The sequence below is a fragment of the Kitasatospora sp. NPDC094016 genome (assembly GCF_040304045.1).
Classification (GTDB): Bacteria; Actinomycetota; Actinomycetes; order Streptomycetales; family Streptomycetaceae; genus Kitasatospora.
In genome coordinates this window covers 115344-215567 of the sequence record NZ_JBEOUK010000010.1, presented here as the reverse complement: position 1 = coordinate 215567, position 100224 = coordinate 115344, and the positions used below count along the sequence as shown (strand labels likewise).

The following is a 100224-nucleotide window of genomic DNA, read 5'->3' as shown; positions in this document are numbered from 1 at the left end:
TGCAACTGTTTGACCACGCTCTGCTACGAGACTCTTGCCCTACCGTCCGATACTCCTTCGTGGGGCCCGCTCCGGAGCGGGCACCGCACCGCCCGACGGCGGGCGCCGTGGGCCGTGGCCGTGGGCCGTGGGTCAGCGCACGGTCACGGTGAACACGGGGGAGGCGACGTCTCCGCTGACGATGCGCAGCTCGTTCAGGCCCTTGATGCCGAGCTTCACGCCGAGCGAGTAGGAACCGTTGTGGTTGGTGGGGACGGAGGCCGGCAGGGTGACCCACTTGCCGTGCTGCTTCTGCTGCAGGGTCACCTTGGTGCCCGCCTTGAGACCGGTGGTGGTGCCGTTGACCCGGAACAGCTGCCAGGCCTGCACAGACGTGACGGACGGCTTGGCGGTGATGCTGGCCTGCGCGGCGGCCTGCTGCGTGGTGGACGTGGGGTAGGCGGCCGGGGCGGCCGCCATGGCGGCGGTGCCCGCCAGCCCGAGGGAGAGCACGGCGACGGTGGTCACGGCGGCCAGACGCAGGGAGTTCCGCTTGGAGACGATCACGGGTGCCCCTTTCAAGGGGAGGTGATTGCTCGGCCCGAAGAGCACGGTCGGCGCGATTCGGGCTCTGTCATCTGTAGGGACGCCGCGCTCCACGCTTCGGTTGTGAGCGGATCGTCACCGCCTTGTAACAGTCGGCGATGCCTCGGAGTTCCCAACCCCCGCCGGTGTTGTCCGGCCGCAATTCGGTAGCGGACCGAGCGGTGCTTCGGGCAGGCTCGCGTGCATGGTCTCGGTGTTGCAGAACGTGGCGATCGACTGTGCGGATGCCTACGGGCTGGCTCGGTTCTGGAGTGAGGTGCTCGGTCATCCGGTGCACCCGGAGGACGGCCCGGGTGATCCGGAGACCGCGGTGATGCTGCCGGCGGGCCAGCTGTTGTACTTCCACCAGGTGCCGGAACCGAAGACCACCAAGAACAGGGTCCACCTGTGCCTGCGTCCGGAGACCACCCGCGAGGAGGAGGTCGAGCGGCTGCTGAACCTCGGGGCCACCCTCGTCGACGACCGCCGGGAACCCGATGGTGCCGGCTGGGCCGTCCTCGCGGACCCTGAGGGCAATGAATTCTGTGTTCTCCGCAGTGCGTCCGACCGCGCGGCGATGTCTTCCTGCGACTCCCCCGCGCAACGGCCGGCTGCCCCGCAGTAGCTGGTCACAGCCGCTCGTCGACGGCCGGGGCGCTGCGGTGCTCTCCGGGCAGTGACGCGGTTCTCACGTCCGGTTCAGCGCGGCGTGGCGGCGAGCGGTCGGACGGCTTCCAGCACGTGGCGGCGGAGCCACCGGGACGCGGGATCGTCGTCGAGTCGGCGGTGCCAGCGCAGTTCGATGTCGGCCGCCGGCATCTCCAGCGGCACCTTGTGCCACCGGAGGGGCACCTGTCGCTCGACGAGGTGCTCCGCCACCACCCGGGGGCCGAGGCAGATGACGTCTCCCTCCAGCGCCATCAGGGCCGCCACGGCGAAGGAGGGAACCACGGCGACGACGCGGCGGGAGCGGCCCAGGCGGTGAAGGGCCTCGTCCAGCGGCCCGTGCGCGAGGCCTCGGCGGGAGGCGGAGATGTGCGGGTGGGCGCACAGGTCGTCCACCGTCAGCCGTGCGGCCTGGCCCAGCGCGGAGTGCGCCGCCACCACGGCGACGAAGTGGTCGGAGAACAGCGTTCGTGCGCGCACGTCCGGAGGGGGCGGGTCGGCGACGCCGATGTCGAGGTCGAGCGAGCCGTCGCGTAGCCGGTCGGGTTCCTTGGAGTCCTGGGCGACGAACCGCAGGCGGACCTCGGGTGCCTCGGCGGCGATCCGGTGGGTGAGGCGGGGCGCGAGGACGGGGCTGAGCCCGTCGTTGACGCGGATCGCGAAGGTGCGCCGCCACGACCGCGGGTCGCTTCCCGCAGCATCCACCCGGAGTTCGGCCGCAGCCTCCAGCAGCGCCTTGACCCTGACGGCCGACCGCTGGGCAAACGGGGTGGGCACGAGGCCCCGGCCGGCGCGCACCAGGATCTGGTCGTTCATCGCCCGTCGCAGCCGGCCCAGGGCCCTGCTGGTGGCCGGAATGGACAGATGAAGGCGCGTCGCGGCCGCGGACACGCTGCCGGTGTCCATCAACGCGTCGAACACGCGTAAGAGGTTGAGGTCCAACTGGTCGGCCACGGACGCCCCCTTCGTTTGCGTCTGACGCAAACTCCCTGTGCAAAGCATGCATTAGACATCGCGTCAGGAGCGTTCGAAACTGACGTCGTGGCCACCACACCCTCCGTCCCATCCACGAGGAGCTGCGGACATGCCGAACGCCAGGCACCCTGAGAACCGGACGCCGTCCCCTGCCGAAGCCACCGAAACCGTCGAAATCGCCGTAGTCGGCTGCGGGCCGGTCGGCATGACGCTCGCGGCCCTGCTGGGCAAGGCCGGGCACTCGGTCGTGGTGCTGGAACGCTACCCCGGCCTGTACGGCCTCCCGCGGGCCGCCAGCTTCGACGGCGAGATCATGCGCGCGCTGCAGGGGCTCGGACTCGTCGACGAACTGGCGCCCACCCTGCGCACACAGGACGCGTACGAGTGGCGCAACGGGGCGGGTGACCTCCTCATCCGGCAGGTGTTCCGCCACGTCGGCGCCAGCGGTTGGGCCGACCTCTACCAGTTCCACCAGCCCGACCTGGAGACGGCGCTGCACTCGTTGTGCACCTCGATGCCGAACGTCGATCTCCGTTTCGGCACCACCGTCACCGGCCTGTCCCAGTGCCGTGACCAGGTCACCCTGAACACGTCGGACGGTGCGACCTTCGCGGCGCGCTACGTGATCGGCTGCGACGGCGGGAACAGCTTCGTGCGGAACGCCCTCGGCGTCGAGCAGGACGACCTCGGTTTCTCCGAACCCTGGCTGGTCTGCGACTTCACCCTCCGGCGCCCCGCGGCCGAGTTGGGACTGCCGTCGATGCTGCAGATCGGCGATCCCGAGGGACCGACCACCGTCATCACCACCGGTGCCGAACGCCAGCGCTTCTGCTTCCTGCTCGACGATGGCGACGACCTCGGGCGGGAACGTGCGGCGGACGGCGTGTGGTCCCGCGTGGCCCGCTACCTGTCCCGCAACGACGCCGACCTCGCCCGAACCGCCACCTACACCTTTCAGTCGCTGGTCGCGAGGCGCTGGCGGGACGGCCGGGTCCTGCTCGCGGGCGACGCCGCACACCAGATGCCGCCCTTCCTGGGGCAAGGGCTCTGCTCGGGGATACGGGACGCACTCAACATCGCCTTCAAGCTGGATCTCGTGCTGCGCGGTATCCGGGGCGCCGAGGTGCTCGACACCTACCAGAGCGAGCGGGAGCCGCACGTGCGCGGCGTGACGGCCACGAGCATGGAACTCGGCCGCCAGCACACCCTGCGGGACCCGGTGCTCGCCCGCGAGCGCGACCGCACGCTGATGGCCCACCGACGCGCGCTCCGGGAGCCGGACCGGATCCAGCTGCCCGACCTCGGCCCCGGCCTGTTCGCCTCCGGCGGAGGCCGACTGTCCGTCCAGGGCCGGGTGAGCGACGGCCGACGGACGGGCCTGCTCGACGACATCGTCGGCGGAGGCTTCCGGCTGCTGGTCGCCGAGCAGGCCCTCCCCCGGCTGAACCGGGCCCAGCTCAGCGACCTGGGCGTCACGGTCGTCGGCTTCGGCCCCACCGCCACAGGCACCGCCGCCGGAGCCGCCGGAACCGTTCACGCCGGAGCCGTTCACGCCGGAGCCACCGCCCCCGGATCCGTCGTCGCCGACCCGGACGGCACCCACCGTCGCTGGCTGTCCGACCTCGGCGCCACCGCTGCCGCCGTGCGCCCCGACAACTACGTCTACGCAGCCGGGCCGGACGCCGACGCGGTGGCGAACCAGCTACTGGCCCTCCTCACCCCCGGCACCTGAGCCCGGAACCCGCTCAGCCGGCCCCGCCGCCGTGTCCCGCGCCCGGAACCGCGCCCACACCCACGAACCCACGCCCACCAGCAGGGCCGCCCCCAGCGCGTACACCGGCAGCCACCGCGTCGTCGTCGCCGACAGACAGACGTCGACGGCCTGGCGGCCCTGCTCCCGCTGCACGTACGCCAACGCGTCACCGGCGCGCCCGGCCAGGTCCCCCAGCGTGGCCTGCGTCCGCAGCACCTCGTAGCGGCCGGCCTCGACGCACCCGCTCCGCGTCCCCGGCATGGGTAACAGCCAGTTCCAGCGCTGAAGTGCCGGAGCCAGCGCCAACGCCACGCACAGCCCCACGACCAGCGAATACGCCACCAGGCTCCGCCCGTAGGCCGCCCGCCGACCCGGTACCGGCAGTGGCGCACGACCGAACGACAGGACCACCGCGAGCAGCGTCACCCCGAGATAGGTGGAGAACCACTGCCATGACCCCTGCGCGAGCGAGAACGCCAGCACCGCGCCGAGCGCCGTCCCCAGCACACCGGCATCACCGGCCGTCCGTCCCCCGCCGGTGCCCGTGGACCCGGACACGGGGCCGTGGGCACTTCCAGGGCTGCTGCGCCCACTCACAGGCTCTCCTCGTCCGTCAACGGGGCACCAGCCTCCCGCCACCGCCTCCCGCCACGGCTTGTCACCACACCGGTGGGCCCTCGGACACCACCCACCCAGCCCAGCCCGGGCCTACGGACGGGTCAGTGCCCTCACTGCTCCCAGTAGTCGAGGTCGGGCAGCCGTATCCAGCTGTCGGCGTGGCCGGTGACGGCGCGGGCGTCGGCGGCGATGCAGGCGAGGCCGGTGCCCTCCAGGAGGAAACCGCCCAGGGCCTGGACGAGTTGCCGCCCTTACGGGACGGTGGCTTGCTCGGTCGCTGTCCGGTGCCTTCGGTCGCTGCTGGGGCCGTGCCCTCGGTGCCCGCCACTCGCCACCGGGCAGCGCCGCAGGGCTCTCCCCCGGCTGACCGGCCGTCGACCGAGGTCAGCGGTACCAGGTGCGGACGGCGGCCGCCGTCTCGCGGACGTCCGCGTCCCCAGCGCGGATGCGGGCGGCCAGGTCGGCGGCCTGCTTCGGCTCCGCGGTGACGATGACCCCGGAGGCACTGAGGTACGAGGCGGCCACGACAGCGGCGAAGTGCTCGTTGGCGAACTCCAGGGCCGGCACGCGGATCAGCTGGTGCATGAGGGCGGCGGCCCGCTGGTGCACCTCGCCGTACACCGGCACGTCCACGACCTCGTCGAGGTGTCGGGCGACCGCGGCGGCGAGGGTGCCGTAGTCGGTGACGTCCGGATCGGCGGGCAGGAACTGGTGGACGATGTCAAGCAGCCACGCCCGGTCTATCCGGAGGATCACGCGGCGTCCGCCACGGCGTCACGGGTGCTCTGCGGGTAGGGCCCGAACTCGGCCTCGAACGCCGGTGCCCACGTCGGCGCGAAGTGCGCCGCGGCTGTCAGGAACCGTTCGCGCCGCTCGTCCGCCTCCTCTGCGAGCACCTTGCGGGCATAGTCCGTCAGGCTGAGCCCCGCGGCCTCCGCCCGCTGCTCCAGCGCTTCGTGGACGGCGTCGTCCAGTCGCACGTTCAGCTGCTTCATAACGGCGAATCGTAGTTCGGGGTACACCCCGCTACAAGTCTGAAGGCGGCGTGTCGGACACCCCAGACCACCCGGCGGGGGGCGGCACGTCCTCAGCGACCAAACTCGGCTGACGGTCGACGGTGCCTCGGCACCCTGGCTTTCTCGCCCAAGTCGGAGTCTCGGTCGCTTGGGTCGCTTCAGTAGCTGCCCTGCCGAGTCACGTCCTGGGGCTACGGGCTCTCCGCCGGCTCAGGCCTCCAGCGACTGACCCGGATCCAGTGCCACAAAAGGCCGTACGTGCCGGGACAGCAGGGCAACGACACTGTCCTCGGAGGGCAGGGGCGACCGAAGCGACTCAGCGACTCAGTGCTGGAAGTGTTCGGTCACTGATCGCTCCTGCGGACATAGTCCCAGGTCACAGCCACAAAGCGACTCTCCCGGGCCTGAGGCGGAGCTACTGAAGCGACCCAAGCGACCCAAGTCGGGGACTTCCACGAGAACCTGGTCCGGCGACACGCCGGGGAACAGTGCCCGAGAGACTCAGTCGCTTTCAGTCGCTGAGGTTCAGTCGCTGGGAAAAATCCCAGGTCAGGGTAGGTTCACCCACCCCGTCAGCGACCGAAGCGACTCAAGGTCAGGTATATGAAGACATTCCCCTGTGCGTGTGCGCGTTATAGACCCGGGCTACAGTCGCTTCAGTCGCTTTTTGCTGTTAAAACCGGTTTTGACCTGCGAAAATGCCGGAAGACCGAAACCAGCGACTGAACGGGGTCAGTCGCTGGCCCGGGTTTCGGTAGCTGAGTTTTGCCGCAGACTCCGGCGGTTCGCGTCCCCACGTCCTCGCTCGGATAGTCTGTGTGAGCTATCTTCTGGACTTCGGTCGCTTCAGTCGCTGATCCGGCGCCCACCAGTGCCCTGACCTGGCTATTTGCCCTCAGCGACTGAACGAGCGACTCAAGTCCGAGCAGCTACCAACCATGGGGAGAGGGACCAGCGTGACGGCGCCTAAGGCCGTGGGGAGCGACCGAGCGTTTCGCCAGCCGGATGCGCTGGCCGTCGCGCGCTGGTGCGCAGTCCAGGGTTGGCCCGTGCACCCGCTCGCACCAGGTCGCAAGACCCCGCCCGCCAACTGCCAGCCCTGCCAGGAGCCGGCTCACAGTCCCGCCGACTGCCCGTGCCCTGAGGCTGGTCGCTGGTGCCACGGTTTCCACGCGGCCACTCTCGACCAGGACGTGCTCACCGCCTGGTGGCGCGTCAACCCGGACTTCGGTACCGGGGTCGCCTGTGGCCCGGCGGGCCTCGTCGTCATCGACGTCGACAGTCACCCCAGCGCCGTCCCCGCCCGGGACCGGATCCTGCCTGGAATCCCGATCCACGAGAACGTCAACCTCGACGGTCTCGAGAACGGGTACCACACCCTCGCTCTGCTCGCGGCCCTGCGCCAGGCTCCTGATCCTGCGACGGACACCGAAACCCTGCGGGTGCGCACCCCCTCCGGTGGCCTGCACATCTGGTACCAGGAGGACGCCCCCCGCAGGTTCGCCTGCTCCACCGGCTCCTCCAACGGCCGGGCCCTGGCCTGGCAGGTCGACGTGCGTGCCCATGGCGGCTACATCGTCGCCCCCGGCACCGTGACCACCGCCGGTACCTACACCGCGCTCCCCGGGGCAAGGACCCCCGCGCCCCTGCCCCAGTGGCTCAGCGACGAACTCGTCCGCACCGGCCACCTCAAGGACCAGCCCGGCAACCAGCGCCCCTCCCAGCCGTCCGTCCCCGACCGTGGCCGCGCGGCCGTCGTGGCGGCAGGCGGCGGCAAGCGCGGTGCCGAGCGAGTCCTCGACACCGTCCTCCAGGACGTCACCGACTGTGCCACCATCCCCGAGGGGGCCGGTTTCACCGGGAAACTCAATCGCGCCGCCTACACGATGGGAGGCCTGGTCTCCGCCGGTCACCTGACCCACACCGCCGCCGAGCGGCTCCTGCTGGACGCGGCCCGCACCGCCCGCCCCAGCCAGGACAGGCAAAGCTCCGCCGTCATCCGTTCCGGCCTCGCGGCCGGCGCCCGACAGCCCCTGCACGTTGGGAAGGCACGCGGATGAACGACAGCACCCGCAAGAGGACGGTCTTCGATCCCGTGGCCACGGCCCAGCAGATCCTGGAGTACCCGCCGGTCCCCGGCCCAGCCTCCCCACCACCCTGGCACGGAACCCCCGTCCAGGAGAGCCTTCTCGACACCCCGTCCGCCGAACCCGCGCCGGCTCCCGAGCCTGTTCAGGAGGCCAAGCAGGCCCCGGCGGGTCCGGAGGCGAGCGCGCACGGCCTCCTGCCGGACTCGCTGTCCGACCGGGGCAACGCCAAGCTCTTCGTCCACCTCTACGGAGGCGACTACCGCCACGTCCCCGGCCTCGGCTGGTACCGCTGGGCGGCGCACCGCTGGCAGCTCGACGAGGACGACACCGTCCTGTGGGCCGCCGGCGAGATGGCCGAGAGCATCGCCACCCACGACTCCCGCGGCGTCTACACCAACACCGATCTGCGTCGGCACCGCCGCCGGGCCCTCTCCACCTCGGGCATGAACGCCATGCTCGCCCAGGCCAAGTCCGCCCCGGGCATGGTCCTCAACGCCGCCCTCCTGGACGCGGACGCCTACGCCCTGTGCACCCCCGGCGGCGTGGTCGACCTGCGCACCGGCGCCATCGTCCCGCCCGACCCGAAGGTCCACCACCACTCCCGCTCCACCACCCTGGCCCCCGCCCGGATGCGGACCCCGCGCTGGGACCGCTTCCTCACCGACACCTTCGGCGACGACAAGGAAGGCCGGCAGACCCGCGACTTCCTCCACCTGCTGCTCGGCTACTCGATCAGCGGCGACGTCGGCGCCCAGGTCATGCCGTTCCTCTACGGCCAGGGCAAGAACGGCAAGAGCGTCCTGCTGGACGTCATGATCCAGCTCCTCGGCGACTACGCGGACGCGGCCCCGCCCGGCTTCCTGATGGCCAAGACCTTCGACGGGCACCCCACGGACCTCGCCGAACTCCACGGCCGGCGCATCATCGTCTGCTCCGAACTCAAGCCTGGCGACCGCTTCGACGAGGCCCGGGTGAAGCTCCTCACCGGCGGCGACAAGATCAAGGCCCGCCGGATGCGCCAGGACTTCTTCTCCTTCGAACCGACCCACAAGCTCTGGCTGCTCGGCAACCACCGCCCCGAGGTCGGCACCGGCGGCTTCGCCTTCTGGCGCCGCATGCGCCTGATCCCGTTCGAACGGGTCGTCCCCGAGGAACGTAAGATCGACAACCTGGCCCACGTCCTCGTCGCCGAGGAGGGCCCCGGCATCCTCGCCTGGCTCATCGACGGCGCCCGCCGCTACTTCGCCGGCGAGAAGGACCTCGCCGGCCCCCAGCGCGTCCAGGTCGCCACCACCGCCTACGCCGAGACCGAGGACCACGTCGGCCGCTTCCTCAAGGAGGCCTGCATCACAGGCGAGGGCATGCGCGCCGAACAGTCCCAGCTCTTCGGCGCGTACACCCGCTGGTGCGGATTCGAAGGCGCCAATCCCGTATCCGGTCGTGCGTTCGCTGCACGAGTTCGCGAGACACTGGGTATGACCTCCCCCAAGGAGATGGTCCTGTCCAACAGTCGCAAGTACTACCCGGGCATCGGCCTGATCACCGACGACACAGAGGAGCAGAACGCGTGAGCGCGCTGATCGACCCGGCCGAGCTCGCCCACGAAACCGATCTCGTCTGGCTTGAGGACACCACCGACCTCGACTACGTGCGCCAGTCCCTGGACCGTCTCACCACCCGTCGCGGCCGTCCCGCCTACCACCGCGACGGCCGCATGGTCGGCTACGCCATCCTCGGCCCCGACGCCAGGTCCTCCCGGGCCTCCGGCACCTTCCGCCGCCGCGTCTTCTGGCTCCTGCCACACGACCGCGACCAGGACCCCGAGGGCCTCTACTCCACCGGCGCCCCCTCCGAAGCCGTCGACCCGCGCACTGTCGCCCCCGGCGTCAAGGGGTACAAGACCGAGCGCTCCGAGGGCGGCCCGGCCTCGCCGGCGATGCTCGAACTGGGGATAACGCTTCCGAAGGCGTGACCGTTCCGAAGGCGTGACCGTATCGGCGTGGGTGCACTCACACCCACGCCGTTCTGCTCAGGCGGCTGCTTTTCGTCCGGCTCCGGCGGTTACGGCTCGGCGTCCGGGCGGCGCTTCTCCTCGAAGAGAGCCGACTGCCCCGCCAGGAGGCTGTCCAGGAACCGGCCGTGCTGCGAGGGCGTACGGCCCTGAGGCTCCAGGGCTGGGGTGAGGGCCTGCGGAACCTCTGCTTGCGGAACGCCGGCCTGTGGGGCTTCGGCCCGGGGCTTTTCGGGTTGCAGCGTTTGGATCCGTAGGGTTTCGCTCTGGAGGACTCGGGCCCGGAGGACTTGGGTCTGCGGGACCTCGACCTGGCGGACCCGCCCGGCGCCCAGCACACCGAGCGCCTCGGCGAGGCAGGTCATCGCCTGACCGGTCTCGGCCTCCCTCTCCCCCGGCCTCTCCGCCGTCCTCTCCCCCGTGGTGGTCTCGTCCTCCACCTGGGTGCGGCCGCGCGGCGACGTATGTGCCTTCGCGGCTCTCCCTGCCTTCGCACCGCCACGGCCGGCCACCGCCGCCCCCGTGCGTGACGCGGCGGACTCCTTCCGAAGCCGGTCGACCTCCGTCTCCAGTGCCGCCAGGCGCATCCGCAGGTCGTCGAGCTCGCTCATGCTCCCCCTCGTTCAGGACCGTCCCCGGCCTCCCACGGCCGTTGACGTGCCGCTTCAGCCTAACCGGGCGCTCCCGGGTCGTCGCCTCCGGCTACGGACTTGGCCACGGGCACGCCAGTTCGTTCGAGAACCACACGTTCGCCAAAGGCGACGGCGCGTAGTTCGGACGCTGCCGCAGAGCCGTCACTTCGCCTCCTGGGCATGGGGAGCGGCCGCTGAGACCCCGCGGCCGTCGGGGCCTCACGAGGTTGCGGCTCCGGGCAGTCCGCAGAGGTCGAGCAACTCGTGGAGGCGGTCAGCTGACAGGTTCGGGTTGGCTGCGGCTCCTTCCGCGAGCTCCGGGTCGTTCAGCAGAGCTGAGAGCAGGTCGAGAGGAAGGCACGGATTGGCTGCCGCGGCTTGACGGACACGGGGTTCTCGGTGGTGTGTCCGAAGACCTGGTCGATGGCGGCGCGCTGCGGCCAGGTCCGCGGCAGTGGGTGCAGCAGGGCCCGGGTTCGTACGGCGTTGTCCCGGTCCTGGGCCAGTTCCGCCAGGAGCGGCGGGTCCAGATCGGCTCTGGTGGCCACCCGCTTGCGCACGTCCGGATCGGGGTCGTGGACCAGCCGGCCGTGCTGTTCGGGAGCGGCGTGCCGGTTGCGGGCGAAGGCGCGGCGGACCTTCTGCTCAGGGTATGCGAGCACCGCGTCGACGGGTTCGTCGGAAGCTGCCGACTTGATCGACCATTCACTGCCTCCTGAATTTTCCGCAGAAAATTCAGGAGGCAGTGAGCGAGTGCGGCCGACGCGTCATCTGGATCGGGCTGCCGCTCCCCCGCTGGCTCTGCTCTCCACCGCCGGATTTTCTGCGGAAAATTCTGCGCGTTCGGACTGGGCACTGCGGAATCGGCGGCCCGCCAGCGGACCTTCGGCCGTAGTTCGGCCGCAGTGGATCAGGTTGACTGACACGGCCTGGGGCAGTCGTTCTCGACGTCGCGGCCAAGGCGGGAGGCTCGCCCGAGCTGTGCCCTCGCTTGCCATGGGCGAAGGCGGGCCGTCTCAGTGTCCTTCTGAGGCCCCGAATTTTCTGCGGAAAATTTCGCGGCATGGTCCAGCAGCCCGGCTGTCTGCTCCATAGCGCTCTGAAGGGAACGGCACTCGGCCGGCTGGCGAACGATCTTGTGGGCAGGCCAGGGCAGAGTGCGTTGGTCCATTCCGGCGGAGGGTCCCAGTATCGGCTTCCGGTTGGGATGGGGTTCAACTGTGTGTGGGGGAGCGGTCGAAGTGGCCGGTTCAGCGGGGGACGGAACGGGATTCTGTCCCGCCCTGGACGGGCGCGGTTGAGGATAGATGGTCTCCATCCTGGCAGCGCCCACCGTCGTCGCCTACCAGAACCAGTGTGGTGGGCGCTCCTGCGCTCGGCACGGGCACAATGCTGTCCCGCCTAAGGGACCACGGCTGGGCGATTTTCTGCAGAAAATTCTCCCTGCCAGGACAGCGTGGGGCAGAACCTTCTGTCGCTTCTTGCCTCGCCGGTGGATGGCCGGCAAGCAGCTGCGTGCGCTGGCCAGCATCGGGTTCATGGATTCGCGCGCGTTCGCTGCCGTTGACGCAGCATGGCGGACGCACGCTGTTGGAGTCGGGTCCGGGCGGCATGTGACGTCGTCTCGGGGAACCTGTCAGTCTCTTGGGCCGTCCAGGTGTTCTCCTTGGGGCCTCGGAATTTTCTGCAGAAAATTCCGCGACGTGGTGCAGTAGCCGGGCTTCCTGGTCCCGCGATCCGAAGAGAGCGGCAGTCGGCTGGCCGGCGAACGACCTGGTGGCGGTCCCGGTCACACTGCGCTGGTGCCTTTCCTGGCGGAGAGCCTCGGGATCGGCCTGCGGTTGCGGTGGGGCTCAGCTGTGTGTGCGAGCTGCCGAAGCTGCCGATTGGGCGCGGGAGGAAACGGGATGTCAGTCTCGACCTGGACGGGCGTGGTTGAGGATGGATGGTGGCCATCGTGGCAGTGCCCGCCGTCGTCGCCTACCAGAACCAGTGCGGTGGGCACTTCAACGCCCGGCTGGGCCAGCGGGCAACTCGACTCGAAGCGAGCTTGGAGCAGGCGATTTTCTGCGGAAAATTTTCCGCATCCAGGGCAGTCGTGGGCAGAACTTCCACGGCTCCTTGCCCCGGTGGCGGATGGTCGGCAGAGCAGGTGTGTGCGCTGGCTGGCATCGGGTTCATGGATTCGCGCGCTGCCGTTGGCAGAGTATGGCGAGCACACGTCGTTGGAGAGGGTCCGGGCGGCATGTGACGTCGTCTCGGGGAACCTGTCAGTCTCTTGGGCCGTCCAGGTGTTCTCCTTGGGGCCTCGGAATTTTCTGCAGAAAATTCCGCGACGTGGTGCAGTAGCCGGGCTTCCTGGTTCCGCGATCCGAAGAGAGCGCCACTCGGCCAGCTAGGCCCTGTCCGGCAAGATCGGCCGGGCAGGGCCTAGCGAACGGCCATGGGGGCGAGCCCGGGCAGAGTGTGTCGGTCCTTTCCGGCGGTGTCATGCCATCGGCCCGCGGCTGTGACGGGGACTCAGCCTTGTGTGTGGGAGTCGCGGAGGCGACTGATCCAGCTTGAAGTAGATGCCGCGTCTGCTGGCTGGCCGGCAGGCAATAGTCGCGCAGCGAGCTCCGGACGGCGCGTCGAGTCATCAGGGACAACCCAGCAGTCCCCCGGGCTGCCCCAGCGCCCTTCCTTGGGTCCACCGACTTTTCTGCGGAAAATTTCGCAGCGCGGTTCACCGCAATCCGAGGGGCCCCAGCCGGTTGGCGAACGACCCTGCGGGCTTGCCTGGCTGGACCATGTGGGGTGGGCCGGCGGGTCGCATCATTGGCCTGCGGTTGTGCCGGAGTCTCAGTCGTGTGTGGGGGAGTCGTTGAGGTGACCGATCCGGCATGGAGGAAGCGGCGCATCTGCCTCGGGCTGGATGGGTGTGGCCCACGATGAATGTTCGTCATCGTGGTTGTGCCCATTGGCGGCGCCTACCGGAACCAGCGTGCTGGGTGCTCCTGCGCCCGGCGTAGGCAGCTGGGTCGTCGTCGCAGCAGGCTCCGGACAGCACGACTGTGTCCGGGCCAGGGGTCGCGGCCCGCCGATTTTCCGCAGAAAACTCGTCGGCGGTCGGGCAGGGGCAAGGCCGCTGTTGCTCTTCGCCTCGGTGGCGGATGACCGCGCGCGTCTTGCCACGGTCCGCGTTGAGAGGCTCTATGACTCTCGGACGAACCGTGCCTACCTGTGCAGGCGCGGCATCCATCAACACCATCCTGGGGCAGACCTACCAGATCCGTAGCCGAAAGAAGCTCGACGCCGGCGACGGGGTATGACGAGTTGGCTGTCCGCTACGAGGCAACCGCGTCGATCGCCGCCATATACGAGTAGCTGCGAAACGCCCCTCGCTGCGATCACGCGGCGGTAACGATGGACTGCCCGACGGCTGGACGATCGAGCGAGTGCGCTCCGCAGCAGGGGATTCTGAAGCTGCCTTGCTCACCCTCGAACGACTGGTCGTGGTCGAGGAGCACGGTCGCGCGGACTACGTCTCACTCCGACCCGATGTCATCCTGTCCTTTCACGGCCTGTGCCTCGTGCGAGCGGACGACGACTGGTACATGGGCGAGCTCGACCTCGACGGCTCAATCATCTGCTGGGTCGCCTACGGTCCCGACTTGGGTGAAGCCATCCAGGGGTTGTGACGTATCAGGCGATCGGCTTGATCACTTTCACAGCGTGCCTCAGTGGGGGAGAGGACCACCCCTACCTGCCGTGATAGGTGCTCCCTCGTAGGAGACCGAAGGGGAGCCGAAGCCGGCGGCAATTCCTGTGTCGCGAGGGCGGGGGCCGCTTGCTGGGAACCGGGGCACAGCGCTCGCGCCGGTCGGAGCCCGGTCTGTCGACCAGTCAGCCGACGGATTTTCCGCAGAAAATTCGAGGGTTTCGATGGGGGAGCAGCATCAGCATCCGGATCAGCTGGCTGGCCAGCGCACGCTCACGTGTGACACAACCAGGGCTCGGACCCGGGTTCGGGTTCCGGCTCATTCAAGGGGATCCCGTACCGCTGACCCACGCCGTCCGGGTTGACTCCTTCCGAAGCGGCGTCGAGTTCGCCATCTCCACGTCCGCCGCTTGACCTGGTCTACGGCGCCTCTGCCTTCATGATCGAACCGTCAGCTCGTATCCGGTCGGACCGATGGCCTCGGAAGTGCTCACCGCAGTCTCGACGTCGTCCCAATCCGGGCTTTGCAGCCACAGGCTCTGTGCCGCCTTCCGCATCAGTGCTGGCTCGCCCGACCGTGGCAGAGACACGAGCCGGTACGCCAGGCTCCGTGTCTGCACCAGCAGGCAGCCCCGCCAGCAGGCCGCGGGCACAGCGCCCTCAGCATGGCGAGGATCGCATCCGCATCGAGGAGGGCCAGCTCCTCGACGTGGTAGTGCCCGTCATCGTCGTAGTCGCTGAGGCGAGTTCTCGTGACGGGCTTTACGACGGCGGCCGCAGCCGCGGCCAGCCTGATGGTGGCACGGATGGCCGGTACCTCGGTGCTGCCACGAACCCGGGTCGGCCAGGAGGTGGGGGAGCCGGGGACGACCTTCCATCGGAAGGAGGAGTGGGCGCGATGTTCGGCACCCGTCCGGCGTAGGTGTGAGCGCGAGTGGCCTCTTCGAGGCCTCGGGAGCCGACCCCTCAGCGGTCAGAGGCAGGTTGCAGGCCGCAGGCCACTTCACGTTCAAGGGCCTGAACACAAAAGACATCAGAAGACCAGTAATAAACAAATCTCGATACGGCGCTGTTTTCGGACGACCTGGTGCCGGGCATGCCGACCCGTAGCCTTCCTGCGGCGGCCGGGCCCTTCGGCATTTGGTTCGCATAAAGAAGAGATGGGGCGGTGCGGATGCGGTGACCGAGCCCTGGGGCCTCATTGATGCCTGGCTGGCGAAGAACGCACCGGCCAGCCTGGCCGAGCTTCGCCCGCGCGCATCGCCCGAAGCCGTCGGGTGCACCGAGGGGCGGCTCGCGTTCGAGATCCCCGCCGATCTGCGCGAGTCGCTGCTGTGCCACGACGGAGACGACACCTGCATCGCTGTCCTTCCGTCCGTGTGGCCCCCGTACTCCACGGAAAGGATCGCCGAGATCCGCACCCTGCGGATGAGGATCTGGGACGCCGACGATCCGGACCAGCTGGATGACCCGTGGTGGGGAGCGCGGTGGGCCCCGTTCGCCGGCCGCGACGGCGACGAGCACTTCGTCAACGCCAGGACCGGCCTGTGGTGCAACCGCCTCGGGAGGGTGGCCTACTACGGCGCCGCCTACCTCACTGGTTGGCGCCGTTGCCCAGGTGGTGCCGCATCACGACGGCCGCGATCAAGTTGAGCCAGTTACGGTCATCAATTCGCTTCTATGTCAAGGTAGTTGGCCAATAGATCTTGCCGAACGAACGGAACTCGGTTGAACAACAAGACCTTTGTGAAAGTCCGCTCGGGCGTCGGGAACGCAGCACCTGAACTGGGCGAGCTGGTCTTCGGGTTGCCGGCCGCCTGGTTGAAGAGCCCGTGATGTGGTGTGTCATCGCACCCCGCACGAGGCCTGCCGTGAAAGCCAGTTGCAGGTATCTGGTCATCGGGCGCGACATGACCGTCGCGAGTACGGTGCCGGATTGGCCGAACTCCACTGTCTGCGCGAGAAGTTCCGCGCCTGTCGGCTGGAAGTCGCCCGCGAACGGCTCCCGATGGCGGAGGCCTTCGCGAAGCCGTCCAAAGTGCGCTGGCCGTCGAGCGCGCCTGCGCCTGGCTGTACCAGTTCAAGCGACTCCGCATCGGCTACGAGCGATGCGCCGGCCTCCACCAGGATCTCCTCGAACTCGCCTGCAGCATCATCTGTTTCCGGCGACACCGGACAGCATTCCGAAACGATCAGCAACCCGCGCCGGATAGTGTTCGGATGCAAAGGGTCAAGTGATTCCGCCGGGCCGCGCCACGGCCCGCGGACATGGGGAGGTCAACGTGATCGTGGGTACCGGCCGAAGGCTTGTGCTGATCCGTCATGCGCAGGCCGAACGGGAGACGGCGGTCGACAAGGAACGGCGTCTCGACGAGCAGGGGCGGGAGGAGGCGTCCCGGGCCGGACGATGGCTCGCGGGTTCCGGCATCACGCCCGATCTCGCGCGGGTGTCCGGCGCCCGCCGGACCAGGGAGACCTGGGAACACGTGGGCGCCGCGTTGCCGCGACTCCCCGAGACGGTCCACGAGCAGGGGCTCTACGACCTCAGTGTGAAGATCCATCGGGGGGAAGCGGGGATCGGCGAGCTGGTCGCGATGGTGCGGGGGAGTTCGGACGACGTGGGCGACCTGGTCGTCGTCGGACACAATCCGAGCCTGCCCGAGCTGGTCCGGCTACTCGTCGGAACGGCCGACGGAGACCTCTCGCAGCGGGTGGAGGAGTCCGGGTTCCCGACCGCCTCCGTGGCCGTCCTGGAGTTCGACGGTTCCTGGCAGGGGATCGGGCCCGGAGCCGCGAGGATCACCGCGTTCTGGACGCCGTCGCAAGGTTGAGAAGGCGCACCCCGGGGCGTCGATGCGCCCGGCGTCCCACGCCGGTTGGAGCGACTACGACCGCAACCAGTTCACCCGGCAGTGCCAGGCCACCGGGACGCCCTGCCAGTTGAGGATGTCCTGCAAGGTCATCGGCTGCGGCACGGGCACGGGCACGGGCACGGGTACCCGTGCGGTTGGGGGAGGGGCCGAGGACGGGCCGGTCAGGCCAGCCAGCGCAGCACGGTCCAGGGGCCGTCGGGCAACGGGGAGAAGACGAGCGTGGGCACCAGGAGCAGTCCGGCACTCACCCACCAGTAACGGCGGCCCCGTAGGCCGGTCAGCCCGCGGAGCCCGAGGTTGACCAGCCACCACAGCAGGCCGAATACCGTCCAGACGACGACGCCGGCCACCACCCACACCATCGGGCCGTCGTTCTCGGTGGGTTCGCGCTGTCCGAGCCCGAGCCAGACCAACGGGTAGTTGAGGAAGAACACCAACGTGAACATCAGCGGGACCAGGGCGGCGAACCCCAGCGCGACGTTGACCAGCACCGGGGCCGCCCACGCCGCCCACGCGGCCCATGCCGTCCGCCTCGTCCGGGCTTCAGGCGCTGCGCAGGGGTGCATGGTGCTTCTCCAATGCCCGTTAGAGCTCGGTCGGTTCGACGCCGTGCCTGCCGTGCGGCCTGGTCCGTGACCGGGCCGTCGTAGCGCCGGGAAGTCGATGGCGGGATGGCTGTTGCCTTCGTCCTGCGCGCTGGTCAGCCGCGGGTGAGGTCCTCGGGCGCTGCCCGGGCGAGGGTGTCGGCCACTGTCGTGCAGGCGAGCCGGGCCACGGAGCGCAGTTCGGCGTCGGGGGTGCCGGCGCGGCTGAGTACGGCCAGCGACTGGTTGACGGCGACGACGAATACGGCGAGCTCGTCGAGCGTCCGGGTGTCGGCCGAGGAGTCCGTCAGGGCCGTGCGCACCCGTTGGCGCTGTACGTCGAGCAGGCCGCGCACCTGTGCGCTGTTCTCGTCCTTCAGCGTCGACGACTGCGCGGCGGACTGGGCGATGAGGCACCCCGAGGGGACCGACGGGTCGGCGATGCGGTCCAGGACGACGCCGAAGAACGCCTCGACCGCGCGCACCGGATCACCGGGGTGTGCCGCGAGCGCCTGCTCGTACTGCTCGCCGTAGATCGACGCGTAGCGGTCGAGGCACTGGCCGAACAGGGCGTCCTTGTTGCCGAAGGCGCCGTAGAGGGAGCCGCGGCCGAGGCCGGTGGCCGAACCGAGGGCATCGAGCGAGGCGTCGGCGTATCCGCGCTGCCAGAACACCTGCATGGCCTGGTCCAGTGCCGCGCTGATGTCGAACTGTTTCCGGCCGGACACGGTGTGTACCTCTCCTGCTTCTCTGCTGTCCCACGTCTTCGCGACGAGCCTACCCGCATCTTGGACCGATCGGTCAGTTCATCTTTGACTGATCAGTCCAAGATGGCTAGCGTGTCAGCCGTCAGCCGTCAGCCGTCAGCCGTCAGCCGGACCGGAGCGGTTCCCGCCGTCTCGGCGGACCCGTCAACCCTGTGCCTCCGAAGGATGATCATGAGTCTGTTGCCGACCCGCCCGCCCACGCCCGAAGGCCGCGGTTCCGTCTCCCAGGTGCCGAACCTCCCGGCCGGCTTCGCCGGCACCTTCACCAGTCGCTACGTCGACACCGGCGAACTGCGCCTGCACGCCGTCACCGGCGGCGAAGGGCCTGCGCTGCTGCTGGTGGCCGGCTGGCCCCAGACGTGGTACGCCTGGCGTCTCCTGATGCAGGCGCTGGCACAGGACTTCCAGGTCGTCGCGGTCGACCCGCGAGGCGTCGGACTGTCCGACAAACCCCCGGGCGGGTACGACACCGGCACGCTCGCCCGCGACCTGGTGGCGCTGATGGACGCGCTCGGGCACCGGCGGTTCGCCCTGGTCGGCCACGACGTCGGGATGTGGACCGGTTACGCCCTGGCTGCGGACCACCCTGACCGGCTCGACCGCCTCGCCGTCGCCGAGGCCGCGATCCCGGGGCTGTCCGCCTCACCGCCTCTCCTCGCCAGCCGGGAGGCCAACGACCGCCTCTGGCACTTCGCCTTCAACCGCCTCACCGGCGTCAACGAACAGCTGGTCAGCGGACGCGAACGCCTCTACTTCGGCCACCAGTTCGCCACGAAGTCCGCGAAGGCACTGCCCGACTACGCCGTCCAGCACTACGTCGACACCCTCGCCGCCGACCCGGAAGCCCTGCGGGCCAGCTTCGAGTTCTACCGTGCACTCGACACGACCATCGCTCAGAACCAGGAGCGCAGGACCCGACGGCTGACCCTGCCCGTCCTGGCGATCGGAGGAGCGGAGAACCTGGGCGCCTCCGTCAGCGAGACGATGAAACTCGCCGCCGACGACGTGCGGGGCCTCGTCCTGCCCGACTGCGGCCACTACCCGGCCGAGGAGGCCCCGCAGGCGATGCTGGCCGCCCTGACCGCCTTTCTGGCCCCGTACCGGGACGGGGAGGGCTCCTAGGAGGCCCCCAGGGCCCGTGTCGGCCCCACCCGTCCCGACCCGCGAGGTCGACTCCGCGTACACGGCCTCGACGATCGTTGCCCGTCCCGTCTCGAACGCCCGTCGGTAGGCGTCGGATACTGACCGCTGTGACCACTGAGCCCGCACCACTCCTCGTCGACGACCCGGCGGACTTCGCCTCCCGGCTGGCTGCCGCCGAGGACTGGACCAGCGCCGCCCTGGAAGCTCAACAGGAGGGCTCGTGGGTACTGACCGCGACGGAGCGCCAGATCCTGGCCGACGTGATGACGGCCACCAACCCCCTGCACGGCGGCCATCTACCCCCGTACGACGACGAGTCGCCGTACGTGCGCCTCGGACGCATCGCGAACTGGGCCGGCGTACTGCGGCTCGCCGCACGAGCCGGCGGCTGGGAACTTCGTCCCGTCGTGGACAGGGACCCTTCGTCCCTCACCCGGCCCATGGGCATGGCCGACCTGCTTTCGGGCATCTACGCCCTCGCCGAACAGGGCGAGCGATGGCAGCAGTTGATGCTGGAGACGATCGCGGACCGCAACGCCGCCAGCCGTGACCAGCCTTCGGAGCAACGACAGGATCTCAACCAGGCGCTCGCCGAGCGCGAGCCACGGTTCGCGAACAACTTGGCTGCCGCAGAGTGCTTCTTCACCGGCCCGGGCTCGCTGGAAGACCTGTCCCTCTTCTTCTACTGAGGTGCTGCCCCTGCTCGTGGACATCGAACAGGCGTTGATCGTCGAGCCTTCCGAAGTGGTGAACGTCCGCTGTTCGTTCTCGGGCTCTGGCATGGGTCCCTCCGGAACGGTCACGGAGTGCGCAGGCTCTACGGCTGCGGAATCGCTCCAACCCCCTCGGCGTTCCTCCCGCTGAGGCGCTGCCCGTGCGTCACGGTCTCGTGTGATGGCGGGATTCGGGGCCGGGTCGGCGGGGATATCCGGGGGCGTCCTCGGAAATCAGGGATCCGGAGAAACGGACATTGTGCTTCATGACACGCGGGTCGTGTCGGCATCGGGCCTGATCATCTGGAATGCTGTTCCAGTCCGCCGTCACCGGCTTTGATCGGCGGACATCCGCAGTACCGGGCAAGCGGCCCGGGAAGCCCACGGAGAGAACGGAACATCATGAAGCCATCTGTACTTGTCGTGTCCACTGACCCTCAGGGATCGGCCGTCGTCTGGGCGGAGCGGGTGGGAGACAACCTGCCCTTCGATTTCATGGCGGCGCACGACCAGGCCGATCAACTGCTCCACCTCAAGAAGACCGGTGCCAAGGTCCACGTCATCGCCAACCAGAAGGGCGGCGTCGGCAAGACCACGACCACGGTGAACCTCGCGGCGTGCACCTTCGACGTCCTCGGCGAGAAGGACGAGTACGAGCACATCTTCATCGACACGCCGGGCACCCTGGCCGACGAGGAGATCCTGCGCAGTGCTCTGGAGATAGCGGATGACGTCCTGGTCCCGATGATCACCGAGCCGTTGTGCTTCGACCCGACGGCGCGGACGATCCAGAAGGTCATCGAGCCGATGGACATCCCCTTCCGGGTCGTCATCAACAACTGGGACCCCCGGGACGGCCGCGCCGACCTGGAGGACACCGAGGCGTACATCGCCGCGAAGGGGTGGCCGCGGGCCAAGACGGTCCTGCGGCGTTACAAGATCCACTCCCGGGCGGTGGCCGAGGGAACGGTCGTCACCCAGTACAAGGAGAGCGGCACCGCCTACCGGGCGCGCGAGGACTTCTTCCGACTGTCCCTCGAACTCGGGTACGGGGGTCGCTGATGGCCGGCCGTCGTGTTTCCTTCGCCTCGATGGCGGCCGACCCGGTCGTCGACGCCCCCGGGGTGGTCAGCAACCAGGAGACTCCGGCCCGGTGGGTCCCCACGGGACCGGACTCTCCGGCCCGGTGGGTTCCCACCGCCAACTGCCTCCCCAACCCGCGCAACCCGCGCGACGACCTGGGCGATCTGTCGGACCTGGCGAGCATCAAGGACCGCCAGCTGCAGAGCTGCCTGGCCGTCACCCCGGACGCGTACCTCCGGCTCTGGCCGGAGGACGAGGGGCTGCTCGGTGCGGGCCCGCAGGACGTGGTGATCGTCAACGGCAACCGGCGCCGGGCCGCTGCCGCGCTGTACGGGCGTGAGCAGCTGCTCGTCGTCGTCGACGACTCGGTGGCGGACTCCAAGGCGACCCTGCTGCGCGCGGCGCTCGACGAGAACATGGCGCGCAAGGACTTCGACCCGATCGAGGAGGCCAACGCGGTCCTGCTCATCGTGGCGCAGTACGGCACCGCCAAGGAGGCCGCCGAGGCGGAGGGCTGGTCCCAGAGCTGGATCTCGCACCGCAAGAACCTGCTCAAGCTCCACCCCGAGCTGCAGCGGCAGGTGCGGGCCAAGGCGCGGGGCGAGGAGGGCATCTCCATCAACGTCGCCCGCCGTCTGGGATCGGTCAAGGGCATCGAGGCGATGTCCCTGGCCGAGCAGACGGAGCAGTTGGAACAGCTGCTCCAGGCCGACGCCGACGCCGTTGCCGCCAAGCGGGCGGCAAAGCTGGGGGCCCGGGCGGCGGCGGTTCAGGCCTCCGCCGACGGGGCGGCTCCCGAGCCCGCGCCACAGCGACCCGCTGCACCCGCGAGTGGGTCTGCGGAGGGCGCGGTTGCGGCTGCGGCCACCGTCACGTCTGCGGCCACCGTCACGTCGTCGCCGGCGGATCCGTCGCCGGTGGAACCGGCGGCCTCGGCTACCCGGTCGAAGTCCGCAGGTTCCGGCGCGGGGGAGAGTTCCGAGTCGGCTCCGAGCACCGAGCCCGCTTCGAGTACGGAGTCCGCTCCGGGCGCCGAGCGATTTTCCGCGGAAAATTCCGAGCCTCTTCCGATGCCGGAACAGCGAGCCGAGGCCTCCCCGGCCGAGCAGCCGTCGGCCACTCCGTCCGCAGAGCTCGGTGATGTCGACTGGCATGACGTCGAGGAACTCGCCGACGCCATCTGCCGCACCCTCTCGGCCGACGAGGCCTACCGCCTCGCCGACGCCCTGGCCAACCGTCTGCTGACGACCAACAGCTGACGCGTCCTCCGGTGCCCGCCCCGTCGTTCGCACGGGGCGGGCACCGGATCGGCCATTCGAACGGGGTCGCTCAAAGGCCGGCTTCGTACGTCCCGGGCGGCACGGGTGTCCCGTCGTACGGGAGATAGCACCTCATGCGGTACGACAGCAGGTGTTGTACGAGGTCGCTCGCCAGGAACGGCTTCGCCCACTCCCACTGGGCGCCATCGCGGCAGGCGGTGCAGGCGGCGTCCCGATGGCTGCGGCACACCGCGCCGTAGGCAACGTGCTGGGTGCGCATCTTGAGTCGACCGGACAGCCAGATCTCCGTATGGGCTCTCGCCTTCTGCGGCTTGCAGCGCAGCAGAACGCACACCTCCTCGACGCTGAGCACCCGCAGGGCGACGCCCAGGCGGGCGTGCTGGCTGACCTGTGAGGTCGCCAGGCCGGGCAGGAGCTGCTCGGTCAGGCTCGGCTCAAGCCGCTTGATGAGTTGGTAGCTCGCTCTCTTGCTGTCATCTCCCTGGGGGAGATCGTGGATCAGCCAGATGAGCGGGCTGTAGACCACGCTGGTCGCTTTCCGGTTCGCCCGCAGGAGTCGGGCGGCGTCCTTGAAGTCCTGGCAGGACTTCTCGTCCTCAAGGTGCTCCAGCAGGTTGCGACGTGCCTCGGTGTACTTTCCGAACGGCCGGTATCCGTAGTCGACGACCTTGATCTTCGTCTCGGGAGCCGTCACCAGCTTTGCTGCTATCCAGGCCCACTCCGTCAGCATGGGACCGACCATAGCCCAATGCCGTGCTCCCGGAGGAGGCCTCGTCGCGGACTGGAGTGGTGGCGGAGAACGGTTTCGGCCGACCGAAAGTTCGCGTGCGGGTGCCTGCGCCACTCCTCTTCCCCGAACCGTTCAGCCTGTCCGAGCGACTCATCGGCCGGCTGGACGGCCGGGAGGACTTCCCGCAGCCGCTCAGTCGGACTGACTGCCCGGAGTGGGTGGTTCGGTATGGCTGTATGGCTATGACCTGAGGTGAATGATTGCTCGGGAGCAATGGCTCACCCCGAAATCAGCGGATTGGGTGGCGGCTCGTCACGCTCGGTTTCTTGGGGGATTTTTGACCGGGAAATCGAAGCGGGAGCCCGTCGATTTGGACAATCCGGAAGAATCATTAAATTTTCACATTTTGCACAATCGATGCTTGTGCATTGCGGGGGTGAGGATGACGATGGATCGAGGGGAACTTCGAAAGAAGGTTGGTCATGTCATTCCTCGGACAGTTCCGGTCCTTCGGTCGGTTCCGTGACGACTGGGGCGGCGGTGGTCGCGGTGGCGACTACGGCGACTTCGGTGGTGACCGCGGCGGCTACGGCGGCGGCTACGGAGGTTACGACGACTTCCGCGACGACTTCGGTGGCGACCGTGGCGGCTACGGCGGCTACGGAGGCGACCGCGGCGGCTACGGAGGCTACGGAGGCCGGTGGTAAGGATCGCTTCCCTGTGAGAGCGGGCCGGGCATGTGTGCCCGGCTTTGCCGTGTCGGCCGGGAGTGGACCCGGGTGGCCCACCAGGCAGTGCGTGCGGAGATCTTCCGTTCCGGAACAGGGCCTCTTTGATCGGGAGTTCCTCTCAATCCGGAAGTGATCTGGGCTCGGGGACGAGCGAGAAGACCGTGAGATGACGAGGAAACACAGCCTGCGGTCGGCTCTGCGACGGTTGGTCACGGTCGCCGAGACCTCCGATCTGGTCGCCGCAGCACCGCCGGTCCCGCTGCTGGGGATCTTCCGGCGGTTCTGGCCCTACACCAAGGGCGGCCGCCGATGGCTGGTGGTGCTGTTGGCCCTGGTCGCGGTGGGCCCGGCGATCGAGGCGATGGAGATCTGGCTGTTCAAGATCGTCATCGACGACATGCTCATTCCGCACCGGCTGAACCTGTTCCTGCCGATCGCCCTCGCCTATGCGGGGCTGACCCTGCTCTCCGGAGTCCTGGGCTTCGCCCGCCGGGTGATCTCCACCTGGGTCAGCGAACGCTTCCTGCTCATCCTGCGGTCGGACGTGTTCCGGCACATCCAGGGCCTGTCGCTGGGCTTCTTCGAGCGCCGGCGGCTCGGCGACGTGCTGTCCCGGGTGACCGGCGACGTGGACGCGGTCGAGACCTTCCTGCTCTCCGGCATCGTCAACGCGCTCGGCCAGGTGGCGCGGCTCTGCATCTACGTCGGCCTGCTGCTGGTGCTGCGCTGGGACCTGACCCTGGTCGCGCTGGTGGCCGCGCCGCTGTTCTTCCTCACCGCCCGCCGCTTCGCCAAGCTGATCCGGGCGGCCTCGCGCGAACGCCGCCGGCGCAGCGGCTCGATCAGCGCGGTCACCGAGGAGACGCTCGGCAACATCGCGCTCGTCCAGGCGTACAACCGCCAGGACTGGGAGCACGCCCGATTCCAGCGCGAGAGCATCGGCCGGTACCACGCGGCGATGGCCTCGACCAGGATCGGAGCGCTCTACGGGCCGACGGTCGACTTCGTCGAACTGCTCGGCGGCCTGGTGGTCATGGGCCTCGGGGCCTGGGAACTCGTGCACGGCCGGCTCACCTTCGGTGGCCTCATCGTCTTCCTCACCCTGCTGAGCAGGCTCTACGGCCCGATCCAGAGCATGTCCGGGCTCGGCAACACCTTCTACGCGGCCTCCGCCGCCGCCGAGCGGATCATCGAACTGCTCGACCAGCGTCCACAGGTGACCGATCCCGCCACCCCCCGGCCGATCGGCCGCGCCCGGGGCGGGATCGAGTTCGACGACGTCACCTTCCGATACCCGGACGTGGAGGCACCCGCACTGTCGGAGGTGTCCTTCGAGGTGGCGCCGGGGGAGACGCTGGCCCTGGTCGGCGCCAGCGGGGCAGGCAAGTCCACCATCGCCAAGCTGATGTTGCGCTTCTACGATCCGGACGACGGCGCGGTACGGCTCGACGGCCTCGACCTGCGCGACCTCGCCCTCACCGACCTGCGCGAGAACGTCGCGGTGGTGCTCCAGGAGACCCTGGTCTTCCACGGCACCGTCCGGGAGAACATCGCCTACGGGCGCCCCGAGGCGAGTGAGGCCGAGATCCTGACGGCGGCCAGGGCGGCTGACGCCCACGAGTTCATCACCCGCCTCCCGGACGGCTACGACACCCTGGTCGGCCAGCGCGGCCGGCTGCTCTCCGGCGGCCAGCGCCAGCGCCTCGCGATCGCCCGGGCGATGGTCCGGGACGCCCCCGTCCTCATCCTCGACGAGCCCACCACGGCCCTGGACGCGGAGTCGAGCCAACGGATCATGGGCCCGCTACGCCTGCTCATGGCCGATCGCACGACGATCATCATTTCGCACAACCTGCTGACCGTCCGCGACGCCGACCAGATCGTCCTGCTCGACCAGGGCCGGATCGTCGCCCACGGCACCCATACCGAGCTCCTCCTCCGCAGCTCCGCCTACGCCGGCCTGAACCGGTTGCACCACCCGCCGGGCGAGTCCGTGGAGGCCGTCCCCTGAGGCGTGCGTGCCCGGGCGTACCGATCTCGGCCACGGCCCTGCGGGGCTGTCGACCGTCCCGCTGATGGCCCCGGCCCAGCGCGGGAGCCTGGCCGAGTTGCTCGCCCGCGTACACCCGGGGCATCCCTGGCTCGCGGACCTGTAGCCCCCGCGCAGTGGCGCGGGGGCTGTCCGGGTCTGCGGGGAACGTCAGTGGACGACGTCGAAGACCTGCTTCTGCAGACCGTTGGGGTAGACCTCGTGCTCGACGAGCGTCAGCTTCTGGGTGTCCTTGTCCGTGGTGCTGAACAGGCGCTTGCCCGCGCCGAGCAGGAGCGGGAAGACGAGCAGGTGGTAGCGGTCGACCAGACCGGCGTCGGAGAGGGCCTGGTTCAGGGTCGCACTGCCGTGCACGATGATCGGGCCGCCCTCGGTCTGCTTCAGCGCGGCGACCTCGTCGAGTGAGCGCAGGATCGTGGTCTCGCCCCAGTTCGACACCAGGTCGTCCTCGGTGAGGGTGGTGGAGACGACGTACTTCGGCATCACCTTGTAGTCGGCGAAGTCCGCCATGCCGGGCCACACCTGGCTGAACGCCTCGTAGCTGGCCCGGCCCAGCAGCATCGCGGTGGCCTCCTGCTGCTCCCGCCCCTTGATCTCGAAGGCCTCGGGAAGGAACTCGACGTCCTTGAAGGTCCAGCCGGAGTTCCGGTAGCCGGGCTCCCCGCCCGGGCCTTCGACAACGCCGTCGAGCGAGATGAAGGCGGTGCTGATCAGGGTGCGCATCTCTGGTTCCTCGGTGTCTCGGATCTGGATTCTTCCGGGCCCGCCGACCTGGTCGGCATCGGACGCCCTGCTGCCGGCCGGCGATGTGATCAAGGTAACCGTGCCGACCGAACGAGGCCACCGGCCGGGGCCGAGGTGCGTTGCCGTCAGCCCCTGGGGAATTCGCCGCCGTCCACGACGAGATTGCCGCCCGTCAGCCAGCTCGCCCGGTCGGACAGGAGGTTCGTTCGCTCGACGGAATGGGAATCGGCCTGGCGCGCAGGTGTGAATTCCTCTGGGAGCGCGAATACTTCGGGGAAATCGCGGTGGGTTCCTGCCTCGTCGAGCTGTTTCACGGTACGGCCGGAAAAGAGGGGGAGGCAAAGGCGAAATGTCAGCAGGCGCTATAGGGGCGGCCTTTGGCGTGCCGGTTCGGTCGTACGCCGTCGCCGGCCGCTTGCGTGCGGCCTCGACGTCCTCGGTGACTGCTCGCGTGTTGATGACTGATGACACGTCAGATTTGTTGATTGGATGGATAGTTGGGGAAGCGCGGGGCCGAGGGCGCAGCGGCGGCACGTTCGTCAACTTTTACTTTCCCCCGCCCGCCCCCGCATAGTGACGGCCCGAACCCGAGAGGAGGCCCGTCGTGCCGTACAGCGATGACCGTGCCGAGTGCCAGGTGCAGGCGGAAGACGCGCAGGTGGGGGCCGTGTGCGCCGAGTACGACCGGCGCCTGGAGCAGACGCGCGCCGAACTGGCCCGTACCCTCGCCACGCCCGCCGACGGCGCCCGGGCCGTGTACGAGCGGGACGTGGCGGCCGCGCGGTGGGCCGGGGAGGTGCGCCGCCTGGAAGGGGCCGGCCACGGGCTGGTGTTCGGCCGCCTCGACGCCGCCGACGGCACCGTGCTGCGGATCGGGCGCCTGGGCCTGCACACCGAGACGGACGAACTGCCGCTGCTGGTGGACTGGCGGGCCGAGGCCGCCAGGCCCTTCTACGAGGCCACGCCCGTCCACCCGATGGGCCTGCGGCGCCGGCGCCACCTGCGTCTGGACGGCCGCACCGTCGCCGCCGTCAGCGACGAACTGCTGGACGGCTCCGACCCCACCCGTGAGGACGTGATCGGCGACGGCCCGTTGCTGGAGGCCCTGTCGGCCCGGCGCACCGGACGCATGGGCGCCGCGGTCGCCACCCTCCAGGCCGAGCAGGACGCGATCGTCCGCTCCCGCCACCGGGGGGTGACGGTGGTGCAGGGCGGCCCCGGCACCGGGAAGACGGTGGTGGCCCTGCACCGCGCCGCCTACGTGCTGTACGCCTTTCCGCGCGCCGCCGAACGCGGCGTCCTCGTCCTGGGCCCCAACGCCCGCTTCCTGGACTACATCTGTCAGGTGCTGCCCTCGCTCGGCGAGAACGACGTCGCCCTGGCGACCTGCGCCGACCTCGCCCCCGCCACCCCCGGCCCGGCGGCGTCCGAGGATCCGCAGACCGCCCGCCTCAAGGGCGACCCCACCCTCGCCGACGCCCTGGCCGCCGTGGTCCGCGCCCACCAGGCCCCGGCGGCGGACGGCCTGGCCCTACGGGTCGGCCAGGAGGAGGTGCGCCTGCCGCCGTCCGACCTCGCCGCCGCCGCCCGCGCCGCCACCGCCGACGGCCTCGCCCACAACCGTGCCCGCGACCTGTTCAAGGACCTGCTGGCCGACGCCCTCACCCGCACCCTCGAACGCGACACCGCCGACACCCTCGACCGGCTCGACGCCGAGGTCGCCCAGCTCACCGGCCTCAACCTGGACCGCGTCGCCGCCGCCGACCTGCGCCGACTCGGTCTCGACGGCTCACGTGCCCACGACGCCGTGGGTAGCGACGATGCCGCGGGTGCCGGCGGCACCGCGGGAACCGACGGCACCTTCGACGCCGAGGCCGTCCGCGCGGCCCTGCTGGACGACCCGCACCTCGACCGCGTCCTCGACACCCACTGGCCCGCCCTCACCCCGCACGACGCCGTCCGCGCCCTGCTCACCGACCCCGCCGCCCTCGCCGCCCACCTGCCCCACCTCTCCGACGACCAGCGCGCCCGCCTGCTGCGCGCCCCCGACGCCCCGTGGACCGACGCCGACCTGCCGCTGCTGGACGAGGCCGCCGCCCTGCTCGACGGCCCCCCGCAGCGCAGTTGGGGCCACGTCGTCGTCGACGAGGCCCAGGAACTCACCGCGATGCAGTGGCGCGCCGTGCTGCGCCGCTGCCCCACCCGCTCGATGACCGTCGTCGGCGACTTCGCCCAGGCCGGCCCCGCCGCCCAGGCCCGCGACTGGCACGAGGCCCTCCACCCGCACACCGGGAGCCGCTTCGACCTGCACACCCTGACCGTCAGCTACCGCACCACGCAGGAGATCCTCGCCGCCACCACCGACCTGCTCGCCCGCATCGCCCCCGACCAGACCCGCGCCCGCGCCATCCGCCACGGCGAACCCCCGCGCACCCTCACCGCCCCGGCCCACGGCCTCGCCGCCGCCGTCCTGGCCGAACTGCGCACCCAGACGGCCGCCCACCCCGGCGACCTCCTCGCCGTGGTCTGCGCGGACGTTCGACTGCCGGAACTGGAGGCCGCCGGCCTGCCCGGACACGTCCGCCTCGTCCCCGCCTCCGAGGCGCGCGGCCTGGAGTTCGACGCCGTCCTCGTCGTCGACCCCGACCAGATCACCGCCGCCCGCCCGGCCGGCGAACGCGACCTGTACGTCGCGCTCACCCGTGCCACCCGCCGCCTGTGCGTGCTCAGGACCGCGGGGTAGGCCGGGCGGGTTCGGGTTCGGGGGCGGGGCGGCCCGGTAGACGGTGAGGTGCCGGCCGGGGACGCCGGGTACCCGGGCGGCACCGCCTACCCCGCTCCGGCGCATGCCTCCGCCTCCGCCAGGTACCGCGCCACCGGGCCCAGCGTCAGCATTCCACTGGCGGCGCCGGCATGTTCCGCACGGGCACCGTTCAGGGAAGCCCCGGCGCGTGCGGCGATTCCGGGCTCGCCGAGGCGTACGGCGGCGCGGGCGGTCAGGCACCACATGGCCTCCTGCATGTGGTCACGTGCCGGTTCGGGCACCGCGGCGAGCGCGGTACGGGCCTCCGCCACCCGCTCCTGGGCGAGCAGCACGAGGGGGCGCGCCCAAGGCCGGTATGGGCCCCAGTCGAGGTGGGGGTCGGTGGGCGCGGGCCGGTCGTGCAGCAGGCGCAGCCCGAGGAGCGCGAGCGCGAACAGGCCGCGGTGCAGCCCCGGCATTCCGGCCCGCTGGAGGGCGTTCTCGGCGGCCCGGTAGTGCGCTGCGGCCGTGGCGGCGGTCGGCCCGCCCGGTTCGGTGCTGCGGGAGGCCGTGGCCCGGGCCCGGAACCACTCGGTGAGGACGGGGACGAGGGGCGCCTCGGTGGTGGCGGCGAGCCGCTCGGCGGCCTCGGCGTGCGAGGCCGCGGCGTCGAGGTCCCCGAGGGCCGAGGCGGACTGGAGGCGGACGAGTCGGCCGAGTACGGCGAAGTTCGGCAGCTCGTGCCGGGCGGACAGATCGAGGATCTCGGCGCCGATCCCGTCCCGTACCGCCGCGAGTCCGGGGCGGGTGAAGGACTGCAGGAACACCCCGTTGAGGGCGAAGACCAGCAGGGCGGGATCGGCCAGCCGCCGGGCCAGCGCCTCCGCCCGTTGTGCCGCCTGCCGCGCGCGGCCCAGCTCGGCCGCGGAGAGGTCGGCGCTGCGGCTCTCGACGGCGACCGTGGCCAGGAGGCGGGCTGTCAGGTCGGCGGGGCCGTCGGTGCTGCCGGTGCCGCCGGTGCCGAGAGCGGTGAGCGTGCGCTCGGTGGCCGCGACGACCGCGCGGGACTGCTCGGGGTCGTCGGCCCGGCTCCAGATGGCGGGCACGTCGTAGGCGCCGATGATCCGGGCGGTCAGGGAGAGGTCTCCCGTGCGTTCCGCCGCCTGAATGGCGGCGAGGCGGTCGCGCCGCGAGTGGACGAGGGCGTCACCACCCACCAGCGCGAGGGTGCGGGCCAGATCCACGGTGGTGCGCGGGCCGAGCCGGACGCCCGGGCCGCGCCACCGGGTACGGGCGCCTTCGAGGGGCACGGCCCCGTTGAGGATGTCCGTCTCCAGACGCCGGAGCTCGGCGCCAGGGTCGAGTCCGAGTTGATCGACGAGCATCGCGCGGGCGCGGCGGAGGGTGGCCAGCGCGTCGGCCTGCCGGCCCGCGCGGTACAGCGCGCGGGCCAGCAGCCCCCAGGCCGGCTCGCGCCACGGGTGTTCGGCGACGTGGGCGCCCAGTTCGGCGACGAGACCGGCGCCTTCGCCGGAGTCGCCGGAGTCGCCGGATTCACCGGAGTCATAGGAGTCACCGGAGTCATAGGAGTCACCGGAGTCGAGGAGGAGGCGGGCGCGCAGTTCCACCGCCTCCAGCCGCAGTTCCTCCAGCCGGGTCCGCTCGCGTTGCGCCCATGCGGCGCCGGTCACGTCGGCGTACGCGGGGCCGCGCCAGTCCTTGAGTGCCGCGCTGAGGTCGGTCACCGTGTCGGGGTCGGCCATGGTGTCGGGGCCGGTCACCCTGTCGGGGCGGCGGCGGGCGCGGGTCAGGGTGTCCTGGAAGCGGTGGACGTCCACGTCCTCGCGCGGCAGGCGCAACGCGTAGCCGGGCCCTTCGGTGACGATGACGCGCGGCGGATCGCGGGGCGGCCGGTCGGGTTCGAGGGCACGGCGCAGCGCGGCGACGAACGTGCGCAGAGCGCCCACGGCGCGGGCCGGTGGATCGGTCCACAGGTCGTCGACGAGGGTGTCGGTGGTGACCATCCGCCCCTCGGCGGCGACGAGCCGGGCGAGTACCTCACGATGGCGGGGGCCGCCCAGGTCGATCGGGCTGCCGTCGTCGCGGAGGGCTCGCACGGCACCGAGCGCGTCGATTCGCATGCCCCCATCCTCCGTGCCGGGGGGCGGCTGCGCTCGACCGCACTGATCGGCTGCTGATCGCCGTCGCCCAGGCTGGTCCGGTCAGCCCACGACCGACAAGGACGGCCCTTCATGACGCTCACCATTCCCGGCTTCGACCACGTCCGCCTGCCCGGTGCGGACGGGGTGGAACTGGCTGCCGCCGTCGGCGGCAGCGGGAGCCCGGTCGTGCTGTTGCACGGTTTCCCCCAGACCCACCTGATGTGGCGGCACGTTGCCGAGCGGCTCGCCGACGAACACACGGTGATCTGCCCCGACCTGCGGGGCTACGGCGCCAGCGACAAGCCGGCGGCCACCGACCCCGAGGTGTACGCCAAGCGCACCATGGCCGCCGACGTCGTGACCCTGGCGGCCGCCCTCGGCCACGAGCGCTTCGCCCTCGTCGGCCACGACCGGGGCGCCCTGGTCGCCTTCCGGGCGGGGCTGGACCACCCTGAGACCGTCACGCACCTGGGCATCCTCGACGTCGTGCCGACCCTCGACATGTGGAACGTCCTGCACGGCGCCTCGGCGGCGGTCGGCTACCACCTCTTCCTGATGGCGCAGCCTCCGGGCCTGCCGGAGACGATGATCGCCAACAGCGCGGACGCGTTCTTCGGCTCGTTCCTCGACTCCTGGGCCAACGACGCGACCGCCGTTCCCGAGGACGTCCGTGCCGAATACCTGCGGGCGAGCGCGGCGGCGGTGCCGTCGATCGTCGCGGACTACCGGGCCTCGGCGGGCATCGACGTCACGCACGACCGGGCGGACCTGGACGCGGGGTCGCAGCTGGCCATGCCCGTGACGGTCGTCCAACAGGACTGGGGCGCGCAGCTGGGCTACGACGCGGCCGCGGTGTGGAAGGCGTGGGCGCCGGACCTCGACCACCGGCTGACCCGAGCGGGGCACTTCATGGCCGAGGAGGCACCTGACGAGATCGCGGAGGCGATCCGGGAGCTGCTGGCCCGCTGAACCGCCCGCTCCCGGCTCGCCGACCGACTGACCGACCGACTGACCGACCGGGCCACGGGCGGTCGGTCGGCGAGTCTCGGGCTTCCTCGGTGGTCGGGAACCTCTTCCCGCGCCGGGTACCCGCCCGGGTCGGTGTCAGCTGTGGGCGCCGTCCGCCGGGTGGTCGTCGGCGAGCTCGGCGAGCTCGGCGGCGTAGCGGGCGGCGGCCTCCGCCAGCTTGCGGCCCTTCCGGTCCGGTTTGTCGCCGAGGTGGGCGGCGACGGCGCGGCGGGCGTCTTCGAGGTTGCCCTCAAGGTCGCCGCCGAGCAGTTCGCGGGTGATCACCAGGGAGTTGTCCGGGGCCATGTGCTGCCGGGACATCCGCAACTGGACCTCGTCCATGCCCTCGCGCGCCAGCACCTCCCGCAGTTCCTCGATCAGCGGGGCCAGCCACTGGGCGCGCAGTGCGTACTCGCCGTGGTCGGCGAAGGTCGCGCTGAGCCCGGCGAGCAGCTGCGCCGGGAACTCCTCCACGGGCCCGGTGAACTGCGGGTAGTCCTTGGCGAATTCGTCCCAGTCGGCGTAGAGCCCGGCGATCTGCTCCGGGAGGAGCGGGCAGCGCGACCAGGTCTCGTCGGACTGGGTGAAGACCTGCCGCAGCAGCTCGTAGGGCACCTCGTCGGTGCGCGAGAGCAGGACCGCGTCGTAGAGGTCCTTGCCCTGGGGGTGGTCGTCCGAGGCCAGCCAGAGGATCTTCCACGCGAGGGAGAGCTGTGGCGTGGCAGCGAACAACCGGCCCGTGACGCCGGGCAGCTGGTAGGACTCCGGTGGGACGGGCAGGTGTTCGGTGAAGACGAAGTCCAGCTGGACGGTCCCGCCCGGGACGCCGGGTGCCGACCACGGCAAGACGAGCCTGCGACCGGGAATCCGGCTGTACGTCCAGATCTCGTCGCTGACCGCCTGGTCCGCGTGCAGCCGCACCGCGCCCGAGAGCCGTTCGGCGTCGGCGGCGAGCTCCTCGAACATGCGGTCCGTGCGCTCGTCCGCCAGCTGCCAGTCCGTCGGGCGGACCACGAAGTCCAGGTCCCCCGGCTCCCGTGCCTGCTCGCCGTACCAGGCCCGCAGCAGGACGCTCCCGCGCAGGACCAGGTGCTCGGCCCACTGCGAGCCGGCGACGGCGGACAGCACGGTGTTCAGCGCCTCGCGCCGTGCGGCGAGCCACGGTTGGGCGAGCTGCGGGTCGGTGAAGGCGGGCTCACTGGGCCGCAGGGCCCGGGTGTACCCGGCGAGGGCGGGGTCGAAGACCGGCTGCTGACTCACCGCCTCGTCGTCGATCGGGCGGACGCTCCTGGGCAGGCCCTGGTCCTCGCGGACGTCCTCCGGCGGCGGCTGCCGGGGAAGCAGGACGCCCTGCCACGGCCCGTATTGCAGTTCCTCCCACGCCACTGGCGACTGGGGCTGGTCCTCGGTCATCGCGGGTCTCCCTCTTGCTCTTGCTCGTGCTTCTGTTCGCGTTCGTGGCTCTGCTCGTGCTCGTGCTCGCTGATCCATCCCTCGTCGAGGGCCTCGTCGCTGTCCACGGCGACGAACTCGCGCTCCACCGACACCACCTCGCGACCGTCGGCGGCAAGGCCCTGGAGCAGCGCCTCCAGGCGGCGGCCCGCGGTGCTCAGGCCGACCAGGCGGCACCGCTGGGTCACGAACCACTCGCGCCGGCCGTCGTCGCGTATTCGGCGCGGGTTGTGCGACAGGTGTGCGCCGTGGTGGACGGCCAACTCGGCGAGGTCCGCGAGGCGGGCGAGGTCCGCGAGGCGGGCGGGGTCGGCTAGGTCGGCGAGGTCGGCCGTGGGAAGCGGGTCCGGAAGCAGCAGTTTGACGTGGTGCTCGAAGTACCGGTGCGCCCCGTGCGGCAGGGCGTCCTCGTCCGAGACCGGAACGCCCGCCGCCCACGGCGTGGCCTCGATCTTCGTCCGCAGGACCGTGAACCCGGCCCGAGCCAGCCGGCCCGTGGTGCGGGACGTCGCCGCAGCGACCTCGTCCAACGAGCCGTTGGCGCGCAGGGTGAGCATCGGCTGCGAGGGCGCCGCGCCGCGCGCCAGCAGGATGTGGGTGAACTTCAGGCCATGACCCTCGGCCCACCCGGCCAGCGCCTCGGCGGCGCCGGGCTCCACGGTCAGGTGCACCTCGAAGTCCCCCCGGAGGCCGGGAGGATCTGACTGATCGTCATGGTGTTGGTCAGGACGGATGGCGAGCATGGGAGCATCCTGCCAAGCCCCTGTGGCAACGCCTCGCCCGCCCGGGTGCGCAGCGGGCCTTCGCTGGACCGGTCGCGGTCCTGTCGCCATACCGGCCGGTGGCGCGCCGCGAGTCCTCGGGCGAGGTCAGCCCCCGAGGCCGTCCACCAGATCGAGGAGATCGGACAGTTGCAGGACCCGTCCACCGGAACCCGGTAGCGGGATGTGCAGCGGCTCAGTCCACCGGGACGGGATCGCGTCCAGCCCGTAACGGGCACCCGCAAGCCCGCCGGTGACCGCGGCGACGGTGTCCGTGTCGCCGCCCAGGTCGACGGCTGCGCGTAGCGCGCCCTCGAAGCTCGTCGTGGTGCGCAGGGCCCAGACCGCTGACCCCAGACAGGGCCAGACGGCGCCGTTGAACTCGGTTGCCTGGTCCGGGTGCCAGTCGGGATCGAGGACCGTCGCGTACCGCGAGCGGTGATCGGGATGGACGAGCGCCAGAACGCCAGGGAGCGCGCGGAGGGCGTCGTCGCCTTCCAGCGTGACGCGTATGAGTTCGTGGAAGATCGCGGTGCCTTCCCAGGCGGCGCGGTCGCCGTGGGTGAGGGCGGCGATGCGCCGAGCGGCATCCATGGTGGCGGCCTGTCCCGCACGTGCGAAGTGGACCGCGGATGTCGATGCCCGCATCAACGAGCCGTTGCCTGCTGCCCGCAGGTTGACCTGGAAGTGGATCGCGGCGGCCAGATCCCAGGGCATGCCGTTGGTGAGGACATCCTCGGTCTGCAAGCCGATGTCCTTGGGTTCGGACGCCGCCCACCGCTGGAAGCGGTCGAAGATGTCCGGCAAGTCCAGCCCGCCCCGCTGCACCAGTGACTCCGCCACCAGCACGGCCATCTGCGTGTCGTCCGTGGCCTCGCCCGGATCCCAGCCGCCGCCTCCGCACATCTCGGCACCGGCACCGGGAACGGGGAACCGGGCAGAGAACGCCCCTTGGGGACCGAACTCAAAAGGGGCTCCAAGCGCGTCACCCACAGCCGAGCCGACAACCGCGCCGGCAGCCCGCTGAATCCGCTTCATTGGTGCAGGCTATCGGTGCGGCCGGTGCCAGGCGTCGGGCAGGCGGTTGGTGATGTTCTGTCGTTCGTGTAGCTGTTGATCCCGATGAGCCCGTGACCTGCTGTCTTGTTGCCGAGCGTCGTCGGGCAGCGGAATCGAGCTTGGGTGCTGTCTGCTGAGGCCGGGCCGCTGTCGTCTCGGTGGGTCAGTTGGTGGCGGGCGAGTTGCTGCTGGCACCACCGCTGGGCGGATGAACGGCTTCCGCCGGCTGGCTCGCGGCCTCGGGGGAGTCGACGGTGGGCCGGAGCGCCTCGGCGGGGCCGCCGTCCAGGGAGGTACGGCCGCTGTTCTGCCGAGCGCCGAGTTCGTTGCGCAGGTTGCAACTGGCGGTGGAGGCTGCGGTTGTCCTGGTGGGCGCGGCTGGTTTCCTGTTGTCCTCTGGCGATCGCCTCGAAGAACTCGTCGCGGTGTTCGCTCAGGCCGGTCGCCACCGTCGCGGTGAGTTCGGCCCGGAGGCTGTCGGTGTGGTTGCGGATCTCTTCCAGGCCGGCCTGAAGGGCCGTCCCGACTTCTGCGCGTAGCGGTTCGACCTGGTGGGCGGTGCCCCTCGCCATGTCTCCTCCTGATCTCGCGCACCCGTAGGGGTGGCGGCGGGTGCGGCGTGGCGGCAAGGGCCCGTGCGCGATGGGTGGATCGGTGGGACTGTCGAGAACGTGTCGATCACCGTCTGGAATCGGATCATCACACAGATGTGTCACATTGTCGTTGACAGACCGAATGGAGCGTCATGCTGGTGTTCGTCACGGTGCCCACTCCTTGTCGGAGTTCCGGAGAAGGTCGGTGGTCCAGGCCGGCCTGATCGCGTGCCAGCTGTACCGGTAGCCGTTGGTGCCGTGGTGGGGCGTGGTGAGGATGTGGTGGAACTCGCACCATGCGGCGAACTCGCGCCAGGAACATCCGGGAAGACCGCGCTGCTCGGGGTGGCGGTTGTAGGCGGCCACGGCCCGCCGGATGGTGTCCTGGGGCAGGGGGCCGGCGGTCATGGAGATGGTGACGATGATCTTGGCGAGGTCGTAGCCGAAGGGGGCGAGGGTGAGGGAGTCGAAGTCGACGACGGCGACCGTGGTGTCGGTGATGAGGAAGTTGCGTGGGTTGGCGTCCTTGTAGAAGGCGGCGGGCATGGTGGCGGCCCGTTCCAGCCAGTCGTCGATCGCGCCGGGGGTCAGGAGCGGGGACGGTACGGTGCCGGTGGCCAGAAGCCGGTGGAGGCGCTCGCGGCGGCTGTCGGCGAAGTCGTCGATCGTGACGTCGCCGTTGGTGTGGTCGGTGCTGCTGTGGGGTGCGTTCATGCGGGCGGCGTGCAGGTCGTGGGTGTGGGCGGTGGTGTGCTGGTGGCCGAGGAGATCGGCCAGGGTCAACAGGTCGTCAGGGGTGCCGTGGTGGCCGTCGAGGTGCTCGTAGTCGATCGCGGTGGGGTGGACGTGGACGACGTGAGGGATGCGTACGCCGGGGTTGGCGCGGGCGATCCAGCGGTGGTGGGCCAGGGAGCGCTGCTGGGTGTGGGGGTCCGCGAACGTCTTGGTGAAGGTCCTCGTCATCGGGTGTGTTCCTCCTCGAACGCGGCTGCTCTCCCGAGATCGCGGCCACACCGGCCCCGCAGGTCCGCGCTGTTACAAGGACGGTACCGGCGCACGGTGGACGTTCACAGGTGGCGTCGGCACGATACGGACAGCTGCGAGTCGCTCCTTGAAGTGTTCTGGGGCTGGCGCTGGACTTCGGCCGCGCGCCTGAACTCGGCGCTGGGGAAGGGCTATCCGACGGAGGCCAGTCCCCCCAGGTTCATGCCGGCGGTCCTTGCGGCCCGCAGGGCCGTCCTGGCGCGGGCCGCACCCCGGCGGGTGGCCGCCTCGCCCCCACCGATGGCGGGTGTTCGTGTGCCGAGGCCTGCACATGTGCGGCAGATGCCGGGTTGGGGGACGGGGTCGTGGCATTTGGTGCACTCGGTGTGGCGGGTTGCGGTGGGTCGTTCGGCGGGTTGGTCGGGTGGCATCTTGCGTTCCAGGCGGTAGCGGAGCACGGCGACCGCCGAGTGCATCGGGGTGGGCAGGCCCGGCAGCAGGGCTTGGGTGAGGTCGGTGGGTGTGCTGCCGCGTGCCAGCCATTGGGCGACCAGGGGCGCGAGTTCACGTGCTTCGGCTTCGCCCAGGCGCAGGCGTGGTTCGGGGCGGATGACCCGGAACAGGGTGGCGACCGCCTCGCGGAGCTGTTCGTCCGGCGCGTCGTCTTCGGTGGTTTCCTCCTGCCCTTCCGCCCTCGTCCGCGGCTCGGCGACGGCGGTGACCGGTTTTCCGGACTGCCGGGAGGGGAGGGTGGGTTCTTTCGCCGGGTTCTTTACCAGGGTGTCAGCGGCGCCGGTGGTCCCTTCGCCGGGGGCCGGACGGTCGGCACCCGGCGGCATCAGCTGCGGGATGTCGTAGACGTGGGTCTCGGTGATGATCGTGCCGTCGGGCATCCGGATCTTCTCGACCCGGTAGAAACCCGCCTCGGTCAGCTCTTTGAGCGCTTTGCGGATGGCGCTGCGCCCCTGGGGGCTGGTGTCGGCCATGTGCCGGCCGTCCTCGCGCCAGCCGTCCGGGCGGGAGAGGAGATCGGCGAGCAGACCGCGAGCGGTGTAGGACAGCCGCCGGTACTGCAGCATGGCGTTGGGCAGCACGGTGAAATCGCGCACGTGGGCGCTACGATGGACGCGCATCGGGAGGTTGGCTCCTGTTGCCGGACCCCGGAGCGTTGGCGCGCTGCCGGGGTCGCTTATGTGTGGTTAGGGCACGGAACGTAGCACGCACACCGATCGAAGGTCGACACGGTCGGCGAGCGATCACGTTCACACGTCAGTCGGTCGAGAGCGGCCTCGCTCTGATCGTTGACTATCAGTCAAATTCCTTGGGGCTGCGGATCCGACCGCCGGGTGGTGCCACTCCTCGCCGACCTTCTTCTGCAACTCTTCGAGATCCGCGTGGACCTTCTTGATGTTCTCCAGCCTGCTGTCGAGGCTGTCGTGCCGGGGGCTACGTCAACGACGCCTGGTCCTACCTGCCGGACGACCGCGGCTGGATCAGCAACATCTACGCCCAGGGCCCGGCCTGGCTCGACAACGTCCCCACCTGCACCACCTGACCCCGTCACACGTACGCAGGACAGCGCAGGCGCGCGACGAGGCCGTGCCTGTGTTGACGAACTTCGATCCAGGGCGCAGGTGCATCGACCGGACGGCGGGACCGTTCAGCCGGTCGGGCGGCCGGTGCGGCCGGGGAATCCGTGGCGGCGGGCGGCGGCGGTGACGGTCAGGGCGGCGGCGAGCAGGGCCAGGGCGGACCAGGGCAACGTGCTCGGGCCGCCATGGTCGAGGAGGAGGCCGCCCGCGAGCGCGGCGCCGGCGATCCCGAGGTTCCAGCAGGTGACGAGCAGGGACTGGGCGATGTCCCCGGCCGGGCCGGCCGCGTCGGCCACCGCCGTCTGCAGGAGGGTGGCGGCGCCACCGAAGGCGAGACCCCAGACTGCGGCACTGCCGTAGACGGGCCAGGAGGTGCCGGTGAGCAGGGCGGCGGCCACGGACAGGGCCGCGGCGGAGAGAAGGGCGCAGGCGGCGATCGTCAGGATGCGCAGGTGGCGGTCGATCAGCGCCCCGGTACCGAGGATGCTCACCAGGGAGGACAGCCCGAGGACGAGCAGGACGGTGTCGGTCCGGCCGCCGAGTCCCAGGGGCGCGAGCAGCGCCGCGACGTACGTGTAGAGCAGGTTGTGGGCGAGGACGAAGGCCGCCGTGACGGTGAGGACGGCCGCCACCCCCGGGATCCGCAGCACCTGCCGGACGGGGGTGCGGGCGTGGCCGGGCCGCCCCGGGACGGTCGGGAGCGCGGCGAGCATCCAGGCGGTGAGTGCCACGGCGACGGCGCTCATCAGCCCGAAGGTGGTGCGCCAGCCCACCAGTGCGGCGACCAGGGTGCCGGCGGGCACGCCCACCGACAGGGCGACCGTCGAGCCGCCCATGGCGACGGCCATCGCCCTGCCGCGCTGCTCCGGCGCGACGATGCTGCGGGCGTACCCGGCCAGCAGGGCCCAGAGCAGGCCTGCGACCAGGCCCGCGGTGAAGCGCGCCGCCATGGTGAGGGGGTAGTTCGTCGAGACCGCGGTGACGGCGTTGGCCGCGGCGAAGCCGCCGACGGACAGCAGCAGGAGGCGCTTGCGCGGCCAGCCGGCGGTAGCGGCGGTCAGCGGTATGGCGGCCGCGATGGAACCGGCCGCGTAGAGCGTGACGGACTGCCCGGCGCCGGACTGGCTGACGTGGAGGTCCGCACTCATCGCGGGCAGCACGCCGGCGGGCAGGGCCTCGGTCATGATGGTGACGAATCCGGCGGTGCTCAGGGCCAGCAGGCTGGGCCAGGGAAGCCGGGCGGCGGGCGGGTCCGACGGCCGGGGAAGCCGAATGGGCCGGTTCGAGGGTCGGGAAAGCCGGGCGGTGGGTGGGTCCGAGGGGCTGTTCGAGGGGCTGGGGGAGTGAAGTTCGGGCATGGGCCCGATCGTCTATCCTTGACATCGATGTCAAGGTCCAGCCCGGAACGGCACCGGTCGGGCGTGAGGGTGGTCACATGCGTATCGGCGAACTCGCCCGGCTGACGGACACTCCTCCGCGCCTGCTGCGCTACTACGAGCAGCAGGGCCTGATCACCGCGCACCGCGAGGCGAACGGCTACCGCACCTACGACGACTACCTCGTCGACCGGGTCCTGCAAATCCGCGGACTCCTGGACGCCGGACTGCCCACGCGGATCATCAAGCAGATCCTGCCCTGCCTTGACAGCCCGCGGACGATCCACTTCGCCGACGCCACACCGGAGATGATCGGCACCCTGGAGTCCGAGACGGAGCGGATGACCCGTCGGATCCAGTGCCTGACCCGCAACCGTGATGCCATCCGGGAGTACTTGACCGAGGTCAAGAGCCGGGCCTGAGGCGTGGGCCCGAGGTTCGTGCCCGAGGCGTGAGTCGACGTCGGGATGCGCTGCGGGCGGCCTGTCGGGCGGTCGGCTTGACCTTGCCATTGGTGTGATGGTTGGAACCTTCCGTCATGACCGACTCCGCCATCCGGCACCTCGAACTCGGCGACGGCACACCGCTCGTCATGATCCACGGCTACACCGTCGACCACCGGGTCCTGCTCCCCATCGAACCTGCCTTCGCCGACCGCCCCGGGTGGCGGCGGCTCTACCTCGACCTCCCCGGCCACGGCGCCAGCCCCCGGCTGCCGGGGACGACCTCGGCGGCCACCCTGGCCGACGCCGTCCTCGACTGGATCCACGCCGAACTGGGTGAGCAGCCCTTCGCCGTGCTCGGGCAGTCGTTCGGCGGACAGCTGGCCCGCGCGGTGACGGCGAGGTTCGGGGCGCAGGTCCTGGGCTCGGCGCTGCTCGTACCGGTCGTGCACTGGGGCCCCGACCGGACCCTGCCCGGCATGACCGTGGCCGAGCGCGACGACAAGCTCCTCGACCGGCTCCCGCCCGCCGACCGCGAACTCTTCGGTCTCGTCATGGCCCGTCACACCGCGCGCAACTGGAAGCTCTTCGAGCAGTACGTCCGGCCGGGATGGCGCGCGCACGACCCGGCGGCCGCCGCCGAACTCGAAGCCGACTTCCTGCTGCCGTACTGGCCCGAACACCGCGCGCCGGAGCACCAGGGCCGGCACCTGCTGGTCACCACCCGGCAGGACGCCCTGGTGGGCTGGCGAGACCAACTCGCCCTGCTCGACCACTACCCCCGGATGGCGGCGACGGTGCTCGACGGCGTCGGCCACAACCCGCAGGTCGAGTGCGCCGAGACCGTCCAGGGCCTCATCGGCGCCTGGCTCGATGAACTGCCCCACTCCCGCCCCGCCCCCGTCCACGCCCCGCCAGCGTGAATCGGTGACCCGCGACGCGAACCTGTGTCGTCTCGGCGCCACCTTGCACACCTTCGCGAGAAACATGTGGCTGTGCCGAACGACTCGGTGGGTTTGATGCCGCTTCGGCCGCCCGGAACCGGGCGTTTGCCTACGGAACACCTGGATCGGACACCTGGGCGGCGCGTCGCTCGCGAGGGCGCAGCCGTGCGGGCCATCGGGGCGACCGATCGGAGCGTCGCCACGGGCGGGCCGCGGGTTGCTTTGCTGAAATGGCAACAAGCCTCGCCCTCCTCGGTGCGCGCGCAGCATGATCGACACTGCGTCAGCACCGCATCGGCGGCACACTGCCGAACAGCAGGTCGTCGAATGGCGGTTCGCCGAAGCGAACTTGGCGTACGCCGGATCGAGATCCCAGGAGGACACATGTCACCGTCGCGGACCACGGGCCCCACCCACCGGCTGGTCCCCTCGCCAGCCGGCCGGATCCACCTGGTGGAGCAGGGCACCGGGCCGCTGGTCCTGCTGCTGCACGGGTTCCCGGAGTCCTGGTACTCCTGGCGCCACCAGCTGCCGGTGCTGGCCGCTGCCGGATACCGCGCGGTCGCCATCGATGTCCGCGGGTACGGGCGCTCCTCCAGGCCCGAGGAGGTGGCCGCGTACCGGATGTTCGACCTGGTCGAGGACAACGTCGCGGTGGTGCACGCCCTGGGTGAGCGGTCCGCGGTGATCGTCGGCCACGACTGGGGTTCGACCATCGCCGCCAACTCCGCCCTGATCCGACCGGACGTCTTCCGCGCCGTGGGGCTGCTGAGCGTCCCCTACCTCCCGCGGGGCGGACCGAGGCCCAGCGAGGTCTTCGGGCAACTGGGCGGCGACGAGGAGTTCTACGTCTCCTACTTCCAGGAGCCGGGCCGGGCCGAGGCCGAGATCGAACCTGACGTGCGCGGCTGGCTCGCGGGCTTCTACGCCGCGCTGTCCGCCGACACCATGCCGGCGGACGGCGCACCCGACCCGCACTTCGTCAGCCGTGGCGGGACACTTCGCGACCGGTTCCCCGCCGGACGGCGGCCCGGCTGGCTCGGCGCGGAGGAACTCGACGTCTACGCCGGAGAGTTCGAGCGAACCGGCATGAGCGGAGCGCTGGGCCGCTACCGGAACATGGACCGGGACTGGGAGGACCTCGCCGACTTCGACGGCGCCCCCGTCACCCAGCCGTCCCTGTTCATCGGCGGAGGCCGGGACGCCTCCACCACCTGGCTGGCCGACGCGATCGCGGCCTACCCCGCGACCCTGCCCGGCCTGCTCTCCAGCCACGTCCTCGACGGCTGCGGGCACTGGGTCCAGCAGGAACGCCCCACCGAGGTCAACCGGATCCTGACCGACTGGCTCGCGTCCCTTCCCTCCTGAGCGGGGGGAGCAGGGCGCTGCGCGGGCTCGACGGTCGGGTCGAACTCGCGGCCCATCGGCGCCGTGGTGTTCCGGAGCGCCGCGCTCACCAGGCCACGGTTCGGCCGAGGTAGTCGACGTAGTGCAGGCCCGGGTTGCTGCGGAGGGCGTCGAGCGTCCTGACCACGTTCGGGATGCTCTCGTCGATGCCGAGCAGGGCGTCCGAGCCGCCCATGTCGGTGCGCACCCAGCCGGGGGCCATGAGGACCAGGGGCCGGGGTTCGCCGCTGTGGCGGGCCGCGTAGCTGCGCATGAACGTGTTGAGCGCGGCCTTGCTGCCGCGGTACACCTCGTGGCCGCCGTGCTCGTTGTCGGCCACGCTGCCCTGGCCCGAGGACATCACCGCGATCGTGCCCGCCGGCTCGACGAGGTCCTGGAGGGCCTCGATGACGCGCAGCGGGCTCAGCGCGTTGGTGACCATGACCCGGACGAACTCCTCGGTGGAGGTCTGCGCCACCGTGCCCTCGGGCTGGTTCGTGACGCCGGCGTTCACGAAGAGCAGATCGAACGTCCGGCCGGCCAGGCGGCCGTGCAGCGCCGCGACCTGCTCGGGCTCGGTGATGTCGACGGTCTCGATCTCGACCTGCCCGGCGTGGGCGTCGGCGAGCTCGTGCAGCCCGGTCCGGCCCGCACCGCGCACGGTGGCCAGGACCTGCCAGCCGGCCCGCGCCCATTCCTGGGCGAGGGCGAGGCCGAGGCCCCGGGACGCGCCGATCAGGAGCACGCGCCTGTCGGCGGCCGGGGGCGGCGTGGAGTGATTTCCCGAGTTGGTTGTGGACATAACAGTGATTGTGCGAGGCATTGCCTCGTCCGGCAAGCCGCCTCCCCGGCAGGGAAGTTGGCCATATGGGGCCGGGGAGCCTCCCGCTTCTCGCCGTCTCGCCGGCCGGCCTGAGGCTCAGAGGCCGAAGCGGGCGCGGTGGGAGGCGGGGACCAGGTCGGTGTACTCGGGGTGCTTGGTGATCCAGCCGCGGATGAAGGGGCAGTAGGGCAGGACGGCGAGTGCCTGTTCGCGGGCCGTGTCCAGGGCCGCGCGTGCCAGTCGGCCGGCCAGGCCGCGGCCCTCGAAGCGGGGGTCGATCTCGGTGTGGATGAAGGCGATCTCGTCGTCGGAGCGGTGGTACTCGGCGAAGCCGGCGAGTTCTCCGCCGTCCTGGATCTCGAAGCGCGACTTCTCGGTGTTGTCGGTGACGAGCTGGTCCATGGTTCCTCCGCAAGGTGGGGGCGGCCCGGGAGGGCCGGTGGCGGGTGGCGCGGCATGACGACTATAGTTGAAGAATAAACATTTGTCCGAACGGTCGGGCGGCAGGTTTGCCCGGCGCGGCCCGGAGGAGCTGCGACGGGTGCGTGCCCTGCTGAGCGGCTACTGAGCGGGCGGGGGGAAGGGGGCGCGTGGGGTGTCCGGCTCGGTCCGGGGCGCCGGGGTGACGGACACCCGGGGGAGCGCCTCGGGGTGGTGTTCGCAGATGTGCGTCACCAGGTGTTCGCGGAGCTGGCAGCGGAGGGAGAACGCGTCGTCGGCGTTGGCGGCGGTCGCCAGGAGCCGGACCACGATGGTGGTGGGCGTGGTGTCGACGACCTGGAGGGCGCTGCCCTGGCCGTCCCAGAGGGGGTTGTCGGCGAGGAACGCGTCGAACTCCTCGCGCAGCAGGGGGACCGGGGCCCGGTGGTCGAGGTGGAGGAAGGCGGTGCCGGTGATCCGGCTGGAGCGGCGCGACCAGTTCTCGAACGGGCGGCCGGCGAAGTAGGACATCGGCATCACCAGACGGCGCTGGTCCCAGGTGGCGATCACCACCGCGGTGAGGGTGATCTCCTCCACGGTGCCCCACTCGCCGGACACCACGACCACGTCGCCGATCCGGACCAGGTCGCCGAAGGCCAGCTGCACCCCGGCGAAGAGGTTGGCCAGCACGCTCTGCGCGGCGATGCCCGCGACCACGCCGACCAGGCCCGCGGACGCGAGCAGACTGGTCCCGATGCCGCGCACGGAGGGGAAGGTCATCAGCATCGCGCCCAGGGCGGCGATCGCGATGATCGCCTGGCAGATCCGGCCGAGCAGACCCGCCTGGGTGCGGGCGCGGCCGGCCGAGGAGGGGTCGCGGCGGTGGACGGCGAGGCGGACGGCGCCTTCGACGACGAGCCCGACCACCCGGGCGCCGAGCCATCCGCCGGAGGCGATCGCCAGCAGGACCAGGACGTGGTGCAGCTGCTCCCGGGTCCTGGGCGAACCGCCGACCCACGGCTGGACGGTGAGGGACAGGGAGGCGGCGAGCACGGTGATCAGGGGGCGCCGGCAGTTGCGCAGCATCCCCGGCATGACGCTGCCGGGCCGGTGCGGGGCGAATCTGCGGACCAGCCGTTCGGCGGTCCGGTCCAGGACGTAGGTGGTCAGGGCCACCCCCGAACCTGCCAGGAGCAGACGGAACAGGCTCCACCACACGCTCGCTCTCCTCCCGCGACGGCCGCGACGCGGCGCTGTGGGCCGGCCTTCCCCGGGCCGGCGCTGTGGGCGGGCCTTCCCCGGGCCCGCTTCCCGGACCCCGCTTTCCCGTTCGGCGGGATTCACACCTGCCGGAGGTGAGGTGAGGGTCCGACAACGGCGATGGGCCGTTCGGGTGAGGGGGATGGGTTGGGGGGAGACGGGTGAGGAGGACGGGCCGAGGGCCTGCGTCGAGGGTTCGGCCGGGGTGCATATCGGCCCGGGAACGGGGCAGCCGGGGTTTGAAGGCCCGCCGGCCCGGGCGGGCACCGACATGTCAGGAGGAGCGATGCACCGGATCGAGGAGTCCGTCGAGGTGGCGGCGCCGCTCGGCACGGTCTACGAGAGCTGGGTCAGGTGTGAGGAGTTCCCGCAGTTCATGCGGGGTGTGGTCAGCGTCGACCGGTCGGGTCCGGACACCAGCTGGGTGGTCCGGACCGCCGCCGGCCCGCGCGAGTTCACGGCCGTGACCACGGAGCTGGTGGAGAACGACCGCGTGGCGTGGGACAGCGGCCCCGGCCCGGTGCGGCACCAGGGCGTGGTCACCTTCCACGCCGTGGGCGACGCCGCCACCCGGGTGATGTTCCAGCTGGAGGTCGAACCGCACGGGCTCTGGGAGCACCTCGCCGAGGCGCTCGGGTTCGTCGACCGCCGGGTGATCGACGACCTGACCGACTTCAAGCGCCACGTCGAGGAGGACGGCGGACCGGTCGAGGCCACGGTCGACAACACGGTGGCATGAACCTCCGGATCGGGGGCAGCCGAAGCGTACCGGCAGACCGATCCGGCAGACCGGTCAGGCAGTCAGACCTGACAGCCGAACCCGACAGTCAGACCCGACGACGGAAGGAGACGGTCGTGAGTGATCGCGTCAACATCTGGGAGTTCCGGGACACCGCCGGCCACACGGCGGGCACCGACCTCATCGGCTTCCACGTCGAGGCCACCGACGGAGCGATCGGCAAGATCGACAAGCTGTCCGAGGAGGTCGGCGCCCAGCACCTGGTCGTCGACACCGGCCCGTGGATCCTCGGCAGGCGGGTGCTCCTGCCCGCCGGCACCGTGATCCGGATCGAGATCGGCGAGCAGAAGGTGTACGTCGACCGGTCCAAGGACGACATCAGGAACGGTCCCGGCCTCGACGACGGCGCGGCCGACGTGTCGGCCGACGTCCGCGACCGCTACGGGCTCTACTACGACCCGTTCTACGGCGGTCGGATCTTCTGACGAAAGGGAGCAGCAGCCATGCCGTACGGTTCCACGCAGCTCCAGCCTCAGCCTCGGTCCCGGCTCCAGGCCCAGTCCCAGGCCCAGTCCGTCGGACCCGTCAGTCCGCCGGTGGTGCCGGATCCTCCGCTGCCGCCCGGCGTGCCCGAGCCGCCGCCGGATCCGGTGCTCCCGGGCCCCGCCACGCCGTCACCCGCGCCGCCCGGGCCTGAGCCGGAGCCCGAGCCGGGCCTGCCCCGCCCGCCCGAGCCGCCGGACTGAGGAGCCCTGAGCAGCCCGACCGAGGAGGCCCAAGAGCCACCGGCGGTGTTACCCCCAGTACCCCGTGTGCACCGCGGAGGCCTCCTCGAAGAGGTGCGGGCCGGACGCCTCCACGGTGCTGCCGCCGGCGGCGAAGACCTGGCGGCACGGCAGGTCGAGCACCGGCTCCTCCGGGTCCACCCCGGCGATGGCGTTCAGCTCGGCCCCGGCGAGCGCGTAGACGACCTTGCGGATGCCGCTCCAGTAGATCGCCCCGGCGCACATCGCACACGGTTCGGTGCTCGTGTACAGGACGGCGTCGACGAGCTGCGTCGGGGCCAGGGTGCGCGAGGCCTCCCGCACCAGATTGGTCTCCGCGTGGGCGGTGACATCGCGGTCGGTCAGCACCGAGTTCTCGGCCGTGAGCAGGACGTTCCCGGCGGAGTCGGTCAGCAGCGCGCCGAAGGGGTGGTTGCCGTGCGCCCGGGCGTCGGCCGCGATCTCGATGGCCGCGAGCAGGAGCTCGCGGGTGCGGTCGGTCATGACGTGCTCCTCAGGGGATCGGCGGTGGGGGCGGACCCCATGGTGTCGCGGTCGGGCGGGGTGGTGGTACCAGGTTGCCGCACCCGCCCTCCGCCCGCGACCACCCCCGGCGGCGGCCCGGGCCCGCGAGCCGGTGTGGAGCGTGCCGCGGGGACCGGCTCCCGCCCGGGCGGTACCGCTGTCGTCAGTGGGCGAACTTCTCGACGGCCGCCGGCGTGACGGGGGTGAAGAAGTTGACGAGGTTGCCGTCGGGGTCGCGGAGCAGGAGCGACCGGTTGCCCCAGGGCATCGTGGTGGGCTCGGTCACGAAGTCGGTGACGAACTCGGTCAGGTTCCGGTGCACGTCGTCCACGTCGGCGACGAGGAATTCGAGGATCACGCTGTTGTTGTCGGCCGGACGGGCGGAGCCGGGCGCGAACAGCGCCACGGTCCGGGTGCTGCCGATCGCGAGGGTCCCGCGGGCGGTCCGCAGTTCGGCGAAGTCCTCGGTGGACCAGTGCGCCTGTACCCCCGTGGCCCGCTCGTAGAAGCCGACGAGGCGGGCGATGTCGCCCGTGATGATCCGGATCGAAACGAAGTCCATGGTGCGCTCTCCTCAGGTCGGTGAAGCCGTTGCACCCCGGACGGTAGAGGAGATAGTGGACAGAATCGGTCCGGTATCAGCGCTAGGCTCGTGGACATGGGCCGACCCACCAGCCGTGTGCTCACCCTCCTGGAACTCCTGCAGTCGGGCGGCATCAGGACGGTGGCCGAACTCGCCGACCGGCTCGGCGTCGACGGGCGCACCGTGCGGCGGTACGTGGACCACCTGGTCGACCTCGACATCCCCGTCGAGGCGGTCCGCGGCCGCTACGGCGGGTACCGGCTCGCCCCCGGGTACCGCCTGCCCCCGCTCATGCTCAACGACGACGAGGCGCTCGCCGTGCTGCTCGGCCTCGTCGCCGGCCGCAGGGCGGGGTTGCTGACGGCGACCGGGACCGGGACCGGGACCGCGGGCGAGACGGCGGCGGCCAAGATCCGCCGGGTACTGCCCGAGCGCCTCGCCCGTCGGCTCGACGCCGTCCTGGAATCCCTCGCCTTCACGGCAGAGCCCGGCGAGGCGGCCACCCCGGAGACGGGCGTCCTGCTCGCCGTCGCCGACGCGGTGCGCCATCGCCGCCCGCTCTCGATCCGGTACACCGCCCGGGACGGCCGGCGGAGCGAACGCACGCTGCACCCGTACGGGATCGTCACCCACGCGGGCCGGTGGTACGTCACGGGCACCGATCCCGAGGCTGATCCCGAGACCGGCCAGGACCGGACCTTCCGGCTCGACCGCATCGCGGACGCGCGGCCCCTGCCGGGCTCGTTCGAACCGCCCGCCGGGCTCGACCCGGCCCAGCGTGTCCTGTCCGGGTTCGCCAAGGCCGCGTACCGGTACGAAGTGACGCTGCGGATCCACGGGACGGTCGAGCAGATCCGCGCCCGGCTTCCCGCCGGCGTCGCGAGCATCGAGGAGCCCGTACCCGAGGAAGGGACGGATCCGCACGCCGAGCGGTGGCTGCACGTCGAACTGCGGGCGGAGCGGCTCGACTGGCTGCCCCCCGTCCTCGCCTCGCTCGACCGGCCGTTCGTCATCGAGCGACCGGACGAACTCCGCGGCCTCGTCATCGCGCTCGCCGACCGGCTCGCCGCCTCCGCGCGCCAGGCCTGCGACCCGGACCGGACGGGACGCTGAGGGGTCCCGCTCCGGCCTCACGGAAGCCGATGTGCCCGAGGACCTGCGGAACCTTCCCGGCGCGGGAGCGTTGGCAGTGCACCGGATGTCCCGGTCAGGTGGGTAGCAGGTAGGTAGGAGGCAGTCGCCGTGCTCGTAGAACCTGTCCTTGTCACCGGCGCCGGCGGAGGGGTCGGCGGAGTCGGACGCAGGATCCTGGAGCGGCTGCGGGCGCGGAACGTGCCCGTCAGGGCTCTCGTCCACCACGACGACGAACGGGCCTCGGACCTGAGGACGATGGGCGGCGTGGAGGTGATGGTCGGTGACCTCACCCGTGGGGCGGACGTGGTCGAGGCGCTGGCCGGCTGCCGCCGGGCCTACTTCGGGATGAGCGTGTCGTCCGCCTACCTGGAGGCCGCGGCGACGGTGGCGGCCGCCGCCCGGGAAAGCGCCGGCCTGGAACTGCTGGTGAGCATCTCGCAGATGACCGTCTCGCAGATGGACCTCACCAGCGACGCCGAGTCCCGGCAGCAGCGACTGCACTACCTCGCCGAACACGTCCTCGACTGGTCCGGGGCGCCGGTCGTCCACGTCCGGCCCACCGTGTTCATGGAGAATCCGCTGTTCACCAAAGTGGCGGCCGCTTCGATCCGGCGGGACGGCACGATCCGCCTGCCCTTCGGCTCGGCCCGGACCTCACCGGTCGCGGCCGCCGACGTGGCCGAGGTCGTCGCCGCGCTCCTGCTCGACCCTGCTCCCCGGGCCCGCCGCGTCTACGAACTGACCGGGGCTCCGTCCCGCGACATGACGGCCATCGCGGCCGAGTTCTCCGCCGCCCTGGGCCGCGAGGTGACCTACGTCGACGTGCCCTACCAGGAGTGGCTGGAGCACGACCTCAGGAACCAGGGCCTGCCGGACCACGTGTTCGACCACATCGCCACGATGGCCAGGCTGCACGGCGAGAACCGGTACGACCGGGCGACGAACGACGTCGCCGACCTTCTCGGTCGCCCCCCGCAGGGGTTCGACACCGTGATCAAGGACCTGCTCGCCCGGCGGCCGTAGCCGGCCGGGTGCCGGGGGAGCGGGTGCTCAGAGCCAGCCGCGCTGCGCCGCCCTGAGACCGGCCTCGAAGCGGCTCGACGCGTCGAGGCGTTCCATCAGCCCGGCCATCTGGCGGCGGACGCTGCGTGCCGACAGGCCCAGGTTCCGGCCGGCGGCCTCGTCGGTGAGGCCGGACGCGAGCAGCCGCAGGAGTTCCTGCTCGGTGGCGCTGAGGCCGGTCTCGGTGTCCTTGCGCAGGTCGGCGCCGAGCGGGACGGCGGCCTGCCAGGTCCGCTCGAACAGGGCGACCAGGGAGGCGACGATCCCGGGCTCGTGCGTGCACAGGGCGCCGAGCCGGGTGTGGGCCGGGTCGATCGGGACCACGGCGACCTGGCGGTCGAAGATGAGCATCCGGGGCGGCAGCGTCGGGCAGGTGCGGACCAGGCCGCTCTCCTCGGTCATCCAGCGGGCGTAGGCGAGCGTCGCCGGATCGTGCCGCACGCTGTCCTGGTAGAGCGTCAGCAGTGCCACCCCGCGCCGCATGGCCGCCTCGTCCAGCGGCCGGGAGGCGTCCAGGCTGGCCTGGGACTGCGCTCCGCCGGGCATCACGGACAGGCACTCCCCGGTGACCTCCTGGGCGAGGATCTCCAGCTTGGCCTGGATCGCGTCCAGGCCCACCAGGCGCTCGGCGGTCTCGACCGGGGTGTTCGGCCGCAGGTCGGCGTACTCGGCGATCGCCCGGGCGTCCGCGGCCTTGCCGATCTCCAGGTCCTGCTGGCGGCGCAGCAGTTCCTGCTCCTGGCGGCGCAGGATCAGCTCCAGCCCGAGCGCGGGGCTCACCGGTAGCAGAACCCCGGGGTCCTCCCGGGATGCGCGGAGCAACTGCAGATCGGCCAGCCGGTCGAGGGCCTCCCGTACGGCGGGTTCGGGCAGGCCCAGCTGGTCGCACAACTCCCTGACGCCGCCCTGCGGATCGGTGAGCATGGCCCGGTAGACGGCCTCCGAGGCACGGTCCAACCCCAGCATGTCCAGCATGCGCGCAGCCCCCCGGTGCGACGTCGAACGTGCCGTGCCGCCGTGCGACACATCGGGATCATCCCAGCCCGGCTTCGGCTCCACAAGCAGTCCTGCCCCGGGCGGGGGCCGGCCGATTCGACGCGCCCGCTGTGAGCCGGTGGTGGGTACGGGGATCCCACGAACAACGCGGCGGGCGGCGGGGCGCCGGTTCCTGAAGCGGCCAGGCCGGTTGCTGACGGGGCTCTCGCCTTCCGGGGCGCGGGCGGTGCCAGCAGGATGGTGGTCACCGGGAGAGCGGCGGGGCAACCGCCGAGCAGCCTCCCCCGAAACTCTGGTCCTCGATCAGACCTCCCACCACACGAGCCGCCTGGGGTGCCGCCATGTCCAAGACCGTCCGCCTGCTCGCCACCGCCGCCGTCGCCGTCGCCCTGTCGGGGATCCTGGCGCCCGCGGCCTCCGCCACCGCCGCGACCACGGCGTCGGCGGGCATCGGCTGGGACGGTCCCACCGCCGTCCCGGCGGTCGTGACGGTTGTGGCGGGCGGGGCGGGCGGGGCCGGGGACGGCATCGGCTGGGACGGCTCCACCACCGTGCCGCCGGTCGCGGCCGGCCCGTCCGCCAGCGGCATCGGCTGGGACTGATCGCCGTGCTCGCCGTCCGGGCCACCGTCGTGGACACCAGCGGTGCGCCCACCACGACCGCCGCGGCGCGGATCGTCGAGGACGTCCTGTGGGCGCACGCCTCCCCGGAGCACGGGCTCGAACACGTCCGCGCCGTGCCGGACCGGGGCCGCATCGCCCTGGTGCTCTTCGTCCGCGCGGACGGCCCGGCCACCGCGCACGCCCTGGCCGAGAACCTGCTGGCCCGGGCCCTCGCCGCAGCAACGGCCGGCCGCTACGCCGCCGCCGTCCACCCGCACTGACCCGCACAGCCCGCCGGTCACGTACCCCCATTGCGTCTTCCATGGGCTGGTGCACGGCGGCCGCGCGGGCGCGGCCGCCGTGCACCGGGTCAGTCCTTTCCGATGTCCTTGACCTTCTCGCCGGCCTGCTTCAGGTCGCTCTTGATCTGTTTGCCCCGGCCCTCGGCCTCAAGGCCCCGGTCGCCGGTGGCCCGTCCGGCGGCTTCCTTGGCCTTGCCGTGGACCTTCTCGGCCGCGTTGTGCAGCTTGTCCTTGGCACTCATCGGATCACTCCTCTCGGTAGTGGGGGCTCGGTCCGCCCCGGACGGCGTCTGCCCGGGATCGGCGGTTCCACACCCGGAACATCCGGAGTCGGCCGTCAGCCGAGAGCCGGCGCGGTGCCGACGGGGCCACTTGGGCAGGCTCAGCGGAAGGCGGCGACGTTGCGGGCGGCCCAGTCGGCGAAGGAGCGCGGGGCGGTGCCGAGGACCCGCTGCACGTCCGGGCTGACGCGCAGCTCGGCCTCGTTCGGGGAACCGAGGATGTCCAGGGTGTCCTCGGCGAGCTCCACCGGCATGCCCTGGGCCATGGCGGCGGAGGCCTCCTCGCGGGTGAGGTCGTGGAACCGCACCGGCGAGCCCAGTGCGGCCGCGATGGCCTGCGCCTGCTGGCGCGGGGTGATCACCTCCGGGCCGGTCAGCTCGTACACGCCGCCGCTGTGCCGGTCCTCCAGCAGGCAGGCCGCCGCGACGTCGGCGATGTCCGCCGGGTCGATGATCGGCACCCCGACGTCGCCGAAGGGCGCGGCGACGACCCGCTGCGCGCGGACGGAGTCGGCCCACCACAGGGCGTTGGAGGCGAAGCCGCCCGGCCGCAGGATGCTCCAGTCCGCACCGGACCCCCGCAGGACGTCCTCCAGTTCGCTCATCGCGATCCGCGTCGGGCCGAAGGGCCTGGTCGCCACGCCCTGCGAGGAGAGCAGGACGATCCGGCGGACCCCGCCGGCCACGGCCTGGCCGATGAGGTCGGCCGGGTTGGCCCCGGCGGCGTGCAGGTCGCCGGACAGCAGCAGGAAGAGCGCCTTCGCCCCGTCCAGCGCGGGTTCGAGGCCGGCCGGGCCGGCCAGGTCGGCCGCCACGTGGCGGACACCGTCCGGCACCGCGGCCGCGTGCCGCGACACCGCCGTCACCTGTCGGCCCGCCTCGGCCAGTGCCCGCGTCAGCGGTCGGCCCACATTGCCGGTGGCCCCGGTCACCACGATCATGGTCAGCTCCTCGTTCGACGTCCGCCGTGGCCGCTGCGGCCTCGGTGGTCCTCACGCTAGGAGCCAGGGCTAACCCTTGGTAAGGACGTACCTTGACGTAAGCTCAGGACATGGTGGTAGGTGTGCAGGACAGGCAGGGCGAGGCTGGGAAGCGGTATGAGGTGTTTCACACCGACTGCCCCGCGCGCGATGTGGTCGACCACGTGACCAGCAGGTGGGGCATCTGGGTGCTGATCTCCTTGCAGAGCAACGACCTGCGGTTCTACGAGCTGCGCGAGAGCATCCACGGCATCAGCGAGAAGATGCTCGCCCAGACCCTGCGCGCGCTGGTCCAGGACGGCCTGGTCTGGCGGAGGGTCGAGCCGACGACGCCGCCCCAGGTCACCTACGGGCTGACCGAGTTCGGTCAGGACCTCGGCGAGCCGCTGGCCGAGCTGTTCGACCGGATCACCCGGGGGCTGCCGCCGCGCGACGCGGGATAGCGGCGCGGGACAGCAACGCGGGACAGCAGCGCGACACACCCCCGGTCTCCTCCCCGGCGTTGTCACCCGCGCGCCGTAGGTTCGTCGGATGAAGCGACTGAAGACCACCCGACTGGACGCCATAGACCGAGCCCTCTTCGACCGCATCGCCGCCGCGCCGCTGCACGGCACCCGCCCCTGGCTGCGGGCGCTGAGCCGGGCCGCCGACCACGGGGTGCTGTGGATGGGCACCGCCGCCGTCCTCGGCGCGGTCGGCGGACGCCGCGGGCGACGCGCCGCCCTGCGCGGCCTCGGCTCGCTCGCCATCGCCTCGGCCACCGCCAACACCGTCGCCAAGCACGCCACCCGCCGGCCCCGCCCGGTGCTGGACGCCGTCCCGGCCGTGCGCAGGCTGCTGCGCCAGCCCGTCACCACCTCCTTCCCCTCCGGTCACTCCGCGTCCGCAGCCGCCTTCGCCGCCGGTGTGGCGATCGAGTCCCCGCTGCTGGGCGCGGCCGTCGCGCCGGTCGCGGCGGCGGTGGCCCTCTCGCGCGTCTACACCGGCGTGCACTACCCGGGCGACGTCCTGGCCGGTGCGGCGCTGGGTACGGCGGCCGCCGCCGCGACCCTGCACTGGTGGCCGCGCTCGTCCGACGTGCCGCCGCCCGCCGCCCCGGCCGCCTCTCCGGCCCCGGCCCTGCCACAGGGGAGGGGGCTGTCGGTGGTGGTCAACTCGGGCTCCGGCAGCGGCTCTCCGCTCGCCCCCGACGCCGAGGACGTGGCCGGGACGCTGCGCGCCCTGCTGCCCGAGGCGGACGTCCGGGTGTGCGGGCCGCAGGACGATCTGGCGAAGATATTGACGGAGGCCGCCGACCGGGCCGCCCGGGCCGGCGGCGCGCTCGGGGTGTGCGGCGGCGACGGCAGCGTCAACCTGGCCGCGGCGCTGGCCGTCGAGCGCGCGCTGCCGCTGGCGGTCTTCCCCGGCGGCACCCTGAACCACTTCGCCCTCGACCTCGGCGCCACCACCCACGAGGCCACCGCCGAGGCCGTCGAGGCCGGCACCGCCGTCGGCGTGGACCTGGGCCTGGCCGCCGACGACGCCGGCACCCGGACCTTCGTGAACACCTTCAGCCTCGGCATCTACCCCGAACTCGTCCACCAGCGGGAGAAGTTGGAGAAGCGCATCGGCAAGTGGCCGGCCCTCGCGGTGGCCGTCGCCAAGCTGCTGCCGACCGCCGAACCCGTCACCGTCCACGCCGACGGCCGCCCGCACCGGGTGTGGCTGCTGTTCGCCGGAAACGGGGCGTACGAACCGGCGGGCTTCGCCCCCACCCACCGCGCCGCCCTGGCCGACGGACAGCTCGACGTCCGGGTCGTCGACGGCGGCCGGCCCTTCGCCCGCACCCGCCTGGCCGCCGCCTTCCTCTCCGGCACCCTGGACCGGTCCCGGGTCTACCGGGCCGTCCGGCTGCGCGCCCTGGACCTGGACTCCCTCGGCGACGCCGCCCGCATCGCCGTCGACGGCGAGAGCGTCCCCGCGCGCGGGGCCCTGCGACTGTCCAAGGCCCCGGCCGGGCTCACCGTGTACCGGCCCGCGACCGCCGCCCCTGCCCGTGAGCTGCGGGGCCCGGGCCGGGACGGGCGGTAGCCGCAGGGGGTGTCACCTGGTGTCACCGGGTGTCGGGGGACGACGGGCCGCGCGGGCCGTCGTCCCCGGCCCCGCCGGGCCGCTCCCCGTCGTGGAAGGAGACCTCGACGTGCTGTTCGGGGCGGCGCTCCTCCTGCCGGGCGACGGAGGACAGCACCTTCCGGTCGGCGGCGGTGAGCGGCGGCTGCAGGAGGCTGCGGGGCCACAGCCGACGGGCGAGCACCGCGTTGGCCTCGGCGGCGTACACGGTGATCTGCGCGGCCAGGTAGAGCCAGGAGAGCAGGCCGATCACGGTCGCGAAGAAGCCGTAGACCTGGCCCGCGTGGCGCAGCTCGTGGGTCACCAGCAGCGAACCGAACGCCTGGAGGACGGTGAACAGCGGCCCGGCGACGACGCAGCCGGGCAGCAGGGCCCGGGTCGGGATCTCGCGCGGGGTGAGCACCCGGAAGCAGGCCAGGCACAGGGCGGTGTTCAGCAGCGCCGAGACCAGCAGGCCCCCGATCCGGGCGGGCAGCCCGCCCAGGGCGCTGCCGACCAGCGAGGCGGCCGCCGTGCCCAGCACCAGGCCGGCGGCCAGGACCGTGAACAGCAGCAGGCCGCGCGCCAGCCGGGGCCAGTATCCGGGCCGCTGCACCCCGGGCACGTTCCAGACCTCGGCCATGGCGTGCTGGAGGACCTGCGTGATGCCGAGCGCCCCGTACAGCAGGCCGAGCGCGCCGATGGCCAGCGCCAGACCGCTGCCCTGGAGGGAGTGGACGTTCTGGCGCAGTTGGTCGCCGATGATCGGGAAGTCGGCGAGCGCCGAGTTCAGCACCGACTGCTGGGCCCCGGGGTGGCCGTGCAGGACGAAGCCGAGGACGGTGCTGAGCAGGAGCAGCAGCGGGATCAGGGCGACGAAGCCGTAGTAGGTGATCAGGGCGGACAGCAGCCCGCCCCGGTCGTCCCCGTACTTGCGCACCACGCCGATGACCACGGCGGGCACCCGGCGGTGCTGCTGGAAGCGGTCCACGGCGCGCAGTGCCCGTTCGATCGGGTTCATGCCCGGGCGTCTGCCCCGGCGCGCGCCCGCGACACCCGCCGGTTCCGCGCCCCGAGGCGCGCACACCCGAGCCGCCGCGCAGGGGCTGCGCGGCGGCTCGGGTGCCCCGCCGACCGACGGCGGGGCCATGCGTACGGCGGGCTACCAGCGGTACCAGCGGCCCCGCTCTCCGGCGGAGGTGGTGCCGCGGGCGAGGAAGCCCAGGAGCCAGACGACGAGGACCGCGAGGGCGACCCACCACAGCACCTTCAGGGCGAAGCCGAAGCCGAACAGAAGCAGGGCGAGCAGCAGGACCAGGACCAGGGCGAGCACGGGGACCTCCTCGATCAGGGGACGCGTCGATTCGATCCCCGGCTGCCCCGGTTCGCCGCGAACATGCGCCGGTCGTGGCGGTTCGACCGCTACCGCACCCTCACCGCACCATCACTCCGACCAGGCAGGTGTCGTCGTCGGTGTCGGCGTTGCTGTAGCGCAGCAGGTGGTCCAGGAGCTCTTCGAGCTTGGCCGAGCCGGTGGTCGACCCGGCGGCGGACCCGGTGCGGGACTCCTCGGCGAGGGCCGTCAGGCTGGTCAGCGACGCCTGGAGGGATTCGTCGCGGCGCTCGATGAGCCCGTCGGTGTACATCACCAGCGTGTCGCCCGCCTCCAGGACGAGCTCGCCCTGCTCGTAGTCGGCGTGGCCGATCGCGCCGAGGAGGATGCCGCCCAGCTGGGGCAGGATGTCCGCCCGCCCGCCGCGCAGCAGGACCGGCGGCGGGTGCCCGGCGCGGGCCCACCGCAACCGGCGGGTCGCGGGTTCGTAGAGACCGCACACCGCGGTGGCCGTGACGTTGTCGGTCAGGTGGTGGGTGACGCTGTTGAGCCAGCTCAGCAGCTGGGCCGGCCCGGCGCCGGTGGCGGCCAGGCCGCGCAGGGCGTTGCGCAGCGCGACCATGCCGGTGGCGGCCTCGATGCCGTGCCCGGAGACGTCGCCCACGCACAGCAGGACGTCTCCCGAGGGCAGGGCGAGGGTGTCGTACCAGTCCCCGCCGACCAGGTGGTCCTTCTCCGCCGGGCGGTAGCGCACGGCGACGCTCAGGTCGTGCAGGTCCAGCGGGCCCCGGGTGGGCGGCATGATGGCGTGCTGGAGCTGGAGGGCGAGGCGGCTGCGCTCGGCCGCCTGCTGCTCGCTCTGCGCGAGCTGGTCGCGGGTGGCGGCGAGTGCGACCTCCGTCCAGTGCTGGGCGGAGATGTCCTGGTAGGCGCCGCGGACGGTGCCGAGCCCGGTGCCGAGGCCGCCGCCGGGATCGCTGTCGAGCCTGCCGCCGAGCCCGCTGTCGCGTCCGCTGCCGGGATCGCGGACGGGCTCCGCGACGACGCGGATGTGGCGGGTGACGCCGTCCGGCCGCTGGAGGCGGAAGGCGGTGGAGGCCGGGCGCTGGTGGTGCAGGAGGGTGCGCAGGAACCGGTCGATGGCGTGGCGGTCGTCCGGGTGGGCGCGGTCGGGGAGCTGGTCGAGGGCGAGGGGCGCGGCGGTGGGCGGCAGCCCGTGCAGCTCGAACACCGTCTCGTTCCAGGCGATCTGGCGGGTCCGCAGGTTCTCCTCGAAACCGCCGATCCGGCCGAGCCGCTGGGCGTGCTGCAGCAGGCGGGCGACGCGCGGGGTGCCGTCGTCGAGGCGCCAGACGACCGCGAGGTGGCTGCCGTGCCGGCTGATGCTCACCTGCGCCCGGGTGGTCAGCGGTACTCCGTCGACCAGGGCGGCGAGCCGCATGTCCTGGGCGCGGAAGGGCTCCCCGGTGGCGAAGACGTGTTCGACCTTGTCGGCCAGGCCGCCCGGTTCGGCCGCCAGCGGGTACGCCTCCAGCAGGCGGGTGCCGGTGAGCACGCCGGTGGGCCGGCCGGCGAAGTCGACGAAGGCCGGGTTGAGGTGCCGGATCACGAACCGGGGCGGGAGCTCGTCGCTGTCCGGCGCCGCCCGCAGGATCATGCACGGGTCGAGCAGGCCGTCCGTGAGCTGCCGCAGTTCGCCGAACTGCGCGTCGGCCGGGTCGCAGGCGGCCGGCTCCTGCCCGCTCCAGGACTCCAGCGTGGTGGCGGCCAGCTCGGCGAGCGCCTCGAACTGGCGTTGGAGCGGCTGGGAGCGCTCGGGCAGCGTGTCGGGCCAGCAGATCTCCAGGACGCCGATGAGCCGCCCGCCGACGCCGGCCGGGACGGCGAGCCGGCCGCCGTGGATCTCGTGCTGGCCGATCGAGGGCAGCGAGGCGCCGGCGAGCGTCGGGTAGCCGACCGCCGCGCGCTCGTCCAGGGCCCGGCGGGCGGGTGTCGGCACGCCCGGCGGGACGTGGCGCCAGCGGCGTGCCTCCTCCTCCGGGAAGCCCGCGCTGCCCGCCAGCGACAGGGAGAGGTCCGGGTGGGCGGCCCAGATGGCGACGGCGGCGGCGCCGAGCGGTCGCAGCGCGTGCTCCAGCATGGAACGCGCCGCCGCCGCGGCGTCACCGCTCGCGAGCACGTCCGCCTGGGCACTGCGCAGCCGCACGGCCACCGCTTCGGTGGGGGGAACCGAGGCGTCGGCGACGAACTCGCGGGCGAGGGCGGAGATCTCGTCCGCCGCGGCCTGGTTGACCAGGTCGGCGGCGAGCGCCAGGACCGTCACCCCGGCCTGCTCCGCGAGGCTCTCCAGCTGCCTGGCGGCCTCGGTGGGCCCGCACCGCAGGCGTTCCACCAGCACGCCGACGCCCATCTCGACGACGGCGCGGCCCGCCGCCTGGGCCTGGGCCTGTTCCAGTTCCAGCCTGAGCCGATCCACCGTGGTGGCGAGCCGGTCGACCGCCGCGGACTCGCCTCCGGAGCGGGCCCGGGCCGCCGCCTGCGCCTCGGCGGCGCGCCGCTGCGCTCCGACCCTCGGCGTGTCGGCCGGTCCGACCGCTGCGGGGCGGTCCGTGGCGCGCGGCTCCTGCGGGTGGTGCACGGTTGTCGGCTCCTGAGGTCTGGACGGTCGGCGCGGGGATGTGAGGGGCACGGAGCAGGGCGACTACCGGGTGAGGTGGTCCCTGATCCTGCCGATCACCTCGTCGGCGTCCACCGGCTTGGTGATGTAGTCGCTGGCTCCCGAGGCCAGGCTCTTCTCCCGGTCGCCGATCATGGCCTTGGCGGTGACCGCGATGATCGGCAGCCCCTCGTGCTCGGGCATGGCGCGGATCGCCGCGGTGGCGGTGTAGCCGTCCATCTCGGGCATCATCACGTCCATCAGGATCACGTCGATCCCGGGGTGTGCGCCGAGGGCTTCGAGCGCGGCGAGCCCGTTCTCGGCCTGGAGGACCCGCATGCCGCGCAGCTCCAGGATGCTGGTGATCGCGAAGAGGTTGCGGTCGTCGTCGTCGACCACCAGCGCGGTGCGGCCGGAGAGCACCGGGTCGGCTCCGCGGCCCCGGGCGGGGTTCCCGTCCGTGCGGCGCGCCGGGGGCAGGACGCGCCCGGGCCCGTCGGCGCTCATGTGGAGGGCGATGCGTTCGCGCAGCTCGTCGAGGCTGGAGATGAGCTCCAGCGGCCGTTCCCCCTTCCGGCGGACGGCGTGCTCGTCGCCGGTGGTGACGCCCCGGCTGTTGTGGGCCAGCACCGGGACGGTGTGCAGGGCCGGGTCGTGTTCCATCTCCGCCAGGAGCGTGGCCGCCGCGCTGTCCGGCAGGTCGAGCTCCAGGACGACGCAGTGGTACGGGGCGGTGGCGAGCGCAGTGGCGGCCTCCGGGGCGCCGACCGTGGTGACTATCTCGACCCGGCGCTGGGCGCCGGCGGAGCGGGCGACGTCGGCGACGGCGTTCTCCGCCACCAGGGACAGCAGGCCGTTGGGGCGGCCCTCGACCACGAGCAGGCGCCGCGGTTGACCGGTGGCGGGAGGCGAGGGGACGCGCTCCGGGGCCTCGGACGCTCCGGTGCTTCCGGTGCCCAGCGCCCTGCGGGCCCCGTCGGCGCCGTTCTCGGCCAGGTCGGGGCGGGTCGCGGGGACGTAGAGGGTGAAGGTGCTGCCCCGGCCCAGGGTGCTCTCCACCGTGATCGCGCCGCCCAGCAGGTAGGCGATCTCGCGGCTGATGGACAGTCCGAGGCCGGTGCCGCCGTACTTGCGGCTGGTGGTGCCGTCGGCCTGCTGGAAGGCGCCGAAGACGCTCTCCACGTGCTGGGGGGCGATGCCGACTCCGGTGTCGCTCACGTGGAAGGCGAGCACCGGGCCGCCGCGCCGGACGGCGTCGGGCAGGTCGGTCTCGTCGGCGGGCTCGATGCGCAGTTCGACCCGGCCCTGCTCGGTGAACTTGACGGCGTTGGACAGCAGATTGCGCAGCACCTGGCGCAACCGGTAGTCGTCGGTGAGGAGTTCGGCGGGGATCTGCTGGACCGTCCGCACCGTGAAGGCGAGGTTCTTCTGGCTGGTCAGCGGGCGGAAGGTGGCTTCGACGTAGTCGAGCAGCGCGCGCAGCGGCACCGCCTCGATGTTGAGGTCCATCTTTCCGGCCTCGACCTTGGACAGGTCGAGGATGTCGTTGATCAGCTGGAGCAGGTCGGAGCCGGCGGAGTGGATGATCCCGGCGTACTCGACCTGCTTGGCGGTCAGGTTGCGGGTGGGGTTCTGGGCGAGCAGCTGGGCGAGGATGAGCAGGCTGTTGAGGGGGGTGCGCAGTTCGTGGCTCATGTTGGCCAGGAACTCCGACTTGTACTTCGAGGCGAGGGACAGCTGGTGGGCGCGCTCCTCCAGTTCCTGGCGGGCCTGTTCGATCTCCAGGTTCTTGGTCTCGATGTCCCGGTTCTGCGCCGCCAGCAGGTCGGCCTTCTCCTCCAGCTCGGCGTTGGAGGCCTGCAACTCGTCCCGACGCGCCTGCAACTCCTGTGAGCGGACCTGGAGTTCGGCGGTGAGCCGCTGGGACTCGTCGAGCAGCTCGTCGGTGCGGGCGTTGGCGATGATGGTGTTGACGTTGACGCCGATGGTCTCCATGAGCTGGTCGAGGAAGTCCAGGTGGACCTGGGTGAACGGCTGGACGGAGGCCAGTTCGATGACGCCGAGGACCTGGTCCTCGACCACGATGGGCAGCACCACCAGGGACAGCGCCCCGGTGCGGCCGAGGCCGGAGGCGGCGGCCAGGTAGTCCGGCGGCAGCGAGTCGACGGTGATGGCGCGCCGGCTGCGCGCGGCCTGGCCGACGAACGACTCGCCGAGGCGGAAGCGGGTGGGGCGCTCGCCGTCGGGGAAGGCGTAGGAGCCGACCAGCTGGAGCACCGTCCCGACGGGGCTGTCCTCGGCGAGGTAGAAGACGCCGCACTGCGCGCCGACCAGGGGGGCGAGTTCGTCCATGACGGACTCGGCGACGACCCCGAGGTCGCGCCGGCCCTGCATCAGGGCCGAGAAGCTGGCGAGGTTGGTCTTGAGCCAGTCCTGCTCCTCGTTGGCGCGGGTGGTCTCGCGCAGGGAGCCGACCATGGCGTTGATGTTGTCCTTGAGGTCGGCGACCTCGCCGGAGGCGTCCACGCTGATCGAGCGGGTGAGGTCGCCGGCGGCGACGGCGCTGGTGACCTCGGCGATCGCGCGGACCTGCCGGGTGAGGTTGCCGGCCAGCTCGTTGACGTTCTCGGTGAGGCGCTTCCAGGTGCCGGAGACGCCCTCCACCTCGGCCTGGCCGCCGAGCCGGCCCTCGGTGCCGACCTCCCGGGCGACCCTGGTCACCTCGTCGGCGAAGGAGGACAGCTGGTCGACCATCGTGTTGATGGTCTCCTTCAGCTCCAGGATCTCGCCGCGCGCGGTGACGGTGATCTTCTGCGACAGGTCCCCGCGCGCGACCGCCGTGGCCACCTGGGCGATCGCGCGGACCTGGCCGGTGAGGTTGCCGGCCATGAAGTTCACCGAGTCCGTGAGGTCGCGCCACGTCCCCGAGACGCCCTTCACGTCGGCCTGGCCGCCGAGGATGCCCTCGGTGCCGACCTCCCGCGCCACCCGGGTCACCTCACCGGCGAACGAGGACAGCTGGTCGACCATCGTGTTGACGGTGTTCTTCAGCTCCAGGATCTCGCCCCGGGCATCGACGGTGATCTTCTGCGACAGGTCCCCCTTGGCCACCGCGGTGGCGACCTGGGCGATGTCCCGCACCTGGGTGGTGAGATTGCCCGCCATCGCGTTGACCGAGTCGGTCAGGTCCTCCCAGGTGCCCGACACCCCGGGCACCTGGGCCTGGCCGCCGAGCCGGCCCTCGGTGCCGACCTCGCGGGCGACCCTGGTCACCTCCGAGGTGAACCGCGACAGTTGGTCGACCATCCCGTTGAACACCGTGGCGATCTCGCCCAGCAGCCCGTCCCCGTCACCCGGCAGCTTGGTGCTGAAATCGCCGTCGCGCACCGCCGTCAACCCGGCCAGCAGCAACCGCAGTTCCGGCTCGCCCACCTGCGCGGCGCCCGCCCCCTCGTGGGGGCGGTGCTGTGAGTCGCGGGACGGGGTCGGGCCAGCCATCGAACGTCGCCTCCGTGGAACGCCGGGCCGACTGGCCCGAATCCGGTCGTGGGCACCCCGAAGGACGGGCCGGGGGACCTGGCCGTCGTTCCAGGTGTGGTACCGCCCTCGGAGGCTACCGCAGCCCGCACACCGCCGGACAACGGTTGCCGCCCGGCCGTGCGCCCGGCCGTGCGCCCGGCCGTGCGTCCCGCCGTGCGTCCCGTCCGTCGCCCGGACGCGCGTTCGTGCCCCGGGCAGGCCGTCGGCCTCCCCGGAGCCGGTGCGGGCTTCACGAAACCTCCACGGGGGGCGGCTGCATCGATCCGCCGACACGGGGTACCGGGGGGCAGACCGCGCCGACACGAGAGAGCACGAGAGAGGGAGTCCGATGGCCACGACCACTGGGGAACTGCCCGCCTCCGCCCACCCGTCGACGGGAGGTCCGTCCCGCACGGCCGCTCCTGCCGGAGAGTCCTGGGACCTGCCTTCGCCGGAACCCACCGAGGCCGGAGGGCTTCGGGACCTGCTCCCGCCGGAGCTCGCCGACGCCGATGACCTGCGGGAGATCGCGCCGGCCGACGCGCGCGAGCTCAACAAGGTGCTGCTGCGCCGGCTCCGCACGCTGGAGGAGGGGACGAAGGAGTACTCGTACGTCCGCGCCACCCTGGTCGAGACGAACCTGTCCCTGGTGAGGTTCGCGGTCCGCCGCTTCAACTCGCACCGCGAGCCGCAGGAGGACCTGCTCCAGGTCGGCGCGGTCGGCCTGATCAAGGCCATCGACCGCTTCGACCCCGACCTCGGCGTCGAGTTCACCACCTTCGCCATACCGACCGTCCTCGGCGAGATCCGGCGCCACTTCCGCGACACCACGTGGGCCGTCCACGTGCCGCGCCGCCTCCAGGAGCTGCGCATCCTCCTGGCCAAGGCGCAGGAACGCCTGTCGCAGGACCTGGACCGGGCCCCCACGGTCGCCGAACTGGCCGAGCACCTCGCGCTCTCCCCCGAGGAGGTCGTCGAAGGGCTGACCGCCGCGAACGCGCACACCGCCGGCTCCCTGGACCTCGGCGGCAGCAACGACGACGCCCCCGGCCCGCTGGGCGAACGGCTCGGCGAGGACGACCGGGACCTCGCCCTCGTCGACGACCTGGTGGCGCTCAAGCCGCTCATCGCCGACCTGCCGGAGCGGCAGCGGCTCATCCTGTCCATGCGCTTCTGCGAGGACATGACGCAGTCGCAGATCGGCGCCCGCCTCGGGCTGTCCCAGATGCACGTCTCCCGGCTGCTCAGCCGCACCCTGCGGCACCTGCACGACGGGCTGGAGGACGGCTGAGGATGCGTCGCCGCACGAGCCCCGGGCAGGACCAAGCCGGGCGCACACCCCCGTGTTTGGCAGTCCGGCACAACCTCCGTATGGTCGGAAGGCATGGACATGGAGGAGACGACGATGATGCCATTCGACGACGTTCGGGCGGCCGCCGCGCCGGCAGCGTCCCCGCGCCCCGCGGAACTGGTGGTCGAGACCCGTGCCACGGCCTCCGGCGCGGTGGTGTGCGCCCTCGTGGGCGACCTCGACATCGAGACGCTCGCCTCGGCCGCCAACCTGCTCACCAGCGTGGTCGCGCAGCGCCGCGGCGCGGTGGTGATCGACCTCGCCGGGGTGGGTTTCTGCGACTCCTCCGGCCTGAACCTCCTGCTCAAGACCCGCCTCGCGGCGGCGGAGGAGGGGTTGGACCTGCACCTGGCCGCCGTGGCGCCCACCGTCATGCGGGTCCTGGAACTGACCGGCGCGCAGGCGGTGTTCTCCATCCACGACTCGGTCGACGAGGCCCTGGCGGCCTGACCGCCCCGACTCGGGCCGCCAGGGCCTCGGCCCGAGGCGGGCCGGCCGCCCGCCCCGGCCCCGGTTCGACGCCGGCGCGGGGCATAATCCGAGAACTGCCGGGAAACCGACCGTGCGAGACCGCCGTCGATCCGAAAGGGTGTCCTCACATGACGATGAGCCGGGGAACCCTGGACGGCGACCCGCACCAGCCGGGCCCCGCGCTGCCCGTCGGCGGCCAGCGCAGGCGGCTGACCCTGTCCGGCATCCCCAAGCCGGTCGCCCACGCCAGGACCTTCACCGCCCGCGCCCTCGACGACTGGTACGCGTCCGCCGCCGGGCCCGGCGTCGACGAAGGCGCCCTCGCGGACGTCGTCCTGCTGGTGGCGGAGCTCGTCGCCAACGCCATGCTGCACGGCGACGGCCCGCTGGAACTGGTCCTGGACGCCACCGGGACCCGCCTGCGGGCCGAGGTCAGCGACCGCAGCCCGACCCTGCCCACCCCGCGCCGCCCGCACAACCCGGCCCTCCCCGGCGGCCACGGCCTGTTCATCGTGGAGCGGACCGCCGACCGGTGGGGCGCCGAACCGCACAGCCACGGGAAGACGATCTGGGCCGAGTTCGACGCCTCGCGGCTGACCCGCGGCTGATCCGTCGCGGACCTGAGACGGTGCCTCACCGGACCGCACCGGTGCGCCGAGTTCGTCATCCGCGCCCGGCCGGGGCCGCCACGCCGACTCCGGTTCAGAGAACCTTGCCACGCCGGGTGATTGCATGGCGCCACAGCGTGTGTCCCGGCGAGCGTCTCCGCGTCTTCCCCCGCGGGTACGGGCGGGCCCCGGCAGGAGGAGGAAGCGGATGGCGCAGACCCGGCGGCGGGCCGCCGCCCGCCCGGCGCCCGGCGCGGCCCGACGGCGTCAAGGCTCGACGGTGCTGCGGTGGTTGAGCACGACCGACCACAAGGCCATCGGCAACCTGTACCTGACGACGGCGTTCGGGTTCTTCCTGTTCGCGGGGCTGCTGGCGATGCTCATGCGCGCGGAGCTCATGCGGCCGGGACTGCAGGTGGTGAGCAACGAGCAGTACAACCAGCTGTTCACCATCCACGGGACGATCATGATGCTGCTGTTCGCCACACCGACGTTCGCCGGTTTCGCGAACGCGGTGATGCCGCTGCAGATCGGTTCCCCGGACGTGGCGTTCCCCCGGCTGAACGCGTTCACGTACTGGGTGTACCTGTTCGGCGGCCTGATGGTGGTCGGGGGCTTCCTGACCACCGACGGCGCCGCGTCGTTCGGCTGGTTCGCCTACGCCCCGCTGAACGGGTCGATCCACAGCCCGGGAACGGGCGCCGACCTGTGGGCCGTGGGGCTGATCGTGGCGGGCCTGAGCACGATCCTGGGAGCCGTCAACTTCATCACCACCATCGTCTGCCTGCGGGCACCGGGCATGACGCTGTTCCGGATGCCGGTCTTCACCTGGAACGTGCTGTTCACCTCGATCCTCGCGCTGCTCGCCTTCACCCCGCTGACCGCGGCGCTGTTCGCGCTGGAGGCGGACCGCAAGCTGGGCGCCCACGTCTTCGACCCGGCCAACGGCGGGGCGATGCTGTGGCAGCACCTGTTCTGGTTCTTCGGCCACCCCGAGGTGTACATCGTGGCGCTGCCGTTCTTCGGCATCATCTCCGAGGTCATCCCGGTGTTCAGCCGCAAGCCGGTCTTCGGCTACTACGGACTGATCGGTGCCACGATCGCGATCACCGCGCTGTCCGCGGTCGTGTGGGCCCACCACATGTTCGCCACCGGCCAGGTGCTGCTGCCGTTCTTCTCGCTGGCCTCGCTGCTCATCGCGGTGCCGACCGGGGTGAAGTTCTTCAACTGGATCGGCACCCTGTGGAACGGCTCGCTCTCCTTCGAGACGCCCATGCTGTTCTCCCTCGGCTTCCTGGTGACCTTCCTCCTCGGCGGGCTGACCGGCGTCCTGCTGGCCGCGCCCCCGATCGACTTCCACGTCACCGACAGCTACTTCGTGGTCGCCCACCTGCACTACGTCCTGTTCGGGACGGTCGTGTTCGCGATGTTCGCCGGCTTCTACTTCTGGTGGCCCAAGATCACCGGTCGGCTGCTGGACGAGCGCCTCGGAAGGATCCACTTCTGGGTGCTGCTGCCCGCCTTCCAGATCACCTTCCTCGTGCAGCACTGGCTCGGCGCCCAGGGCATGCCGCGCCGCTACGCCGACTACCTGCCCTCGGACGGCTTCACCACCCTGAACACCGTCTCCTCCCTCGGCGCGTTCCTGCTGGGCGCGTCGACCCTGCCCTTCCTGTACAACGTGTGGCGCACCGCCAGGTACGGCGTCCGGGTCACCGAGGACGACCCGTGGGGCTACGGGCGCTCCCTGGAATGGGCGACCTCCTGCCCGCCGCCGCGCCACAACTTCCACGCCCTGCCCCGCATCCGCTCCGAAGGCCCGGCCTTCGACCTGCACCACCCGGAGTATTCGCGCACGGCGCTGGAAGGCGAGGAGAACGCGCGGTGAAGACCGAGTCCTACCTGTTCGCGGGCGTCGCGCTGTTCTTCGCCGTCGCCGCTTCGATCTACGGCTGGTTCGCCCGGGAGCCTGCCGGCAAGGCGGCGCTGGTCGTGGCCTTCATGATGTCCACGCTGATCGCGTTCTTCTTCCGGACCCAGTACTCCCGCCGCGGCCGCCGGCCGCAGGACCGCACCGGCGCCGAGATCGTCACCGGTGCCGGGCCGCTGGAGTTCTTCGCCCCGCGCAGCTACTACCCGCTGCTCACCGCGGCCGGCGTCGCGGTCACCGGGCTGGGGCTGGTGTACGCCTTGTGGCTCCTCCTCATCGGAGCGGGCGTGACGGGCGCCGGCGTCCTGGGCTTCGTCTTCCAGCACGCCCAGCGCGGGCAGTGAGTCCGGCCGGTCGGCGGTCGGTTGGCAGCGGTCGGTCGTCGGGGGTCACCGCTCAGCGCGTCCCGCGTCGGCGGACGCGAGCGGCCCCGGCTGCGGCTCGTCCACCGCCGTCTCCCCGTTGTCCCGGTAGTACCAGGAGCTCAGGGCGGCCCGCAGCCGTGCGCGCCGCGAGGCGCCCTCGCCCGGCGCCGGCAGGGGAAGCGGGGCGTCGCGCAGGGCGAGCGTGTAGCGCAGGCCGGTGGGGAGCGGCCGGTGCTCGCCGTGGAAGGCGCCCTCGACGGCCTCGTGCACGAATCCGGTCTCGTCTCCCTCCGTCACCCGTTCGAGGTCCCGCTCCTGCAAGGCCAGGCACAGGCGCCGGGTGATCCAGAAGGCCGCCGCCGGCCCGACGAACAGGCCCACCCGCAGGAACCGGTTCAGGCCCTCCACCGGCACGTCCAGTGCCCGGGCGACGACGTCCTGGCCGCCGGCGACCAGCAGCACGACGTAGAAGCACGTCCCGGCGACACCCAGCGCCGTCCGGGTCTGCCGGTTGCGGGGGCGGTCGCACAGGTGCTGCTCGCCGCTGCCCGGGGTGATCCAGCGCTCGAAGAACGGATAGCCGTACAGGGCGGCGAAGAACAGCAGCGGGAACAGCACGGCCGGAATCAGCGGGTTCCAGGCGACGGTGTGGCCCCACAGCCGTGTCTCGGCCCCGGGCATCAGCCGCAGCGCCCCCTCGATGAACCCCATGTACCAGTCCGGCTGCGCGTCGGTGGAGTCCTGGTCGGGGCGGTAGGGCCCGTACAGCCAGATCGGGTTGATCTGGGCGAGGGCGGCGGCCAGCGCCAGCACCCCGAAGACCATCGCCATCAGGCCCGCCGTCTGGACGCTGAAGTGCGGGAAGAGGGGCTTCCCGACGACGTTGCGGTCGGTACGCCCGGGCCCGGCCCACTGGGTGTGCTTGAGGTGGAAGACCAGGATCAGGTGCGCGGTGATCAGGCCGAGCAGGAGACCGGGCAGCAGCAGGATGTGCGCGCTGTACAGGCGGGGGATGATGTCGTGCCCCGGAAGCTCCCCGCCGAAGAGGAAGAAGCTCAGGTAGGTGCCGACCAGCGGGACCGACAGGATGAATCCCTGAGCCGTGCGCAGACCGGTGCCGGAGAGCAGGTCGTCGGGCAGCGAGTAGCCGGCGAAACCCTCCAGCAGGGCGAGCTGGAACAGTGTCAGTCCCACCAGCCAGTTGACCTCCCTGGGGCGGCGGAACGCGCCGGTGAGGAAGATGCGCAGCAGGTGCGCACAGATCGCGGCGGTGAACACCAGTGCCGCCCAGTGGTGGATCTGGCGGATCAGCAGGCCGCCGCGCACGTCGAAACTGATCGACAGCGTCGAGGCGTACGCCTGGGACATCCGCACCCCGCGAAGCGGCGGGTACGTTCCGGCGTACACGGTCTCGGCCATGGACGGTGTGAAGAAGAACGTCAGGAAGACGCCGGTCAACAGCAGCAGCACGAAGGTGTAGAGCGCCAACTCGCCGAGCAGGAAGGACCAGTGGTCGGGAAAGACCTTCCGGAGCAGGCCCTTGGCCCCGTCGAACAGCGGCAGCCGCCGGTCCAGCGCGACCGCCGTGTTCCGGGCGGCCCGCTCCGCCCGCCGCCCGGCCCGCGCCCTCCACCTCGACAGCCGCACGCCGCTTCTCCCGTCCGCTCCGATCGTGTGTCCCGATAGCCATATCCCGTGGCGGCGGGCTGGCCGGACGGGGCTCGCCCGCCGCCCCGGGCTTCACCCGGACGGCCCCCGGCTCGATGGCCCTTCGCCCTCTCAGGGCCCGGTTTCAGGCTGCTGACCTGCGGATTCTCCCTGGGCCCCGGCCTGGACGCGGCGGGTCGGCCCACGAACGGCGGGCGTGAACGGACGCCCGCGCTCCGGTCGAGACGTTCACGAAATGATGGCTGCGGGTAGTCGAATGGGTGCGAAAGGTCATCAGGTGGGGGGTGTTGCAGGGAGCGACGATGCCGGAACACGAGCAGTTCGGCGTGCGGGCCGAAGCGGACGGGCCGGCGAGCCGGACCGGAAGAGTCCCGCCCCAGGCGAGTCCGGAGGAGGCCCCCGGGGCGGCCCCCACCCCCGCCCCCGTCCCCGGTGAAGGTCGAGTTCCGGGGGAGGGCCGAGCTCCCGGCCGGCCGGCGCCGCCCGGGGCGGAGAGCGGATCCGCCGATGCCGACGGCACGGCGGCCTGGCCGGACCTGATGCTGCCGCTGCTGCGCACCCCGACCACCGACCGCCCGCTGGTGACCGGCGAACCCGGCGCGGACGACCCGGGGCCGGCCGCGGTGGCCGCCGTCCTGGACCTCGCGCTGCTGGTGGGCGAGCTGATGCTGGCCTGCGGCGAGGCCGCGGAGGACGTCGAGGCCGCCATGCTCGCCGTCGCGCAGGCCTACCGGGCCCAGCCCTGCGACCCCCAGGTCACCTTCACCCGGGTGGCGATCTCGTACCAGCCGGGCCCCTCGGAGCCACCCGTGACGGTCGAGCGCTCCGTGCGGCACCCGGCCGGGGACTACGCGCGGCTGGCCGTGCTCTTCCGGCTGGTCACCGAGATCACGACCGGCGGACTCGTCGTCGACGACGCCCACCACCGGCTGAGGGCTGTGCGCCGGCACTGCCGCCGCTACCCCGCCTGGCTCCTGGTCCTGTCCTCCGGCCTGCTGGCCGGCGCCGCGACGCTGCTGGTCGGCGGCCGGGCCGATGCCCGGGCCTGGCTGGTGTTCGTCAGCGCCGTCGCGGCGGCACTGGCCGGCGACCGGCTCTCGGCGCTGGTCGGACGCCACGACCTCCCGGAGTTCTACCGGATCGCGACGGCCGCGACCCCGGCGGCGGCGATCGGCATCCTGCTGTCCTTCAACGGGCTGAACCTGGGCGGATCGGTGGTGATCACCGGAGGGCTGTACACGCTCCTGCCCGGATGGCCCATGGTGGCGGCGGCGCAGGACGGCCTCGCGGGCTTCTACCTCACCGCGGCCGCACGCCTGATGGAAACGCTGTACATGATGGCCGGCGTGGTGGTCGGGGTGATGACCGTGCTCTACATCGGCGTCAACAACGGTGCCGACCTGGCGGCCCGGCCCGTCCCGGTCGCCGCGTCGAACCCACCGCTCCAACTGATGGCGGCGCTCCTGCTCACCCTGACCTTCGCGGTGCTGCTCAACACCGAGCCGGGCACGCTGCCGGCCGTCCTGCTCAACAGCGGGGTCGGCTGGACGACGTACGGCGTGCTGATCAACGCCGGCGGCGAGCCCATCATGGCCACCGGCCTCGCCGCCGGGCTGGTGGGCCTGTCCGGCCAGCTCATGGCCCGCTACCGGGGAAGCTCCTCGCTGCCGTACGTCACCGCGGCCCTGGGGCCGCTGCTGCCCGGCTCGTTGCTGTACTTCGGGCTGCTCGCCTTCGTCCGGGGCGAGCCCGAGATCGGGCTCGTCGGCGTCGGGCGCGCCACGGCCACGGCGATGGCGGTGGCGATCGGCGTGAACCTGGGCCGCGAGGTCGCCCGGCTGTTCCTCCCCGCCCCGGGCGTGGTCCCGGCGCCCGGCCGCAGCGCCGGGCGCCACCGCCGGTGAGGACGGCGGACGGCGCCGTGCGGCTGTCGGCGTCGGCACCCACGTGGTGCCGGGGCGGACAGCCGCACGAGCCGGTGAACGGGTGGATCGGCGGTTGGGGCGGGTGGTGCGGAAAAGCAGGACGAGTGGATCAGTAGTAGTGACGACGCCCGCCGACGGCGTGCCCGACGGAGCCCGCGATCCACAGGACGAGGCCGATGACGGCCAGGATGATGCCGATGGTCCACAGGATCGAGATCCCGGTGACGAAACCGATGATGAGCAGGATGACGCCGAGGACGATCACGAGGTCCTCCCGTGTGGTGACTGGGACGGTTGTCAGGAGCGGCGGTCCGGCCGTTCGATGGTGATGCCGGAACCGTCCGGGGGTGGTGGAGCCGTCGTTTCTCCGGCCGCGCCCATGATCCGCGTGTACCGCTCTGCGGGCCGGGCAAACCATCCCGCCCGAAGCGGAATGGGTCGGTTCCCCGCTCGGGCATGCCCGGCCCTGCACCGAGCGGTCGCCGCCGTCGCCCGTGGCGGGTCAGGACCGGATCCGGTCGAGGACGGCGTCGATGTCGAGGTGGTCGGATTCGGTGCCGGCCGGCACCAGGGCGAAGGAGTCGAGGAGGAAGGCCGTCACGGCGTCCGCGGGGATGCTGATCACGGCCCGGCCGTTCTCGGCGCACAGGGTGACCAGGACCCGGCCCGCCCGCCCGGGCGCGACCGTCACGTCCCCGTGGCCGGCGGGGGCGTGACGGCCCTCGTTCAGCAGGTCGCGCGCGAAGACCCACCGCGCCTCCCCGCCGCCCCCGAGGGGCGGGAAGACCAGGCACACCGCGTACGGCAGCGAGGTGTCGAAGCGCAGTTGCGCCTCGACGGTCACATCGGGGAACGGGCCTTCGGGCAGCGTGACGGCGGTGGACCAGGAGGTGACGACGGTCATACGACGGACTCCGTTTCTGGCAGTGGCGCCGGGTTGTCCGCAGCGGCACCGAGCGCCGGCGGCGGCAGCGTTCGGCTACCCGCCCCGGGCCGATTCATGGCGCTGGTGCGGAAACCTCGCGTGCGCGGTGTGTTCGCTCGCGCACGGAACGTTTCGGTGCGGTTCCCGGCGCGGTTCCCGGCGCGAGGTGGGTGGTTTCCGTCCGGCGAGAAGGGGCAGCCGCCGCGTGGTCCCGCTGCCCGGTCTGGCGGCCGGTCGTTCGTCCGCGTCCGGGAAGCCCCGGCGTCCCGGACGCGCCGGAGCCCGGTCTTCAGGGGGTGGAGGGCCCGCCAGCACCGCGGGGGCCGGCCGACGGCTCCCCCGACCCGGAAGGAACTCAGCGATGGGTATCGTCATCAGCAGCCCGCTGCCGGACAGCGAACGCAAGACGACCGGGGAGGCCCTGCAAGGGACCCTGGTCGACCTGCTGGACCTGTCCCTGGTGGCGAAGCAGACGCACTGGAACCTCTACGGGCCCCGGTTCCGCTCCGTCCACCTCCAGCTCGACGACGTGGTCGTCACCGCGCGCGACTACGCCGACCAGGTGGCCGAGCGCGCCGCCGCGATCGGGGTCAGCCCGGACGGGCGGGCCGCCACGATCGCCGCCACCAGCAACCTGCCCGACTTCCCCGAGGGCTGGACGGCCGACGTGAAGGCCGTCCAGAACCTGGTGAAGGCCTTCGCCGCCGTGATCGAACGGATGCGGGTGCGCATCGACGAGACCGGCCCGGCGGATCCCGTCAGTCAGGACCTCCTGATCGGACTCACCGCCGAGTTGGAGAAGCACAGCTGGATGTTCCAGGCCGAGAACCAGCACTGACGCCACCCCGCCGACCGCGACGGGCCGGGGCCGGGATCGGGGCGGGTCCCGGCCCCCTGCGCGCGCGGTGCGGTCGGCCGGGCGGCCCGGCCGTCAGTGCTTCTCGTCCCGGTCCACGCGGGACTGCGTGCGGCGGGACCGCGTACGGGCAGCGGACCTGCGGCGGCGCACGCGCCAGACGATGAGGGCGATGACGACCGCTGCGGCGAGCAGGGCGGCGACGACACCGCCGACGGTGCCCTCGACCTTGGTGTAGGCGGCCCCGGCGAAGTAGCCGAGGAGGGTGAACCCGACGCCCCAGGCGAGGCCGCCGAGGGCGTTGAAGAGGAGGAAACGGCGGTACGGCATGCGGGAGACGCCGGCCAGCGTCGGCACCACGGGGCGGAAGAAGGCGACGAAGCGGCCGAAGAACACGGCCGCCGGCCCCCGTCGGCGGATCAGGTCACGGGCCTTGTCGACCTGCTCCTCATGCCGTCGCAGCATGCGCGTGTCGAGGACCGCCGGGCCGATGTGGCGGCCGATCTCGTAGGCGACGGAGTCCCCCAGGACGGCCGCGCAGACCACGGCGAGGACCAGCCAGCCGATGGACACCCGGCCCTGGTGGGCGAGGAAACCGCCGAGGACGGCGGCGCTCTCGCCGGGGATGAGGAAGCTGAAGAAGAGGGCGTCCTCGGCGAAGACGAGGGCGGCGACGACCGCGTACACGACCGGGCCGGACAGGCCGTCCAGCCAGTCGGTGATCGAGTGCATCAGCCACCCCGTTCGGGATCTCCCGCCCCTTCTGCCGCCCGTTCCGCCGCCCCCTGCGCCTCAATGTAGCGGCGGGCGGTCCCGCACGCAGTGCCCCCCGGCGCTCAGGCCACCTGCGGCGGGCCGCGCGGCCGGCGGCGTTAGCCTTCGCGCTTCCCGGGTAACCGCTCCGCCGGACCGCGACGGATCACCCTGCGAGGAGGACGCACCATGGACGGACGCGAGCAGGAGGGGCTGCTCGGGACCGAGCGGGAGCTGCGCCGCGGCCGCGTCCTGGAAGCACGGCTGCACAGGTTCGGCCTCGGACTGCGCAGCAGGGCCTGGGACATGATGCGCGGGGTACGGCCGCTCACAGTCCTCGGGCTCGCCCTGCTGTCGCTCGGCCTGCTGGCGGCCGGACTCCGGACGGCGGATGCGCCCGTCCTGTGGGCCCTCACGGGCTGCTGGGCGCTGACCCTCGCGATCGCCTTCGCCGTGCTCTGCGCCTGCGCCGATGGCCGGGGGCGCGGCGGATAACCGGGGAGCGGCGGACAAGGAGGACCACCAGCTCGCCCGGATCGGAACCCGTCGACCCGGCACGGCGGCACCGTCGACGAGGAGACCCTCCGACTCCGCCAGGCGGCCGTCGCCCGCGCGCTCGACGCGCTCGACGTGCTCGACGCAGTGGGTGCGGCGCTCAGTGCGCGGCGGTTTCCGCCGGGTGGGTGTCGTCCTGGTGGTGGTCCTGGTGGTGGTCCTGGGCGGCCGCTTCGGCCGCTTCGGCGGCGTCGGGTGCGGAGCCCTGTCTGGCTGCCTGGCACGTGCTGCAGGTGAGCCAGTGCGCTGGAGGTTGGTGGGCGTAGCGGTGCGGGGCGAGGGTCATCCCGTCGGTGTCCAGGCCGCACAGGGTGAGGTGGCCGCAGGTGCCCGAGGCTTCCGCGGGGGCGGCGTGTACGCGGCGCACCGGGCTCTCCGGGTCCGCCGGGGTGTGGTCGGGGCCGAGGAGCCGCACGTTGGTCGGCATGTCTAGCTCAAGTACGACGACGATGTCCATCTTCTCAACGTGGCTGCTGGGCCGGTCCGCCGCACCCGCGCGGTGGCATCCGGACCAGCCCGGCCACCCCTGGCGGACGGGCTCCGATCGGCCGCGTGCGCGACGGCGGAGAACCTGAAGGCGTGCCCCGCCCCAGCGCGACGCCCGTGATCGGCGGCGACGTGGCGCGCTGACGTGGCGCGCTGACGTGGCGCGCTGACGTGCAGGCGCAGGCGCAGGCTCCGGGCAGGGTCGACGTCCGCCTCTCCCCGGCGCGGCGTTCACTGCGCGCGCAGGGCGCGCTCGCACTCCTGGCACCGCTGGTCGGCGAGCGTGGGCGGGTACCAGGGCTCGCCGGGTCGGACCGGCCGGTAGTGGGTGTGTTCCATCGGGCCGGTCTCCAGCCCGCAGAGCGTGTACGGCTGCGGGTCCTCGGGCACGTCGGGATCGGCCCCGGCGGCGTGCACCGCGATCACGGCGGGTTCGACACCATCCGCGCCGATGGCCACGTCGGGCTCCAGCTCGAAGAGCACGATGATCGATGCCATGCACCGAGCCTCGGCCATCGCCGGTGGACCCACATCCGGGGTAGGCCTTTCGAGGCGAGCACCCCTGCCCCGTTTCGGCCCGGCTCCGTCCGGAAGAGCGCCGGGATCGACGACCGCATGGATCGCGCCCGTCGGGGGCTGCTGCCATGCTCGGGTGATCACACCTCGTGCACGGAAGGAGTCCGTCGATGATCGCGCCGCCCGCGCTGGAACGGTGTCCGGGCGGGCCGCGGTGAGGGGCTGGGTGGTCGGGGCCGTCGGCGAACCGGGCAAACCGTGCAAACCAGGCGAGCCGGGGCGGTTGCTGGTGGTGCTCGTCGACGGTCGGCGGTTGGTGACGCGCGAGCTGTCCGGGCAGGAGCGGGCGGAGCTCGGGTCGCCCGTCGCCGGGCGGCTGCGCAAGCCGCATCCGGGCGCGCGGTCGATGGTGCGCTGGCTGCGCCCGGTGCTGGCCGTCGTCGTCGAGCTGGAGGCCGGTCAGGTGTGCCGCATCGCCTTGCCCGCGGCGGGTGACTGAGTGGTCCGCCGCCACCCGGTCCTGGTCCCGGATCCGGACCCGGACCCGCCGGCGCCACCTCGGCGGCCGTCGTGGGGGTTCACCCGATTGCCCAGCGTCCGTCCGGCCGGCCCCGGGACGGACCGGGCGCCCGGGGGCGGGCCGCGTCCGGGCGACGTAGGTTGCGGGCATGACCAGTGACGAGACGACGATCCCGGCGGTAGGGGTGCGCCTGCTGGACGAGGTGTTCGACGCGATCGAGGCGGCCAACGGCCGCCCGCAGCCGTGGACCGGTTTCGACCACGGGATCCTGGGGGCCTACCGATGGGCCGCCGGCGCCCAGGTCGCGGCGCCCCTCACCGCTGCCGCCGCGCTCGGCGCCACCGGGCCCTGCCGGGCGCAGCTCCTGGCCGAGTGCCAGGCCGCCGCCGTCCGTCTGCGCGACGTCTCGGCCCTGGCCCTGGCCTCGACCTCGGGCGAGGGCGACGGCGCGGACGAAGGCGCGAACGCCGCGTACGCCCTGGGCGCCTACCAAGCGCTGGCCTGGCTCTGCGGCCACCACGAAGACCGCCCCTGACCCGACGGCCCGAAGGGCCGGCACAGACCCGCGGGCCCGCCGACCTGCCCGCATCGCGCATCCGCGCACAGGGAGACGACACCGTGCTGAAGGACGACGAGTCGCCCGGCGGGGGCAGGGACGAGACAGCCCAGGAACGGGCCGACCGGCTCTGGAGCGAGATGCTCCAGGAGGTCCGGGTGTGCCAGACCGGCGCGCAGATCCTCTTCGGCTTCCTCATCAGCGTGGCCTTCACCCCGCGCTTCGCCGGCCTGCCCGACTTCGACAAGGACCTCTACGTCGCCACCGTCATCCTCGGCGCCCTCGCCACCGGCACGCTCGTCGCCCCCGTGGCCTTCCACCGCCTCCTCGCCGGCCGCGGCATGAAACCCGAACTCATCCACGTCGCGGGCCACCTCATCGCCACCGGCCTCGCCACCCTGGCCCTGACCATCGCCGCTGCCTTGCTGCTCCTGCTGCGCACCGCCACCGGCAACCCGGTCGCCGCGTGGGCCCTCAGCGCAGCCGTCCTGCTCTGGTTCACCACCACCTGGTTCGTTCTGCCCCAGATCGTGCTGCGGCGTACGGCCGCCCGCCAGGCGGCCCCCTCCGCCCACGGCGACCCCGGCGCGGACGACCGCCCCTCACGGTGACGGAGGCCGACCGGAACAGCGTCCGAGCGCCGGTCGGATCTCCGAGGCGTACGGGCGCGTCGCAACCGGCGTTCGGGGTAGGCGCCGCGGCAACCCGAGGCGGAGAGACCGCGCCCGCCGGTTCGAGCAGGAAGCACCCACCGGGCCCGCGAGGCCGCCTCCACGCCTCCAGGCCTTCAGGCCTCCACGCCTCCAGGCCTCCGGAGCGCACCGAATCCGCCGACCGACCTGATGAGAAGGGCTACGCCATGAGCACGCACGACACGGGCACCACCCCCGCGGAGCAGGACGCCCCGCGGGACGGCGACGACACCGTACGGGAGCGGTCCGCAGAAGAACGGAACATCGTGGCGCCCACCCCGAAGGACGTCCGCGCCAAGGCCGACGAGCCCGACGACGCCGACGACGCCGACGACGCACCCACCCCACCCGCCGCCGACACCCAGGCCCCCTGACCAGCGACACCCCGCCGCCCCCGGCCCCCTGCCCGCCCGCACTCCGTCGCCCGGGCGCTCGGACTCCACTCACCCGACGGACGGCGCAGCAGGGGCTCCGGTCCCTTCCCCATCTGGGAACCCGGCGAGCCGCTATCACCTGATTCGTCGAAGTCGCCCAGACCCACGTCGGGTGGTTCGTGGTCCCGTACGCTGCTTGCTCACCAGGTGGGGCTGGCATGAGGGGGCGTGGGGATGGCCGGTGGAGAGCGTGGGCGCAGGGCTGCGATCGTCCGGTACTGGCGGGCTGTGGAGTTGTTCAGCCCGCAGAAGGTCGACGGGGTGGATCCGTCGAAGGACGTCTATCCGGTCTGGGACGGCCGACCGCTGCCCTGGGAGCCGGACCACCGGCTCCGCCGGCGCTCGCCGGGCCGCGGGCGATCCTGGCAGCACACGGTGTACGCGGGCGTGTTCGAGCTCACCGCGCTGCGCGACACGCTGCTCGGCGTGTTCGGCACCGACGGGCCCACCGAGGACTTCGACGGCCGTTCGGGCGGCCAGAGCGCGGTGCTCTGCTTCTCGGTCAACGACCAGGGGCTGCTGCTCAAGGACAGCGTGACGATCTCGTCGTGCGCGTGGGCGGTGGGCCGGGCCCTGCGCCCGGGGCCGGCGGACCCGGCCTGGCTCGACGGCTTCGAGAAGGACTCCGAACTGTGCGTCTCGACCCTCCTGGAGCTGGGCGACGGCCGGCTCCCGGTGGTGGAGCAGCGGCGAGGAGCGGGCGGCGCGCCCTCCGGACCCGGATCGGCGCTCGGTGCGATCGCGGGTGTGGCGGTCGATGTCGTGCTCGGCGCTGCCGTCGGCGGGATCGCCTCGACGGTGGGCACCGTGGCGGGTGCCGCGCTGGGCTCGATCACCCAGGCGGTCGCCGAGACGCTGACCGGATCGGCGGCGGACTCGCTCGCGGACCGGGTCGGCAGCAGGGTGAGCGATCACGTGACCCAGCGGGTGGAGGGGGTCCTCGACGGCGGCCTGCACCCCGCGGGCGGTGCCGACGCCGATGCCCTGCGTTCCGGGGACGACGCGGACGCGGCGGATGAGCCCGAGGAGCCGGACCCGACGGGCGATCTCCCCGTTCCGTTGGGCCTGAAACCGCTTGACGTCAGGGACCTCGCGGCCGTCACCCGCTGGGTCGCCGAGCAGCTCGGGATCGCGGAGGCGCTGCGGCCGGACGCCGTGCGGGTGAAGAGCTACACCGTCCGGGAGTCGCAGAGCTCGGAGAGCGACCAGTCCGACTTCCTCAACAGTTTCATCGCCGCGGACCTGGAACAGGTGGCTGCGGCGCTCGCGGAGGGCAGGTCGGGACGGGCGCTGGAGGACTATCTCCGGTCCACCGCAACTCTGGACTCCGGCCGCCGGACCGACGTGCGGCAGCAGCCGCAGGTCCTGCTGGACGGTGTCCGTCCGACAGCCGCCCCACTCGGCCGGTGGCCCGGCAGGAGTGACCAACCCCTGGTCCTCAGCCAGCAGTTCGCGGTGAACAGTGCGTTGGCGGAGCCGGGTGGTGCCGGGGGCGGCGGCCTCTACGCGGTCAACGGGCCGCCCGGCACGGGCAAGACCACCATGCTCCGCGACCTGATCGCCGCCCTGGTGGTGCAACGTGCGGAGCGGCTGGCGGCGTTGGGCTCTCCGGCGGAAGCGTTCGGCAAGGTCCACACCTGGAGTTCCGGCCAGTGGAACCGGAGGCTTCACGGGCTGCGCGAGGAGCTGACGGGCTACGAGATCGTCATCGCGTCCGCCAACAACGGCGCGGTCGAGAACGTGACGACCGAGATCCCGTCCGCATCCGCGGTAGCCGAGGAGTGGTGCGAGGAGGCCGACTACCTCTCAGCGCAGGGCAGGCTGCTGCTGGGCGGCGCGGACGCGTGGGGAGCGGTCGCGGCACCTCTCGGCAATCGCGCGAACCGCTCCCAGTTCGTCAGCCGCTTCTGGTGGGGCAAGGAGATGCAGGAGACGGCCGACCCGCGACGCCCCGGACAGAGCCGCCGACAAGCCGTGTCCACCGGCCGGGGTCTGCGTGATCTTCTGCTCCGGCAGAAGGAGTTGAACGGCGACGCCCGACCTGGTCCGGATCGGAACCCGCTCGGTGGCAGCCGCGTGCCAGGTGCCCCGGACGCCCCGGACGCGCCGGCCACCGCTGAGCTGGGCGATCCCTGGCCGCTGGCGGTGCGCCGCTTCACCCAGGCGCGCCAGGCCGTCCAGGAGCTGGCCGCGGCCAGGGAGGCCGCGGCCGCCGCACGCGACAGCCGGGAGCTCCTGGCGCGACAGCTGCGGGGTGCCGAAGCCGCTGTGGCAGCGGCCCGGGCGAACACGGCCCCGGCCGAGCGCGTACTGGCCGACGCGCAGGCCGCGGCGCAGAGCGCGACCGAACGGCTGGCGGCCACGCAGCAGACCGAGCACCAGGTGTCCACGACGTTGGCCGAGGCCCGGGCCACCGTGGAGCTGCGCCGGGGAGTGTGCCAGTCGCGGCTCGATGACCTGCGCTCGTACGATGCGCGGCAGCGTCCTCGCCGGCTACGCGCCTGGCTCTCCTCAGATGCGGAGGAGAGGTGGTTGCGTGGGCGGGAACCGCTGGTGAGTGCTCTGGCTCAGGCCGAAACAGCATGGGAGGAATCTCAGAGCGCACTCGGCCGACTCAGTGAGCTCCTTGCCGACGCACGAGCGGCCGGCGAGGAGGCCGCTGCCGCCGAGGCCGCGGCACAGCGCTCGCGCGCGAGCCGACTGGACGGCCTGCGCCGCGCGGAACAGGCCGTCACCGCTGCCGAGCAGGCAGCCGCCATGGCTCGGACCGCCGCCGACATCGCCGCCCGCAAGGTCTCCGATGCGACGCGACGGTGGCGCGCACACGTGCCGGCCGAGGACTGGGCCGCACTCCCCGGAGACCCGCAGGCCGATGGCCGGCGGGAGCTGTCCGCCCCCTGGATGGACGAGGAGTTCAGCGCCGCCCGCACCCGCGTGTTCCTCGCCGCGCTGGATCTGCACAGGGCCTTCCTCGCGGCGGAGGCGAAGCGCCTGCTCACCAGCTTGCAGGCGGTGATGGAGGTGGTGGGCGGCGACGCCCCGAAGGATCTGCCGCCGGAAACCGTCCGGGCCGCCTGGCAACTGTTGTTCCTGGTCGTGCCGGTGGTGTCGACGACCTTCGCCTCGCTGGACCGCCTCTTCGCGGGCCTGGGCTCCGAGGCCCTGGGCTGGCTGTTCATCGACGAGGCGGGGCAGGCCACCCCACAGCAGGCGGTCGGCGCACTGTGGCGGGCCCGTCGGGCGGTCGTCGTCGGCGACCCGTTGCAACTCGAACCTGTCGTGACGGTGCCGTGGACGGCACAGCAGCAGCTTCGCACCCACTACGGAGTGGCGCAGGAGTGGGCGCCCGGCCGCACCTCGGTCCAGCGGGTCGCCGACCGCCTCGCCCGGTGCGGCACCTGGCTCCCGGCCCAACTCCCCGACGGCGAGACGGAGGTGTGGGTGGGGTCACCGCTCCGGGTGCACCGTCGCTGTGACAATCCGATGTTCGAGATCAGCAACCGCATCGCCTACGACGGGTTGATGGTGTTCGGCACGGGTGAGCGAGGGCCCTATCCGATCGCCGACCGCAGCGTCTGGCTGGACGTCGTCGGGGGCGAGTCCGACGGCAAGTGGGTGGCTCAGCAGGGGCTCGTGCTGGGCAGGGTGCTGGATCTGCTCGGGGAGCGGTTGCGCGCGCAGATCGAGCAGGAGGAGTGGGAGTCCGCACTACGAGAGGGCCGGCCGCCGGTGGACCTCGGCACCACGATGGCCGCCGAGGTGCGTGAGCGACTCGGCAAGTCCGTGTTCGTGGTGAGCCCGTTCCGGGAGGTGGTCGCCGAGGCGCGCCGGACGGCCGGAACCCGGCTTCCCGCCAAGCGGGTCGGCACGGTGCACACCACCCAGGGCAAGGAGGCGGACGTGGTCATCCTGCTGCTGGGTACCGTGGCGTCCCAGAACGGAGCCCGCGACTGGGCGGCTGCCAGCCCCAACCTCCTCAACGTCGCAGTGAGCAGGGCCCGGAGACGACTGCTTGTCATCGGCGACCGGGGACTGTGGGGCCGGCACCGCCACTTCGACGTCCTGGCCGACCACGGGGGCTTGGCCCGGTTCGACGCGTCCGGCTGGCTGAACGGCTGAACGGCTCAGATATATCTTCAGGTTGTCGTAGGTGCAAATACCAGATGGTCGGCATCGAGGCCTCGGGCTTGATGACTTCCTTGTGGTGCCGCAACCGTCCTTGTGGCGCCACTCGTGGCCGGGTGCCGCGCGGGACGGCGGCCAAGGTGGTTTTAATTTCAACTATAATGGTGTGGTGGCATGCGTGCCGGCCACGAGCGATTCGTTGATCCGGTGATCCGGTGATCCGGTGATCCGTTGACCTGCTGATCTGCCAGAGGAGTTCCCGTGAGTGATGTGACCACCGATGTGACCGCTGCCCCGGTGCGCCGGCGGGTGTTCATCGACAAGCAGAGCCCCCAGGCCTACCGGGCGTTGCGGGCGACCGCCGAGGCGGCCGGGGTGGGGGCGGCGGAGGCCGGGCTGGACCGCAGGCTGGTGGAGCTGGTCAATCTTCGGGTGTCCCAGATCAACGGGTGTGCGTACTGCCTCAACGTGCACACCAGGGCCGCTCTTCAGGCCGGTGACACCGCGCAGCGCCTGGGCACGCTGCCCGCGTGGCGCGACACCGAACTGTTCACGCCGCAGGAGCGTGCCGCACTCGCCCTGGCCGAGGCGACCACCGACCCGTCGGACGCCGTCGCGCAGGAGGCCGCCTACGGCGTCGCCCGCGCGGCTCTGACCGATGACCAGATCTCGGCGGTCATCTGGGTGGCGATCGCCATCAACGCCTTCAACCGCGTGTCGATCCTGAGCAAGCACCCGGTGCGCGCGATTCCGGCACAGTGACGGTGCCGCGCGGGCTCGCCTCGGTGATCAGGGCGCGGATCGCCGTGGCCACGGGGGCCGGCCGTTCCTGCATGGCGACGTGGCCGACGCCCGGGAGGGTGAGGAGGCGGGCGTCGCGGAAGGCCGCGTAGGCCCGGGGCGCCGTACGGAAGGGGACGAGGACGTCGTCCCGGCCGTAGACGAGCAGGGTGGGGGCGGTGACGCGGCGCGCCAGGTGCCAGGCGGAGGCCTCGCCCCGTCGCAGGAACGCGTGGACCACCGAGCGCACACCTTCGGCCAGCATGTCCTGCGTGTACGGCAGTTCGGCGCGGCGTCGGCGCTCGCGCGCCTCCACCGACCGCTGTTCGGCGCCGACGAGGGCGGGGTTCGCGTAGATCAGGCGGTAGAGGTCGTCCAGTTGGCGGTCGGGGCTCTGGGCGGCCAGGAGGCGGGAGTACAGCCGTGGCGCGCCCGGCAGACCGAGCAGGGCCACCCGCAGGGCCGGGGCGGGCGGGAACGCCGGCAGTACGGGTGAGATGAGGGTCAAGGTGCCGACCAGGTCGGGTCGTTGGGCGGCGAGGCGCAGTGCGACCAGGCCGCCGAGCGAGTTGCCGACCAGGTGCACGCGGTGGTGTCCGGTCCGGTCGAGGTGGCGGGCGACGGCCGCGGCCTGGCGTTCGACGGTGACGTCGCCGTCGGGCGGGGGTGCCGACCTTCCGAAGCCCGGGAGGTCGAGGGCCAGGCAGTGCGCCGAGGTCCGCAGCAGGTCGATCAGGTGGGCCCAGTTGTGGGTCCAGCCGCCCAGTCCGTGCAGGAAGACGGCGGTGCCGGCGGCCGGAGCGGGGCTGCGGACGTACTCGGCGGCGAGGGGGTGGTGCATGGTGGTCCGTTCCTTGGGTGTGATGCCGCCGTTGATCGCCTGCCGGCCCGCTCAGCGGTGCAGGGGCTCGGCCGTCCCGGTGCGGGCGAGCCGGTAGTGCTCGACGAGGTGGTCGCCGACCGTCTCCCAGCTGCGCCGCGTCGCCGCGGCACGGCCCGCCCGCCCGAACGCCGCCCGCAGTTCGTCGTTGCGGGCGAGACGTTCGACGGCCTCCCGGAATCCGTCCGCCGCGCCGGGTGGGACGAGGAACCCGGTGTGCCCCGGGCGGACGAGGTCGAGCGGTCCGCCGGCCGCCGGGGCGACGACGGGCAGCCCGCTCGCCATGGCCTCCTGGAGGGTCTGGCCGAAGGTCTCGAACGGCCCCGCGTGGACGAAGGCGTCGAACGAGGCGTAGAGCCGGGCGAGTTCGTGCCCGGACCGGAGTCCCAGGAAGACCGCGTCCGGGAGTGCGGCCTCCAGCCGGGCTCGGCACGGGCCGTCGCCGACGACCACCAGCCGAACCCCCGGGATCCGGGACACCTCCGCCAGCCGGTCGACGTGCTTCTCCGGCGCCAGACGTCCGACGTACCCGACCAGGACGTCTCCGGGGCGGCCGAGGCGCCGGCGCAGGGTCTCGTCACGGTGGCGGGGGTGGAACCGTGCGCAGTCGACGCCGCGCGGCCACAGGTGGACCCGGGGGATGCCGTGCGCGAGCAGGGCGCGCAGCGAAGCCCGCGACGGTGCCAGCGTCCGCGCGGCCAGGGAGTGCACCCGGCGCAGCCGCCACCAGGCCAGCCGGGGCCCGGCCGCGCCCAGCGCCGGCAGGTAGGTCCTGGCGTAGGCGGCCAGATCGGTCTGGTAGACCGCCACGGACGGGACCCCCGCCCGGTCGGCCGCCGCGGCGCCGACCGCCCCGAGCGCGAACGGGCTGGCCAGGTGGACCACGTGCGGGCGGTGCCGCTCGATGGCGTCGGCCACCCCGCGCCCCGGGAGCGCGACCCGCACCTCCGGGTAGCCGGGCAGTGGCACCGACGGGACGCGGACCACCTCGTAGCCGTACGCCCGATCGCGGCGCGGGTCGCCCGCGTACCGTCGCGCGGCTCGCGCGGCCGGTGCCCGCACGGCGGGTGCCACCACCACCGGGGTGTGGCCCCGGGCGACGAGGTGTTCGGCGGTCCGGAGGACGCTGTGGGCGACACCGTTGAGCTGCGGGGCGAAGGACTCGGTGACGATCAGGACGCGGAGCCGTTCGCCGCCGGGGGCCGGGCCGTCCGCGGTGCGCGCCGCCGGCCCGGACAGGACTCCGCTCACCGTAGCGCCGCCCCCGCCTCGGGCGCGGCCTGCGGCGCCGGGGCGGCCTGCGGTTCCGGGGCGGTCGGCCGGGTCGGCGGGGTCGACTGCCCCGGGTCGCCGGGGAGCGAGCGGCCGACGGCCCGCAGGTCCCGCAGGATCTCCCGCAAGCAGGCGACCGGGCTCGCCTCGCTGTACGGCACGCCGATCTGCTCGCAGTAGTCGCGCACGAGGCGCGAGGCGGGGCGCAGCGCCGCCACCGGCATGGCCGGGAAGAGGTGGTGCTCGATCTGGTAGCCGAGGCCGCCGAAGAGGAAGTGGACGAACCGGCCGGCCCGCAGGTTGCGCGACGGCAGCACCTGCCGGCGGAGGAAGTCGGCACGCTCCGCGTCCGGGCCGGCCATCGGCATGCCCTTGTGGTTGGGCGCGAAGATGCACCCCAGGTACACGCCGAGGACCGCCCCGAACAGCACGGCGAAGGCCAGCGCCTGGAACGGTGCGAGGACGACGGCCAGGAGGGCCACCGCCAGGGCGTAGTGCAGCGCGGCGAGCGTGCGCTCCAGGGCCGGGTACCGGACGGTGCCGCGGGTCAGGGTCACGCAGGTGGCGACGAGCAGCCCGAGCGCCTGGAGGGACAGCAGCGGGAAGAACAGCTCCGCCTGGTACCTGGCCGCGAGCCGCCTCAACCCCCTTGTCCGGCATGCCTGTTCGGTGGTCCGGGCGAAGAGGAGGGAGTCTGCGGCCGGGTCGTGGCCCTCGCGGTTCGGGTGCGCGTGGTGCCGGTTGTGGTCGTCCACCCACCACCCGTAGCTCATGCCGACCACCAGGTTGCCCAGCACGATGCCCGCCAGGTCCGTCGCCCGGCGGCCGGCGAACACCGCGTGGTGGGCGACGTCGTGCCCCAGCAGCGCCAACTGGCCGAGGACGAAGGCGAACAGGGGCGCGAGGCACAGCTGCCACCAGCTCGCGCCGAGCACGACGAACCCGGCCAGGAGCAGCGCGAGGGCGGTGAACAGCGCGGCGCTCCGGCCCGCGTAGTACAGGGGACGCCTGCGCAGCAGACCGGCGTCGGAGACGCGTCGGTGCAGCTCGGCGAAGTCGCCGCGCCGGGTGGTCCCGGTGGGCGGGGTGTCCTGGACGGTCATGCCACCATTCCGGTCTCGGGTCGCTCCGGTCGCTCCGGTCGCTCGTTCCCGCCGCGCCGCAAGGCCCCGGGCAGGGTGGCGTCAGCCTTCCGCATCCGAACCGCCGTTGTCTCGGCGCTTCGCCGTGTCGCGGCCGGAGGTGGCCCGATCGGGTGGCGGCGGGCCGGGATGGTCCGTCATGCGTCCGATCGCCGTTCGTCCGTTCGCCTGTTCGCCCGTTCGGCGTTCGCGCGGTCCGGTGGTTGGTGAGGAGTCCGGGGAGTGGGAAGCGGAGTGGGTGGTCGGCCGGGCCGACCACCCACTCCGCGGGCTCCGGTAGGACCTCAGGTCCCGGTAGGGCCTCAGTACTGGCGGGACTGCTTCCAGAAGACGTACCCGCCCCAGGCCGTCGCGACCAGGTAGGCGCGGTAGGCGTCCATGATGAGCCGCGGCCCGTACGGCGAGGTGAAACTGTTGGACTCGCGCACCCAGCTGCCGCGCGCGCCGGTGTCCGAGATGTCCTCCATGTGCAGCAGGCCCGTCCCCTGCTCCCGGACGGCGACCTGGCCCCAGCCGTTGGGCGTGATGCCGATGGCCGGCTGCGAGTCGGTGAGGACGCCGTCGAGGATCGAACGCCCGTACCACTGCTGGGACTGGTAGTTCGCGCGAATGACGTTCACCCGGTTGTCCGTACCCCGGTAGGCCAGCAGGATGTGGTTGTTGTTGGGGCTGAAGGCCAGCGACGGCGAGGAGTCGCTGGTGGCGCCGAAGGTGCGGAGCGGGGCGTCCCAGTAGTTGCCCGGGATGTTGAAGGTCATGCCCCAGATCTCGTTGCTGTTGGCACCGTGGTAGGCCATGTAGACGTTGTTGTGGGGCAGGGCGACGGCGGCCACGGGGCGGCCGTCGTTCGTCCGGGCGTCGTTCCCGACCTGGCGCCAGTCGCCGATCTGCAGGTACCGCTGGCCGTTGTTCGCCACGTTCACCCTGAGGACGCTGAAGAAGATGAACCCGTTCGTGCCGGTGTGGAACAGCATGAACTGCGTCCCGCCCACGTAGACGACCTGCGGGCTGGCGTTGGTCTGGCCGGCGAGCGTCATCGGCCGCCCGTGGTCGAGCGACAGGTACATGTTGGCGTTGTCGGCCCCGCGCCACACCTGGATGAGGTCACTGTTGTCGGCGCGTGCCTCGCCCATGATGCCGCTCGCCGCGACGGGGACGTTGTCCTCGATCTCGTTGGCCCACCTGGTGCTCTCACCGGGCGCCACGGCGTACGCCGAGGAGTTCGAGAACATCAGGACGGCGAGCGCGGTCGTCACGGTGACGGCGGCCAGGCGCCACCTGGTGCGTACGGAGTTCATGGGGATTCCTCGGAAGATCAACCCGTGGGGACGGGGGAGTGGGGACGGGAGGCCGGGGCGATGGGCGTTCCGGCCGTCGAAACCACAGTGATCCACTCGGCGCATACGCAGCATCAGTCATCTGACTGTCAAGTGTTCAACAGTCATGAGTGGGAAGCGCGGCCGCCGACGTCCTGCGGCACTGTCGGTCACAGCAGCGGGCGGATCCGGATAATCGCTGGTCACGCCGGCATCTGCCGCGCGTGTGCGGGCCCCGTCAGCCGCCCTGCGGGCGACAGCCGCACGACGGGAATCGCCTCCGCAGGCGCCGCGCGGGTCCGGGCCGCGCTCGCTGCCGCCAGAGCCGCCGCATGGGCACCGGCCGCCGTCGCGGCCGGCTGAAACGCCGGCCGGTTCAGGACGGGGTGGAACCGGTATTCGGGCCGTGCGGGCCGGGCACTCTTCGGCGACTTCTGGGCTGGCATCCGGGTGAAATGGGGCGGAGTCGCCTGGCGCGAATGGAAGCCGGGTACGACGCTGCCAGAATGCAATTTCCCTGAAGGCCACCTGCACAGGCGGTGCCGCCGGACAGCTGGAGCAGAACATGCGAATCATTCGACCACGCAACAGTCCGGAAGAAGCGACCCGTGGAGGTGCGGGGCGCTTTCCGTGGACGCTGATGTACCACTCGGTGGCGTCAACGAGTGAGGATCCCTATCTGATTACCGTCGACCCCGCGCGCTTTCGCCGCCAGCTGCGCTGGCTGTCCGCCCGCGGGCTGCGCGGGGTGTCGGTCGGCGCCCTGATGCGCTCGCACCGGGGCGGCACCGCGGCGGGCATGGTGGGGCTGAGTTTCGACGACGGGTACCGCGACTTCGTGGAGGAGGCGATGCCCGCCCTGGCGGAGTACGGCTTCACGGCGACGGTCTACGTGGTGGCCGACCGGCTGGGCGGGTACAACGACTGGGACCGGCAGGGCCCGCGCAAGCCGCTGATGACGGCGTGCCAGGTCCACGAGGCCGCCGCCGCCGGGCTGGAGATCGGCTCGCACGGGCTGACGCACCGGCGGCTGGCGGGGCTGGGTGCGCGGGAGCTGGCGGCCCAGGTCGCCGACAGCCGCCGCGTGCTGGAGGACCTCACGGGGCAGGCGGTCGAAGGGTTCTGCTACCCGTACGGTTCGCTCGACGCCGCCGCGGTGGAGGCGGTGGCGCAGGCCGGCTACGGGTACGGGTGCGCGGTCAGCCCCGGGGTCCACAGCGGGGTGTACGCGCTTCCCCGCTGCTACGTCGGTGACCGGGACGGGCCGCTGCACCTGGCCGCGAAGCTGGTGCGTGACCGCTGGCGGCGCTGACGGCCGGTGAGGACCTGCCGGTGAGGACCTGCCGGTGACGAAAACCTGCCGGGCACCGCGGAGTGCGGTGCCCGGCAGGTCGGCGGTCGGAGGGCGGTGGCGGAAGGTCAGTGGGCGGTGGTGGCGGGTTCCAGATGCAGCCAGGACTCGTGCCACAGCAGGGCGCAGCGGCGGTCGCAGCCGGTGGCGAGCGGTTCGCCGCCGCAGCGCAGGCCGTTGAGGATGAACCAGCGGCCCTTGGTGGGGTGCTGCCACCAGGCGAGCGAGCGGTGGCGCAGTTCGGTGGCGCTGTGGCGGGTGTCGGCGTGGAGCTCCATGCCCGGCTGGAAGGGGACGCCGTCCAGCCGCCCGTCGGGGTCGAGGGTGGCGTGGATCTCCGGGAGGCTGCGCACGGTCGCCCAGAGGGCGGCGGGCCGGGCGGCGGGGACCGGCGCGGGGGCGGGCTCCAGCCATTCGTCGCGGAACAGCAGGGCGCAGTCCAGTCCGCAGCCCTGGGCCCCGTCGGCGCCGTGGCAGGTGGCGCCGGCCAGGGCGACGGTGCCGGACAGGCGCCGCACCCGGTAGTGGTCGTCGATCATGCGGCGCACGATGCGTTCGACCTGGTACACGCCGCCGCAGAACGACCACTGGCTGCGGGTGAACCACAGGCCGCGGTGGCGGTCCTTGGCGTCGAGGGTGGCGCGCACCGTGGCCTCGTCCTTCACCCGGACCCAGTCCCCTTCGGTGAAGCGGGAGGGCCGGCCGGGCGTCGGGACGGCGGCGCGGCGCTCACGCAGGCCTTCGCGGACGATCCGGGCGCGGCGCACGACACCGAGAGGGGGAAGGTCGCGCAGGGGGAGGCTCTTGTACTGGCACCGGTTCGCAGCGGTTCCGCAGCGCAGCTCCGTGGTGCGGGTGAACCGTGATTCCTCGACGGCCATCAGTGAAATCCCATCGGGTCGGAGATATCGGCACAGGCTAGCGCACCGCGACTTTTCCGTGCTGGCCCGACGGACCCTGTCGACACCATGTCGAGAGAAATAACACTAGACGCATTAAGGGTCTTATGGAGTGAAAGCTCGGCGTCGCCGAGGAATCCCCGTTCATGCTCGTGTAATGTTTCCCTCGTTGCCGCGGTGGAGTGGCTGAGTGGCGAGGCGACGGCTTGCAGGGCCGTTTAGATGGGTTCGATTCCTATCTCCACCTTTTTCATTTCGGTGATTTCGCCCGAATTGTTGGCCCAGGGATTGTCCGGGTTCGCGCGCTGATTCATGCTGTGCTCGTCGCACTGTTGTCGCACTGTTGTCGCGCCGTTGCCGCGCCGTTGTTGCGGCAGGACCGGCCACCGCGCCGGGGATCCGTACACGGCGGGTGGCCGGTGGTGCCGGGGTGATGGCGTGGCCGTGTGTCAGCCGGCCAGGATCGCGGTGACCTTGTCGAGGACGCCGGGGTTCGTCAGGAAGTCGTTGTGCTTCAGGCCGTCCGTCTCGATGTTGGTGGCGCCGTTCAGCTTGGTGCTGGTGGTGGGGGAGATCTGCTCGTCCTCGGGGGACCAGAAGGTCGTGTACCGGGTGGGGCCCGGGGTCTCGGTGTCCTGGTTGAGGTGGCTGATGACCCACGAGTTGGGCGTCATGTCCTTGCAGCCCTGGTCCCAGAGGGCACAGAGGTAGCCGAGGGACGTGCCGTGGTTGGGGCCGGCCAGGGAGATCCAGTTCGCGACCTTCTGGTTGCCGCCGTCGAACTTGATGTACCAGCGGCTCGGCAGGCTGCCCAGGCTGTGGGCGACGATGTTCACCTCGGCCGCGCCCGTCCGGCTCAGCACGTTGTCGACGTACCGGGTCAGTTCGTCGGCCAGGACCTCGTTGGTCGACCGGGAGGTGTCGTAGCTCCAGGCGAAGGCCGGGACGTCCTTCGAGCGGAGGCCGGTCATCAGGGTGCCCCATACTCCGGGGTCCGCGTTGCGGCCGTGGATGAGGATGACGGGGAGGTGAGCGGTGTCCGCGTGGGCCGGGACGGCGGCCCCCGGTCCGGTCAGCAGGGCCGCGGTTATGGCGGCGGTCAAGGCGGTTGCGGCGGCGGTGGTGGGGCGACGCATGGGTGCTCCGGGGTTCGTCGGCGGATGGACGGCGCGGATCGCGGGGGCGCCCGCAGGATGGCGGGCGCCCCCGTGTCGCGCCAAGCGCATCATCGGTGACGGGGTGCCGAATGGGCGGAGAGCGTTCGACCTTCACTCGATCGGGTGATTTGTGGGCGCGGGTCAGTCCTCGGCCCGGACCTCGACGGCCGCGCGGATGTCCCGGGCGCGCTCGGCCAGTTCCGGTGGGGAGCTCTCGCCGGTGCTGTCGACGACGATGCCGACCGTGCTGCCGTCCGCCCACACGCAGGTGGTCTCGGACGTGGACGGATAGGTGAGCACCGCACACTCGAACGCGCCGCCGAGGGGCCCTGTCGGATAGTCCTGGCGTTCCGTCACCGTGTCGTTGAACACGTCCGAGGCCGCCAGCCGTCCGAAGTACTTGTCCAGTTCCCGCTGGGGCTCCGCGAAGGCCCCGGTCAGGCCGACCAGCAGCGTGGTCTTGGACGATCCGGTCGTGCCGTAACCGCCCACCGCCAGCTCCCGGTACGGGCTCAGCGCCCTGATCCGCTGCTGGTGGCCGGCGCGTGCCGTCTGGACCGAACCGTCGTCCGGGAGATGGACCTGGTCCCCGATCCGGTCCTGCAGCGCGATCCGGTGCCGCGGCGGGGCGCCGGCGCCGGTCACGGCGGCCACCACCAGCGCGGTCAGGAGGCCTACGGCCAGCGCCGCCGCCACTGCGCCCTCCGGGTCCAGAGCCCGGTGCTCTCCTGCTGAGCTACACGTCGATGGGCGTGAGCCTAGGTGGCAGGTCGGCGGCGGTGCAACGCACTTTCGCCGCCTCCGCCGGGCTCGCGGCGTAGCCTGGCCGTTCTTGGTGTCTGACGGGGGGAGCCGTCGTGTCGATCGAGTTCGTTCGCCGCCTGGACGGTCTGGTGTACCACTTCCACGCGGACGGCGTGTTCAACGGCAGGCCGTCGTACAGGCGGGTGGACCTGGAGGTGTGGTGCCGGTGGCTGCCGGAGCGGGGCTGGTGCACCGTCGGCGCCGACGGGGCCGCCAACTCCGGGCCGCTGGCGGGGCGGACGGACGACCATGAGCCGCTCCCTCCGCTCGGCCCCTGGCGCAGTTGGAAGGCCGGCAAGTCGTACCTCTACGATCTGCGCCACGTCGACGATCCGGGCGGTAGCGGTACTGCTGGTGCTGATGGCACTGATGGGACTACTGGCGTTACCGGCGGTACCGGCGTTACTGCTTGACAGGGTGCGTAATACTGTAACGCGCATCCCAGCAGCTCGGAGCACCACATGCACCCCTTCCTCGACCACCCCGGGCCGCTCGCCTTCGCGCACCGGGGCGGTGACCTCGGCCACCCCGAGAACTCGCTCGCCGCCTTCGCGGCCGCCGTCGCCCTCGGGTACCGCTACCTCGAAACGGACGTTCACGCCACCCGCGACGGCGTGCTGGTGGCCTTTCACGACACCCGCCTCGACCGGGTCACCGACCGCACCGGGGCGGTGGCCGATCTCCCCTGGGACACCGTCAGGCAGGCCCGGATCGGCGGCACCGAGCCAGTGCCGCTGCTGGAGGACCTGCTCGACGCGTTCCCCCGGGCCCGCTTCAACGTCGACGTCAAGGCGGCGGCCGCCGTCGGGCCGCTGGTCGAGACGATCCGCCGGACCGGCGCCTGGGACCGGGTCTGCGTCGGCGGTTTCTCCGACAGCCGCCTCGCCGCCGTCCGCGCCGCCGCGGGCCCCCGGCTGGCCACCTCGCTCGGCCCGCGCGAGGTGGCCCGGCTGCGGCTGCGTTCGCTGGTCGGGCCGCTGCTGCGGGGGCGTGGGGCGCGGTCCGGGTCGCTGTCCGCAGGGGCGGGGTCCGGGGCGCCGTTCGCCGGGGTGTGCGCGCAGGTGCCCGAGCGGCACCGGGGCGTCCGGGTGGTCGACCGGGCCTTCGTACGCGCCGCCCACCGCCTCGGCCTCCAGGTTCACGTCTGGACTGTGGACGATCCCACACGGATCAGGGCTCTCCTCGGCCTCGGTGTGGATGGCATCATGGCCGATCGCATAGACGTCCTGCGGGACGTCCTCGGCGAGCGCGGCTGCTGGAGTGACGGCAGCACCGGCTCCAGCACGGTGACGGGATCCCCATGACGAGCACCACGGACAATCTGCCGGACCGCCTCCCGGACGATCTGCCGGACGGCCCGCCGGAGCGCGAGGCGGCCGCCGACGACAGCGCCCTGCGCCGGATACGGTTCGGCTGGTACATCAACGACTGGGCCAACGCCGCCTTCTCGGCCACCGTCCTGACGGTGTTCCTCGGGCCGTACCTGACGACCGTCGCCAAGAACGCCGCCGACGCGGCCGGCGACGTGCACCCGTTCGGACTGTCGGTGCGCGCCGGATCGTTCTTCCCGTACACGGTCTCCTTCTCCGTGCTGCTCTCGGTCGCGGCGATGCTGCTGACCGGCACGGTCGCGGACCGCACCGGGCGGCACAAGGAGCTGATGTGCGGCTTCGCCTACGTCGGCGCGGTCGCCACGATGGGGATGTTCCTCCTCGACGGCGACCGCTACCTCCTCGGCGGCGCACTGCTGGTGGTCGCCAACATCGCGTACGCGGTGTCGGTCGCCCTCTCCTACGCCTACCTCCCCGGCCTGGCCACCCCCGACGAGCGCGACGCGGTCTCCTCCAAGGGCTGGGCCTACGGCTACGCGGGCGGCGGACTGCTGCTGATCGCCAACCTGGCGCTGTTCCAGGGCCACGACGCGCTCGGCCTGTCCTCCGGCACCGCCGTGCGGATCTGCCTGGCCTCGGCCGGCCTGTGGTGGGCGCTGTTCACGATCGTCCCGATGCTGCGGCTGCCCTCCCGGGCGGGCGCGGCCCCCGACCGCACCCCGGTCGTGTCCGGTCGTACCCCGGGTGCGCAGGACCAGCCCGCCGCCACGCCGGACCGGCCCGCCGCCGGCAGCCTGCGCGAACTCGCCCGCACCCTGCGCGGGATGCGCCAGTACCCGCTCACGCTGCTCTACCTGGGCGCCTTCCTCTGCTACAACGACGGCATCCAGACCGTCGTCTCCCAGGCCTCGCTCTACGGCAGCGAGGAACTCGGCATGGACCAGACCTCGTTGGTCGCCGCCGTGCTCCTCGTCCAGATCGTGGCGATCGGCGGCGCGCTGCTCCTCGGCCGGATCGCCCGCCGCTACGGCGCCAAGCGGACCGTCCTCGGATCCCTGGTCGGCTGGGTGGCCACCCTCGCCCTCGGGTACCTGATGCCCGCCCACCAGCCCGTCTGGTTCTTCGCCCTGGCCTGCATGATCGGCCTGGTGCTCGGCGGCAGCCAGGCGCTCTCGCGCTCGCTGTTCTCCCACCTCATCCCGGCGGGCCGGGAAGCCGAGTACTTCAGCGTCTACAAGGTCAGTGACCGCGGCACCAGTTGGATGGGCCCGCTGGTCTTCGGCCTCGCCTACCAGATCACCGGCAGCTACCGCTCGGCGATCATCTCCCTGCTGGTCTTCTTCCTCATCGGCTTCGTCCTCCTGCTGAAGGTCCCCGTCCGCCGCGCCATCGAGGCCGTCGGCAATCCTGTTCCCGAACGGCTCTGACGCCCCCGGCCCGGCCGCGCCCACGGCTGGCGGCTGCTTCCGCCGCCGTCGTCGAGGGCTTACGAGCCGGTGAAGAGCCGGCCGAGGTGGTAGTGCAGGACCGCCACCGCGTCGTCCGCCGTCCGCTGGCCGAGGAGGACGCTCAGGCCCAGGCCGGCGGAGGCCGCCAGGAGGACGACGGCCTCCTGGCGGGCGTCCATGCGCGGATCGGTGTCCCCGGCCTGCCGGGCGGCGGTCAACTGGCCGACCAGGAAGTCCTCCATCTCGTCGGGCGCCGCGAGGAACGACTGCCCGGCGAGTGCGGGGTCGGTGATGGAGAGCACCGCGTACTCGGTGTAGACGAGGTGGAAGGTCCGGCTCTCCTCGTCCGTCGGCACGGACTCCAGCAGGACCGCCTCGACGATGTCGCGCGGTGACGCCGAGGGCCCGGACGCCCCGGCGCGGTCCCGGGCCCGTACCTGGACCCGTTCCTGGATCCGTCCTTGGACCCGTGCCTGGATCCGTTCGCCCATCCGCGCGGCCAGGCGGGTGAGCGCCGCGAGCAGCAACTGCTCCTTGGTGTCGAAGTAGTACTGCACGAGCCGCACCGAGACACCCGCCTCGATCGCGACGGACCGCATGGTGACGGCGTGCAGCCCGGTGTCCGCCGCCGTGCGCAGCAGGGCGTCGATGATGTGGGCCCGCCGCTCCTCGTGATCCACCAGCTTCGGCATCGGGTTCCTTCCAGACGTTTTTATGGTACAAACATACCATCAAGTGCTGCTGTTTCGTGCATTCCGAGCACCGGGAGGGACCATGACCAGGACCAGCGTCGGACACTTCGTCAGCGAGAAAGCCCGAACGAAGTTCCTTGAGGCCTACGACCGCGCGATGGAGCTGTGGCCGGCCCCCCGCCGGGAACTCGACGTCGAAACCAGCTACGGCACCGTCCACGTCCACCACTACGGACCCGAAACCGGCGAACCGATCGTGCTGCTGCACGGCCACGCCGGACACCCGTCCAACTGGTACCCGCAGATCGCCGCCCTGGGCGAACACCACCCGGTCTACGCGATCGACACGCTCGACGACCCCGGCCGCAGCGTCCAACGCGCCGTCGCGGCCGGCTCCGAGGAGAACGCGGCCTGGCTCGGCGAGGTCTTCGCCGGCCTCGGACTCGACCGCATCCACCTGGTCGGCCTCTCCTACGGCGGGTGGCTGACCCTCAACCAGGCCATCCACGCACCCGAACGCCTCGCCTCGATCGCACCGATGGACCCCGGCGGCATCGAGAAGGTCCCCGCCCGGTTCTACGCCCACATGATCGGCGGCCTGTTCGGCATGCTCGCCCCACGGCCGCTGCGCCCCGCGCTCGGGCGCCTGCTCGCCAACCCCGCACTCAGCTCGCCGCCCGAGATGATCGCCCCCCTGATGCTCGGCATGCGCAGCTACAAGCCCAACACCCGGCCCGCCGCCAGGCCGTTCACCGACGAGGAACTTCGCTCCATCCGCCTGCCCACCCTCGTCCTGCTGGGCAAGCGCAGCGCTCTGCTCCGCCCGCGCCACGTCCTCCAGCGGGTCACCGCACTGATCCCGGGAGTCCGGGCCGAGATCGTGCAACGAGCCGGCCACGGCCTCAACCTGGAACGCCCCGACCTGGTCAACGAACACCTGCTGCAGTTCATCACCTCCTCCCGGCAGCAGACCCGGAGCTGACGAGAGGCCCCTGCCGCCGGGTGCGCGCACCCGGAGCTCGGCCGGGCCCCGAGAACCCGCAGAAGGGCTGCCCTCGTCGGGGCGGCCCTTCTGCCTGCCGTGCGGGCCGGTGGGGACTGCTCCGCTACCGGCGTGGGCCGTAACTCCAGTAGTGGTCCGGGTAGTTTCCGCACGGGTACTGCATCAGTGGGGCGCGCGGGGCGGTGCTGCCGTAGGTGACGGCGAGGCACTGGTGGCTGTTGCCGTTGACGAAGCGGATGCCTTTCGGCCACTTCTCGATTCTCCAGGACTGCCCGGGGTCGTTCTTGCACGTGGACTGGATCACCCGGGCGTCGGCCTCGGTGCTGGAGTCCTGGACCGCGAGGCACAGGGCGCTGTTGTAGCTGACGAGCCGGTAGTAGGTGTTGCCTTCGGCGTCCGTGAAGGTCTTCTGGCTCTCCCAGAAGTGGTCGGGGTAGTCCCCGCAGGGGAACTGCTGGGCTTCCTGGCCTTCCTCCCGGGTGCCGCCGGATGTGGCCACGCACTGCAGGCTGTTGCCGTTCTTGATGGAGACGGGCCCCGTCGGCGGGACCATCGGGGTGCCGCCGAGCCGGTCGGGCGTCCAGGGTTCCGTCGTCGGCGGCGATACGGAGCCGGGCGGCGGCGAGGACTTCATGGGCGTGCGGTTCCCGTCCGAAGGGGAGGGGGCGACGGTTTCCGGCGGGGTGCCGGACCCCGCGGTGGGGGTCGGCGTACCGGCCGGTGCGGGTACCAGCGGCGCGCTCCCCGGTCCGGCGGTCCGAGGATCGGCCGGTGAGGCGGGCGGCGGGACGGCCGGCGGGACGGCCGGTGGGACGGCCGGTGGGACGGCCGGTGAGGCGGCCGGTGAGGCGGTCGGTGAGATGGGCGGTGCGATGGGTGGTGAGGCGGTCGGCGGCGTACCGGGTGCCGACGGCGAGGGGCTGTCCCCGGCCGGCGCCGAGGGGCCTGCGCCCGCGCCGGCCGCCCGGGCGAGCGCGTCGACGGGGGCGGGCGCCGCGCCCAGCCGTAGGCCCACCAGCACCCCGGCCAACACCAGTGCCCCGGCCAGGAGCACCGCCGTCGCCCCCATGGCCGCACCGGTCCGGGCCGTACGACGCCGCCGCGCATCGGCGGGCCCTCCTCGCAGCGGCCCCACGAGCGGAGGCCCGATGACCGTGGGGCTGATGACCGCGGGGCCGGTGGGCGGGGGGCCGAGCGCGAGCGGGCTGGTCGGCGGGTTGTCCGGGGCCCGGACCAGTTCGCCGCGGACAATTCCGGACCCGGCCGCGGTGGGCCGGACCATCCGGCTCACCTCCCGGCACCGGTCGGCCAGTGCTTCCCGCACCTCCACGAGGTCGGCCTCCAAGCGCCGCAGCACCGGCAGGTGCGCCTGGACCCCGCCGTCCACCACCAGCTCCGCACCCGGCTGCTGACCACCGTCCTCCTGGGCCCGCGCCCGCTCCTGGTCGACCAGGAGTCCGACGGTGTCCTCCTCCCAGCCCGCCGTCCGCTGCGCCTGGCGCGCGTTCTCCCTGATGCGCCGCACCTCGGCCAGGCAGCGCGTCGCCTCCCGCAGCCGGGAGCGCCGCGACTGCGCCGCGTACCCGCCGTCCGAAACCCGTCCGCCGGGAGCCGTCCCGTCCTCGGTGCCGGCGCTCAGCTCACCCCGCAGTTCGGCCACGATCGCCACCAGCACGCGGATCAGTTCCTCGGCCTGGGCCACGCCCGCCTCGGCCTGGCGCTGCGCCTGCCGGGCCCGTTCCAGGGCCTGCCGCGCGGCCGACCGCGCTTCCGCGTGCGAAGGGGCCGTCCCGGACGCCGCCCGGCCGGCCTGCTCGTGCAGGGCGCGGGCGCGGACGAGCAGCACCGTTCGGGCCTGCGGGTCCACCGCGCAGTCGTGGACCAGCCGTTCGAGCAGGTGCCACGGAATGTCCTTCTCCGCGGAGCGGTACTCGCTCCAACTGGTCTTGCCCGCCGGGTACCGCTGAGCGAGCTCGCGGACCGTGGCCCCGCCCGTCACCTCCCGTACGAACCGGGCCAGGGCGTTCGCCTGTTCCGTCTCTCCCTTGAGCTGTCCTTGCGGTCGTCCAGCACTACCCACCGTGCCTCCTGTCCTGTCCGACCCTTTGTCCGGTCCTGTCCGGCGGCCGAAGCGGGATTGTCCGCGGCTCACCTGGGCCGTGTCGGTTTTTTGTTGATGGACAATCAAATAAGCCCGCACGGTGGAGTCTCCATCGGATCTTCGGACTCTTCAAGGTCCCGTGACGCGGCCCCCACGGCGGCGTGCCGGACCGGGAACCCGAAGACGGAGCCGGGGGCCGGCGGCACCACCGCCACGAACGGGGGACGTGGCGGCACCGATGGACCGGCCCCTCGTACCCATCGCACCGAAACGCACCCGAGCCGGGATCCGCCCCGCCTCGGGGCGTTCGGACTCCAGGAGGAAGACCATGAAGACTCGACGCATCCTCACCACCCTGCTGCTCGCGGGGATGGCGGCCACCGCGACGCTGGCCGTGTCGCCCGCCGCGCAGGCCGCGCCGAACAACCCGAACTGCCTCGGCGCCAGGGCCTTCTGCCTCTGGTACAACGGCAACCAGAGCGGCTCGGTGGCCGGTTGGGACCTGAGCACCGGGTTCAAGGGCTTCGACAACCTCGCGAACGCCGGCGCGTTCCTGACGCCCGGCCCCGGACAGGGCACCGCGGTGAAGAACAACGCGGCCTCCGCCACCTACCAGTACCCGGGCCACTGCGTCGGCAGCGTCCAGGTGTTCTACAACGAGAACTGGTCCGGGCCCTCGGACCTCATTGTGGCCTGCGGCAACGGAAACCTGGTGAGGACGAAGAACGAGGACGCCTCGTTCCTCGTCAACGGCTGACCGCAGCAGCACCCCGCCGGGCCGTCCGACTGGTCGGACGGCCCGGCGGCGCAGAGATTCGAGGCCACGTCACCATGAACGCACCACGGCTCGCCGCCCCGCTCGCAGCTGTCGTCACCTGCTGCCTGTCGCTCGCCTCCTGCTCCACTTCCACGAGCGGAGGGGGCGCCACCGGTACGCCGCCCCACGGCGCCGTCACGTCGGAGGCCGTACCCGGGGTCACACCTGAGGCCGTACCCGGGGTCACACCTGAGGTCACACCCGGCCCCGCCACCGACGGCCCCGCCGTCATCTCCCTGCCGCTGGACCCGTACTTCCTCCCGCCCGCCGACGAGGCCCGGCTGCACACCGCCCTGGACCGACTGGTCGCCGACTGCCTGCGAAGCGCCGGCCTCCAACCGCCCGCCCCGGCCGGCGTCCAGGCCCCCCTACTGGGCCGGTACGAACGGCGCTACGGTCTGACCAGCGCCACCGGCGCCCGCACCGTCGGCTACCACCTGCCCGACCACCCGGCCCCGACGCAGGCACCGCTCTCCCCGGCACAGACGAAGGCGCTCACCGGCCAGCAGGGCTGCCAGGAGTCCGCCGCGCGGCGGATCACCGGCACCACCGGCTACCCGGGAGACGCCTACGTGGTCCGGTCGGCCAACCAGGAGTCCTTCGAGCAGTCGGCGAAGACGCCGGAGGTCGCGGCCGTCGTCACCGCGTGGTCCCGGTGCATGAAGCGGGCGGGATACGACTACGCGACGCCGTTGCGGACCGGCACCTGGCCGTCCGAACGAGCCACCGGCGAGGAACGGACGACCGCCCTCGCGGACGTCGCCTGCAAACAGGAGACCGGGCTCGTCCGGATCTGGAACGAGGCCGAGACCGCCGTCCAGCGCACCCTGATCCAGCAGAACGCCACCGCGTTCGACGGCGTTCTGGCCGAACGGCGGCGCATGCTCAGCGAAGCGGACGCCGTCCTCGACCGCACCGAACCCGGACCGTAGCGCCGTCGCTGCCGCCGTCGACCGGGCGCGGCCGAAACGCGGTGTCGCATTTCCGCCAGCGCAGGTGTCTCGCCCACGAGAGAGTCGGCGACGGTTCGTGTTCCTGATCGCGGACCTGTTCGTTCGGCACTTCGCGAAAGGCACAGCGCATGCACGTCGTCCCCGGGCTCAAGGTCCTGTACTTCGGAACTCCGGTGGTGCTGATCAGCTCACTCAACGAGGACGGCACGGCGAACCTCGCGCCGATGTCCTCGGTGTGGTGGCTGGGCC

95 protein-coding genes, 1 tRNA gene and 1 pseudogene (1 of these 97 cut by a window edge) are annotated in these 100224 nt (G+C 72.0%); 50 read left to right on the top strand and 47 right to left on the bottom strand.

Translation table 11 applies throughout. The annotated features are described in order from the left end of the window. Window positions 1-132 precede the first annotated feature (132 nt). Window positions 133-546 carry a hypothetical protein gene (locus ABT015_RS13200; protein ID WP_350878997.1) on the bottom strand — a complete coding sequence of 138 codons (414 nt, stop codon included), beginning with the start codon at window positions 544-546 and terminating at the stop codon, window positions 133-135. A gap of 223 nt (window positions 547-769) precedes the next feature. Between ABT015_RS13200 and ABT015_RS13195 the strand changes: the two genes are divergently transcribed. Then, entirely contained in the window at window positions 770-1189 is a 420-nt protein-coding gene (locus ABT015_RS13195; RefSeq protein ID WP_350878996.1) for a VOC family protein, read from the top strand. A gap of 74 nt (window positions 1190-1263) precedes the next feature. Here the strand turns inward: ABT015_RS13195 and ABT015_RS13190 are convergent, their stop codons facing one another. Then, entirely contained in the window at window positions 1264-2184 is a 921-nt protein-coding gene (locus ABT015_RS13190) for a LysR family transcriptional regulator (protein WP_350878994.1), read from the bottom strand. A gap of 130 nt (window positions 2185-2314) precedes the next feature. Between ABT015_RS13190 and ABT015_RS13185 the strand changes: the two genes are divergently transcribed. Then, window positions 2315-3937 carry a bifunctional 3-(3-hydroxy-phenyl)propionate/3-hydroxycinnamic acid hydroxylase gene (locus tag ABT015_RS13185; RefSeq protein WP_350878992.1) on the top strand — a complete coding sequence of 541 codons (1623 nt, stop codon included), beginning with the start codon at window positions 2315-2317 and terminating at the stop codon, window positions 3935-3937. Here the strand turns inward: ABT015_RS13185 and ABT015_RS13180 are convergent. From ABT015_RS13180 to ABT015_RS13170, 3 genes are all read right to left on the bottom strand, one after another. Continuing rightward, window positions 3908-4516, bottom strand: a complete 609-nt coding sequence (locus tag ABT015_RS13180; RefSeq protein WP_350878990.1) for a hypothetical protein — start codon at window positions 4514-4516, stop codon at window positions 3908-3910. The two genes, ABT015_RS13185 and ABT015_RS13180, sit on opposite strands and share 30 nt — an antisense overlap. 444 nt (window positions 4517-4960) lie before the next feature. Continuing rightward, window positions 4961-5332, bottom strand: coding sequence for a fic family toxin-antitoxin system, toxin component (locus tag ABT015_RS13175; protein ID WP_350878988.1), 372 nt, complete (start codon window positions 5330-5332; stop codon window positions 4961-4963). Continuing rightward, window positions 5329-5571, bottom strand: coding sequence for a plasmid mobilization protein (locus ABT015_RS13170; protein ID WP_502897297.1), 243 nt, complete (start codon window positions 5569-5571; stop codon window positions 5329-5331). The genes ABT015_RS13175 and ABT015_RS13170 overlap by 4 nt, the downstream gene beginning before the upstream one ends. Window positions 5572-6548: 977 nt before the next feature. Here ABT015_RS13170 and ABT015_RS13165 point away from each other — a divergent pair. From ABT015_RS13165 to ABT015_RS13155, 3 genes are read left to right on the top strand one after another with little or no spacing between them, the layout of a single operon-like run. Further along, window positions 6549-7652, top strand: a complete 1104-nt coding sequence (locus ABT015_RS13165; protein WP_350878985.1) for a bifunctional DNA primase/polymerase — start codon at window positions 6549-6551, stop codon at window positions 7650-7652. Further along, on the top strand, window positions 7649-9253 hold the full coding sequence (locus ABT015_RS13160; protein ID WP_350878984.1) for a DNA primase family protein: 1605 nt from the start codon (window positions 7649-7651) through the stop codon (window positions 9251-9253). Before ABT015_RS13165 ends, ABT015_RS13160 begins: the two co-directional genes overlap by 4 nt. Next, entirely contained in the window at window positions 9250-9654 is a 405-nt protein-coding gene (locus tag ABT015_RS13155; protein WP_063352543.1) for a DUF6009 family protein, read from the top strand. The genes ABT015_RS13160 and ABT015_RS13155 overlap by 4 nt, the downstream gene beginning before the upstream one ends. A gap of 89 nt (window positions 9655-9743) precedes the next feature. Here ABT015_RS13155 and ABT015_RS13150 read toward each other — a convergent pair whose 3' ends face one another. Both ABT015_RS13150 and ABT015_RS13145 read right to left on the bottom strand, forming a co-directional pair. After that, entirely contained in the window at window positions 9744-10304 is a 561-nt protein-coding gene (locus ABT015_RS13150; RefSeq protein WP_350878982.1) for a hypothetical protein, read from the bottom strand. A gap of 240 nt (window positions 10305-10544) precedes the next feature. After that, window positions 10545-10769: a hypothetical protein gene (locus ABT015_RS13145; protein WP_350879013.1), complete on the bottom strand. Its 225-nt coding sequence runs from the start codon at window positions 10767-10769 to the stop codon at window positions 10545-10547. A gap of 2993 nt (window positions 10770-13762) precedes the next feature. Here ABT015_RS13145 and ABT015_RS13140 point away from each other — a divergent pair. The 3 genes from ABT015_RS13140 to ABT015_RS13125 all read left to right on the top strand — a co-directional run bounded on the left by ABT015_RS13140 (window position 13763) and on the right by ABT015_RS13125 (window position 16856). After that, window positions 13763-14005, top strand: a complete 243-nt coding sequence (locus ABT015_RS13140) for a hypothetical protein (protein WP_350878981.1) — start codon at window positions 13763-13765, stop codon at window positions 14003-14005. Between the two features lie 1199 nt (window positions 14006-15204). After that, window positions 15205-15678: an SMI1/KNR4 family protein gene (locus tag ABT015_RS13135; protein ID WP_350878980.1), complete on the top strand. Its 474-nt coding sequence runs from the start codon at window positions 15205-15207 to the stop codon at window positions 15676-15678. 656 nt (window positions 15679-16334) lie between these two features. After that, a complete protein-coding gene (locus ABT015_RS13125; protein ID WP_350878978.1) occupies window positions 16335-16856 on the top strand; it encodes a SixA phosphatase family protein in 522 nt (173 codons plus the stop codon). 203 nt (window positions 16857-17059) lie between these two features. Here the strand turns inward: ABT015_RS13125 and ABT015_RS13120 are convergent, their stop codons facing one another. Together ABT015_RS13120 and ABT015_RS13115 are read right to left on the bottom strand one after the other, a co-directional pair. Beyond that, complete coding sequence (locus ABT015_RS13120) at window positions 17060-17389, bottom strand: hypothetical protein (RefSeq protein ID WP_350878977.1); 330 nt, start codon at window positions 17387-17389, stop codon at window positions 17060-17062. Window positions 17390-17598: 209 nt separating this feature from the next. Beyond that, a complete protein-coding gene (locus ABT015_RS13115; RefSeq protein ID WP_350878976.1) occupies window positions 17599-18210 on the bottom strand; it encodes a TetR/AcrR family transcriptional regulator in 612 nt (203 codons plus the stop codon). A 210-nt stretch (window positions 18211-18420) separates the two neighbouring features. On the opposite strand from ABT015_RS13115, the gene ABT015_RS13110 reads away from it, so the two are divergent. The 4 genes and pseudogenes from ABT015_RS13110 to ABT015_RS13095 all read left to right on the top strand — a co-directional run bounded on the left by ABT015_RS13110 (window position 18421) and on the right by ABT015_RS13095 (window position 22447). Beyond that, entirely contained in the window at window positions 18421-19371 is a 951-nt protein-coding gene (locus ABT015_RS13110; RefSeq protein ID WP_350878974.1) for an alpha/beta fold hydrolase, read from the top strand. Window positions 19372-19499: 128 nt separating this feature from the next. Continuing rightward, window positions 19500-20081: a hypothetical protein gene (locus tag ABT015_RS13105; protein ID WP_350878972.1), complete on the top strand. Its 582-nt coding sequence runs from the start codon at window positions 19500-19502 to the stop codon at window positions 20079-20081. Window positions 20082-20654: 573 nt separating this feature from the next. Further along, window positions 20655-21167: pseudogene (locus ABT015_RS13100) on the top strand (ParA family protein); the annotation flags it as partial. Beyond that, a complete protein-coding gene (locus ABT015_RS13095) occupies window positions 21167-22447 on the top strand; it encodes a ParB/RepB/Spo0J family partition protein (protein ID WP_350878971.1) in 1281 nt (426 codons plus the stop codon). The pseudogene ABT015_RS13100 and the gene ABT015_RS13095, both read left to right, overlap by 1 nt. Before the next feature lie 70 nt (window positions 22448-22517). Here the strand turns inward: ABT015_RS13095 and ABT015_RS13090 are convergent, their stop codons facing one another. Beyond that, window positions 22518-23198, bottom strand: coding sequence for a hypothetical protein (locus tag ABT015_RS13090; RefSeq protein ID WP_350878969.1), 681 nt, complete (start codon window positions 23196-23198; stop codon window positions 22518-22520). A gap of 482 nt (window positions 23199-23680) precedes the next feature. Here ABT015_RS13090 and ABT015_RS13085 point away from each other — a divergent pair, with 482 nt between their 5' ends. Together ABT015_RS13085 and ABT015_RS13080 are read left to right on the top strand one after the other, a co-directional pair. After that, window positions 23681-23905, top strand: coding sequence for a hypothetical protein (locus ABT015_RS13085; RefSeq protein ID WP_350878968.1), 225 nt, complete (start codon window positions 23681-23683; stop codon window positions 23903-23905). Between the two features lie 190 nt (window positions 23906-24095). Beyond that, window positions 24096-25940, top strand: coding sequence for an ABC transporter ATP-binding protein (locus ABT015_RS13080; protein WP_350878967.1), 1845 nt, complete (start codon window positions 24096-24098; stop codon window positions 25938-25940). Between the two features lie 189 nt (window positions 25941-26129). Here ABT015_RS13080 and ABT015_RS13075 read toward each other — a convergent pair whose 3' ends face one another. Together ABT015_RS13075 and ABT015_RS37975 are read right to left on the bottom strand one after the other, a co-directional pair. Continuing rightward, window positions 26130-26702, bottom strand: coding sequence for a dihydrofolate reductase family protein (locus ABT015_RS13075; protein ID WP_350878966.1), 573 nt, complete (start codon window positions 26700-26702; stop codon window positions 26130-26132). 146 nt (window positions 26703-26848) lie between these two features. Further along, window positions 26849-27037: a hypothetical protein gene (locus ABT015_RS37975; RefSeq protein WP_502897296.1), complete on the bottom strand. Its 189-nt coding sequence runs from the start codon at window positions 27035-27037 to the stop codon at window positions 26849-26851. A gap of 290 nt (window positions 27038-27327) precedes the next feature. Here ABT015_RS37975 and ABT015_RS13065 point away from each other — a divergent pair, with 290 nt between their 5' ends. Further along, window positions 27328-29466: a HelD family protein gene (locus tag ABT015_RS13065; RefSeq protein ID WP_350878965.1), complete on the top strand. Its 2139-nt coding sequence runs from the start codon at window positions 27328-27330 to the stop codon at window positions 29464-29466. Between the two features lie 86 nt (window positions 29467-29552). Here the strand turns inward: ABT015_RS13065 and ABT015_RS13060 are convergent, their stop codons facing one another. Beyond that, window positions 29553-31607 carry an AfsR/SARP family transcriptional regulator gene (locus ABT015_RS13060; protein WP_350878963.1) on the bottom strand — a complete coding sequence of 685 codons (2055 nt, stop codon included), beginning with the start codon at window positions 31605-31607 and terminating at the stop codon, window positions 29553-29555. 111 nt (window positions 31608-31718) lie between these two features. Between ABT015_RS13060 and ABT015_RS13055 the strand changes: the two genes are divergently transcribed. After that, entirely contained in the window at window positions 31719-32597 is an 879-nt protein-coding gene (locus ABT015_RS13055) for an alpha/beta fold hydrolase (RefSeq protein WP_350878961.1), read from the top strand. A gap of 135 nt (window positions 32598-32732) precedes the next feature. Here ABT015_RS13055 and ABT015_RS13050 read toward each other — a convergent pair whose 3' ends face one another. The 7 genes from ABT015_RS13050 to ABT015_RS13020 all read right to left on the bottom strand — a co-directional run bounded on the left by ABT015_RS13050 (window position 32733) and on the right by ABT015_RS13020 (window position 40261). After that, window positions 32733-34049: a nucleotidyl transferase AbiEii/AbiGii toxin family protein gene (locus tag ABT015_RS13050; protein WP_350878959.1), complete on the bottom strand. Its 1317-nt coding sequence runs from the start codon at window positions 34047-34049 to the stop codon at window positions 32733-32735. Then, complete coding sequence (locus ABT015_RS13045; protein ID WP_350878957.1) at window positions 34046-34759, bottom strand: hypothetical protein; 714 nt, start codon at window positions 34757-34759, stop codon at window positions 34046-34048. Before ABT015_RS13045 ends, ABT015_RS13050 begins: the two co-directional genes overlap by 4 nt. Before the next feature lie 198 nt (window positions 34760-34957). After that, on the bottom strand, window positions 34958-35887 hold the full coding sequence (locus ABT015_RS13040; RefSeq protein WP_350878955.1) for an ADP-ribosylglycohydrolase family protein: 930 nt from the start codon (window positions 35885-35887) through the stop codon (window positions 34958-34960). After that, window positions 35884-36480, bottom strand: a complete 597-nt coding sequence (locus ABT015_RS13035; RefSeq protein ID WP_350878953.1) for a hypothetical protein — start codon at window positions 36478-36480, stop codon at window positions 35884-35886. The genes ABT015_RS13040 and ABT015_RS13035 overlap by 4 nt, the downstream gene beginning before the upstream one ends. A gap of 186 nt (window positions 36481-36666) precedes the next feature. After that, a complete protein-coding gene (locus ABT015_RS13030; protein WP_350878951.1) occupies window positions 36667-37464 on the bottom strand; it encodes a phosphotransferase in 798 nt (265 codons plus the stop codon). A 212-nt stretch (window positions 37465-37676) separates the two neighbouring features. Then, window positions 37677-38618: a hypothetical protein gene (locus ABT015_RS13025; RefSeq protein ID WP_350878950.1), complete on the bottom strand. Its 942-nt coding sequence runs from the start codon at window positions 38616-38618 to the stop codon at window positions 37677-37679. Between the two features lie 527 nt (window positions 38619-39145). After that, window positions 39146-40261: an MFS transporter gene (locus ABT015_RS13020; RefSeq protein WP_502897295.1), complete on the bottom strand. Its 1116-nt coding sequence runs from the start codon at window positions 40259-40261 to the stop codon at window positions 39146-39148. A 251-nt stretch (window positions 40262-40512) separates the two neighbouring features. On the opposite strand from ABT015_RS13020, the gene ABT015_RS13015 reads away from it, so the two are divergent. The 3 genes from ABT015_RS13015 to ABT015_RS13005 all read left to right on the top strand — a co-directional run bounded on the left by ABT015_RS13015 (window position 40513) and on the right by ABT015_RS13005 (window position 43208). Beyond that, window positions 40513-40875, top strand: a complete 363-nt coding sequence (locus ABT015_RS13015; protein WP_350878948.1) for a MerR family transcriptional regulator — start codon at window positions 40513-40515, stop codon at window positions 40873-40875. A gap of 116 nt (window positions 40876-40991) precedes the next feature. Then, complete coding sequence (locus ABT015_RS13010; protein WP_350878946.1) at window positions 40992-41819, top strand: alpha/beta fold hydrolase; 828 nt, start codon at window positions 40992-40994, stop codon at window positions 41817-41819. A gap of 405 nt (window positions 41820-42224) precedes the next feature. After that, complete coding sequence (locus ABT015_RS13005; protein ID WP_350878945.1) at window positions 42225-43208, top strand: alpha/beta fold hydrolase; 984 nt, start codon at window positions 42225-42227, stop codon at window positions 43206-43208. 85 nt (window positions 43209-43293) lie between these two features. On the opposite strand, the gene ABT015_RS13000 is transcribed toward ABT015_RS13005, so the two are convergent. The 3 genes from ABT015_RS13000 to ABT015_RS12990 form a co-directional block, all read right to left on the bottom strand. Next, on the bottom strand, window positions 43294-44028 hold the full coding sequence (locus ABT015_RS13000; RefSeq protein WP_350878944.1) for an SDR family NAD(P)-dependent oxidoreductase: 735 nt from the start codon (window positions 44026-44028) through the stop codon (window positions 43294-43296). Between the two features lie 117 nt (window positions 44029-44145). Beyond that, window positions 44146-44451 (bottom strand): GNAT family N-acetyltransferase, encoded by a 306-nt coding sequence (locus ABT015_RS12995; RefSeq protein WP_350878943.1) that lies wholly within the window; start codon window positions 44449-44451, stop codon window positions 44146-44148. Between the two features lie 159 nt (window positions 44452-44610). Beyond that, window positions 44611-45687 carry a mechanosensitive ion channel family protein gene (locus ABT015_RS12990; protein ID WP_350878942.1) on the bottom strand — a complete coding sequence of 359 codons (1077 nt, stop codon included), beginning with the start codon at window positions 45685-45687 and terminating at the stop codon, window positions 44611-44613. A gap of 328 nt (window positions 45688-46015) precedes the next feature. Between ABT015_RS12990 and ABT015_RS12985 the strand changes: the two genes are divergently transcribed. Then, window positions 46016-46468 carry an SRPBCC family protein gene (locus ABT015_RS12985; RefSeq protein ID WP_350878940.1) on the top strand — a complete coding sequence of 151 codons (453 nt, stop codon included), beginning with the start codon at window positions 46016-46018 and terminating at the stop codon, window positions 46466-46468. A 116-nt stretch (window positions 46469-46584) separates the two neighbouring features. Then, window positions 46585-46953, top strand: coding sequence for a PRC-barrel domain containing protein (locus tag ABT015_RS12980; RefSeq protein WP_350878939.1), 369 nt, complete (start codon window positions 46585-46587; stop codon window positions 46951-46953). A gap of 309 nt (window positions 46954-47262) precedes the next feature. Here the strand turns inward: ABT015_RS12980 and ABT015_RS12975 are convergent, their stop codons facing one another. Further along, complete coding sequence (locus ABT015_RS12975; protein ID WP_350878937.1) at window positions 47263-47736, bottom strand: nucleoside deaminase; 474 nt, start codon at window positions 47734-47736, stop codon at window positions 47263-47265. Between the two features lie 184 nt (window positions 47737-47920). After that, on the bottom strand, window positions 47921-48319 hold the full coding sequence (locus ABT015_RS12970; protein WP_350878936.1) for a VOC family protein: 399 nt from the start codon (window positions 48317-48319) through the stop codon (window positions 47921-47923). A gap of 96 nt (window positions 48320-48415) precedes the next feature. On the opposite strand from ABT015_RS12970, the gene ABT015_RS12965 reads away from it, so the two are divergent. Next, window positions 48416-49453, top strand: a complete 1038-nt coding sequence (locus ABT015_RS12965) for a helix-turn-helix transcriptional regulator (RefSeq protein WP_350878935.1) — start codon at window positions 48416-48418, stop codon at window positions 49451-49453. 129 nt (window positions 49454-49582) lie between these two features. Then, complete coding sequence (locus ABT015_RS12960) at window positions 49583-50497, top strand: NAD(P)H-binding protein (protein WP_350878934.1); 915 nt, start codon at window positions 49583-49585, stop codon at window positions 50495-50497. Window positions 50498-50524: 27 nt separating this feature from the next. Here the strand turns inward: ABT015_RS12960 and ABT015_RS12955 are convergent, their stop codons facing one another. After that, entirely contained in the window at window positions 50525-51511 is a 987-nt protein-coding gene (locus ABT015_RS12955) for a helix-turn-helix transcriptional regulator (RefSeq protein ID WP_350878933.1), read from the bottom strand. A gap of 362 nt (window positions 51512-51873) precedes the next feature. On the opposite strand from ABT015_RS12955, the gene ABT015_RS12950 reads away from it, so the two are divergent. Both ABT015_RS12950 and ABT015_RS12945 read left to right on the top strand, forming a co-directional pair. Next, entirely contained in the window at window positions 51874-52134 is a 261-nt protein-coding gene (locus ABT015_RS12950; protein WP_350878932.1) for a hypothetical protein, read from the top strand. A gap of 5 nt (window positions 52135-52139) precedes the next feature. Beyond that, window positions 52140-52415: a hypothetical protein gene (locus ABT015_RS12945; RefSeq protein ID WP_350878931.1), complete on the top strand. Its 276-nt coding sequence runs from the start codon at window positions 52140-52142 to the stop codon at window positions 52413-52415. Window positions 52416-52504: 89 nt separating this feature from the next. Here the strand turns inward: ABT015_RS12945 and ABT015_RS12940 are convergent, their stop codons facing one another. Then, on the bottom strand, window positions 52505-52678 hold the full coding sequence (locus ABT015_RS12940; protein WP_350878930.1) for a CsbD family protein: 174 nt from the start codon (window positions 52676-52678) through the stop codon (window positions 52505-52507). Window positions 52679-52818: 140 nt separating this feature from the next. Beyond that, window positions 52819-53658 carry an SDR family oxidoreductase gene (locus ABT015_RS12935; protein ID WP_350878928.1) on the bottom strand — a complete coding sequence of 280 codons (840 nt, stop codon included), beginning with the start codon at window positions 53656-53658 and terminating at the stop codon, window positions 52819-52821. A 110-nt stretch (window positions 53659-53768) separates the two neighbouring features. Here ABT015_RS12935 and ABT015_RS12930 point away from each other — a divergent pair, with 110 nt between their 5' ends. Both ABT015_RS12930 and ABT015_RS12925 read left to right on the top strand, forming a co-directional pair. Continuing rightward, window positions 53769-54140 carry a winged helix-turn-helix transcriptional regulator gene (locus ABT015_RS12930; RefSeq protein ID WP_350878926.1) on the top strand — a complete coding sequence of 124 codons (372 nt, stop codon included), beginning with the start codon at window positions 53769-53771 and terminating at the stop codon, window positions 54138-54140. Window positions 54141-54228: 88 nt separating this feature from the next. After that, complete coding sequence (locus ABT015_RS12925; RefSeq protein ID WP_350878925.1) at window positions 54229-55767, top strand: bifunctional phosphatase PAP2/diacylglycerol kinase family protein; 1539 nt, start codon at window positions 54229-54231, stop codon at window positions 55765-55767. Between the two features lie 22 nt (window positions 55768-55789). Here ABT015_RS12925 and ABT015_RS12920 read toward each other — a convergent pair whose 3' ends face one another. From ABT015_RS12920 to ABT015_RS12905, 4 genes are all read right to left on the bottom strand, one after another. Beyond that, window positions 55790-56806 carry a YihY/virulence factor BrkB family protein gene (locus ABT015_RS12920; RefSeq protein WP_350878923.1) on the bottom strand — a complete coding sequence of 339 codons (1017 nt, stop codon included), beginning with the start codon at window positions 56804-56806 and terminating at the stop codon, window positions 55790-55792. A 141-nt stretch (window positions 56807-56947) separates the two neighbouring features. Then, window positions 56948-57118 carry a hydrophobic protein gene (locus ABT015_RS12915; RefSeq protein ID WP_350878921.1) on the bottom strand — a complete coding sequence of 57 codons (171 nt, stop codon included), beginning with the start codon at window positions 57116-57118 and terminating at the stop codon, window positions 56948-56950. Window positions 57119-57218: 100 nt separating this feature from the next. After that, the gene (locus ABT015_RS12910; RefSeq protein ID WP_350878919.1) at window positions 57219-59756 is read right to left on the bottom strand and encodes a SpoIIE family protein phosphatase; all 2538 of its coding nucleotides are present in this window, start codon (window positions 59754-59756) and stop codon (window positions 57219-57221) included. Window positions 59757-59819: 63 nt separating this feature from the next. Beyond that, window positions 59820-63272 (bottom strand): hybrid sensor histidine kinase/response regulator, encoded by a 3453-nt coding sequence (locus ABT015_RS12905; RefSeq protein ID WP_502897294.1) that lies wholly within the window; start codon window positions 63270-63272, stop codon window positions 59820-59822. Window positions 63273-63642: 370 nt separating this feature from the next. Here ABT015_RS12905 and ABT015_RS12900 point away from each other — a divergent pair, with 370 nt between their 5' ends. From ABT015_RS12900 to ctaF, 5 genes are all read left to right on the top strand, one after another. Further along, complete coding sequence (locus ABT015_RS12900) at window positions 63643-64584, top strand: RNA polymerase sigma factor SigF (protein ID WP_350878917.1); 942 nt, start codon at window positions 63643-63645, stop codon at window positions 64582-64584. 117 nt (window positions 64585-64701) lie between these two features. After that, the gene (locus ABT015_RS12895; protein WP_350878915.1) at window positions 64702-65094 is read left to right on the top strand and encodes an STAS domain-containing protein; all 393 of its coding nucleotides are present in this window, start codon (window positions 64702-64704) and stop codon (window positions 65092-65094) included. Between the two features lie 149 nt (window positions 65095-65243). After that, window positions 65244-65723 carry an ATP-binding protein gene (locus ABT015_RS12890; RefSeq protein WP_350878913.1) on the top strand — a complete coding sequence of 160 codons (480 nt, stop codon included), beginning with the start codon at window positions 65244-65246 and terminating at the stop codon, window positions 65721-65723. Window positions 65724-65931: 208 nt separating this feature from the next. After that, window positions 65932-67611 carry an aa3-type cytochrome oxidase subunit I gene (gene ctaD, locus ABT015_RS12885; RefSeq protein ID WP_350878911.1) on the top strand — a complete coding sequence of 560 codons (1680 nt, stop codon included), beginning with the start codon at window positions 65932-65934 and terminating at the stop codon, window positions 67609-67611. Then, entirely contained in the window at window positions 67608-67997 is a 390-nt protein-coding gene (gene ctaF, locus ABT015_RS12880; RefSeq protein ID WP_350878910.1) for an aa3-type cytochrome oxidase subunit IV, read from the top strand. The genes ctaD and ctaF overlap by 4 nt, the downstream gene beginning before the upstream one ends. A 45-nt stretch (window positions 67998-68042) precedes the next feature. On the opposite strand, the gene qcrB is transcribed toward ctaF, so the two are convergent. Continuing rightward, window positions 68043-69665, bottom strand: coding sequence for a cytochrome bc1 complex cytochrome b subunit (gene qcrB / locus ABT015_RS12875; protein WP_350878908.1), 1623 nt, complete (start codon window positions 69663-69665; stop codon window positions 68043-68045). Window positions 69666-69988: 323 nt separating this feature from the next. Between qcrB and ABT015_RS12870 the strand changes: the two genes are divergently transcribed. Next, window positions 69989-71590, top strand: a complete 1602-nt coding sequence (locus ABT015_RS12870; RefSeq protein WP_350878907.1) for a threonine/serine exporter family protein — start codon at window positions 69989-69991, stop codon at window positions 71588-71590. 130 nt (window positions 71591-71720) lie between these two features. Here ABT015_RS12870 and ABT015_RS12865 read toward each other — a convergent pair whose 3' ends face one another. After that, window positions 71721-71876, bottom strand: a complete 156-nt coding sequence (locus ABT015_RS12865) for a DUF6131 family protein (protein ID WP_167745913.1) — start codon at window positions 71874-71876, stop codon at window positions 71721-71723. A gap of 237 nt (window positions 71877-72113) precedes the next feature. After that, window positions 72114-72515 (bottom strand): SsgA family sporulation/cell division regulator, encoded by a 402-nt coding sequence (locus tag ABT015_RS12860; protein ID WP_350878905.1) that lies wholly within the window; start codon window positions 72513-72515, stop codon window positions 72114-72116. Between the two features lie 382 nt (window positions 72516-72897). Between ABT015_RS12860 and ABT015_RS12855 the strand changes: the two genes are divergently transcribed. Further along, window positions 72898-73374, top strand: a complete 477-nt coding sequence (locus tag ABT015_RS12855; RefSeq protein WP_350878904.1) for a Dps family protein — start codon at window positions 72898-72900, stop codon at window positions 73372-73374. Between the two features lie 93 nt (window positions 73375-73467). Here ABT015_RS12855 and ABT015_RS12850 read toward each other — a convergent pair whose 3' ends face one another. Continuing rightward, window positions 73468-74124, bottom strand: a complete 657-nt coding sequence (locus ABT015_RS12850) for a DedA family protein (RefSeq protein WP_350878903.1) — start codon at window positions 74122-74124, stop codon at window positions 73468-73470. 210 nt (window positions 74125-74334) lie between these two features. On the opposite strand from ABT015_RS12850, the gene ABT015_RS12845 reads away from it, so the two are divergent. Next, a complete protein-coding gene (locus ABT015_RS12845) occupies window positions 74335-74640 on the top strand; it encodes a hypothetical protein (RefSeq protein WP_350878901.1) in 306 nt (101 codons plus the stop codon). Between the two features lie 160 nt (window positions 74641-74800). Here the strand turns inward: ABT015_RS12845 and ABT015_RS12840 are convergent, their stop codons facing one another. Beyond that, a complete protein-coding gene (locus ABT015_RS12840) occupies window positions 74801-75157 on the bottom strand; it encodes a hypothetical protein (RefSeq protein ID WP_350878900.1) in 357 nt (118 codons plus the stop codon). A 260-nt stretch (window positions 75158-75417) separates the two neighbouring features. After that, window positions 75418-75684, bottom strand: coding sequence for a hypothetical protein (locus ABT015_RS12835; RefSeq protein ID WP_350878899.1), 267 nt, complete (start codon window positions 75682-75684; stop codon window positions 75418-75420). Between the two features lie 307 nt (window positions 75685-75991). Here ABT015_RS12835 and ABT015_RS12830 point away from each other — a divergent pair, with 307 nt between their 5' ends. From ABT015_RS12830 to ABT015_RS12805, 6 genes are all read left to right on the top strand, one after another. Beyond that, the gene (locus ABT015_RS12830) at window positions 75992-76201 is read left to right on the top strand and encodes a hypothetical protein (protein ID WP_350878897.1); all 210 of its coding nucleotides are present in this window, start codon (window positions 75992-75994) and stop codon (window positions 76199-76201) included. A 169-nt stretch (window positions 76202-76370) separates the two neighbouring features. Beyond that, the gene (locus ABT015_RS12825; RefSeq protein ID WP_350878896.1) at window positions 76371-76757 is read left to right on the top strand and encodes a hypothetical protein; all 387 of its coding nucleotides are present in this window, start codon (window positions 76371-76373) and stop codon (window positions 76755-76757) included. A gap of 83 nt (window positions 76758-76840) precedes the next feature. Further along, window positions 76841-77389, top strand: a complete 549-nt coding sequence (locus ABT015_RS12820; protein WP_350878895.1) for a DUF6328 family protein — start codon at window positions 76841-76843, stop codon at window positions 77387-77389. A 248-nt stretch (window positions 77390-77637) separates the two neighbouring features. Then, window positions 77638-77844, top strand: coding sequence for a hypothetical protein (locus tag ABT015_RS12815; protein ID WP_350878894.1), 207 nt, complete (start codon window positions 77638-77640; stop codon window positions 77842-77844). 288 nt (window positions 77845-78132) lie between these two features. Further along, window positions 78133-82023, top strand: a complete 3891-nt coding sequence (locus ABT015_RS12810; protein WP_350878893.1) for a DEAD/DEAH box helicase — start codon at window positions 78133-78135, stop codon at window positions 82021-82023. A 267-nt stretch (window positions 82024-82290) separates the two neighbouring features. Next, window positions 82291-82791: a carboxymuconolactone decarboxylase family protein gene (locus ABT015_RS12805; RefSeq protein ID WP_350878892.1), complete on the top strand. Its 501-nt coding sequence runs from the start codon at window positions 82291-82293 to the stop codon at window positions 82789-82791. On the opposite strand, the gene ABT015_RS12800 is transcribed toward ABT015_RS12805, so the two are convergent. From ABT015_RS12800 to ABT015_RS12785, 4 genes are all read right to left on the bottom strand, one after another. Next, window positions 82736-83650 carry an alpha/beta fold hydrolase gene (locus ABT015_RS12800; protein ID WP_350878891.1) on the bottom strand — a complete coding sequence of 305 codons (915 nt, stop codon included), beginning with the start codon at window positions 83648-83650 and terminating at the stop codon, window positions 82736-82738. The two genes, ABT015_RS12805 and ABT015_RS12800, sit on opposite strands and share 56 nt — an antisense overlap. A 51-nt stretch (window positions 83651-83701) precedes the next feature. After that, the gene (locus tag ABT015_RS12795; RefSeq protein ID WP_502897300.1) at window positions 83702-84928 is read right to left on the bottom strand and encodes a glycosyltransferase family 4 protein; all 1227 of its coding nucleotides are present in this window, start codon (window positions 84926-84928) and stop codon (window positions 83702-83704) included. Window positions 84929-84936: 8 nt separating this feature from the next. Further along, window positions 84937-86064, bottom strand: coding sequence for an acyl-CoA desaturase (locus ABT015_RS12790; RefSeq protein WP_350878890.1), 1128 nt, complete (start codon window positions 86062-86064; stop codon window positions 84937-84939). A gap of 341 nt (window positions 86065-86405) precedes the next feature. After that, a complete protein-coding gene (locus ABT015_RS12785) occupies window positions 86406-87401 on the bottom strand; it encodes a hypothetical protein (protein WP_350878889.1) in 996 nt (331 codons plus the stop codon). 670 nt (window positions 87402-88071) lie between these two features. Between ABT015_RS12785 and ABT015_RS12780 the strand changes: the two genes are divergently transcribed. Beyond that, window positions 88072-88731, top strand: coding sequence for a polysaccharide deacetylase family protein (locus tag ABT015_RS12780; protein WP_350878888.1), 660 nt, complete (start codon window positions 88072-88074; stop codon window positions 88729-88731). A gap of 107 nt (window positions 88732-88838) precedes the next feature. On the opposite strand, the gene ABT015_RS12775 is transcribed toward ABT015_RS12780, so the two are convergent. Continuing rightward, window positions 88839-89651: a hypothetical protein gene (locus ABT015_RS12775; protein WP_350878887.1), complete on the bottom strand. Its 813-nt coding sequence runs from the start codon at window positions 89649-89651 to the stop codon at window positions 88839-88841. Between the two features lie 194 nt (window positions 89652-89845). Here ABT015_RS12775 and ABT015_RS12770 point away from each other — a divergent pair. Next, a tRNA-Cys gene (locus tag ABT015_RS12770) sits at window positions 89846-89916 on the top strand. Window positions 89917-90118: 202 nt separating this feature from the next. Here the strand turns inward: ABT015_RS12770 and ABT015_RS12765 are convergent. Then, window positions 90119-90805 carry an esterase/lipase family protein gene (locus ABT015_RS12765; protein ID WP_350878886.1) on the bottom strand — a complete coding sequence of 229 codons (687 nt, stop codon included), beginning with the start codon at window positions 90803-90805 and terminating at the stop codon, window positions 90119-90121. 162 nt (window positions 90806-90967) lie between these two features. Next, on the bottom strand, window positions 90968-91522 hold the full coding sequence (locus ABT015_RS12760) for a hypothetical protein (protein WP_350878885.1): 555 nt from the start codon (window positions 91520-91522) through the stop codon (window positions 90968-90970). Between the two features lie 161 nt (window positions 91523-91683). Here ABT015_RS12760 and ABT015_RS12755 point away from each other — a divergent pair, with 161 nt between their 5' ends. The 3 genes from ABT015_RS12755 to ABT015_RS12745 are packed head-to-tail and all read left to right on the top strand — an operon-like array spanning window position 91684 to window position 94388. After that, the gene (locus ABT015_RS12755; protein WP_350878884.1) at window positions 91684-92043 is read left to right on the top strand and encodes a hypothetical protein; all 360 of its coding nucleotides are present in this window, start codon (window positions 91684-91686) and stop codon (window positions 92041-92043) included. A 48-nt stretch (window positions 92044-92091) separates the two neighbouring features. Next, a complete protein-coding gene (locus ABT015_RS12750; RefSeq protein WP_350878883.1) occupies window positions 92092-92934 on the top strand; it encodes a glycerophosphodiester phosphodiesterase family protein in 843 nt (280 codons plus the stop codon). After that, a complete protein-coding gene (locus ABT015_RS12745; RefSeq protein ID WP_350878881.1) occupies window positions 92931-94388 on the top strand; it encodes an MFS transporter in 1458 nt (485 codons plus the stop codon). The genes ABT015_RS12750 and ABT015_RS12745 overlap by 4 nt, the downstream gene beginning before the upstream one ends. 59 nt (window positions 94389-94447) lie before the next feature. Here ABT015_RS12745 and ABT015_RS12740 read toward each other — a convergent pair whose 3' ends face one another. Next, complete coding sequence (locus tag ABT015_RS12740) at window positions 94448-95101, bottom strand: TetR/AcrR family transcriptional regulator (RefSeq protein WP_350878880.1); 654 nt, start codon at window positions 95099-95101, stop codon at window positions 94448-94450. Between the two features lie 82 nt (window positions 95102-95183). Between ABT015_RS12740 and ABT015_RS12735 the strand changes: the two genes are divergently transcribed. Next, entirely contained in the window at window positions 95184-96083 is a 900-nt protein-coding gene (locus ABT015_RS12735) for an alpha/beta fold hydrolase (RefSeq protein WP_350878879.1), read from the top strand. 124 nt (window positions 96084-96207) lie between these two features. On the opposite strand, the gene ABT015_RS12730 is transcribed toward ABT015_RS12735, so the two are convergent. Next, window positions 96208-98184 (bottom strand): RICIN domain-containing protein, encoded by a 1977-nt coding sequence (locus tag ABT015_RS12730; RefSeq protein ID WP_350878878.1) that lies wholly within the window; start codon window positions 98182-98184, stop codon window positions 96208-96210. A gap of 349 nt (window positions 98185-98533) precedes the next feature. Here ABT015_RS12730 and ABT015_RS12725 point away from each other — a divergent pair, with 349 nt between their 5' ends. The 3 genes from ABT015_RS12725 to ABT015_RS12715 form a co-directional block, all read left to right on the top strand. Next, on the top strand, window positions 98534-98962 hold the full coding sequence (locus ABT015_RS12725; RefSeq protein WP_350878876.1) for a hypothetical protein: 429 nt from the start codon (window positions 98534-98536) through the stop codon (window positions 98960-98962). 74 nt (window positions 98963-99036) lie between these two features. Continuing rightward, window positions 99037-99954 (top strand): hypothetical protein, encoded by a 918-nt coding sequence (locus ABT015_RS12720; RefSeq protein WP_350878874.1) that lies wholly within the window; start codon window positions 99037-99039, stop codon window positions 99952-99954. A 149-nt stretch (window positions 99955-100103) separates the two neighbouring features. Next, window positions 100104-100224, top strand: partial view of a flavin reductase family protein gene (locus ABT015_RS12715; protein ID WP_350878872.1) — the 5' portion only. Its footprint extends 518 nt past the window's final position; only the first 121 of its 639 coding nucleotides appear in the window; it begins with the start codon at window positions 100104-100106; its stop codon lies off the right edge, out of view.

Coding starts and splice junctions, on each gene's coding strand:
- ABT015_RS13080 (WP_350878967.1), top strand. CDS start 24,096: ATGACGAGGAAACACAGCCTGCGGTCGGCTCTGCGACGGTTGGTCACG.
- ABT015_RS13160 (WP_350878984.1), top strand. CDS start 7,649: ATGAACGACAGCACCCGCAAGAGGACGGTCTTCGATCCCGTGGCCACG.
- ABT015_RS13010 (WP_350878946.1), top strand. CDS start 40,992: ATGACCGACTCCGCCATCCGGCACCTCGAACTCGGCGACGGCACACCG.
- ABT015_RS12985 (WP_350878940.1), top strand. CDS start 46,016: ATGCACCGGATCGAGGAGTCCGTCGAGGTGGCGGCGCCGCTCGGCACG.
- ABT015_RS13015 (WP_350878948.1), top strand. CDS start 40,513: ATGCGTATCGGCGAACTCGCCCGGCTGACGGACACTCCTCCGCGCCTG.
- ABT015_RS13040 (WP_350878955.1), bottom strand. CDS start 35,887: ATGAAGCGGATTCAGCGGGCTGCCGGCGCGGTTGTCGGCTCGGCTGTG.
- ABT015_RS12740 (WP_350878880.1), bottom strand. CDS start 95,101: ATGCCGAAGCTGGTGGATCACGAGGAGCGGCGGGCCCACATCATCGAC.
- ABT015_RS12790 (WP_350878890.1), bottom strand. CDS start 86,064: ATGACCGTCCAGGACACCCCGCCCACCGGGACCACCCGGCGCGGCGAC.
- ABT015_RS13095 (WP_350878971.1), top strand. CDS start 21,167: ATGGCCGGCCGTCGTGTTTCCTTCGCCTCGATGGCGGCCGACCCGGTC.
- ABT015_RS12855 (WP_350878904.1), top strand. CDS start 72,898: ATGGGTATCGTCATCAGCAGCCCGCTGCCGGACAGCGAACGCAAGACG.
- ABT015_RS12725 (WP_350878876.1), top strand. CDS start 98,534: ATGAAGACTCGACGCATCCTCACCACCCTGCTGCTCGCGGGGATGGCG.
- ABT015_RS13035 (WP_350878953.1), bottom strand. CDS start 36,480: ATGGCGAGGGGCACCGCCCACCAGGTCGAACCGCTACGCGCAGAAGTC.
- ABT015_RS12825 (WP_350878896.1), top strand. CDS start 76,371: ATGACCAGTGACGAGACGACGATCCCGGCGGTAGGGGTGCGCCTGCTG.
- ABT015_RS12895 (WP_350878915.1), top strand. CDS start 64,702: ATGCCATTCGACGACGTTCGGGCGGCCGCCGCGCCGGCAGCGTCCCCG.
- ABT015_RS12720 (WP_350878874.1), top strand. CDS start 99,037: ATGAACGCACCACGGCTCGCCGCCCCGCTCGCAGCTGTCGTCACCTGC.
- ABT015_RS12750 (WP_350878883.1), top strand. CDS start 92,092: ATGCACCCCTTCCTCGACCACCCCGGGCCGCTCGCCTTCGCGCACCGG.
- ABT015_RS13030 (WP_350878951.1), bottom strand. CDS start 37,464: ATGACGAGGACCTTCACCAAGACGTTCGCGGACCCCCACACCCAGCAG.
- ABT015_RS13055 (WP_350878961.1), top strand. CDS start 31,719: ATGACGCTCACCATTCCCGGCTTCGACCACGTCCGCCTGCCCGGTGCG.
- ABT015_RS12940 (WP_350878930.1), bottom strand. CDS start 52,678: ATGAGTGCCAAGGACAAGCTGCACAACGCGGCCGAGAAGGTCCACGGC.
- ABT015_RS13170 (WP_502897297.1), bottom strand. CDS start 5,571: ATGAAGCAGCTGAACGTGCGACTGGACGACGCCGTCCACGAAGCGCTG.
- ABT015_RS12850 (WP_350878903.1), bottom strand. CDS start 74,124: ATGCACTCGATCACCGACTGGCTGGACGGCCTGTCCGGCCCGGTCGTG.
- ABT015_RS13110 (WP_350878974.1), top strand. CDS start 18,421: ATGAGTCTGTTGCCGACCCGCCCGCCCACGCCCGAAGGCCGCGGTTCC.
- ABT015_RS13195 (WP_350878996.1), top strand. CDS start 770: ATGGTCTCGGTGTTGCAGAACGTGGCGATCGACTGTGCGGATGCCTAC.
- ctaD (WP_350878911.1), top strand. CDS start 65,932: ATGGCGCAGACCCGGCGGCGGGCCGCCGCCCGCCCGGCGCCCGGCGCG.
- ABT015_RS12815 (WP_350878894.1), top strand. CDS start 77,638: ATGAGCACGCACGACACGGGCACCACCCCCGCGGAGCAGGACGCCCCG.
- ABT015_RS13000 (WP_350878944.1), bottom strand. CDS start 44,028: ATGTCCACAACCAACTCGGGAAATCACTCCACGCCGCCCCCGGCCGCC.
- ABT015_RS12745 (WP_350878881.1), top strand. CDS start 92,931: ATGACGAGCACCACGGACAATCTGCCGGACCGCCTCCCGGACGATCTG.
- ABT015_RS12955 (WP_350878933.1), bottom strand. CDS start 51,511: ATGCTGGACATGCTGGGGTTGGACCGTGCCTCGGAGGCCGTCTACCGG.
- ABT015_RS12860 (WP_350878905.1), bottom strand. CDS start 72,515: ATGACCGTCGTCACCTCCTGGTCCACCGCCGTCACGCTGCCCGAAGGC.
- ABT015_RS12845 (WP_350878901.1), top strand. CDS start 74,335: ATGGACGGACGCGAGCAGGAGGGGCTGCTCGGGACCGAGCGGGAGCTG.
- ABT015_RS12900 (WP_350878917.1), top strand. CDS start 63,643: ATGGCCACGACCACTGGGGAACTGCCCGCCTCCGCCCACCCGTCGACG.
- ABT015_RS13050 (WP_350878959.1), bottom strand. CDS start 34,049: ATGACCGAGGACCAGCCCCAGTCGCCAGTGGCGTGGGAGGAACTGCAA.
- ABT015_RS13020 (WP_502897295.1), bottom strand. CDS start 40,261: ATGACCGAGGCCCTGCCCGCCGGCGTGCTGCCCGCGATGAGTGCGGAC.
- ABT015_RS13075 (WP_350878966.1), bottom strand. CDS start 26,702: ATGCGCACCCTGATCAGCACCGCCTTCATCTCGCTCGACGGCGTTGTC.
- ABT015_RS12840 (WP_350878900.1), bottom strand. CDS start 75,157: ATGGACATCGTCGTCGTACTTGAGCTAGACATGCCGACCAACGTGCGG.
- ABT015_RS12970 (WP_350878936.1), bottom strand. CDS start 48,319: ATGGACTTCGTTTCGATCCGGATCATCACGGGCGACATCGCCCGCCTC.
- ABT015_RS12870 (WP_350878907.1), top strand. CDS start 69,989: ATGCCGGAACACGAGCAGTTCGGCGTGCGGGCCGAAGCGGACGGGCCG.
- ABT015_RS12800 (WP_350878891.1), bottom strand. CDS start 83,650: ATGCACCACCCCCTCGCCGCCGAGTACGTCCGCAGCCCCGCTCCGGCC.
- ABT015_RS13150 (WP_350878982.1), bottom strand. CDS start 10,304: ATGAGCGAGCTCGACGACCTGCGGATGCGCCTGGCGGCACTGGAGACG.
- ABT015_RS13060 (WP_350878963.1), bottom strand. CDS start 31,607: ATGCGAATCGACGCGCTCGGTGCCGTGCGAGCCCTCCGCGACGACGGC.
- ABT015_RS13005 (WP_350878945.1), top strand. CDS start 42,225: ATGTCACCGTCGCGGACCACGGGCCCCACCCACCGGCTGGTCCCCTCG.
- ABT015_RS13185 (WP_350878992.1), top strand. CDS start 2,315: ATGCCGAACGCCAGGCACCCTGAGAACCGGACGCCGTCCCCTGCCGAA.
- ABT015_RS12950 (WP_350878932.1), top strand. CDS start 51,874: ATGTCCAAGACCGTCCGCCTGCTCGCCACCGCCGCCGTCGCCGTCGCC.
- ABT015_RS12995 (WP_350878943.1), bottom strand. CDS start 44,451: ATGGACCAGCTCGTCACCGACAACACCGAGAAGTCGCGCTTCGAGATC.
- ABT015_RS12935 (WP_350878928.1), bottom strand. CDS start 53,658: ATGATCGTGGTGACCGGGGCCACCGGCAATGTGGGCCGACCGCTGACG.
- ABT015_RS13090 (WP_350878969.1), bottom strand. CDS start 23,198: ATGCTGACGGAGTGGGCCTGGATAGCAGCAAAGCTGGTGACGGCTCCC.
- ABT015_RS12890 (WP_350878913.1), top strand. CDS start 65,244: ATGACGATGAGCCGGGGAACCCTGGACGGCGACCCGCACCAGCCGGGC.
- ABT015_RS12925 (WP_350878925.1), top strand. CDS start 54,229: ATGAAGCGACTGAAGACCACCCGACTGGACGCCATAGACCGAGCCCTC.
- ABT015_RS12920 (WP_350878923.1), bottom strand. CDS start 56,806: ATGAACCCGATCGAACGGGCACTGCGCGCCGTGGACCGCTTCCAGCAG.
- ABT015_RS13085 (WP_350878968.1), top strand. CDS start 23,681: ATGTCATTCCTCGGACAGTTCCGGTCCTTCGGTCGGTTCCGTGACGAC.
- ABT015_RS12975 (WP_350878937.1), bottom strand. CDS start 47,736: ATGACCGACCGCACCCGCGAGCTCCTGCTCGCGGCCATCGAGATCGCG.
- ABT015_RS12835 (WP_350878899.1), bottom strand. CDS start 75,684: ATGGCATCGATCATCGTGCTCTTCGAGCTGGAGCCCGACGTGGCCATC.
- ABT015_RS12775 (WP_350878887.1), bottom strand. CDS start 89,651: ATGGCCGTCGAGGAATCACGGTTCACCCGCACCACGGAGCTGCGCTGC.
- ABT015_RS12765 (WP_350878886.1), bottom strand. CDS start 90,805: ATGCGTCGCCCCACCACCGCCGCCGCAACCGCCTTGACCGCCGCCATA.
- ABT015_RS12905 (WP_502897294.1), bottom strand. CDS start 63,272: ATGGCTGGCCCGACCCCGTCCCGCGACTCACAGCACCGCCCCCACGAG.
- ABT015_RS13025 (WP_350878950.1), bottom strand. CDS start 38,618: ATGCGCGTCCATCGTAGCGCCCACGTGCGCGATTTCACCGTGCTGCCC.
- ABT015_RS12785 (WP_350878889.1), bottom strand. CDS start 87,401: ATGAACTCCGTACGCACCAGGTGGCGCCTGGCCGCCGTCACCGTGACG.
- ABT015_RS12735 (WP_350878879.1), top strand. CDS start 95,184: ATGACCAGGACCAGCGTCGGACACTTCGTCAGCGAGAAAGCCCGAACG.
- ABT015_RS12930 (WP_350878926.1), top strand. CDS start 53,769: ATGGTGGTAGGTGTGCAGGACAGGCAGGGCGAGGCTGGGAAGCGGTAT.
- ABT015_RS12965 (WP_350878935.1), top strand. CDS start 48,416: ATGGGCCGACCCACCAGCCGTGTGCTCACCCTCCTGGAACTCCTGCAG.